A 109032-nucleotide genomic window follows, 5' to 3' on the forward strand; every position below is an offset into this window, starting at 1 on the left:
CGGCCGTAGTGCCATCGCGACGGCAATTCGCCGCGCCGCCAGCATTCGTGGTGCGCATGGCGACCGAGCAGGCGCTGTTCGGCATCGACCTCGCGCCCGGGGCGGGGCAGGAAACCGACCGATTGGCCGTCCGACACCGCCACGGCGATCGAAGGATCGACCATCGCTTCCACGCCGATCGCATGACCGGGGCCGACGGTGGCCATGCCGTGGTCCGACACGACGATCAGATCGACACGGTCGAGCAATCCTCGTGCGGCCAGCCCGTCGTAGAGGCGCCCGATCGCCGCGTCCATGTCGGCCAGCGTGCGCGTGACCTGCACCGATTCGGGGCCATGGTCGTGGCCGGCCTTGTCGAGCTGTTCGAAGTACAGCGACAGCATCGCCGGGCGCTGCGAGGGCGGGGCGTCCAGCCAGCGCAGCACGTCGTCCACGCGCTGCGACGGTGGCACGGTCTCCTGGTAGGGCTCCCACTGGCTGGGGCGCACACCGCCGATCGCCGCCGAACTTCCCGGCCAGGCCCAGCTCGCGCTGCGGATGCCGTGCTTCTCGGCGGTGACCCAGATCGGTTCGCCGCCCCACCATCGGCCATCGTCGACGGCTTTGCGGTCGGCCACCGCGAAGCCACCGATGTCGGCGTCGGTCATGCGGTTGTGGATCACGCCGTGGTGGTCGGGCCGCAGGCCGGTGACCAGCGTGTAGTGGTTCGGAAAGGTCAGCGACGGGTACGAGGGCACCATGCCGTCGGCACGCACGCCCTCACGGGCGATGCGGTACAGCCGTGGCGTGCGCTCCTGCGAAAGATAGTCGGCGCGGAAGGCATCGATGGAGACCAGCACGACGGCGTCGGCCCGCATCCTTGCGACCGCGGGCGTGGCGGCACGCGGCGGGGCGGAGGCGGAACAGGCGGCGACAGCGAGACAGGCGGCGAGGGCCGCAGCGCGTGGGAAGGGCATCGCGCGATGATAACGAGGGAAATGTTTCGCCATGACTTTAGTCGCTGGTGCGCCGTTGCGACCTTGCCAATAGTGGCCGCAGCCCAACCGCCATCCGGAGCGCGCCATGAAGTGGACCGTGCCATCGAGCCTTGCCCTGCTGCTCGTTTCCTTCGCCGGCACGGCTGGCGCGCAGCAGAAGCCGGCGGCACCCGAGCCCGCGCGGATGAGCGCGGTCGAATGCGAGGTGTGGGCGCGCGAGCTCAGCTTCGCCCGTTCCGTGGCGCAGCACGATGCGGCGGCCTTCGCCTCGCACGTCGAGGCCGATGCCGCATTCGGCGCCAGCCAGCCCCAGCCGACGCGCGGGCGCGACACCATCGCCAAACGCTGGACCGGCATCATCGAAGGCAAGCGCTTCAACCTGGAGTGGTACCCCACGCGCACCACGATCGGCGGGGTCGGCGACGTGGCCTGGTCGAGCGGGCCGTCGCTGTTCGAGGACCTGGATCCGAACACCACGCAGCGTTACCGCATCGGCGCGTTCCATTCCGTCTGGCACCGCGGCAGCGATGGCGTGTGGCGCGTGCTGTTCGATGACGGCGTCGATCCGAAGCCCGTCACCGAGGCCGAAGCGGCAGCGTTCCGCGCCGGGCGCCAGGAACGCTGTCCACAAGCCTGACGATGGCCTAAATGCGGCCAGTCGCGTCACGGCCGGTTGTCGGTCGTCGGCGTATGGTGCAGATACGGCACCGATGCCGTCCTTTTCCTGGTGATGCCATGAACCGCATGACCCGCAACCGCACCCCGATCGCGCTGTGCCTGACCATCCTGCTCGGCGCGATGGCGTTCGGCGCATCCGCCCAGCAGGCCGCCGCGCCCGCGCAGGCGCCGGTCGACACGCCGGCCGATGCGCAGGCGCAGCCCGCCTCCGACCAGAAGCAGGCGCGCGTGGACGATTCGCACTGCCTCCGGCAGACCGGCAGCCGCATCCGTACGACCGACCGCACCGGCAAGGCCGATTGCAGGAACGTCGGGCGCGCGTACGACCGCGACCAGCTCGACCGCACCGGCCGCGTCAACCTGGCCGACGCGCTGCGCAGCGTCGATCCGTCGATCCATTAGGCGATGAATGTTCGCCTCGCCCTGCTGGCCGGCGCGCTGGTCGCGTTCGCGCCGGTGGCGTGGGCGCAGCAAGCCAACACGCTGCAGCCGCCGCGCGCGGCGCCCGTGCCCGCATCGCCCGCTAAGGTGGACCAGTCGCGTGACGCCGGTTCTCTGGAAAAACTGAACCGCGACCTCGACGCGGCCAGTCGTCGCGTGCAGAGCGACACCCTGGGCGGGCAGATCCAGCGCGGCGACGACCAGATGGATGCCGACCGCGCACGCATCGAGCGTCAGCGCGCCGGCGCCACACCTGCAGAACAGGCGCGCCTGCGACAGCAGTACGACCTGCGCCGCGCCGAGCACGACGCCTGGCGTTCGGGAAAGGAACAGCAGCAGCAACGCCTGGAAACACCGACGCTGCCGCCGCCTCCGCCGCCGAACGAAGTCAGGACGCCGCAGATCGAACCGCGGCCCTGACCGCACTCAGGCCGGCGCGCACAGCCCGGTCAGCAACCGCTGCAGCGACGCCTCGTAATGGCGGCGGAACGCGGCTTCGTCGAGATTGAACCGACCCGCGCGGTACAGCGCGATCAACCCGTGCGTGTGCGCCCACAGCGTCATCGCCACGTCCCACACGTCGTCCTGGCGCAGCACGCCGGCGTGCATCGCGTCCTGCACCGCATCGGCCACCACGTTGAGCGTGGGCGAGCGGCGTGCGTGGAAATCGTCGGGAAACCGGCGCGCATCGCTGCGCGGCGTCGAGAACGCGTGATCGAACAGATGCGGATGCGCCAAGGCGTAGTCCAGGTAGATGCGCTGCACCGCGATCAGCCGTTCGAGCACGTCGCCGCCACGGCCGCGCGCGTCCCAGTGACGCACGATCGCATCGAAACTGTCGTCGCCGATGCGCTTGAGCAGCGCCTCGCGGTTGGGGAAGTGGCGATAGATCGCCATCGGCGACAGGCCCACCGTCGCGGCGACGCGCCGCATGGTCACGCCAGACGCGCCCTCGCGTTCGAACAGGCTGCGCGCGGCGCGCAGGATGCGATCGGCGGTGGCGGAACGCGGGCTCATGTGTACAGCGTAAACAAAAGCGTCGCCGCGCGCCGCAAACAGCCCTCCAGACCCTGCTTGCACGACCTCCGGCGCCGCCACCGACGTTTCGCGGCGCGATAATTCCGGTGAACGTTCTCCCGTGCGCGCCTTCGCGCCGACCCTGTCGATGGAGTTGCCGATGTCCACCCGCAAAGACCCGTCCCGCGTCATCCGTGCCCCGCGCGGAAGCGAAAAGACCTGCAAGTCGTGGCTGACCGAAGCCGCGTACCGGATGATCCAGAACAACCTGGACGCCGAGGTCGCGGAGAACCCGACCGAGCTGGTCGTCTACGGCGGCATCGGCCGCGCCGCGCGCGACTGGGAAAGCTTCGACGCCATCCTCAAGTCGCTGCGCGAACTGGACGACAACGAAACGCTGCTGGTGCAGTCCGGCAAACCGGTCGGCATCTTCCCCACGCATCCGGATGCGCCGCGCGTGCTGCTGGCCAATTCCAACCTCGTCCCGCACTGGGCGACGTGGGAACACTTCAACGAACTCGATAAAAAGGGTCTGATGATGTACGGCCAGATGACGGCCGGCTCGTGGATCTACATCGGTTCGCAGGGCATCGTGCAGGGCACGTACGAGACCTTCGTCGAGATGGGCCGCCAGCACTACGGTGGCGATCTGAAGGGCAAGTGGATCCTCACCGCCGGCCTGGGTGGCATGGGCGGCGCGCAGCCGCTGGCTGCGTCGCTGGCCGGGGCGTGCTCGCTCAACATCGAATGCCAGCAGAGCCGCATCGACATGCGCCTGCGCACGCGCTACGTGGACGAACAGGCGAAGGATCTCGACGACGCGCTCGCCCGCATCGAGAAGTACACCGCCGCTGGCGAGGCGAAGTCGATCGCGCTGCTCGGCAACGCCGCGGACGTCCTGCCGGAACTGGTGCGACGTGGCGTGCGTCCGGATGCGGTGACCGACCAGACCTCCGCGCACGACCCGGTGCATGGCTACCTGCCGATCGGCTGGACGGTGGAGCAGTGGCAGCGCATGCAGACCGAGGACCCCGGCCGCGTGCGCGATGCCGCCAAGAAGTCGATGCGCGTGCACGTGGAAGCGATGCTCGCCTTCGAGGACATGGGCATCCCCGTGTTCGACTACGGCAACAACATCCGTCAGATGGCGAGGGACGAAGGCTGCGAGAACGCCTTCGACTTCCCGGGCTTCGTGCCGGCCTACGTGCGTCCGCTGTTCTGCCGCGGCGTCGGTCCGTTCCGCTGGGTCGCGCTGAGCGGCGATCCGGAGGACATCTACAAGACCGACGCGAAGGTGAAGGAACTCATTCCGGACGATGAGCACCTGCACCGCTGGCTCGACATGGCGAAGGAGCGCATCAGCTTCCAGGGCCTTCCGGCGCGCATCTGCTGGGTGGGCCTGGGCCTGCGCCACAAGCTGGGCCTGGCGTTCAACGAGATGGTGCGCAACGGCGAGCTGAAGGCGCCGGTCGTGATCGGCCGCGACCATCTGGACAGCGGCAGCGTGGCTTCGCCCAACCGCGAGACCGAAGCGATGAAGGACGGCAGCGACGCCGTCAGCGACTGGCCGCTGCTCAACGCCATGCTCAACGTTGCCGGCGGCGCGACGTGGGTGTCGCTGCACCACGGTGGTGGCGTCGGCATGGGTTATTCGCAGCATTCCGGCGTGGTCATTGTCTGCGACGGCAGCGAGGAAGCCGACAAGCGCTTGGCGCGTGTGCTTTGGAACGACCCGGGCACCGGCGTCATGCGCCATGCCGATGCGGGTTACGACATTGCCAGGCAATGCGCGAAGGAGCAGGGGCTGAAGCTGCCCATGGTTTGATTTCTTTTGTTATTTTCGACAGGTCGTGCGCCCGTACGACCTGTCCACTTTTCGGGGGGAAAGGATGCGAGATCGAAAAGGATGGCCGTGGCGTGCGGTCGTGTGCTTGCTGGGGATGTCGATGACGTGGCAGGCCGTGGCCGGCCATGCGTCCACGCCCCCATCGGAGCCCCAACCAGAACCTGAAGTCATCCGCGCGGCCGCGTTGATTGATGGCTGGGAAGGGGACGGCGGCCATCTGGAAAGCGCGCGTGCCGAACTCGATGCGGCGCTGAAGCGCAATCCGAAGTCGGCGACCGCATACCGCGAGTACGCACGCTATTACCTCGTTAGTGAACCTGATATCAGCGGACAGCCTGTGCTCGGGTCGCTGGATGCGGCACTGATGTCGGTCGATCGTGCGATCGAACTGGCCCCTGGATTCGCCAGAGCCTATGTACTACGCGGCCATGTGCTGACGTTGATGGGGCAGCTCGATCAGGCCGACGCTGCGCTCGCCAAGGCCGATGCCATCGGTACCGGCGACCCTTGGCTGGCGCTCAATCGGGCGCGCCTGCGCATGCGCCAGGGCAAGTTGATCGAAGCGTCCGAACTTTGTCGCGACGTGTCCGGCCGCAGCCAGGTGCGCCGGATACGGCTCTCTGCGGACGAGTGCCTGGTCGATTTCTACGAGGCGACTGGCCAGTTCCAACGCATGGACGATACCTACCGGCACATGCTGACGTATGCATCCGACAACGCTTGGATGCGCGGCAACTACTCCGGCTATCTGCTGTGTGCGAAAAACGATGAGTCCGGGGCAGTGAGGGAAGCCCGCGCTGCCTTGTCCATCATGGACTACGGCAATGCCCGGTTCCGTCTGGCGTCGGCCTTGTACCGCAGCTGGGCGACGCAGTGGGAGGCGGGCCATCAGGAGCAGGCCCAACCGTTGTTGGACGAAGCGCGTGGGCTGGTCGATGCCCCGCCCGCGCAGGTCGTTGCTGCCTCGTGCGGCGGAAAGAAGGTGGTGGCGGTTCTTCGCGCCTTGTACCGGAGCGGTCAGTTGGAACCGCAACCAGCGATCAATGCCATCGCGCTGGCCGCGACCCGCCGCGACGGTGTCCCCGGCGTGTTCGAAGTGCTGGTGCGCGGCACGGGCAGCGACGAGAAGTTCGTGTACGCCAACACCATGGCCGACTACCGTGACCCGGCGAGCCTGACGATCCGTTTCACCAATGAAGCCGCACAGGCGCTGGCCAAGCCGCGTGGAGGCATGGCTCGTGAACTGCTCATGGACAAGCGGTTGGTTGTGGCCGGCTTCGTGCGCAGAGAGCGCATCGACCTCCTGCGCGAGGGGCGACCAACTGGGCGCTACTACTACCAGACGCATCTGTGGGTGACCGATGCGGCACAGGTGCTGGACCTGGGCACGGGCGGCTGAAGCTGCCGATGCTGTAGACCTCGGCCGATCCGAGTGCGCTTCCTTCTCCCCTTGCGGGAGAAGGTGGCGCGAAGCGCCGGAAGAGGGGCGCCCAGTGCATTTCAGCGTTCACGTGCTGCGCGCGGTCCCTCATCCGCCCTTCGGGCACCTTCTCCCGCAAGGGGAGAAGGGGGCACAGCATCAGAATCCGTTTCGGCGGCAACCAAACCGGGGCGCTAGGATCTTCCCCGTCGCCCCGGACCGGGAGTCTTCGTCGATGCGTCGCAGGGAATTCATCCATGCGCTGGCTGCCTCGTCTTTTGCGCTGACGCTGCCAGCCTGGGCTCGTACCGCAAGTAGGTCCCGGGCCAAACCCGGGCAGGTGATGACCGTGCGTGGCCCCGTCGATGCGCGCCAACTCGGCATCACGCTCACCCATGAGCATCTGTTCGCCGACCTGCGTCCGTTCGCGGAGCAGGAGAAGACGCCACTGCCGCCCGACATCGATGCGGTGGTCGAGGTGGTGCTGCCGTATCTGCAGGCCATCCGCCGGTTGGGATGCCGTTCGCTCGTCGACTGCACGGCCACGACGCTGGGACGACATCCCGCGCTGATCCGTCGCCTGTCCGAAGCCAGCGACCTGCACATGCTCACCGTGACGGGCGCGTACCTGGCCGCGGGCGGCCGCTTCATTCCGTCGTACGTGCGCGATGAAACGGACGAACAACTGGCCGCGCGCTGGATCGGCGAGTGGAACGACGGCATCGACGGTACCGGCGTACGGCCGGGGCTGATCAAGCTCGGCATCGAGGGCGATCCGCTCACCGACCTGGAGCGCAAGGTGCTGCACGCGGCCGCGCGGACGCACCTGGCTTCGGGCCTGGTCATCGCCGTCCACACAGGCCCCTGGTCCGACGTGGAACCCGGACGCAACGCGCGATGCGCCCTGGCGCAGCTTCAGTTGCTGGAAGCTGCGGGCGTGGACGCATCGGCATGGATCTGGGTGCACGCGCAGAACGAAACGCAGGGCAGTCAGCACGTGCTCGCCGCGCGGCGTGGTGGCTGGGTGTCGTTCGACGGGTATCGGCCCGGACAGGAAGACGCCTACATCGCCATGATCGACCGCATGCGCCAGGCGAAGCTGCTCGACCGCGTGCTCGTCTCGCAGGACGCCGGCTGGTACAACGCGGGGCAGCCGCGCGGCGGTGAGATCAAACCCTACGCACCGATCTTCACCACGCTGTTGCCGGCCCTGCGCAGGCACGGCCTGGGCGAGGAGGAAATCCGTACGCTCTTCACCGACAACCCGGCGCGCGCCTTCGCGGTGCGGGTGAGGGGGCGCGCGGCGTCCTGACGTCGCAGCGGGCGATGTGTCCGCTTCGGCTCCGGTCCGTCGTTCTCATGGCGACGGTTCCGGAGGTCAGGCGATGGCGGTTTCCTCGAATGCAGGCGCGATGCGCCGTCCCGGCCTGTGGGGCACGGGCAGTGCGATATGGACAGCGGCCCTGCTGGCGCTGGCGGTGGTCGGGTTCTGGCCGAGTTACGTGCGCCGCTTCGGCGAGGTCGACGCGGTCACCCACCTGCATGCGGCGTTGATGCTGTCATGGTTCGGCATGCTGTTCGCGCAGCCGTGGCTGGTACGCACACGCCGCATGGCACTGCACCGCTCGCTGGGCAAAGTCTCCTACGTGCTGGTGCCGATGATCGTGTTCACCTGCCTGTGGTTGTCGCGCATCCGCATGGGCGCTGCGACACCGCAGAGCATCGGCATGCAGAGCTTCATCCTCTACCTGGGTGTCGCCGCGTCGGCGATCCTGTTGCTGTCGTGGGCGCTGGCCATCGTCCACCGTCGCGACACCGCCTTGCACGCACGCTACATGGCAGGCACCGCGTTGACGCTGATCGACCCGGCGCTCGCGCGCCTGCTGATCGCGACGGTGCCCAGCCTGGGCCCGCTGATCACCTGGGTCAGCTACGGTGTGCTGTTCCTGATCCTGGGCGTGCTGATCTGGCGTGATCGTGGCCGCCACGGGCAGCGTGCGTTCGTCGTGCTGACGGCGGTGTTCGCACTCAACTTCGTGCTGATCAACGTGGTGCCGCGCACGGCGGCGTGGCAGGAATTCGCGCGCTGGTGGGGTGGATTGCCGACCGCCTGAGAAGGCTCGGCACGATTGCGCTTGCGAACCCGCGGCACGTCTGGCAAAACGACGGAAAGCCAGCGAAGGGGACGCCATGGACGGTCGACGGGCAACGTGCGCATTCGTACTGGTCGTGGCGGTGGCTGCTGCCACGCTGACATGCCCAAGTGTTCGTGCCGGCTCGGAATCCGGGCGGAAACTGGACGATGTCCAGGCCCTGGTCGAAGCGCGGCAGCAAGCGGTGGACGCCGAACTGAAGCAACTTGGACCGCATGCCTGGGCTGGCGAGTACTACGAAGGTGACGGCCTTGGAAGCAACACCACGCTGTCGTTGGCGCCGCGATCTGGCGTGGCCGCAACGTTGAGGGGCTGCCTGGGCCTGTACAGAGCCAATCTGGGCTCCATCGAGTCGGCCTCCCAGGGCCTTCTGCGTTTTCGCTTCGATGTGCCGCGCGATGCCGGGACATTGGGTTTTCCCGAGGAGCTCCAGCTCGTGCGGTGGGGAGCACGGCGCTACCTGATTGCACCCTCGTCGATGCAGGACTTCGTGAATGCGATGCACGGCGGGTCCGAGCCCCGCATCACCGCGTACGGCAGGTTCCTGCTGGCCAAGGGTGACGAGGGCAAGCCGGTGCAAGGGCTGCCCGGGTTGCCCGAGCGCTACCTGGCCGCGATTCGCAGCGAACCGCTGGAGGCTGGTGTGCTCAGGGTCGAGCGCGTCTCGGCAGCCCGCCATGGGGAGTTCTGTGAGAAGCGCTACCGGATCACCCTCAATCGGGGGGCATTGGACGGACTGGCGGCCGGCGTGGAGCTGACCACGCGATCGCCCGACGATGTGTACGAAAGGCTCAGGGTCGACGTCGCGGACGACGTCACCGCGAGCGGTGAGCTGACGATCCATGAAGACGAATGCGATGCACCGGCGGAAGTGCCGGATCGCCGTTGGGTGTTCACCACCGGTCACTACACGCCGATAGCGGACACGCCTTAGCGCCGGCCCCCGGCGCCGCATGATCGCTGCGGTCGCCACTCCGGATGTCGAATTGGCACCCTCCGGTTCGTCGGGTAGGTGAAGGGCGCAACCGCCTTCACTCGCTTTACCATCGACCCACGAACGGACGGAAGCCTTCGATGAATGCAGACCCCAACCGCGCGCTGGCAGACGGTGCAGCTGCGATAGCGCAGGCCCCGCGCTCCCTCTGGTCCGAACTGCGCGAAGCCATCCGCGGCACGAATGCCGACTACACGAAGATCCCGTTGCGCCGCGCGGTGTTCCTGCTCGCGGTGCCGATGGTGCTGGAGCTGGTGCTGGAATCCACCTTCGCAGTGGTCGACATCTTCTTCGTTGCCAAGCTCGGCCCGTCTGCGGTGGCCACGGTGGGGCTGACGGAAACCTATCTGTTCCTGCTGTACTCCATCGCCATGGGGCTTGCGATGGCGGTGACGGCCGTGGTCGCGCGGCGCATCGGCGAGAACAAGCGCGAGGAGGCCGCGGTGACCGCGGTGCAGGCGATGCTGATCGCGCTGCTGGTGTCGTTGCCGTTCGCGGTGATCGGCATCGTCTTCGCGCAGGACCTGTTGCGGCTGATGGGCGCCGACGCCTGGAGCATCGAGCACGGCTACCGCTACACGCAGTGGATGCTCGGCGGCAACGCGGTGATCATGCTGTTGTTCGTCATCAACGCCATCTTCCGCGGTGCGGGCGACGCGGCCATCGCGATGCGCGTGCTGTGGCTGGCCAACGGACTGAACATCGTGCTGTGCCCGCTGCTGATCTTCGGGCTTGGGCCCATTCCCGCCATGGGCATCGAAGGCGCGGCCGTGGCCACCAACATCGGTCGTGGCGTGGGCGTGCTGTTCCAGCTGTGGGTGCTGTTCCACGGGGGCAAGCACATCCGCGTGGCGCTTTCGCAGCTGGCCTGGCACGGCGCGGTCGCATTCAACATCGTGCGCACTTCGCTGGGCGGCATCGGCCAGATGATCGTGGCGATGACCTCGTGGATATTCCTGATGCGCATCCTGTCCAGCCTGGGCAGCGATGCGGTCGCCGGTGCCACCATCGCCATCCGCATCATGATGTTCACGCTGATGCCAGCCTGGGGCATGTCGAATGCCGCCGCCACGCTGGTCGGACAGAACCTGGGCGCGCAGCAACCCGAGCGCGCGCAGGCGGCCGTGTGGCGCATCGGCTGGTACAACATGGCCTTCACCATGGCGATGTCGGTGGTGTTCTTCCTGTTCCACCACGACCTCATCGCCATCTTCACCAGCGACCCGGAAGTGGTCGAGGTGGGCGGACAGTGGCTGCGGATCCTGTCGTACTCGTACTTCGTGTACGGCTGGTGGATGGTGTCGGTGCAGGCGTTCAACGGCGCCGGCGACACGATGACGCCGACGAAGATCAACGTCGTGTTCTTCTGGCTGATCCAGATCCCGCTGTCGTACGTGCTGGCCATCAGCCTGGGCTGGCGGCATACGGGCGTGTTCTGGGGGGTGTTCGTCTCCGAGACGTCGGTGGGCCTGTTCACGCTGTGGCTGTTCTCGCGCGGCAAGTGGAAGACCGTCCAGGTGTAGCGGTGCTTGACGGATGCGCCGCGGTTGCGTTTGCTTTGGAACTCCCCCGGCAGGCATCTCCGCGATGGTCGATCACGTTCTGGACAACCCCATCTGGGAATCGCTGCGCACCCGCCATCGCGGGATCGCGCGCATGCACGGCGAGGTGGCGCGCTATCCGGCGCAGATCGCGCCGTTCCTGGGCGTGCCGCACGCCGGCGTGGATGTGCGCGAATCGCTGCCGGAGCTGATGGAGCCAGGCGAGACCACGCTGCTGCTTGGCAAGGAGGTCCCGGCCGTGCCGGAAGGGTTCGAAGCGAAGCAGCTGGCGATGCTGGCGCAGATGGTGTGCCTGCAGCCCGTGCCGGAGGTGGACGGGCCGCACATCATCGAGCTGGGCGAGGCGCACCGCGCGGACGTGCTGGAACTCACCGCGCTGGTGTACCCGCATTACTTCCGCCCGTACACGATGCAACTGGGCCGCTATTTCGGCATCTACCAGGACGGGCGGCTGGCCGCGATCATCGGCGAGCGCATGGGCACGGACGACTGGCGCGAGATCAGCGCGGTCTGCACGCATCCGGATTTCCTCGGCCGCAGTTATGCGCGCCGTCTGTTGGCGATGCTGGGCAACGACATCCTCGCGCGAGGGCAAACGCCGTACCTGCATGTCGCACAGGAAAACCAGCGCGCGGTGGACGTCTACCTGCGCGGCGGTTTCACGCTGCGGCGCGAGATCCCGTTCTGGTCCCTGCGCCGCCACGGGTGAACAGGCCCGCTGTCACATCACGGACATGAAACTGCAGCATCGTGGCCCGACCGATGTCACGAGGTCCGGCCCGATGAAGCGTTTCCTGGTTTCCGCCGTGCTGGCGCTGTGCTGCGCGTTGCCGTCGCTGGCGTTGGCGCAGGCGTCCTACGTGCGCATCGAGGACCGCCTCACGCCGGAGCAGTTGCAGTCGGTGGGATTGACGCCGGCGCAACTGGAGCGGCTCAACCAGCTGCTGCGTGAATCGCAGGAGCGGGCGCCCACCGTCGCGCCCGCCACGGCTACCGCAGCGAGCGTCGCCGCACCGCGGGCCGACGCGACGCATGCATCGGTCGCCACGCCGGAACGTGACGATGCCGGTCGCGAAGCCGACCGTTCCTCGCTCATCGGTTTCAACGACGAACCCATCCGCAGCCGTCTCAAGGGATCGGTGAGCGAATGGTCGCCGGGCACCGTGTTCGAGCTGGAGAACGGTCAGCAGTGGAAGGTGCTGAAGGGCCATCTGAAGCTGCCGAAAACGCTGGATGCGCCGGAGATCGTCGTCGTGCCGGGCATCGCGGGGCGCTGGTTCCTGCAGGTCGACGAGAGCATGCCGAAGGCACGCGTCTACCGCATCGACTGAACCATCAGCGTTTGGGGTTGGGCAGTGGCGGCAGCGTGTCCAGGTACGCCCAGATCGCGCGCAGCTCGACGTCCTGCATCTGGCTGTAGGCCTTCCACGGCATCATGCGGTGCAGGTGGCGCCCGTCCGGCCGCTGGCCGGTGCGCATCAGGTGCAGGAAGTCGGTTTCCGTCCATTGCGCAAGGCCCATGGCGTGCGGCGTGAGGTTGGCCGACGGCGGCGTGCCGGGTTCCAGCACGTAACCGCCGGCGAAGTCCGATCCGTGGCAACCGGTGCACACCTGCGCGACGTAACGGCCGTACGCGGCGTTCGCGACCGCGGGCGGCGACCTGCGCGGTCGCGGCGTGTGGTCCACATTCTCGGCCGGGAACAGCGGCAGCTTGCCCAGCAGGTACAGGACGCGGCCCAGCGGTCGCACCTGCGTGCGGCCAGGGTCGCTTTCCACCGCCGGCAGCGTGCGCAGGTAGGCGATGATCGAAGCCACATCGTGGTCGTCGAAACCGGCGTAGTCGCCGGTCGGCATGATCACCAGCGCGGTGCCGTCGGGGCGTACGCCGTGGCGGATGGCCGCGGCCAGCGCGTCGTCGTCATAGGCCGGATCGCGCACCGCGCGCGTCAGGTTGGCCGGCACCACGCGCACCACGTTCGGTGCGTCGACCAGCAGGCGACCCGCGCCGTCGGCGCCGTGGCAGTCGGCGCAGCCGCGCGTGGCGTACAGATGCCGGCCGTGTTCCAGCGATGCGGTCGCGATGGCTTCGCGCAGCGGCGGATCCTGCACGATCCAGGTCTTCGCCATGGCGCGTTCGCTGGCGACGTAACCCGCCACGAACAGTCCCGCCACCGCCACCAGCACCACGACCAGGCCCAGCCCGATCCACTTCGCCAAACGCCGCATGTCCGTCACGCCCTGAGGATGTGACCACCGGATACGGCAAGGACGGGCGCCACAGGACAGCCCGCGGGCAGCGGTTATTCAGGCTGCGCGTCGTCGGCCAGACGGCGGCACAGGCGCGCGGTGTCCTCGTCGACGGGGAAACAGCACTCGATGCGCAGTTCATCGAGGGTGACGTCGCGTGGCGTGCCGAAGGTGGTGATGGTGGAAAAGAAACGCAGGCGCTGTGCATCGCGCCGCAGCACCGTGGTCAGCAGCGGCGTGGGGGCGGCTTCGACATCGCGCAGTCGCCAGCGCGCCGGCACGCCGGGGTAGGCGAGCACTTCGTCCAGCAATCCGCGCGCGACCTCGTCCGACGGCGCGGCGGCCACTTCGCCGTGCAGGTGGCGGATGAGATCGCCCGCCACTTCCTCCCAGTTTTCCACCGCGCCGCGCAGGTCGTCGGGGTCGAAGATCTGCCGGATCATGTTGCCGTGCGCGCTGGGGCGCCCCCGCATCACGAACGCATTCACGCGGGCCGCGGCGGCGTTGGCCATCAACACGTCCCAGTGCCGGTTGAGCACGAAGGCGGGGTAGGGCTCCTGCTGGGCGAGGATGAACTCGATCGCGCGCCGCACCTGCGCCAGCTCGGGCGTGGCCAGTGCGGTTTCGGGATATCGGGGCGCGAAGCCGGCGGCTACCAGCAGCGCGTTGCGCTCGCGCAGCGGCATGTCCAGCGCGTCGGCCAGGCGCGCGATCATCTCGCGGCTGGGCTGCGACTTGCCCGTCTCCACGCAGCTGAGGTGGCGCGGCGACACGTTGGCTTCCAGCGCGAGGTCGAGCTGGCTGAGCCGGCGCACCGCGCGCCATTCGCGCAGCAGGGCGCCGAGTCGGCTCGGGGCGGCGAGGGTGGAGACGGCACGGTCCATGCCGCGAGGATAAGCGCGGCGCTGTCCGGGAACCATGACCTCGCAGGTCATGGTGGCATGACCCGCCGCTTCGTTGAGTCGGTGCCGGCGCAGCTCAATGATCCTCACCGGAATCGGGGAGCGTGTCCCCGACACGGAGACGTCACATGCAACGCAGGCAATTCCTCGGCATGACCGCGGGCGCACTGGCGGCCGGATTCGCCGCACACGTTCCCCTGTTGAATGCGACCGCATCGGCGGCATCGGCGCAGGGAACGCTCGATGCCGCTGCATTCACCTCCGCGCGCCGTTTCGTGCGCACCCGCTTCGGCAACATCGCGGTGGTCGAACGCGGTCGCGGCGAGGCAGCCCTGTTCCTGCACGGTTTCCCGCTCAACGGTTACCAGTGGCGCGGCGCGCTGGAGCGCCTGGCCCCGTACCGGCGCTGCATCGCGCCGGACTTCCTCGGTCTGGGCTACACCGAAGTCGCACCGGGCCAGAGCATGGCGCCGGATGCGCAGGTGGCGATGCTGGCCGAACTGCTGGACCGCCTGTCGGTAGACCGCGTGGACCTGATCGCCAACGACAGCGGCGGACAGGCGGCGCAGTTGTTCCTGGCGACGTATCCCGAACGCGTGCGTTCGATCCTGCTGACCAACTGCGATTCGGAAATCGAATGCCCACCGCCTGCACTGGCACCGGTGATCAAGCTCGCACGCGAAGGACAGTTCGTCGCGCAATGGCTGGCGCCGTGGCTGGCGGACAAGGCGCTGGCGCGTTCGGCCGACGGGCTGGGCGGGCAGACGTTCACGCGTCCGGCCGAACTGGACGACGCGGCCATCGAGATGTACCTGGGGCCGCTGGTGCGCAACGCCGAACGCACCAACGCCTTCGCCATCGCGCTGGACCGCAACTGGCTGGAGGGCATCGGTGCCAGGCTGAAGGCCAGTGCCGCGCCCGCGCGCATCGTCTGGGGCACCGGGGACACGATCTTCTCCGATGCCGGCGCGCGGCACCTGGACGGCAGCTTCGGCCACTCGCGCGGCGTGCGCCGTATCGAGGGCGCGCGGCTGTTCTTCCCCGAGGAATTCCCCGACCTCATCGCCGAGGAAGCCAGGCGCCTGTGGGGCGAGGCCTAGCCCCATCCGACCCGCGTACCGGTCCATGCGACGGCCGGTACGCGAATCCGGGACGCCTTCACATCCGGTTTCACGCCAGATCTGTCACGCTGCGCCCGCCGATTGGGGGCGCAGGAGCGATGCCATGGTGCGGATGGGGCGAGAGGCCGTTCGGAGTTGTGTGCTGTTGTCGATGCTGCTGCTGGCGGCCTGCGGCGGCGGTGGTGGCGGTAGCGACGACCCGGTGCCGGGTACGCCGACGAACCTGCCACCGACCTTCACCTCCAGCGCGTCGGCCACCGTCGCCGAGGACACGTCGGGCGTGTTCTACACCGCGGTGGCGACCGACCCGGAACGCGCCACGGTGACCTACTCGCTGTCCGGTGGCGCCGACCAGGCGCGCTTCCGGATCACGCCACAGGGCGCGCTGTCGTTCTTCTCGCCGCCGGATTTCGAGAATCCGACCGACGTCAACAACGACAACATCTACCTGGTGACCATCGCCGCCACCGACGGCACCCAGACCAGCACGCTGGCGCTGACGGTCACGGTGACCGACGTGACCGGCGCACCGCTGCGCGTGCGTCGTGTGGTCAGCGGGATGAACTTCCCCTTGTTCCTTGCGCCCGTTCCGGACACCACCGGGCGCGTGTTCGTCGTCGAGCGCGGGGGGCGTATCCGCATCGTCGATCCCGCCACCGGCGCGATCGCCGCGACCCCGTTCCTGGATGTCACCGGCCAGCTCGCCCTCGATGGCGAACGCGGGCTGCTCGGCTTCGCGACGGCGCCGGATTTCGCGACCAGCGGGCGCTTCTACGTGTACCTGACGGTCACCGACGGCACGATCGAAGTGCGCCGCTACCAGACGGTCAACAACAATCGCGACCAGGCCGATCCGGCCAGCGGCGATGCGATCCTGCGCATCGCGCATCCGCGCAACAACCACAACGGTGGTTGGCTGGGCTTCGGCAACGACGGTTACCTGTATGTCGGCGTGGGCGACGGCGGCGGTGCCGGCGATCCGGACGAGAACGCGCAGAACCGCAATCGCCTGCTCGGCAAGATGCTGCGCATCGATCCGACCAGCGATGACTTCCCGGCTGATGCGAATCGCGACTACGCCATCCCCGCCAGCAATCCCTTCGCCGTCAGCGGTGGCGCTCCGGAAGTGTGGGCCTACGGCCTGCGCAATCCGTTCCGCAACAGCTTCGACCCGATCACGGGCAACCTGTACATCGGCGACGTGGGCCAGGACAACGTCGAGGAAATCGACCTGATGCGTCCCAGCGACGGCGGCGCCAATTTCGGCTGGCCGATCATGGAAGGCACGCGCGTGTACCTGGGTCCCGCCACCACGCCGGGCCTCACGGCGCCGGTGGCCGAATACGCGCACGGTACCGGTCCGCGCGAGGGCGGATCGGTGACCGGTGGCTTCGTGTATCGCGGTACGCTGGAATCGCTGCGCGGCGAGTACATCTTCGGCGATTTCGTGGTGCCCAACGTGTGGTCGATCACCAGCTCGCGCCTGTTGCCCGGGTCCACCGTGGCTTCTTCGACCTTCCGTCTGCGCAACGCAGACTTCACGCCCAACGCAGGCGCCATCAACAACGTGGTCAGTTTCGGCGTGGACGTGGCGAACAACCTCTACATCGTCGACTTCGACGGCGAGGTGTTCGTCATCGAGCCGGTGCCGGGTGCGGGGCCGACGGCCGCGTCGCTGGCGCCGCAACGCATCGATGCGCAGGCCGCGCAACCGCGTCGTGTGTCGTTCTGGGAGACGCTGCGCGAGTGGGTCGTGCGGCAGGGGCTCTGATCCGATGATCCGATGCGCCGGCATCCAGCCGGCGCATCCTGCGAACGCCACATGACGTGACGATATCGGCCACGTTGAACGGTCCGCAACGCAGTTCAGGGCACGATGCCCACTGCCGGGCACTCTGTCCCGAACACCGGGTTCCCGTGGATGACGCTGCCGCTCATCGGCGTGCCGGTGGAATGTGAATACGGGCCAGCGCGCCAGTCGCCACCGGACAGGGTTGAGAGTCAGGCGCGTCGTCGTATTCTTTGATGAACCCCATGGAAATCCGTACGGGCGCTCTGCCTGCGCATGCGCTTTCTGGCAACGGCGTTCCGTTCAGCACCGAGAGACCACCGAAAAGATGCCCAGGCGTACCGGACTGTTGTGGATGTGCCTCGCGCTGGTCGCCTGCCAGCGCCCGGAGCCGGTGACCCACGGCATGGTGATCGAGGAGGCCAGCGCCCCGCAGGAAGGCGGCGCGATCAGCACCGCGCCGGTCAGGGTCACGCCGCCGCGTCCGGAAACGCCGCGCCAGGCCAAGACCACCGTGCGCGAGAACAGCAAGCCATCGCACGAGCGCAGGGAGATCGACTGGTCGGACAAGGAACTGACCACCGGTGCCGCCTCGATCAGTTGCGAGCTGGACTACTCCGCGCTGGGCGACGGCGATCCGTTGACGAAGCTGGACCACGAGACGCTGCAGAAGGCGTTGCAGCCCTGCGAACAGGGCGGCGTGGCGCGCCTGCGCTACAAGGGCAAGATCACGGCCGAGTTCGGGACGCTGGTGGAGCGGGCCACGAAGGTCGCCGACGAACTGGGCATCGGCAAGCGCGTGCTCGACATCGACTCGGCCGGTGGCCAGGTCGAAGATGCGATCCAGGCTGGCGACTTCATCGCCGAGTCGCGCTGGACGATCTGGGTGCGCGAAGGCGCGATCTGCCACAGCGCGTGCGTGTTCATCCTCAGCGCGGGGGACACGCGGATGATCGCCGGACAGGTGGGCATCCATCGCATCATCCGCATGAGTTCCACCGCCACCACGCGCGCCGAACTCAACGCAGAGCTGCGCGTGGTGTACGAACGCGTGCGCGATTACCTGGAGCGCAACGGCGCCGCCGTGGCCGTGGCCGACCAGATGATGGCCGTGCCCAACCGCGGCCTGCGCCTGCTCACCACCGAAGAGCTGCAGCTGTATGGGCTGGACGGCGTCAATCCGGCGCAGGACGACCTGGACCGGCTGCGCCTGATGCGCAAATGCGGCGAGGATTTCGTCAGCCGCCGCGATTCGTTCGTGCGCGCCTTCGACAAGCGCTGCAAGCAGCCCGACACCGACCTGGACGCGCTCAACGCCTGCGGCCTGGCATTGCGCACCGACTACGGTTTCCCGGACAACACCTGCCCGGCGGAAAGCCCGTTGTCGGAGTTCGACCGCGACACGGCCGGGCTGCAGCCGCCGGCGGCGGATGCTCCGCAGACCGTGAGCAAGGTCGCCGGGAAGAAGCGCGGCGGGGACAGCTGAAGTAACACTTCGCCGCCCACGGCGCCACATCGTGGAGGTCGTCGCGTCCTCCACCGTGCGCCTGCGAGGCCCATGCTAGTGTCCGCCGCAGTCCCTCCGGAGGCGGCGCATGTTCGACGAACGCTATTCGTTGCTGCGCGGCGGAATGCTGTATCGGGCCACGCATCTGGGGCGCCTGCACAAGCAGGGCTGGATGGCGCCGCCGGTGGCGATCGCATTGCTGCTCATCGTGCTGCTGCCCACGGTGGTGCTGTCGGCCATGGACGGCACCCTGCTTGGCGGCGGCGTGCAGATTCCGCTGGTGCGCGACTACACGGTCTGGGCGCGCTTCGTCCTGGCGATGCCGCTGCTGGTGCTGGCCGTGCCCGTCGCCGACGAGCGCCTGTGGCGTGCCATGCACCACCTGCATGGCCTGGTCACACCCGACGACCGGGCCCGTTTCGAACAGGTGCTGGAACGCGTCCGACGCTGGCGCGATTCGGTGGTGCCCGAACTGATCCTGTTCGTGCTCGCCATCGGTGGTTCGCTGACGTTGGCGCCGCTGGACGTGTTCAAGGCCGTGACCGACTGGCGCGATGGTGGCGGGCAGGCGCTGAGTCCGGCTGGTCTGTGGCTGCATTGGGTCGGCATGCCGGTGTTCCGCTTCCTCTTCCTGGTCTGGACGTGGCGGTTCGTGCTGTGGGTGTGCCTGCTGTGGCGTTTCTCGCGGCTGCGGCTGACGCTGTACGCCTCGCATCCCGACGGCCATGGCGGCCTGGGTTTCCTCGGTTTCGCGCAGGCCGCCTTCATCGTGATGCCGACGGTGGGATCGCTGCTGCTGTGCGGCAGCCTGGCAATGGAAATAACCTATCTCCACGTGACCCTGCACAGCCTGCGCTATGTGCTGCTGGGCTATGTGGTGCTTTCGCTGCTGGTGATGATCGCGCCGCTGGCGTTGTTCGTGCCGGGGCTGTCGGCGCTCAAACGCGCGAGCATGATGACCTACGGGGTGGTCGGCACCGATTGCGCCGAGCAGTTCGACAAGAACTGGATCAGCCGTGAGCGCGGCGAGGCGCGGCCGATCCTGCAGGCGGGCGATTCCTCGGCGCTGGCGGACTACACCGCGGTCTACACGACGGTCAGCACGATGGTGGTGCTACCGATCCAGCGCTACGTGCTGATCTCGTTCATCGTCGCTTCGGTCGCACCGCTGCTGCCGCTGGCGCTGCTGGTGATGCCGGTCGACGAGATCCTCGACAAACTGCTGTCGTCGATGGTCTGAGGCGGGCCTCAGGCGAACGCGTCGACGACGAGGATTTCCACCTCGTCCACTACCACGCGTTGGCCCGCGCGGATCTTGCAGGTCTTGCGCAGTTCGACCTCTCCATCCACGGACACGGCGCCACTGGCGACGATGGCCTTGCCGGCGCCGCCGCTGTCGCACAGACCGACCAGCTTCAGCAGCTGGTTCAGCTCCACGTGGTCGCGGTCGAGTTCGAATTCGATGTGCTGCATGGGACGGGTCGATGGCGCGGGGGAACTCAGGGTCGCAGCGCGGCGATGGATTCGCAATGGGCGGGCAGGGCGGAATCGCACAGGGCGCGCTTCTGCGCAGCCGTCAGTTGCTTGATCGCGTGCTCCGCGCGGCTGGCGGCGGAGCGGTCCGGATACGGGAACTGTGCCAGCAACCGCACCGGCGGCCGCGAACGCGTATAGCGCGCGCCTTTGCCGGCTGCATGCTGCGCGTAGCGGCGCGCGACGTCGGTGGTGATGCCGGTGTACAGGCTGCCGTCGCCGCATTCCAGCAGGTACACGAACCAGCCGTTGTCGAGGGATGCGTTCACGGGAGGTAATCGTACAGGCGGTAGATCCACGAGACTTCGTAGATGATGGCGAATGCGACGAAGGCGCGGTGGAAGACTTCCGAGCGTACGCGCATGGCCACCAGGCACAGCACGACGAGCACCGCGTTGCGGATGGGGTACTCGATGCCGAAGTGGTGGTAGTACGGCTTGCCCTTGATGAGCGTGTCGATGAAGTCGATCACGTACAGCGCGGCCATGATCCCGAAGAACCAGGGGCGCCGTGACTGGAAGTAATCGCGCCAGCCGCTGTAGTCGGCCAGGTCGTCCGGGAACAGCAGCGTGCACAGCAGGAACAGCACCACCACGTACAGGATCAGGAACGCGTAGGAGGTGAACGTCCACGGGTGAACGCGCACCAGGCCGAACTCCCACCACCAGAAATGCACGATCAGGATGAACATCGAAAGCGCCCACCCCAGGTGCACGCCGTAGATGCGGTCGCGGCCGGGGTGCTGGACGAACTTGGCCATGCCCTTGAGCAGCGTCGTCAACGACAGGCCCAGCACGATGCCCAGCACGATGCGGATGTGCGTGAATTGCGGGTCGGTGGCGGTCGGGAGGTCCATGCGAACGTCCGATGCGGCAGAACGGCCGGTGGCGGCAGGATAGGGCATGGGCCCGCAATGCGGCGCGCACGGGCATTAGCTGCGATCATGGCGCATGTCCGACGCACTCCCCCACGATTTCGCCGACCTCGCGCTCGCGCCTGCCCTGCTGCAGGGCGTGCAGGCGCTGGGCTACACCCACATGACGCCGGTGCAGGCACACAGCCTGCCCGCGATCCTCGATGGCCGTGACCTCATCGCCCAGGCGCCCACCGGCAGCGGCAAGACGGCCGCTTTCGGGCTGGGCCTGTTGCAGCGCCTCGATGCCACGCAGGGCGGCACGCAGGCGATGGTGCTGTGTCCCACGCGTGAACTGGCCGATCAGGTGGGCAAGCAGTTGCGCAAGCTCGCCTTCGCGATACCGAACCTGAAGCTGTCGATCCTCTGCGGCGGCATGCCGCTGGGCCCGCAGCTGGCCTCGCTGGAGCATGCCCCGCACGTGGTGGTCGGCACGCCCGGACGCCTCCAGGAACTGCTGGGCAAGCGCGCGCTGGATGTCTCGCAGCTGCGCACGCTGGTGTTCGACGAAGCCGACCGCATGCTCGACATGGGCTTCGAGGAACCCATCCGCGACATCGTCGGCCGAACGCCGAAGAGCCGCCAGGGCTTGCTGTTCTCCGCGACGTTCCCGGAAGGCGTGCGAGCGATCAGCCGCACGATGCTGCGCGACCCGGTGGAAGTGACCGTGGAAGGCGGCGAACGCCATGCGGCCATCGAACAGCGTTTCCACGAAATAGACCCGGCGAAGAAGACGCCGCTGCTGGCTGCGCTGCTGCTGCAGGAGAAACCGGAATCGTGCGTGGTGTTCTGCAACATGCGCCGCGACGTGGACGAAGTGGCGGCCTCGCTGGCGCACTACGGATTCGGCGCCCTGGCACTGCACGGCGACATGGAGCAGCGCGACCGCGACGAGGTGCTGGTGCGTTTCGCCAACCGCAGCTGCAGCGTGCTGGTGGCCAGCGACGTCGCCGCGCGCGGCCTCGACGTGAAGGAACTGGCCATGGTGGTGAACTACGACGTGCCCAGCGACCCGGACACCTACGTGCACCGCATCGGTCGCACCGGTCGCGCCGGCCGCGAAGGCGTGGCGGTGACGCTGTGCGGCCCGCGCGAGAAGGGGCGTGCCGACGCCATCGAAGCGCGCCAGGGCGCACCGTTGTCGTGGTACCGCACGGCACCGCTGGCCGGCAAACCCAATGGCGTTCCCGCCGCGGCGATGACCACGTTGCGCATCGACGCCGGTCGCACCGACAAGCTGCGCCCGGGCGACATCCTGGGGGCGCTTACCGGCGATGCGGGACTGAAGGCGGATGCGATCGGCAAGATCGACGTGTTTCCCACGCGTTCCTACGTGGCGATCGCGCGTGGCCAGGCGGCGCAGGCGCTGGCGCGTTTGCGCGAGGGGAAGATCAAGGGGCGGAAGTTCCGCGTCAGCAGGCTTTGAGCGAGGTTTAGGCTTCGGCCTTGGGCTTGGAGTTTGGTTTGCCGTTTGCCGTTGCTGTTGCCGTTTGCTGTTGCCGTTTGCAGTTGCAGTTGCAGTTGCAGTTGCAGTTGCAGGTGCAGGTGTCGCCGTTGCCATTGCCTTTGCTTTTTCCTTTCGCTCTTGCGACTTCGGGGCGAGCCGAGCACCGCAGCCGCACGAGGGCCGAAGAGCCGCCCATGTTTGAGCGGAGCGCAGCGTAGCGAGTTTGGGCGGCGTGCCCTCGTGCGGCGAGGAGCACAGGGAACCGCCGCGTAGCGGCGGATCGCGTAGGGAGCGGATGGTTTTGGTTACTTTTGCCGAAACAAAAGTAACCCGCTCGCTTGCGAGCGCAAGCTGTTGCTGTTGATGTCGACGTTGTTGAAGCTCGTCATTCCCGCGAAGGCGGGAATCCAACCTTCAGTCATCGCACTCTTTTCGAAGGCCGCGATACGCCGGGCGCGTGGATAGTGCCGCCATGCGGCGGCCCAGAAGACCCCGCCTTCGCGGGAACGACGGCACCTGCTGCAAAGGCAACGGCACCCAGCAGAAGCAAAAGCTTCCGCCCGAAAACGGGCGGGTTACTTTTGTCTTGGCAAAAGTAACCAAAACCGTGGGCTCCCTACGCGATCCGCCGCTGCGCGGCGGTCCCCTGCGCTCCTCGCCGGAAAAGGGGCGTCGCCCAAACTCGCGCCGCTACGCGGCACTCAAACAGTGGGCGACTCTTCGCCCTTTTCCGGCTCCGGTGCTCGGCTCGCTCCGAAGTCGCAAGAGCAACGGCCGGAGCAACAACCAGAGCAACGGCCGGAGCAACGGCCGGAGCAACGGCCGAAGCAACGGCCGAAGCAACGGCCGAAGCAACAGCCGGAGCAACGGCCGGAGCAACGGCCGAAGCAACAGCCGAAGCAACAGCCGAAGCAGTGCATTGCGCAGAGCGCAGGGAAAGGCGCGAGACAACCGAAACAATGATCCCCGCTTTCGCGGGGATCACGGCAGAAGCGATGTGGCGAGCCAGCTCAGCGCTGGTTGAACGCCCACCTGCCCGGCCCCAGCAGCGCGATCGCCACCGCCGTGCACAGGTACATCAGCTGCAGCTCGATCGCCCAGCCGCCCTGCTCGTTGAGGCGGCCGAAATCCCCCTGGTGCACCAGGTACAGCGCGAACACCATGTTGATGGCGATCAGGATCCCGCCGATGCGCGAGAAGAAACCGGTGATGACCAGCAGCGGTGCGACCACCTCGCCGATGATCACGCCATAGGCGAAGAACGCGGGGAACCCCTGCGTTTCGACCAGTTGGAAGATGCCGGGCAGCCCGCCGTCGAGCTTGGAGATGCCGTGCAGGAAAACCAGAACGCCGAGCGAGATGCGGAGAATCAGCTTGCCGATGTCTTGCTGGGTGCTGCCGTTCATTGCGGTACCCCGGGTTGGTCGGACAGGCGGATGGTCACGCCAGCGCGCGGTCGGCGCAAGCGGTCCTCAGCGCAGGGGCAGGGACAGGCGCCGGCCGTGCCAGTCCAGGATCACTCCGTCCGCGGCGATCTCCTGGACCACGGCATCGCCCACGCGATCGCCCTGGCCGACACGGGTACCGTCGATGATGGCGAAGCGCTGGTCGGGGGTGGGTCCCCACATGTGCATGCTGATTTTCAGCGCCGGCAGCTGTTCGCGCTCGCCGGGCGACAGGTCGGACAGGCGGACCGGATCGCCAGCCGGTGAGGTCATGGCCTGATACGTGGGCTGCGGAGCCACGGGCGGGGGCATCTCGACCGCTGTGGGGCTGGGTTGGGGCGACACGGCGTTTGCGGGCAGCGACGCCACCGGTGCAGCGACGACGACCGGTGCAGGCGCAGGCGCGACCTGCGTCGGCACGGCAGGCGCGGGCCTGCGCACGACGGGTTCCGGCGGTGGCGCCCCGACGACGAGCGCCGGCGATCGCGCGGGAGGCGTGGGTTCGGCGTTCACCGCCGGGGGCTGGGCGGCGAATCCGGCCGCCGGGACCGTCCGGCTCGCCCACTGGCTCCATGCCAGCACGGTGATGGCCAGCAGCAGGGCGCTTCCGGCGAACCAGGCCGGCCAGAGGCGGCGTGGCGCGGCGCTGGCACGCACCAACGGAGGCAGTTCCGCACGCAGGTCCGGCACTTCACCGCGACGGCGTTCGGCTTCGGACTTGCGCAGGGCGTCGAGGATCAGCGACATCGGCTCACTCCGTTCCTCTTGCCCGCGATGCGGTCGGCGTGCTCGCCGCCAATGCCATCAGGGTGGCGGGGCCGACCCTGCCGTCGTCGGCAAGCCCGTGGTCGCGCTGGAAGCGACGCACCGCGTCCTGCAGGTCGGCTTCGAACCGTGCCGGGCCATCGGCGTGCAACGGCACGTAGTCCGGCTGGAGCTGCTGGCGCACCCATTCCACCACCGGTCCACTCGCGCCCGGCTGCAGCGGCTCGGCGCGCAGCGCGGCGGCGAAGGCTTCCGCGTCCAGGCCCACGGGGGCGGGGGCGGGGAGCGGCTGCGGGGCCGGTTTCGGTGCGACGACGGCCGTCGTGACGGGCTTGGCGACGACCGGCGTCCGCGTCCACCACCCGGCGGCCGAGGCGACGGCGACCAGCGCCAGGGCCAGTGCCACCACCGGAACGGCGATGAGCCAGCCGCGACCCCGCCGCGCGGTCCGCGCCGGCAGCACTTCCGCGGCGGCGCGATCGACCCAGCGGGCATCCAGGCGCGCGACGTCGTGCGCGTAACCCGCCAGCAGGCTGCGTTCGGCGATGGCGTTGATCAGGCGCGGCACACCGCCGGAATGCGCGTGCACGCGCTTGAGCGCGGAGGCGTCGAACGGAAAACGCTGGCCACCGGCGATGCGGAAGCGGTGGCGCAGGTACTCGGCGGTTTCGGCCGCGTCGAGCGGCGTGAGGTGATAGCGCGCGGTGATGCGCTGCGCCAGCTGACGCATGTCCTCGCGCGCCAGGATGGTGCGCAGTTCCGGCTGCGCCAGCAGCACGATCTGCAGCAGCTTCTGCGTCGGCGTTTCCAGGTTGGTGAGCAGCCGCACCTGCTCCAGTGCGTCGACGGACAGGTTCTGTGCTTCGTCGATCACCAGCACCACGCGCAGGCCCTGCGCATAGGCCTCCAGCAGGAAAGCGTTGAGCGCATCGACCAGCGCCTTGACGCTGCCGCGACGACCTTCCAGGTCGATGTGGAGTTCCTCGCACATCGTTTCCAGCAGTTCGACGGGCGTCAGGCGCGGGTTGAGCACCAGCGCCACGCGTGTGTTCTGCGGTACCTGTTCGAGCAGCAGGCGGCACAGGGTCGTCTTGCCCGTGCCCACTTCGCCCGTGAGCTGCACGAATCCGCCGCCACCGCCCTGCGTGATGCCGAACAGGAGGTGGGCGAGCGCATCGCGATGGCGCTCGCTGAGGAACACGAAACGTGGGTCCGGCGTGATCGAGAACGGAGGCTCGGTCAGGCCGTAGTGCTCCAGGTACATGCGTCTCCCACGGGACGGGACTCCGCCGCGACATTACTACGAGAACGCCGGTTCATTCCGCCGCGCCCTTCGCCTCCGCGGTGCCCAGTACCTCCGGATGCTGCAGCGGGCGCGGCTTGCCCAGCAGCGGGTGGATGAACACGGCGGCCAGGATGATCGCCACGCCCGCATAGAACACGCCGGTGAGCTCGCGCTGCTCGCCCAGCAGCAGCGCGGCCAGGACGATGGCGTAGACCGGTTCCAGATTCACCGCCAGCTGCTGCGAGAACGCGCTCATGTGGCGCAGCGCCACCAGCGACAGCGTGAACGGGAGCAACGTGCAGGCCAGCGCCAGGCCCAGCAGCAGGGTGAGGTCGTGCGCCGAGGGCGTCACCAGCAACGGGCCGGCGAAGACGGGGAACAGCACCGGCATTACCGGCGCCAGCAATGTCAGCGTGACCACGCCCGCGCCGAGTTCCAGCGCCGTCACGGTGAGCGGATCGGCATGTTCGACCATGCGCTTGTTGAGCGAACCGAACACCGCCACGAACAGCGCCGACAGTGCGCCCACCGCGATGCCCGCGCGCATGCCCGCCGGCACGCCGCCGACCACCAGCACCACGCCCGGCAGCACCATCAGGCCCAGCGCGAGTTCGCGCTTTGAGAAGCGCGTGCGCGTCAGCCACGGTTCGATCATCGCCACGAACACCGTGCCCAGCGCCATGCACGTGGCGCCGACGGATGCGTTGGACAGCTTGATCGCGCCGTAGAAGGTGAGCCAGTGCAGCGCGACCAGCGCGCCGATGCCGGCATAGGCCAGCATCAGCTTCGGCGACATCGAACGCAGCCCGCGCCAGACGCGCGGCACCAGCGCCAGCGCGGCCACCACCAGCAGCATCCGCCACCACACCAGCGGCAGCGCGGGCAGGGTGATGAGCTTGCCCAGGATCGCGGTGAATCCCCACAGCAGCACGCAGAAGTGGATTTGCAGTTGCGCCTTGCTGGTGGGGGTCATGCGGGGGGATCGGATCGGCGGAAAGGTGGACATTGTCGCCGGTGCGGGGGAGTCGTTGGCGCGCCTGTGCCTTCGCGCCCGCGGACCTGCCGCCGTGCTTGGGTCGCCCCGTTTGCCGTCCTTGGCGGAACCGATCCGGCTCCGGACAGCCCGGCCCGGCCATCCATGGCCGGGCGTTCGTCAGGCCACGCGGCATGCCGCGTAAGCGGCCTGACTCACCCGCGTAAACGGCCTGACTCACCCGGATCAGCACAGCGAATTGCCAAATTCTTAACAATACGCTTTAGTCTGGTCGCACTTCGCTCTGGGGAGAGAGACCCGTGAATCCGCAACACAGCCGCCTGTTCCGTGCTGTCCGCACCTCGTTGTTCCTGACCGGCGGCCTGATGGCCAGCGGTTTCGCCTTCGCCCAGCAGACGCCGCCGGTGACGGGCGAGCCGGAAACTCCTGCCGAGAACCGCGCCGAAGGCACGGGCAAGGCCAAGACGCTGGAAACCGTCTCCGTGCTGGGTTCGCGCCGCGTGCAGCGCTCGTCCGACACGGCCTCGATGTCGCCGGTGGACGTGCTGCCGATGAACGAGGTCGCCCAGACCGGCGCCCAGTTCGACCTGGCGCAGACGCTGCAGTACGCCTCGCCCTCGTTCACCTCGACCCGCCAGACCGGTGCCGACGGTGCCGACCTGGTCGACGGCGCCGCGCTGCGCGGCCTGGGTTCGGACCAGACCCTGGTGCTGGTCAACGGCAAGCGTCGCCACACGGTCTCGCTGGTGAACCTGTTCGGCGCGCGCAACCGCGGCAACACCGGTACCGACCTCAACTCGATCCCCGTGATGGCGATCGACGCGGTCGAAGTGCTGCGCGATGGCGCGGCCGCGCAGTACGGCTCCGATGCCATCGCCGGCGTCATGAACATCTCGCTCAAGCGCAGCAAGGGCTGTGAAGCGGTCGCCGGCTACGGCGAATACACCCGCGGCGACGGCGAGAACTGGCTGGCCAGCGCGTACTGCGGTGCCGAACTGGCCACTGGCGGCATGATCTCGATCACCGGCGAGTGGCAGGACCGCGGTCGTTCGGACCGTTCCGAACCCAAGGGCAGCCCGCGCATCATCGGCGACTCGGAAGTGACCAACCGTACCGTCTACCTCAACGGCGACTCGCCGCTGGGCGAGTCGGCCGAGGTGTACTTCACCGCCGGCATGCAGGACCGCGATGCGTCCTCGGCCGCGTTCGCGCGTGAAGGCATCGGTTCGGAGGACATCCCGTCGCGCAACTCGGCGGCCATGTACCCCGACGGCTTCGTGCCCTTCATCGACGGCGACCTGCAGGACCGCTACGGCATCATCGGCCTGCGCGGCGACGCGGCGCAGTGGCACTGGGATGTCTCGCACACCTACGGCTACAACGAGCTGCGCTACACCATCAACCACACGCTCAACGCGTCGCTGGCCAACCTGGACCTGCTCACCGGCGGTCGCGGCATCAGCCCCGACAGCTTCGACGCGGGCGGCTTCTCGTTCGAACAGAACACCACCAACGCCGACGTCTCGCGCTACTTCGACAACGTGCTGAGCGGCCTGAACATCGCCTTCGGCATCGAGAATCGCGAGGAGCGCTATCGCATCCGCGCCGGCGAGGAAGGCTCGTACCTGGACTACGACGGTGCGGGCGAGGGCGGCAACCCCGGCAGCCAGGGCTTCCCGGGCTTCCAGCCCAGTGACGTGACCGACAAAGAGCGCGATAGCTGGGCCGGCTACGCGGACGTGGAACTCGATTTCACCGATCGCTTCATGATGGGTTTCGCCGCGCGCTACGAGGACTACAGCGACTTCGGCACCACGCTCGACGGCAAGATCTCCGCCGGCTTCCGCGCCAGCGACACCATCCTGCTGCGCGGCTCGGTCAGCACCGGCTTCCGCGCGCCGTCGCTGCAGCAGAAGTACTTCTCCTCCACCATCACCGACTTCATCAGCGGCGAGCCGGTGGACGTGGTGATCGCCTCCAACGACAGCGAACTGGCCCGCCTGGCCGGCGTGCCCAACCTGACCGAGGAAACCTCGCAGAGCGCGACGCTGGGCCTGACCTGGACGCCGCGCGACAACGTGTCGGTCACGCTGGACCTGTATCGCATCGACATCGACGATCGCGTCGTGCTCAGCGGCGAGTTCGACACCAGCGATCCGGCCATCGGTCCGATCCTGGAAGCCATGGACGTGGGCCTGGCGCGCTTCTTCTTCAACGCCGTCGACACCAAGACGCAGGGCGCGGACCTCACCGTCACCTACGACTTCGACTGGGCCGACGCGCACTGGAGCACCTACCTGGGCGCGAACTACAACAAGACCGAGGTCACCCGCGTCAACACGCCGCCGGCGCTGGTCGGCCGCGAGGACGTGCTGCTGCCCGAACGCGACGAGCTGTTCATCGAGAACGGCGCCCCGCGCAGCAAGGCGGTGCTGGGCGTGAACTACGAGCGCGGCCCGTGGGAAGCCGACGCCAAGGCCATCTACTTCGGCGAGCAGGAGCTGGGCACCTTCTCCGGCACCGCCGCCGGCGTGCCCAACCAGCACTACGCCACCAAGGCCTCGGCGGACGTCAGCCTGACCTACGCCTTCACCGAGAACACCAAGTTCACGGTCGGCGGCGCCAACGTCTTCGACACCTTCCCGACCCGTCAGAATCCCGACGAGACCGACAACGGCCACGTGTTCGAAAGCGTGCAGTTCGGCCTCAACGGCGCGTCGTGGTACGTGCGACTGTGGCACCGCTTCTGATCGCGTGATTCCGGTGAAGACCTGATGCAGTATGGCGATGAGGTGCGCCTGACATGAGCAACGCCCTCATCGCCCATCTGCACGACCTGCTCGATCCCCTCGGCGCGGTCACCACGCGCCCGATGTTCGGCGGGCACGGCGTGTACCTGGACGGCGTGATGATCGGCGTGATCATGGAGGACGCGCTGTACCTGAAGGTCGATGCGGAAACGCGGCTCCACTTCGAGGCCGCCGGCAGCCAGCCCTATGTCTACCTGGGGCAGGAAGCGCCGATCACGATGAGTTACTGGCTCGTACCCGACGAGGCGATGGAATCGGCCCAGGCGATGCGCCCCTGGGCCGAGCTCGCACGCGCGGCGGCGCTGCGCTCGGGACGGACGAAGAAACGCTGAGGCGGCTCGGCGGGGGGCTGAGCGGTCCCGCGTGGATCCATCGAAGGACCGTGTCGAATCCGGGCCTGTCCGTTCGTCGAATGCAGGAAGGCCGCAATAACGCCGGCCGAATCCGACGAGGAGACCTCATGCCTGCTTCGCGTACCGTGTTCCACGCCCTGTTGGCCGCCCTGGCCAGTGTGTCCGCGCCGGCCATCGCCGCGCCCGCCGTCTACGAGATCGACCCCGCGCACACCTTCCCCAGCTTCGAGGCCGACCACATGGGGATTTCGACCTGGCGCGGCAAGTTCAACAGCAGCCATGGCGAGATCGGCCTGGACAAGGCCGCCGGGACCGGCACGGTGAAGGTGGTCATCGACACCGCCAGCATCGACTTCGGCCTGGATGCCATGAACGACAAGGCCCGCAGCGCGGAACTGTTCGATACCGCGAAGTTCCCGGAGGCCACCTACGTAGGAACGCTGGTGGATTTCCGCGACGGCGCGCCGACGAAGGTGCGCGGCGAGCTGACGCTGCACGGCGTGACGCGGCCGCTGGAGCTGCGCATCGACCGCTTCAAGTGCATGCCGCATCCGATGAACAAGCGCGACTGGTGCGGCGCCGATGCGCAGGCGACGTTCCGTCGCGACGAGTTCGGCATCGACGCCGGCAAGGACTACGGCTTCGACATGAACGTGACCCTGCGCATACAGGCCGAAGCCACGCGCAGGCCCTGAGCTTTGCGCTGCGCTAACGACCCGTGCCCCACCATGCGGCACGTGCCGCACACAACGAAGGAGTGAACAACGATGGCGTTCTATGTGGATGGTTTCGTCCTGCCCGTTCCGAAGGACAACCTGGACGCGTACAAGAAGCTCGCACGCCTGGCCAGCAAGATCTGGCTGGAATACGGAGCGCTGGAATACCACGAGTGCGTCGCCGACGACGTGCAGCCGGGCAAGGTCACGTCCTTCCCGCAGTCGGTGAAGCTCAAGCCCGACGAGGTCGTGGTGTTCTCGTGGATCGTCTACAAGTCGCGCAGGTCGCGCGACAAGATCAATGCGCAGGTGATGAAGGATCCGCGCCTGGCCGGCATGGACCCCAAGTCGCTGCCCTTCGATGGCAAGCGCATGTTCTGGGGCGGTTTCAAACCCATCGTGTCGAAGGTCGCCGAATAAGCCTGGTCAGCCAGCCGCCGCGCACTCCGCGGCGCGCTGGCGCAGCAGTGCCTGTTCGCGCGCGTTGCGGGTCATCCGCGCAGCGCGTTCGAACTCGCCACGCGCTTCGTCCAGGCGGCCGAGCTTCTTCAGCAGGTCGCCGCGCACGCTGGGCAGCAGGTGGTAGTCCTTCAGTGCGGGATCGGTCGTCAGTGTGTCCACCAGCGCCAGGCCCGCGGCCGGGCCGAATACCATCGACAGCGCCACCGCGCGGTTGAGTTCGATGATGGGCGAGGGTGTCAGTCGCCCGAGGGCGGCGTACAGACCGACGATGGCGGTCCAGTCGGTTTCCTCCGCGGTCACCGCGCGTGCGTGGCAGGCGGCGATGGCGGCCTGCAGCGTGTAGGGGCCGCGCCCCGTTCCGCGCGACGTGCTCAACTTCTCCGCGCGCTCCAGCGCGGTCAGTCCACGGTGGATCAACAACTGATCCCAGCGCGCTCGGTTCTGTTCGAGCAGCAGCACCGGTTCGCCATCGGGTCCCACGCGCGCGGCCGAACGCGAGGCCTGGATTTCCATCAGCGCGACCAGGCCGTGCACTTCGGGTTCCTTCGGCATCAGCTCGGCGAGGATGCGGCCCAGGCGCAGCGCGTCTTCGCACAGGCCGGGGCGCATCCAGTCGTCGCCCGCGGTGGCGGAGTAGCCCTCGTTGAAGATCAGGTAGATCACCGCGAGCACCGACGACAGGCGCTCGGCCAGGTCGTCGCCGCGCGGCACTTCGTACGGCACCTGCTTCTCGGCGAGCGTGCGCTTGGCACGCACGATGCGCTGGGCGATGGTGGGTTCCGGCGCGAGGAACGCGCGCGCGATCTCGTCCGTGGTGAGGCCGCCGAGCAGGCGCAGTGTCAGCGCCACCTGCGCCTGCGTGGGCAGCACGGGATGGCAGGCGGTGAACACCAGGCGCAGCAGGTCGTCGCCGAAGGGATCGTCGAGCGCGTCCAGGTGCGCGTCATCCGCATGTTCCTGTTCAGCCTCAAGCTCGCGTGCGATCTCCTCGTGCTTGCGCTGCAGCAGCTTGCCACGCCGCAGGCGATCGATCGCGCGGTGCTTGGCGGTGGCCATGAGCCACGCGCCAGGCTGGTCGGGTACGCCGCTTTGCGGCCATTTCTCCAGCGCCGCGACCAGCGCGTCCTGCGCCAGTTCCTCGGCCAGGCCCACGTCGCGCAGCATGCGCGCGAGCGAGGCGATGAGCCGGGCCGATTCGATGCGCCAGACAGCATCGATGGTGCGGTGGATGTCGGTCGCCGTCATGGCGACGGATCACACCACCGCGACCGCTCCGGTGCAAGTGCGAGAGGACGTGCTCAGGGACGGACCTCGGTCAGCTGCTTCAGGTTCTGCAGGCCTTCCTCGAAGTCCTTGCCGATCATCCGGTCCAGGTTGAACACAAGTCCGAACAGCTTGCCCAGGTAGGGCTGCGGCCCGTGCATCGACCACGTGACGCGGGTGGCATCGCCTTCCGGCACCAGCGTGAACTCGGCGATGTTGTGCGCTTCCATCGGGCGGCTGAAATCCAGCTGGATCGTCACGTTGGAGCCCGGCGTGGCCTGCACGATCTCCATGCGACCGGCGCCGGCCTTGTCGTTGCCGTCCCAGCGGTACGTCGCGCCGACGCCCTGCGCGGCGCCGTCGATCTGGCGCGTCATCGCCGGATCGAGCTTCTCGTAGGGCGACCACGCGCGCCAGCGCTGGAAGTCGTTGATCTGTTCGAAGATGCGCTGCGGCGGTGCCTGGATGAGCGCGCTGCGCTCGACGCGGAACGTGTTGGGCATCAGGGCGGCCGTCACGAGGACGGCGATGACGATGGCCACGACGACCATGGCGATGATCTTGAGCATGGAGCGGTTCCTCAGTTGTTCCGTTGGGTGGATTGCTGCATCCGTTCGAAGCCCGCCGCGGCTTCCTGCACGTCGTCTGGGAAGTCGGCGAACTCCTGCACTTGTCGCACTTCGATGACCTCGTTCTCCGAGGCCGGGCAGCGCGAGGCCCAGGCGATGGCTTCCTCGCGCGATTTCACCTGGATCATCCAGTAGCCGCCGAGCACTTCCTTGGCTTCGGAAAACGGGCCGTCGCTGACATGCGCGCGGCCGCCTTCGAAGCTCACGCGCGCGCCCATCGACGGCGGATGCAGGCCGTCCAGTGCCAGCAGGACGCCGGCCTTCTGCAACGCCTCGTTGTATTTCATCATCGCGGCGACGCGATCGGCGGGCGGCATGGCGCCGGGCTCGGCGCTTTCGTATCCCTTGGGGATCATCAGCATCATGAAGCGCATGGTCGTTCTCCGGTGCGACAGGTGGGTCAGCCGGCTTGCGGGGGTTCGCCGCTCATGTGCACGAACTCCCATTGATGGCCGTCCAGGTCCGCGAAGCCGTGTTCGTACATGAAGCCGTGATCCTGCGGCTCCTTCGGTTGCGCGCCGCCGGCCCTGGCTTTGGCCACGATCTCGTCCACCGCCGTGCGGCTGTCGAGCGACAGGCAGACGATGGCCTCGGTGGTCTGGTGTGCGTCGGCGACGGGCTTCCTGGTGAAGCCGGCGAAGAATGGTTCGTCCAGCAGCATCACGTAGATGGTGTCGCTGACGACCATGCACGCGCCCTGCTCGTTGGTGTAGGTGGGGTTGAAGGAATAGCCGAGCGATTCGAAGAACGCTTTGGAGCGCGGCAGGTTCTTGCAGGGAAGATTGACGAAGATCTGGGTGGGCATGGTTGGGTCCTGTGGTCGTGTGGGTTCTGCTTCTTGCCGTCATTCCCGCGCAGGCGGGAATCTACGTCGAAATACCATCACGTCCTTCGAAGGTCGTGACTTGCCTGAAAGTTGGATTCCCGCCCGCGCGGGAATGACGGCAACCATGGATGCTGAAGGTGTGCATGGCTCATGCGTCCTTCTCGCAGTTGACCATCCACGGCACGCCGAAGCGGTCGACGAACATGCCGAAACGCGCCGACCAGAAGGTCTTGTCCATGGGCATGATCACTTTTCCGCCTTCCGACAGTGCGGCGTACACGCGTTCGGCTTCCGCGACCGAATCCACGTTGAGCGCGACGGAGCATCCCTTGATGCCCTCGCACGGGTGGTCGGGGACGCTGTCCGAACCCATGAGGGCCTGGTCGCCCACCACCAGATGCGCGTGCATGATCCGGTTGCGATGCGTTTCGGGGGCGTGGTCGCATGCTGGCGTGTCGCCGAAGCGGTTGAGTGCTTCGATCGTGCCGCCCAGGCACTGCGCGTAGAAACGGAAGGCGGCTTCGCACTGGCCGTCGAAACCAAGGTAGGCGTTCAACTTCATGGCAGGGCTCCTGTCGCGGGGGAGAAAGTCACTGCGCGCGCGCGGCGATCCGCTCGGCGATGCGTTCCTGCTGGGCGCGCAGTTCCGGCGTGAGCTCGCCGCCACAGGCGTGCGATTCGAATACGCGACGGATCTCCACCTCGCTGCTTTCGCCGTCGAGGTTGGGGCAGCGCTTCACCCATTCGATCGCTTCCTGCAGCGAGGCGGTCTCGAACAGCCAGTAGCCGGCGATCAGTTCCTTCGTCTCGGTGAAGGGGCCGTCGATCACGCTGCGGCGGTCGCCGTCGAAGCGCACGCGTGCGCCGTGCGAGCTGGCGTACAGGCCTTCGCCGCCGAGCATCACGCCGGCCTTGGCCAGCTCCTCGTTGTACTGGCCCATGCGCGTCAGCAGTTCCTCGCTCGGCATCTGGCCGGCTTCGGACTCGGGCGAGGCCTTCACGATCACCATGAACTTCATCGTCGTCTCCTTTGCAGTGGGGAAGGGAGCGGGCCTGGATGCGCGCTCTTGCAAGGTCGACGAACCATGACGGGCGGAATCGACACGCCCGGTCATCTTTTTTTGGCCGGCGGGCGTCAGCCGCGGGCGATGTCCAGCAGCCAGTCCAGCAGGGCCTGGGCCGCCGGCCGCAGGCGACGGTGCGAGGGATACACCGCGTAGTACGACCAGCGCGCGGTGAGGATCGGTCCGGGCAGGCGCACCAGTTGTCCGCGTTCGAGGTACGGCGTGGCGATGCGCGAGCGTGCCAGCGATACGCCCAGCCCGTGCACGGCGGCGTTCATGGCATCGGTGGTGTCGCTGAAGGTGAAGCGCTCTTCGAACTTGGCGCCGTGCACGTTCGCGGCACGGAACCAGTCGTGCCAGCCCTGGCGCGCGTGGTCGGCGATCAGCGGCTGGCGGGCGATGTCGGCCGGCGTGTGCAGGTTGGGCAGATCCACATAGGCCGGAGAGGCCACCGGAAACAGCCCTTCGTCCATCAGCAGGTGCGAGGTGAGCCCCGGCCAGTGGCCCGGTCCATGGCGGATGCCCAGGTCGGGGCCGCCGTCGTCGAAGCGGGTGAGGGCGATCTCGGTGTCCACGCTCAGGCGGATGTGCGGATGGGCGCGCAGGAAGGACGGCAGGCGTGGCAGCAGCCACGTATAGGTAAGCGAATGCAGGGTGGTGATGCGCACGCGGTCCTGCTCGTCGCGTGCACCGCCCAGGCTTCGCAGCACGCCTTCCACGTCCGCCAGTGCGCTGCCGGCGGCGTCGGCCAGCTGGCGCCCCTCCGCGGTCAGCGAGACGCCGCGCGCGTGGCGCTGGAACAGGGCCACGCCCAGGCGCGATTCCAGCTTGCGTACGTGGTGGCTGACCGCGCTGGCGGTGAGGTGAAGTTCTTCGGCCGCATGGGCGAAGTTCTGATGCCGCGCGGCCGATTCGAACGCCGTCAGGGCCGGGAGCCAATCCGCACGAAGCGCCATGTGAGCCTCAAACCAGATTCAAGTCTGCCTTTGAAAGTATGCGCTTGTAAGGCGCCGAGCCGTAATCACAATAGGCGTTCCGGCATGAGCCAGATTGTTGGATTGCCAACCAGAGTCGCCATGGACCCGTCCTTCGAGCCAGCTTCCCACGCCGCCACGCCCGCCATGCAGGCGCTGGACATCGACGAGGTACCCGCACTGGAAATCGGCGAGGGCTGCACGCGCCGCGATCTTCCGGCCGCTCCGGGCGTGCGGTTCTGGGTGGTCGAAATGGCGCCGGGCGCGCAGTGGCCCGTCGTGGACCACCACGAGACTGGCGAGTCGTATTACGTCATCAGCGGCGAAGTGATCGAAGGCGAGGCGCGCCACGGCGCGGGCACCTACGTGTACTTCGCGCCCGACAGTCGCCACCGTCCGCACACGCAGACCGGCGTGCGCCTGATCGGCATGAACCTGGGCGACGCCGCGTTCCTCGCGGCCGGCGGCAGCCCCGAATCGATCGTCCACTGTTACCACCCCACGCAGGGCTGAGCCCGCGTCCTCCCCCACGAGGTTTCCGATGAACTCCGTCGCATCCGCACCCGGTCTGCCCCAGGCACAGGAACGTGGCTGGCTGACTCCGCTCGAGCTCGCGTTGCTGGGCGCCATCTGGGGTGCCTCGTTCCTGTTCATGCGCGTGGCGGCCAAGGACTTCGGCGCGATGCCGCTGGTCGAGGTGCGCCTGGCCCTGGGCTCGCTGGTGCTGCTTCCGTTCCTGTGGCGCTCGCGCGCGCTGTTCCCGGCGAAGTTGTGGCCGAAGATCGCGCTGATCGGTGCGATCAACTCGGCCGTGCCCTTCATGCTCTTCGCCTGGGCGGCTCAGCGTGCGCCGGCCGGCATCGGCGCGATCGCCAATGCGATGACCGTGCTGTTCGCCGCGCTGGTCGGCTTCCTGTTCTTCGGCGAGAAGATCGGCGGGCGGCGGGCGGTTGCGTTGATCGCCGGCTTCCTCGGCGTGGTGGTGCTGGCCAGCGACAAGACCGCCGGCGGCGAGAACGTGGCCTGGGCCGTGGCGGCAGGCGCGGGGGCTTCGTTCCTCTACGGTGTGGGCATCAACCTGGTGCGTCGCCACCTCACGGGGCTGCCGCCCGCGGCCGTGGCTTCGGCGACGCTGGGCACGGCGGCGTTGCTGGTGCTGCCGTTCGCCGTCGTGAGCTGGCCGCAGAAGGCGATTCCCGCCGCGTCGTGGTTCTCCGTCTCGATGCTGGGCGTCGTCTGCACGGGCCTGGCGTTCGTCATGTATTACCGCCTGATCGCGCGCATCGGTGCGAGCCGTGCGTCCACCGTGACGTACCTCATCCCGGTGTTCGGCGTCGCATGGGCGTGGCTGCTGCTGGACGAGCCGCTGACGATGAAAATGGGCATCGCCGGTGCGATGATCCTTGGCAGCGTGGCGTTGAGCCAGCGGGCTGCGAAGTAGACAACAGGGCGTCTTCGCCGTTCCTTCTCCCCTTGTGGGAGAAGGTGGCGCGAAGCGCCGGAAGAGGGGAGCGCGAAGCGGCGTACGCCGCCCCTCATCCGCCCTATGGGCCCTTCTCCCACGAGGGGAGAAGGAAAACCCTATCTCCAGCGAGGCATCGCATGACCGACAAGCGCGTCGTCTTCGACTTCCAGATCGACTTCACCAACGGCGGCGGCATCCAGGGGCAGGATTTCCGCCTGGATATCGATGGCGATGACATCGACGATGCCGCGCTCGTGGACTACATCGTCCGCGACTTGCGCCTGCTGATGGTCGGCCCGGCACGGATCCTCAACAAGAAGATCATCGTCGAAGCGCACAAGCGCCGGCAGGACGGTGCGGGTACGCGTCGCGCGTACGTCGAGTTGAGCCATGTCATCGAGGACGGCCTGGTCACGTATCCCGGCCTGCCCGCCGCACGCATCTGCGACTACCTCAGCCGTGAGCGTTCGCGCGAGGTATACGCGCCCGGCACCGAATTCCAGATCGCGAAGATCGAGATGGTGGCCAACACCGGGACCTATCTCGACTGTCCGTCACACCGTTACGCACACGGCAACGATCTGTCGCAGATCGCGCCGGAAGCGTTCTGCGACCTAGATGCCATCGTCATCCGCGCCGATCACCGGCAGGTGCGCGCCATCGATGCCTCATGGTTCCGCGATCGCGAGATCCGCGGTCGCGCGGTGCTGGTGCACACCGGTTGGGACGCGCACTGGCGAGAGGCGTCGTACGCGGTGGACCACCCGTTCCTCACCGAAGATGCGGCGCACTACCTGCGCGAGTGCGGCGTGAAGCTGGTCGGCATCGATTCGATGAACATCGACGACACCTCCCATGACGGCCCGAACGGCAAGGAACGCCCGGTGCATTCGGTGCTGCTGGGCGCGGACATCCTGATCGTCGAGCACCTGTGCAACCTGGGTGCGCTGCCGGACGAAGGCTTCGAGTTCAGCGCCATGCCGCCGAAGGTCCGCGGCGCGGGCACGTTCCCGGTGCGCGCGATGGCGCGGTTGCGATAGTGCGGCCGTGCCCCTTCACTTCCGGCCATCCTTCGACTTCGGCGCTTTGCGCCTACGCTCAGGACGAACGGCGGGAGTGGCAGTCCGAATGGCCTGATCCGTACGTCCTGAAGGCCTGATCCGTTCGTCCTGAGCGAAGCGCAGCGAAGTCGAAGGACGCACAGCTCAGCGCCGCAATCCCTCGCCCGCCACATCGATGCCCTCCGGCATCGGTTCCTTCGCCTCGATGCGCGACTGCGCGCGCGCCAGTCCCGACCCCGTGATCGCCCACGCCAGCGCGATGCCCGCGCCCACCAGCGCTGCGACGGCGGGCTGTTGCGCGAGCAGGTCCACCAGCGCCTTGGCCCAGCCGCTGACCGCGTCCGCACCGCGATAGACCACGCTGTCGATGAAGTTCTTCGCCTTGTACTTGGCTTCGGTGGGAACGACGGTGAACAGCATTTCGCGACCCGGGCGCACGAACGCGTACTCGCCCGCGCGGCGCACCACCATCACCACGGCCAGTACGGCGAAGGTCGGCGCGAACGCCAGCCACACGAAGCCCAGCATCGTCACCACCGGCACGGCCACCAGCAGCGCCGCCATGCCCAGGCGCTGCACCAGTCGGCCGGTGATGAACAACTGCGACAGGATGGTCAGGCACTGCACGATCGCATCGATGGTGCCGAACACGCGCGTCTGGTCGGCGCGGTCCGGGAATTTCAGCTCCACCAGGCGCGCCTGTTCGAAATACAGGAAGGTGCTCACGCTGGCCAGCAGCAGCACGAACAGCGAGATGCCCAGCAGGTACGGTGACTTCAGCACGGTGGTGATGCCCGCGAACGGATGCCCGCCCAGTGGTCGCGCGCGCGCATCCGCACTGAGTCCGGCGTGCACCGGCTGCGCATCGCGCCAGCGCTGCAGCGTGCGCGCGATGAGGATGCCCACCACCAGCAGCGCCGAAGCCAGCCACAACAGCCCCGCATGGCCGATCAGGCCCACCAGCGCGATGCCCAGCAGCGGGCCGACCAGTCCGCCCAGGCTCGCACCGGCGGCCATCAGCGCGAACAGCCGCTTGGCCTGCGTCATCGGGAACAGGTCGACGCACACGCTCCAGATCACCGAGATCGCGATCAGGTTGAACACCGAGATCCAGATGTAGAACGTCCGCGCGATCCACGGATTCTCCGGATCCATCTGGAAGGCGATCGCGAACAGCGCCAGATTCGCCGCGAAGAAGCCGAACGTCCACGGCAGGATGCGGCGTCGCGGCACCTTCGTGGCGACCCAGCCGAACAGCGGCATGGCCGCCAGCGTGGCCAGGAACGTGCCCGTGAACAGCCATTGCAGGTTGTCGACGCCGCCGGCCACGCCCATGGTCTCGCGTACCGGACGCAGCATGAAGTAGCCGGCGAACATCACGAAGAACAGCATGGCGCCGGTCAGGACCGGACGGGTTTCGTCTTCAGCGATGCCGAAGGCGCGGGCAATGCGTCGGGATACGCTCATCGATGCTCCGCGCTCAGGCCAGTGCCGCGATCAGCGACTGGCGCTGCGCTGCATCGAGCAGCACGCCGGTACCGGCCTTGAGGTTGTCCACCTGGTGGCGCACCTTCGATGTCGCAGGGATCACCACCGTGACCGCCGGATGGCTGAGCACGAACTTCAGGATCAGCTGCGCCCAGGAATCCGCGCCCACGTCCTTGGCCCATTCCGGCAGCGGCTTGTCACGCAGCTGCGTGATGAGGCGGCCGTCCTCGAAGGCGCGGTTGATCATCACCGCGCAGCCCAGTTCCTGCGCCAGCGGCAGCACGGTCTGTTCGACGCCGCGCGACACGGGCGAGTAGTTGATCTGGATGAAATCGGGCTTGTGCTGGCGCATCTGTTCGGCCAGCTGCGCCTGCGCGTCCTCGCGGTAATGCGTGATGCCGGTATAGCGCACCTTGCCCTGCTGCTTGAGCTCGCGCGCAAGCGCGATCTGCGTGGGGGTATCGCGAAGGTTGTGGACCTGCAGCAGTTCCACCTTGTCGGTGCGCAAGCGCCGCAGCGATTCGTTGAACTGCGCCAGGCCTTCGTCCTTGCCGGTCACGCCCGAGAGCTTGGTGGCCAGGAACAGCTTGCCGCGCGTGCCGCTGTCGGCGATCAGGTCGCCCAGCACGTCTTCGGCGGTGGAGTAGGTGGGCGCGGTGTCGATCAGCGTGCCGCCGGCGGCGACGAAGGCGTCGAGCACCTCGCGCAGCGGTGCGCGCGAGGCCGCGTCGGTGCCGACTTCGAAACTGCCCGAGGTGCCCATGCCGATCACCGGGATGCGTTCGCCGGTGCTCGGGATCGGCCGCGTCAGCAGCTTGCCCGTGAACGGCGCGGGCTTGGCGGGCGCACCCGCCGCGGCCTTCGAGGGTGTTTCCTGGCTGCACGCGGTCAGCGGCATCATCGCGATGCCGGCGGCGGCCAGGGTGGCAGTGGAGATGAACTCACGACGGCTGGTCATGCGGGCGTTCTCCTCACGGCAGGGTCCTGCCGTTGATAGTGTCGAACGCGTGCGGGGGCGAGTGCCAATCGGCACGGTCAGCCCCCGGGTTTTGCGACGAGGCGAGACCTTCCCGCGTCCGGCCGTGGTCAGAGACGTTCGATCAGTCCCATCGCAGCGGCCGGGTTGCGCTCCTTCGCGGCGCTGATGAAGAAGATGTACACGTCGCGCTTGCGCTGCGGTGCGGGTTCCGGCGACAGCGACGGCAGCTTCGCAGGTTGCTGGCCGTCGGCCCAGCGATGCGCCCGCTCGGCCCAGTTCGACAGTTGCTGCGCCGTGTAGCCGGTGGGGACGTCGCTTTGCGAGCACATCAGCCGGGCGTAGACGAAATCGGCAGTGACATCGGCGAAGGAGGGGTGTTCCTCGGAATCGGTGAACACCGTCGCCATGTTGTGACGGCGTGCGAGTGCGATGTAGTCGGCATCGACGAAGGCGGCATCGCGCACATCCAGCACATGGCGCAGCGTGCGGCCTTCGACCTCGCGCGGCAGCAGCTGCAGGAATTCGGAGAAGGGCTCACGCTGGATCTTCTGGTTGGCGTCGAACTGCCATACCAGCGGCCCCAGGCGATCGCCCAGCGAGGCGATGCCGCCGACGAAGTCCTCGATCTGCGGGCCCGTCTTCGCCAATGCGCGCGACTGCATGATGCGCATCGGCGCCTTGGCCGAGAACACGAAACCTTCCGGCGTTTCCGATGCCCACTTGGCGTAGGTCGCCGGCTTCTGCGCGCCGTAGTACGTGCCGTTGACTTCGATGGCGGTGAGCTTGCGGCTGGCGTATTCCAGCTCGCGCCGCTGCACCAGCCCCTTGGGATAGAAGTTGTCGCGCCAGGGCGCGAACGTCCAGCCACCGATGCCGACACGGATGCCGTCGACGGGGCGCGGGTGATCGTTCAAAAGGTCCATGCGTCAGGCGTTCCAGGGGTCGTAGCTGCCGAACCACCACAGGTGGCCTTCGGGATCGCGGCAGGCATAGCCGCGGCCGCCGTAGTCCTGGTCGGCGATGTCGATCTCGATCGTCGCACCGGCGGATTTCGCCTGGGCGTAATGCGCGTCGGCGTCGGTCACGATGACGCACACGCCGTGCGTGGCGCGCCCGCCGGTTTCGTCGGGATGGATCATGTACTTCGCCCAGTCGCCGTCCTTGCCGGACGAGCCGAGCATGATCATGCCGTTGCCGTGGGTCAGCTGCGCGTGCAGGACGACGTCGCCGTCCATGTACACGGCCTGTTTCTGGAAACCGAACGCGCGGCACAGCCAGTCGATCATCGCCGGCGCGTCGCGGTAGCTGAGGGTGGGGATCACGGTGCTGCCTTGGCGGTGGGGCATTGGCCGGCTCCGGGGTTGGAAGGCGCGCAGGATATCGCTTTCAGGTTAAGTCCATGTGGCCCCGCGGGAGCACAATGGCGGCGTCCTTCCCTGGAGAGCGTGCATGACCACTTACACCGGCGGCTGCCACTGCGGCGCGATCGCGTACGACGTGGAAGGCCGGATCGACCAGGTGATCGACTGCAACTGTTCGATGTGCGCCAGGCGCGGCGGCCTGCTGTGGTTCGTGCCGCGCACGGCCTTCACGCTGAAGACACCCGAATCGAACTACGCCACCTACACGTTCAACACGCACCGCCTGCAGCACCATTTCTGCCCGACCTGCGGCATTTCCCCGTTCTCCGAGGGCCAGATGCCCGATGGCACGCCGATGATCGCGATCAACGCGCGTTGCCTGGAGGGCGTGGACGTGGCCTCGCTGAAGGTGGTGCCGTACGACGGGCGCTCGCGCTGACGAGACGCGGACTGCTGTGCGCAAAAACAGCAAGGGCCCCGAAGGGCCCTTGCCTTGAAGCCACCGGCCGTTATTTGATCGGCTCGTCCAGCATCATCTCGCGGACGTAGCGGACCGGCGGGGCGCCGTAGGACAACACCTGGTCGTGGTATGCCTTGGCGTTGAACTTGTCGCCCAGCTTGGCTTCCACCGCCTTGCGCATGTCGAAGTGCTCCTGCGCACCGACGAAGTACGTCGGAAGCTGCGCGCTGGTGAGCTGCGCGCGCTCCCACTTGCCGGCGGCCTCGCGCTCCTGCTGGAACGCCTGCTTGGTCATCAGCTCCATCGCCTGCTCGCGGGTCCAGTTGTCCACGTGCACGCCCTGGTCGAGGATCGCGTTGGCGATCGTGCGCAGGTAGAACTTCAGCTGCACCAGGCGGAACAGCGGGTCGTTATCCAGGTAGCCGGCGTCGGCCATCATGTCCTCGGTGTAGACCGCCCAGCCCTCGGCGAACAGGCCCGAGCGCAGCACCGAGCGCAGCGTCGAGTGCGACTCCGCCGAATGCACGCCTTCCAGGTAGTGGCCCGGCATCGCCTCGTGGATGGACAGCAGGTGGATCATGCGGCTGTTGTATTCGCGCAGGAACGAGTCGACCTGCTTGTCGTCCCAGTCGTCCGGGATCGGCGAAATCGCGTAGTAGGTGTCCAGGCCCTTGTCGAGCGGGCCCGGCGAATCGCAGTAGGCCACCGCAACGCCGCGCTGGAACTCCGGCATCAGGATGATCTTGACCGGGTCGTTCGGCACGGTGACCAGGTCGTGCTTGCGCGTGAAGTCGGTGGCGTCGGCCAGCGTCTTCTTGGCGAAGTCCACCACCTGGTCGCGCGCGGGCTTGTCGGCGTAGGCCAGTTCGAGCGCTGCCTCGATGGCCTTCTGCTGCTGTTCCGGCGTCGGGTTGGCCGGCATCTCCGGCGCGCCCGGCTTGTCCTTCAGCACGGTCTGGGCGATGGCGTACATCTCGCCGCGCACGCGCTTGAGTTCGCCTTCGGCGCGCTGCTTGATCTCCGCGCGCGACAGCGAGGAATTCAGCGAGAACTGCAGCTTCTCGTCGTACAGCGTCTGGCCGATGCGGAAATCGCCCTTGGCGTTGGGCACCAGCGTCTTGTCCAGCCACGTCTGCTGCTCGGCCACGGCCTTGCGCAGGTTGGCGACGGCGGCGTCGAGCTGCTTGCGATCCTCTCCCTGCAACTGGTCGGCGTTGGGCACGATGAACGTGTCGATCAGGCTGAGCATGCCGGCGTTCTGCTTGGCCACCTTCTCGGCGTGGATCTTCGGCACGCGCGCCGGGTCCAGGTTCTCGCGCATCTGCGCATAGACCTTCGGGATCTCCTGCATGCGCGCGGTCGCCGACTTCAGGCGCTGCGGCATCGGCGCGAACTCGCGCGCCATCAGGTTGTAGATCGCACCGCCGGCCAGGCCGCTGTACACCTGCGGATCCCACGCCCAGCTCTGCAACGTCTCGACGCTCCACACGTCGCCTCGCGCCTGGTTGCGCAGGATCGCCGCGTCGATCTGGTTCTCACGCGAAAGCCTGGCGGTGTCGATGCCGTCGAGCTCGGCGAGGATCTTCTTCGCGAACTCGACCTGTGCCTGGCGGCCTGCGGCGCTGAGGTCGTCGATCTCGCCGTCGTAGTCGTGCTTGCCGATCTGCGTGGCGCTGACCGGGTTCAGACGCAGCCAGCCGTCCAGCCACTGCTGGGAGATCTCGCTGAAGCGCTGGTCGACGGCCGGGTCCGACGCAGGCGCTGCGGCGGTGGCGTGCGTATCGGCAGGGGCGGGGGCGGTCTGCGGCTGGCAGGCGGCGAGGCTGGCGGTGAGTACCGCAGCGGCAAGCAGGGTGGGACGGAACGACGGCATGGAAGGTCTCGATGGTTGGGAAACGCGGCGCCCGGCCGCGATTGTCCGAGCATATCGCCTGCGGGCACCGCGTCGCATGGGCCGGTCGTCGAGCCCCTGCGCGCTGCTTTGCCGAATGTGCCGGTCCGGTGTCAGGCCGCGCTTTCGAGGCGGTCCGGGTGTGAATACACGTTCAGCGAGTCCCCGCGCGCGAACGCGGCCAGCGTGAGCCCGGCCGCCTGCGCGGTGCGGATGGCCAGGTCGGTCGGTGCGGAGATGGCCACCAGCACGCCGATGCCGGCGGTGGCGGCCTTGTGCACGATCTCGTACGACGCGCGTGATGTGACGACGGCGAAGCCGTCGTCGGCGCGCAACGCCGGTTCGCTCCGCGCCATCGCGCCGATGAGTTTGTCCAGCGCGTTGTGGCGTCCCACGTCCTCGCGCACCAGCAGGCCGTGCTTCGATGCGAACGCGGCGGCGTGCACGCCACCGCTGAGCGCGTTGAGCGGCTGCTGGCCGACCAGCGCCGCGAGCGCGGCATGGATCTGCGGCATCGTCACGCGCGTCGATGCGGTCACCGGTGGCACGGGCCGCATTGCCGCCTGCAGCGACTCCACGCCGCACAGACCGCAACCGCTGCGGCCTTCCAGCCCGCGCCGGCGCGTCTCGAGCGCGTCGAACCGCGCCTGCGGGATCGCCGCGTGCAGGGCGATCCCGTCATCGCCGCGCACGACATCGACCAGGCGGAACTCGTCCGGCGTGGCAACGATGCCCTCGCTCACGGCGAAGCCCAGTGCGAAGTCTTCCAGCGCGTCGGGCGTGGCCATCATTACCGCGAACGGCGAGCCGTTATAGAGCAGCGCGACCGGCGCCTCGACGATGACGCGGTCGTCGTGCGAGGCGCGACCGTCGCCGCTCAGGCGCAACGCCCGTACCGCGTGCAACGGCTCGTTCATGCGTGACCGCCCAGGCGACGGCCTTTCTCGGTGAGCCACAGGCACGTGCGTTCGCCGTCCTCGCGCCGTTCGATCAGGTCCAGTCCGTCGAAGCGCGGGTCGTCTCCCAGCGCGGACAGCAGGCGCTGCAATTCGCTCAGCCCCAGATGCATGCGCTTGGCGACGCGATGGATCGACTGGCCGTCTTCCTCGTGCAGAAGGCGCAACAGCGCGAACGCGTCGTCGTCGCTCACGACGCGCTCCGCTTCAGGCGCACCGGAATCGACTTCGATGCCGGCGTGCGTGCGCGCTCGGCGTGGTGGTCCAGCGGTACCAGCGCGTTGGTTTCGGGGAAGTAGCTGGCCAGGCAGCCGGTCGGGATGTCGTACTCGACCAGGCGGAAACCGTGCGCCGTGCGTTCGCCGTCGCTCCATACCGAGGTGATGTCGACGGTTTCGCCGTCGCGCAGGCCCAGCCGTTCGAGGTCCGTTCGCGAGATGAAGCACACGCGGCGCAACCCGTGCACGCCGCGGTAGCGGTCGTCCAGGCCGTACACGGTGGTGTTGTACTGGTCGTGCGAGCGCACGGTCATCAGGCGGAGAAGATCGCCCTGCGCACGGTGCGGGTCCAGCGGGTGCACATGGAAACCGGCCTTGCCGCTGGCGGTGGGGAACACGCGCTCGCGGCCCGGATGATGCAGGTGGAATCCGCCGGGCACGCGCACGCGCGTGTTGAAGTCGGTGAATCCTTCGATCACCTGCGCGATGCGATCGCGGATGCGGTCGTAGTCCTCGATCAACCACAGCCACGGCGTGCGGCTGCGCGGCAACGCGGCGGCGGCCAGGCGCGCGACGATGGCCGGCTCCGACAACAGGTGCTCCGACGCCGGCGGATTCATGCCGGAAGACAGGTGCACCATGCTCATCGAGTCTTCCACCGTCACCGCCTGCGGGCCACCGGCCTGCAGGTCGATCTCGGTGCGGCCCAGGCACGGCAGGATCAACGCGCGTCGTCCGTGCACCAGGTGGGAGCGGTTGAGCTTGGTGCTCACATGCACGGTGAGGTCGCAACGGCGCAGCGCTTCGTGGACGCGCGCGGTATCCGGCGTGGCCGCGGCGAAGTTGCCGCCCATCGCGAAGAACACCCTGGCGCGGCCGTCGTGCATCGCCTCGATGGCGCCGATGGTGTCGTAGCCGTGTTCGCGCGGCGGCGTGAAATCGAAGGCGGCGCCGAGGCGGTCGAGGAACGCGGGCGAGGGCTGCTCGTAGATGCCCATCGTGCGGTCGCCCTGCACGTTGGAATGGCCGCGCACCGGGCACGGGCCCGCACCGGGCTTGCCGATGTTGCCGCGCAGGAGCAGCAGGCTGGCGAGCATCTGGATCGTCGCCACGCTGCGCGCGTGCTGGGTGATGCCCATGCCCCAGCACAGGATGGTGGCGTCGCTGGCGATGTAGGTGCGCGCGGCCTGTTCGAGTTGCGCGCGCGTCAGGCCCGATTCGCGTTCGAGCGCATCCCAGGGCGTGGCGCGCATGGCGGCGTCGAACGCGTCGTAACCGTGCGTGTGCGCGGCGACGAAGGCGCGGTCCACCGTGCCCGATTCGACCACGGCCTTGCACAGCGCGGTGGCCACCGCCAGGTCGCCACCGATGCGCGGCTGGTAGTACTCCGAGGCGATCTGCGTGGACGAACCACCCAGCATGTCGGCGGGCGATTGCGGGTTGGCGAAGCGTTCCAGCCCGCGTTCGCGCAGCGGATTGAACGCGACGATGCGGCAGCCGCGGCGCGCGGCGCTGCGCAGTTCGCCCAGCATGCGCGGATGGTTGGTGCCAGGGTTCTGCCCGAAGATGAAGATGGCCTGGGCGAGTTCGAAATCCTCCAGCGTCACCGAACCCTTGCCGCTGCCCAGCTGTTCGGTCAGCGCGACGCCCGAGGCCTCGTGGCACATGTTCGAGCAGTCGGGCAGATTGTTGGTGCCGAATTCGCGCACGAACAGCTGGTACAGGAACGCCGCCTCGTTCGAGGTGCGCCCGGAGGTGTAGAAGATCGCTTCGTCCGGCGAAGCCAGCGCGTCGAGTGCTTCGGCGATCGTCGCGAATGCCTCGTCCCATCCGATCGGACGGTAGGTGTCGCTGTTGGCGTCGTACGCCATCGGCTCGGTCAGGCGGCCCTGCGCCTCCAGGAAATGATCGTCCTGCGACGCGAGCCAGCCGACCGCGTGCTGGTCGAAGAACCCACGCGTGACGCGCCGCGAGGTCGCTTCGTTGGCGACGGCCTTGACGCCGTTCTCGCAGAATTCGAAGGTGGAATGCGGATTGCGGTCGGGCCATGCGCAGCCGGGGCAGTCGAATCCGCGCGGCTGGTTGGCGCGCAGCAGCGTGCCGGCGCCCTTCATCACGACCTGCTGCTCGCGCAGCGCCTGCCAGGAACTCTTCAGTGCATCCCAGCCACCGGCGGGCTTGTCGTAGGTGTCGATGGCGTTCTTGTCGGACATCGTTTCCGGGCCGTGCGGCCTGTATTGGCAGCGTAATCATAGGCCCGCGCGCCTTGTCCGGCGATGACGGCGGATGAAAGGCACACGCTGCGATGGCATAGTCCCGCCCTGACTGGAGGAGACCCTGATGCGCCGTTTCGTTCCCCTGCTGTGCCTGTTGCTCGCGGCGGCACCCGCGTGGGCGCAAACGTGTCCGCCCGACGGATGGACGCGTGAGCAACTGGTGGTGCTGAAGCAGTCCGGCTTCGCGGTGGCCGATACCGGGCAGCGGCACGCGCTGGCCCTGGGCCTGGCCGAATGCCTGGGCACGAACGACGCCGAACTGCGCGACGGCATCGCCTACGAGGCGCTGGCCGCCTGGATGCGCAAGGGCGAGCTGTCGACGGAAACCCTGCGCGCGCTGCGCGAACGGCTCTATTCGATGCTCGGCGAAGCGGACCAGGACGGTTTCGCCTGGCCCTTCGCCGCACTGGCGCTGTCGGAAGTGGCGCGCACCGATCGCGTGTCGCCCTGGATGACGCCGGCCGAGCGCGCCACGATGGTGCTGCGTGCGACCACGTACCTGGAATCGGTGCGCGACTACCGTGGCTTCGATCCTGCGACAGGCTGGCGCCATGGGGTCGCGCACGGTTCCGACTGGCTGATGCAGTTGAGCCTCAACCCGGCGCTGGACGGGCCGCAACTGCACCGCATCCTGGATGCGGTGTCCGCACAGGTGGTGCCCGCAGCCGGTATCGCGTACGTGCATGGCGAGCCGCAGCGGCTTGCGGCGCCGGTGGTGTTCGCCGCCCAGCGCGGCGTGCTCGACGAGAACGGCTGGAAGGCGTGGTTCGCCGCGCTGTTGCCACGGTTGGGCGATCCATCGCTGGCATGGCGCGATCCGCAATGGCTCGCGCGCCGCCACGATCTGGTCGCGTTCCTGCAGGCGGTGTACGTCGAGGCGGACCAGTCGGAAGACAAGCGCATGCGCGCGGTGTTGCCCGGAGTGGTGGCGGCGCTGAAAGCGCTGCCCTGAATCGACACCGGCACGAATCGGACGATTCCGATTCACGCCACCGCAGTGTGTCGGGAGCATAGGCCGATCCCTCGGTCTGACGGTTCCGGACATGGCCTTTTGCAGCGATTCGATCTTCCGGCACAGGCCGTGTTCCGGCTGCGGAGGCATCGAGCAGCGTTCCCTGCACGGCGCCCCATCGGCAACGCTGCGCGGATTCGAGTTTCCGGTGTTCACGTGGCTGCAGGAACAGGCGCCCACGCACACGCTGCATTTCGTGGTGATCGACCAGGGCGAGCGGCGCTTCTGCTTCCGCGTGCGGCGGCGCCGGCAGTCCGGCCCGCTGTGAAGCTCAGTTGTCCTCGGTGTCGAATTCCACCAGCACGTCCAGGTCGAACGCCAGCGCTTCCACCGCATCGCGAACGCGGTTGGCGGTAGCCAGGTTCGGTGCGTCTATCTCGAGCGAATGCTGCCCCGGGCCCTGATCGTCCGGCAGCCCGGCCGAGCTGGAATCGTCGTCGTCCATGTGCGGCATGAGGTCGTCGACTTCCTCGATGTGTTCGATGCCGTCGAGGCTGGTGAGCAGGTTGCTGATGGCGCGGACGTCGTCGTCGCTGCCGGTCACTCGAAGTCGCAACATGGGCATGGCACGGTCCTGCATCGCTGTGGAGCCTGTGTGGCAGGCTATTGAGCCTTCGGGCAAGACGGTGTGATGGCGGTATGCGTCCGTCACGTGGCAGGAGTAGGGTACGCGCATGAACACGATGGCCCATGCTCCCGGTGTCACCCTGCGGCCGCTGGAACGCGGCGACCTGCATTTCGTCCACCTGCTCAACAACAACCGCAGCGTGATGGGTTACTGGTTCGAGGAGCCGTACGAATCGTTCGTCGAACTCGAAGAGCTGTATCGCAAGCACATCCACGACCAGTCAGAACGCCGCTTCATCGTGGAGGACGCTTCGCACGAACGCGTGGGGCTGGTGGAACTGGTGGAGATCGACCAGCTCCACCGGCGCGCGGAGTTCCTCATCATGATTTCACCCGAGCAGCAGGGTCGCGGCTATGCGCGTGCGGCGACGCGGCTGGCCATCCACTACGCCTTCCGCGTGCTGAACCTCTACAAGCTCTATCTGCTGGTCGACGTCGACAACGCGCGCGCCATCCGCATCTATGAAGATGCCGGCTTCCGGCGCGAGGGCGTGCTGATCGAGGAATTCTTCAGCGACGGGCGCTACCACGACGTGGTGCGCATGTGTCAGTTCCAGCGGGAGGCATTGCAACGCGACCCGCCGGACCGGCGCGGCCACGTAATCGTCGAGGAACGCACGGCGCCGCCATAGGGCGGCGCGCTGGCCCGGGACGTGCGCGTCTCAGCGCGCCTTGGGCTTGGCCTTCGCTTTCGGCTTGGGTTTGGGCTTGGCCTTTTCGGCTACCGCCTTGGGCGGCGGGGCGCGCGTGGGCAGCGGCACGTTGCACAGGTCGATGTGGTTGGCCATGTGCTTGTACCACTCGTCGCGACGGTTGCGCCGCGCTTCGACGAGCTCGGTGAACAGCGGCGTGTCGGTGCGCAGCACTTCGATCGGCACGCGCTCCTTCTTCGGAACTTCCGAGGCCAGGCGCACCGCCTTGATCGGCGCGCGCTGCGCGGGATCTTCGTAGAAGCCCAGCGGGCCGGTGCCGCGTGGCAGCACCGACAGCAGTTCCATGCCCTGGAGCACCCGGCCCACCACGGTGATGTTGCGATCCAGCTGGCGTGGCGACTGGCCGATCACGACATAGAGCTCGGTGCCGTTGCTGGAATCGGCGGCCACGTCGCGACCCGCTCCGACGGTGCCGTAGCAATGGGCCAGCCAGGCGGCGTCCGCGCCGGGATCGCGTCCGGCCGGGAAACCGCCGGCGAAGCCCACTTCGGGTGCCCAGCCGTCCGCGTCGGGCAGGCGATCGAATGCCACGCCCTGCGCCTTGCGTGCGAATTCCGCCGGCAGCTTGGCCTTGGTGCCGCGGCCGAGCGGCTTGCGATCCTTGTCTTCCTGCGCCGGATCGCCCCACTGCACGACGAAGTTGTCCTGCGAGCGGTTGATGCTCATGCCGTTCCAGTAGCCGTTCTTGGCCAGGGCGCGGATGTTGGCGACGTGGGCCGGCGCGAATGCGGGCGCCAGTTCGATCACCACACGGCCGCGCTCGAGGTCCACGTACAGCGTGTTCTTCGCGTCCGGCGTGCGCCAGTCGGACGGCTTGGAGGCGTCGAGGATTTCCTGCATCGAGCGCGGCTTGCCGGCCGGTGCTGCGTCCTCTCCGGACGCATGGGCCAGCGGCAGCGCGGCCAGCAGTGCGGCACAGAGCAGTGTGGACGCCCACGAATGCGGCTTTGACACGACGGATCCCCTTATCCCTTCGTTGAACGCACGATTCTGGCCCAGCCCACGCATGGGCGGCCAGTCCCATCGGCGGGAAACGTGCGGAGCGTCAGAGGACCGGCCACCGGACCGTAGAAGGGCTCAGGCGGATGCGCCGTTGTGTCCGCTGCGCGTCGCCCGCGTCCGCGCGGCCTTCTTCGCGCCAGCGCTGCGCGAGGCGGAGGTGCGGGACGTCTTCTTCGCCACTTTCGTTGCCGCCTTCCTGGCCACGGTCTTTTTCGCCACTTTCCGCGCGGTCTTGCTGGCGGCCTTCTTCGTCGCCTTGCGTGGCGTCTTCTTCGCTGCCCTCCTTGCGGTCTTCTTCGCAACCTTCCTGGTTGCCTTCTTCGTGGCCTTCTTCGTGGCCTTCTTAGCGGATTTGCGCGCCCCGGTCTTTTTGGCCGCGGTCTTCTTTGCGCCCTTGCGACCCGAGCCGCTGAGACGGCCGCCACCACTCATCTTGTTCACCGTGGCCCATGCGATGCGCTCGGCATCCGCCTCGGACCGGCCTTCCTTGCGTTCGCTTTCCTCGATGTGCTCGGCCTGGCGCTTCTGCTTGTCGGTGTATGCGGATTTGTCGCCCCGGGGCATGTCCACGCCTCCCGCCGCGGGATGGATGCGGCTTGAGGCCGTCTTAGCAGCCCCGCGGTGCAGGGCGCGCAACGGCCTGACCGGTGTCATGACTAATGGCAGGTTCTGTATATAGAACTTGATAGTAGTGTGAGCCTCAATCTAGCGGGCATCCCCCGGCCCCGCGCGAGCGACCTCCGCCATGACCGACCTCGACACCCACCTGCGCAAATTCCAGAAAGAGCTCAGCGCCGGCACGGTGTCGTTGGCGCTGCTGGCGGTGCTCGCCGCGGGCGGCGAGGCGATGTACGGCTATCAGATCGCCAAGCAGCTCGAACGCGTCGGTGAGGGCGTCCTCAGCGGCAAGCAGAGCGCGCTGTATCCGGTCCTGCGCAACCTGGAGGGCAGCGGGCTGCTCGACAGTCATGTCGAACCCTCCGTCTCCGGTCCGCCGCGCCGGTACTACCGCATCACCGATGCCGGCCGCGCCGTGCTCCACGAATGGGCCGCCGCGTGGCGTGCGACCCGTGATTCCGTCGATTCCGTCCTGGAAGGACTCATTCCATGAACGCCTTCAACCCCAGCAACGACACCGCACGCGCCGGCCTGCCGACGACGATCCCCGAATACCTGGAACACCTGCGCCGTTCGCTGGCCGGCGCGGATCCGGCCCTGGTGCAGGACGCCCTGTACGACGCCGAGGAATACCTGCGTTCGGAAATGGCCGAGAACCCGGGGCGAAGCGAGGCCGAGGTGATCGTCTCCGTCGCCGGCAGCTACGGTGCGCCCGACGAAGTGGCCGACATCTACCGCGACACCGAGGTGAAGGTGCAGAGCGCGCTGCGCGCACCGCCGCCGAGGCCGCGCGGTTCGTGGATCGGAAAGTTCTTCGGCGTGATCGCCGAGCCGCGCACGTACGCGTCGCTGTTCTACATGCTGCTCTCGCTGGCCACGGGCATCTTCTTCTTCACCTGGGTGGTGACGGGCATCTCGCTGTCGGCGGGTCTGGCGGTGCTGATCATCGGCATCCCGTTCGTGATCCTGTACTTCGGGTCGGTGCGCATGCTTTCGCTGGTGGAAGGGCGCATCGTGGAGACGATGCTCGGCGAGCGCATGCCACGCCGCCCGCTGTACACGGAGCGCGGCAAGCCGCTGCTCAGCCGCATCGGCGACCTGTTCACCGACCCGCGCGTATGGGCCACTCAGCTGTATTTCCTGCTGATGCTGCCGCTGGGCATCCTGTACTTCACGGTCGCGGTAACCGGGCTGACCGTGTCGCTGACGCTGATCGCCGCGCCGATCGCCGCGATGTTCGGTGCCGACAGCCGCCTGTCCATCGATGGACTGGTATGGGGCGAACCGTGGCTGTATCCGGTGGCGATGCTGGCCGGCGTGATCCTGCTGTTCCTGACGCTGCATGCCGCACGCCTGGTCGGCCACCTGCACGGCCAGCTGGCCAAGCACATGCTGGTGAAGACCGCGCAGTACACCTGAGTGAAGGTCGCCTTCACGCACGGACTGCGGGCTGGTTAACAGAACCGGCGACATGCCTGGCCTACGGTGCGGACGCGGGAAGCTTGCCGCGACAATCAAAGGAGATGAGCAATGCGTCGTTTCAGGACCTTCGCACTGGCCGCCGTCGTCGCGCTGATGTCGGCCGCATCGTTCAACGCCACCGCGAGCTGGCAGGGAACGTGGCTGTACTACGACGACGAGGGCGTACTCGTCGGTTCATGGACCGCGGGTTGCCGCGAGATGGACGGACGCTGGGGCGTGGAAACCAGCAACAAGGTCTTCGTCCAGGGCTGCCGCGCATCGAGTTGAGCCGCACGTCCACTGACGTAACGACGAAGCCCCGCATCGCGGGGCTTCGTCATGCATGGCCTCAGAAGTCGAACAGCTCGTCGAGCAGGTTCTTTTTCTTCTTCTGCCGGTAGGGGTCCGAGGCGCTGTAGCGCGGCGCCTCCCGTCCGTGATCCTGGCGTGGTGGAAGCGGCGGCGGTGCCGTGCGCGAAGGCGCATCGAGGGACGCGCGCTCGATCAGCTTGTCGAGTTCGCCGCGATCGAGCCACACGCCACGGCATTGCGGGCAGTAGTCGATCTCGATGCCCTGGCGATCGGTCATCGCCAGTTTGACGTCGCGGCAGACGGGGCAATCCATGGTGCTTCCTCGCGTGCGGTGGTCACCCTGATCTCGGGGCGCCACCGTCGCGGATCAAGCGCCCTGCGCTGCTTCCCGTGCCGCATGCGCGGCGATGAAATCGCGGACCTGCGGATACACCTGCGTGCGCCAGCGACGACCGCTGAAGATGCCGTAATGGCCGGCGCCCTTCACGGTGAGGTGCTCGCGGTCGCTTTCGGCGATGCCGCTGCACAGCGCCTGCGCGGCGCGCGTCTGGCCCTGGCCGGAGATGTCGTCCAGTTCGCCCTCGATGGTGAGCAGCGCGGTGCGATGGATCTTCGACGGATCCACGCGTTCGCCCTTCACGTCCCACAGGCCGCGCGGCAGCAGGTGTTCCTGGAACACGATGCGTACGGTGTCCAGGTAGTACTCGGCCGGCATGTCGAGCACCGCGTTGTACTCGTCGTAGAAGCGGCGATGCGCGGCGGCGTCGTCGAGATCGCCCTTGACCAGGTCCAGGTAGAAATCCCAGTGCGACTGGAAATGCCGCTCCGGATTCATCGCCACGAAACCGCTGTGCTGCAGGAAGCCCGGATACACGCGACGTCCGTGCCCCGGATAGTTCGGCGGCACGTGGTGGATGAGGTTGTCCTGGAACCACGACAGCGGCTTGTGCATCGCCAGGTCGTTGACCGTGGTGGGGTTCTCGCGGGTGTCGATCGGACCGCCCATCATCACCATCGAACGTGGGGTTTCCTCGCCACGCGCGGCCATCAGCGAGATCGCAGCCAGCACCGGCACCGTCGGCTGGCACACGCTGATCACGTGCAGCGACTCTGCACCGATCTGGCGGATGAACTCCTGCACGTACTCGACGTAATCGTCGAGCGAAAAGGCGCCTTCGCTTTCGGGCACCATGCGCGCGTCGACCCAGTCGGTGATGTAGACCTTGTGGTCGCGCAGCAGCGTGCGCACGGTGTCGCGCAGCAGCGTGGCGTGGTGGCCCGACAGCGGTGCGACGACCAGCACCGCCGGGTCGTCCTTCAGGTCGCGCAGGTTGCCGGCGTCGTCCGCATAGCGCTTGAAGCGCAGCAGGCGGCAGAACGGCTTGCGCGCCATCTCGCGTTCGATCACCGGGTAGACGGTGCCATCGATGTCGATGGAGTGGATGCCGAACTGCGGCTTCTCGTAGTCCTTGCCGATCCGGTACAGCAGCTCGCAACCGGCGGCGGCCTGCGCCGAACCCGGTAGCGAAGACAGCCAGCCGCCCTGTTGGTTGAACATCTTGGCGCTGGCTTCGGCCCAGTACGTCATCGGGGCCATCCAGGCACGGCCCAGTTCGTGAAGCTGATAGAGCATCGCGTGGAATCCGCTGTTGGCCCCCGTCGGGCGCGTGCTGCGGCGCAGCATATCCCAAGGAGCGGGATGCCGGGTGAATCGGGGATCAGGCCGGCCTTTCCAGCGCCACCAGCCGATCCGCGAGCCCCGGAGCCAGCCACTGGTGCGATCCCAGGGCGGTAAAGCCCTGCGCCTGGAAGCGCTGGCGATAGAAGCGGGCGGGACGGGGCTTGAAGCCGACGTCATCGCCGTCGGTCTCGTCTTCGCGGGTGAACGTCTCCAGGAACGCGATGCCGCCACACAGTTCGGCCAGGCCGGGCAGGCCGCGGTCGAGTTCGCGCGTGTCCAGGTAATGCATGACGTCGCTGCAGACCAGCAGGTCGACCGGCGGGCAGGGGCGCAGGTGCGCGAAGTCGGCGAACTGCGCCAGGTGCAGGCCGCGTCGCGCGCCGTAGCGCTGGATGGCGTAGGCACTGCTGTCGAAACCGAGGTAACGCAGTTTCGGGCGCAGCTTCAGCAACGGCGCGCGCCATGCGCCTTCGCCGCAACCGATGTCGAGCACGGTGCGGACGGGGCGCTCGAGGTAGTACTCGGCGGTGGCCACCGCCAGCGCCACCTTGCGCGCAAGCCGCGCGGTGCTGCCGACGGCGTGGTCCTTCTTCGCCGGATCGCGATACCAGCGTTCGAAATAGGCCTGGTCGTACTGCTTGCTCATGGAAGGGCGGGTGGGCTCGATGCGGGACGCGTGCCATGCTATCGCGCCACGCCGCCTCCACACACCGCCAAGGACCTTCCATGACCGCTTACTTCTGGATCAAGACCGCCCATGTGGTGTTCGTCATGGCGTGGATGGGCGGCGTGTTCTACCTGCCGCGCATCCTCGTGAACCTGGCCGAGGTTGGCGACGAACCCGCTGTGCGCGCGCGCCTGGTGCTGATGGGGCGCCGCCTGTACCGCTTCGGCCACATCATGTTCGGTCTGGCCTTCGTCTTCGGACTGGTGCTGTGGTTGGGCTATCGCGTGGTTTCCAGCTTCCCGACGATGGTCGCGCCGGGCAGCGGTTGGCTGCATGCGAAGTTGACACTGGTGGTGCTGATGCTGGTGCACTTCATCTTCAGCGGTCGCTGGCTGAAGGGCGTGGCTGCGGGCCGTGCGCTGCCGTCGTCGACGGCGCTGCGCTGGTTCAACGAGGCGCCGGTGTTCCTGTTGATCGCGATTGTGTATCTGGTACTGGCGAAGCCGTTCTGAGGGTTCGTCGTTTCCGCGAAGGCGGGAACTGCAAGCGCTACAAGATCAGGAGCAAAAGCTCCGCCCGAAAACGGGCGGGTTACTTTTGTCTTGGCAAAAGTAACCAAAACCGCTGGCTCCCTCCGCGATCCGCCGCTGCGCGGCGGTTCCCTGTGCTCCTCGCCACACGAGGGCACGCCGCCCAAACTCGCTGCGCTCAAACATGGGCGGCTCTTCGGCCCTCGTGCGGCTGCGGTGCTCGGCTCGCTCCGAAGTCGCAAGATCAACGGCAACGGCAACGGCAACGGCAACGGCAACAGCAACAGCAACAGCAACAGCAACAGCAACAGCAACAGCAACAGCAACAGCAACAGCAACAGCAACAGCAACAGCAAGCGGAAGTCGGTGGCCCGGATGCTCTTCGCTCCCGGGCCACCTTCGTACGACGATCGCTTTATCGCGCCGCGCGGAACTTTGCCGGATCAGGAAGCGTGACGGGCACGCCGTTCTCGTCGCAGTCGTTTGCCTTGCACAGTTCCTGGCGAAGCGCGGGCATGGCCTGCAGCAGGAAGTGGAAGATGGTGTTCTGCTCGACGCTGCCGCGCACGGCATCGCTGCCGGGGCCGCGCGCCCAGATGCCGACGTCATCGCCGCCATGCGATTCGGCGGCAGTCGGCACCAGTGCTTCCTGCAGGTAATCCGGGTCCTGCGTGTTGACGTTGCGCAGGTCGGGGCGGCCGTTCTTCGGGATCTGCACGCCGCTCACGGTGTGCTGGAAGCGCTTCGGGCCTTCCGGTTGCTGCGCGCTCGCGCCGACGAAGCCCGGGCCGTTGCTGTAGTTCAGCGTGGTGTAGGGCAGGCCGAGCTGGTCCAGTGCGTAGCTGCCGTCGCCGTCGTCCTCGCCGCTGCTGCCGCGCACCTTGTCGAGGATCGGATTGCCGCGGCGCGGGTAGCCGACGAAGCTGAGCGTGTGCGAGTGGTCGGCCGTGACCAGGATCAGCGTGTCCTGGGCCGAGGTCGCGTCCGCGGCGGCCTGCACGGCCTCGCTCAACGCGATGGTGTCGGTGAGTGCGCGATAGGCGTTGCCGTAATGGTGCGCGTGGTCGATGCGGCCGCCTTCCACCAGCAGCACGAAGCCCTTGTCGTTGCGTTGCAGGCGTGCGATCGCGGCGCGCGTCATCTCCGCCAGCGTGGGTTCACCGGCGCCGTCCTGCGGGCGATCCTGCGAGAACTGCATGTGGTCGGGTTCAAACAGGCCCAGCAGCGGTCCCTCGGCCGGTGCATCGGCGAGCTGCTGCGCATTCCACACGTAGGTTCCGGCGGGATGGCGCTGTTTCCACTGCGCGATGAGGTCGCGGCCGTCGAGACGTTCGCCGACCTTGTCGTCGTACTCGGGATCGCGCTCCGACACCGGCATGAAGTTCTTGCGGCCACCGCCCATGAGCACGTCCGGCCCGTTGCCGAACGGCGTCTCGACCAGCTGTCGCGCGATGTCGATGCAGCCGTCCGCCTTGGCTTCGTCGCTCAGCTCCGTGTCGTTTTCCCAGTTGCGTTCGGGCACGTGGGTGAACGTGGCGCCCGGCGTGGCGTGGGTCACGCGCGTGGTGGTGACCACGCCGGTGGCGAAGCCGCGACTGGCGGCAAGCTCCCACAGCGTCAGCATCGGGACCGACTGCGCGGCCGCGCAATCCTTGCGCATCGCCTGCTGGCCGATGCTGAGCACGCCGGCGCGCGTCTTCACGCCGGTGGCCATCGCGCTCATCGTGCCGGCCGAGTCGGGCGTCTGCGAATCGGTGTTGTAGGTCTTGCTGAGCGCGGTCGACGGAAAGTACTCCCAGCTCAGGCGATTGTTCTCGCCCGGGCCACCCTTGCGCTGGCCGTCGAGGATGCGCGCGGCGGCGACGGTGGTGAGGCTCATGCCGTCGCCGATGAAGAGGATCACGTTCTTCGCCTTGCCCGACATCGCGCCGCGTGCGGCGGCCTGCGACGCGCCGTCGCGGAACCACCACTGCGGGGTTTCGTCCGCGGGGTGGCGGATGGTCGGCACGTCCACTTCCAGCGTGGTCGGGTTTGCCGATCCGGGCGTTCCGGTGGTGGCGCAGGCGCCGAGGAGGAGGAGGGTGGCGAAGGCGAGGGTGGCGCGGGGCAGACGGGGCATCGGAAGGCGCTGGGCAGAGGCAAACCGCGATTATGGCGTGCGTCATTGCAGGTCTGGGACACCGGTGTTGCATTCACGGGGTCGCTGTCACCATCAGCGTGGGCTATCGTGCCAATCCGACAGGTTGTGTAAAGAACGAGGTCCCGATGAAGCTGGTTTCGGCCTGGCTCCGAATCCCCTTCTGGCAGCGCGTGCTGGCCGGCTTCGTGCTCGGCGCGCTGGCGGGCTGGGCGTTCGGCCACTCTGCCGAAACCTGGTTCGCGCCGCTGGGCACGATCTACGTCACGCTCATCAAGATGATCGCCGTGCCGCTGGTGTTCTTCGCGGTGATGAACGCCATCGGCAGCCTGCACGGACAGAAGTCGGTGGCGGCGCTGGGTGGGCGCACCTTCGTCTGGTTCGCCATCACGGCCGCGCTTGCGGTGGGCGTGGGTCTGCTGGTGGGCTGGCTGCTGCAGCCGGGGCACGGATTGACCGGGTTGACCATGGCGCCGGATTACACCGTGCGCCACGTGCCGTCGCCGCTTGAGGTGCTGCTCGACGTGGTCCCGACCAACCCGTTCAAGGCACTGAGCGAAGGCAAGATCCTGCAGGTCATCGTCTTCGCGGGGCTCGTTGGCTTCGCGCTGGTGAAGCTGGGCGAGAAGGTCGCGGGCCTGCGCAAACTGGTGGGCGAAGCCAGCGACACGATGGTGCAGGTCACGCGCTTCGTGCTGGAGATGACGCCGCTGGGCACCTTCGGCCTGATCGCTTCGCTGGTCGGCGCGTACGGTTTCGAGAAACTGCTGCCGCTGGGCACGTTCGTCTTCGCGCTGTACCTGGCGTGCGCCATCCACATCGTGTTCGTGTACGGCAGCCTGATCTCGCTGCACGGGCTCAACCCGCTCAAGTTCTTCCGCGGAGCCGCGCCGGGCATGCAGGTGGCGTTCGTGGCTTCGTCCAGCTTCGCCGCGATGCCGGCCGCGATCCGCGCGGTCACTCACAACCTGGGCGTGGACAAGGATTACGCGGCCTTCGCCGTGCCGTTGGGCGCGAGCATCAAGATGGACGGTTGCGGTGCGATCTACCCCGCGCTGACGTCGATGTTCGTCGCGCAGTACTTCGGCCTGCAACTGGAGCCGAGCCAGTACTTCACCATCCTGCTGGCGTCCGTGCTGGGCAGCTTCGGCACCGCCGGTGTGCCGGGAACGGCGATCGTGATGGTGACGCTGGTGCTGTCGGCCGCGGGCCTGCCGCTGGAAGGCATCGGCTATCTGGTAGCCATCGATCGCGTGCTCGACATGATGCGCACGATGACCAACGTCACCGGCCAGATGGTGGTGCCGGTGCTGGTGGCGAAGGAAACCGGCATGCTCGATCGCGAGGTGTACGAAGCGGCGTCGAGCAACCTCGGCATCGCCGCTGGCGAGAAGGCCGAAGTCAGCCGGGCCGCGGCGAAGTGAGCTCGACGGTGGAACTGCTCGAGCGGTTCCCCGATGCCGAAGACTACTGCCGCCTGCGTGCGGATGCCGGCATGGCCACGCGCACGATCGAAGCCGCGCGGCGTGGGCTGGCCAACACGCTGTACGGCGTGAGCGTCGTGCGCGAGGGCGAGGTGATCGGCATGGGCCGCATCATCGGCGACGGCGGCTGCTTCTTCGTCGTGGTCGACATCGCGGTGGCGCCCGAGCATCAGGGGCAAGGCCTGGGCAAGCGCATCATGGGTGCGCTGGACGCGTGGCTGCGCGCGAATGCGCCACCTTCGGCGGTGGTGTCACTGGTCGCCGATGGCGAGGCGAAACACCTGTACGCGAAGTACGGCTTCGTCGAAACGACGCCGCACTCGGTGAACATGGAGTATCAGGTCGATCCGGCAGACGCGCGTCCGCCGCGATGAACTGCCTTCACACGCGCGAGTACGACCACGACAGCATGCGGCCGTCGCGGTAGGGCATCACACCGTGGAACGAGCGCGGGTCCTCGTCGAAGACCAGTGGCAGGAAGTTGCGGTCGCCTTCCCACATGGGCAGTTCGTCCAGGCGTTCGATCGGCACCCATTCCAGCGTGCCTTCCGGGTTGCTCGCGTGCGGCGTGCCGCGGAAGCCGGTGATGACGAACACGAAGCCCAGCCAGTCTTCGCCCTTCTTGCCGAAGCCCGGCCAGCTGATGGTGCCGCGCAACTGCAGCTCGTCGCATTCGATGCCGGCTTCCTCGAGGATCTCGCGTCGCATGCCGGCGACGACGTCCTCATCGGGTTCCAGCTTGCCGCCCAGACCGTTGTACTTGCCCAGCTGGTGGTCGTCGGGCCGCGCGTTGCGGTGAACCATCAGCACTTCGCGGCCGTCGGGCGAGAGCACGTATCCCAGCGTGGCGACGATCGGCGTGTACGGCATCAGCGGCCGCCCTTGCCGCGCGCGGCGGTCTGCTCGGACAGCGTCTTGTCGAACGCGCGCTCGGCCTTGTCGGCATAGGCGCGGCACGTCAGCGTGGTCGGCGTGGTCGATTCACGCAGCTTCCAGCCGCTGGCGTCCGGATGCGGCGTGATCAGCAGGTCGCAGGGCAGGGCGCGCGTGGCAGCGAAACCACGGCGATAGTCGTCGACGATGTGCGGGTAACGCGGGTTGTCGACCAGCTGGTAGCCCGGTGCGCTGAGGCTGTCGACGTAGGCGATGCGCAGCGGTTTGCCGGCCTTCGTGTCGGTCCAGGTCCAGCTCATGCTGCCGGGCGTGTGCGCCGGGGTGAAATGCACGGTGAAGGCGACGCCGCCCAGCTCCACGGTTTCGCCGTCCATCACCAGCCGGTCCACGCGCGGCGCCGGGAACAGCATGCCGTCGCCGAAATGCAGGTCGCCGAATCCGCCGCGTGCGAGCAGCACGGCTGACTCGGCGTTGCTCACCACCTGCGCGCCGGTCGCGCGCTGGATCGCCGCGATGGGGCCGGCGTGGTCGATGTGCGCGTGGCTGTGCAGGATCAGTTTCAGGTCCGACGGTGCCACGCCCAGTTCGCGCATGCGTGCCAGCAGCATGTCGGCGGCCTGCGGCAGTCCGCCGTCGATCAGCACCGCGCCTGCATCGGTCTTCACCAGCAGCGCGCTGAGGCCTTCGGTGCCGATGTACCACGTGCGTTCGGCGATCTGGAACGGTGCGACCGGGCGGCGCCAGTCGTCGGAAGATTCGTAGGCTTTCGCTTGCGGAAGCAGAGGTTCGGCAGCGCTTGCGGCGAACGTGGACAGCAGCGCGGTCAGCAGGACGGAAACGGCGATAGGGCGCATCGAGGCGTCGTGGGCGTCGCGGGGAGGATGCACAGTGTATGCGTACGAACGTGCACGCTCCCCGTGTCCACCGTCATGGATCGACCCGTCATGGCACGCGCGGCAATGTCGTGCGCCGGTACACCAGCCGCACCGCGAACAGGGCGAGGGGTATCGGCAGCAGGACGCCGGCCACCGACAGCCACGTCGGATGCGGCACAGTCACGATCATGCCCATCACGGCCGCGATCACCACCAGCGCTACCAGTAGGGCGGCGGCGGTCTGATGCCGTGCCACCTTCGCCGCGGCCAGCGCGCCGATGAAGGATCCCAGCGCCCAGGATGCCAGCACCATCAGCTTGCCCGGCAACGGCAGGGCGGCGATGAAGGCGGCGAACGCGCCTTCGTGGGCGGGGTTGGCCATGTCCAGCCCGGCAGGCAGGGGATAGAACCGATGGCCAATGCTCTGCACGGCCATGATCACCGCCACCGCGACCACCACACCGACCAGCATTCCCAGGATCGTCCGGCCCATCGCAGTTCCTCCCTCGCGTTGGGCGCGAGCATCGCGCCGGCGTGCGTTCGCCGCAAGCACACACCGTCCGCGCATAATCGCGGGGCATCCCATGCCCCTGTGCGGGGCCCACGACGGAGTCATCGATGGCCGACACCGGGCCGCGCCTGCTCGCCTTTGCCGGCAGCCTGCGCCAGGGTTCCTACAACCGCCGGCTCGTCCACGTGCTGGCCGAAGGCGCACGCGCCGCGGGCGCGGAAGTGACGCTGATCGAGCTGCGCGACTTCCCCTTGCCCGTCTACGACGGCGATATCGAGGCCAATGGCATGCCCGCGCCCGTGCGCGAGCTGCAGGCGCTGATGGCCTCGCACCACGGCCTGCTGATCAGCACGCCCGAATACAACGGTTCGATGCCGGCGCTGGTGAAGAACACACTGGACTGGATCTCGCGACCGACCGACGCAGGAACTTCCGGCGTCGCGCTGTTCCGCGACAAGGTGGCTGGCATCGTCTCCGCTTCGCCCGGTCCTCTCGGCGGACTGCGTTCGCTCCTGGTACTGCGCGACGCACTGGCCAAGCTGGGGCTGCTCGTCGTTCCGCAGCAGGTGGCGGTGGGGCAGGCGGCGGACAAGCTTCCCGATTACGGCGTTCTCAACGACGACCGCCTGCGTACCGGTGTCCACGGCGTGGCCGCGGCGGTGGTGCGCCAGGTGCGCGCGGGCCTTTTGGCGGGAGAGATGGCATGAGTGGCAAACAGCGTGAACTCAACCTGCGTTTCCTGGCCGAACCGACCGACGTCAACTACGGCGGCAAGGTCCACGGTGGCATGGTGATGAAGTGGATCGACCAGGCGGGCTACGCGGCCGCGGTCGGCTGGAGCGGCACGTACGCGGTGACCGTCGCGGTGGGTGGCATCCGCTTCGTGTCCCCCATCCGCATCTCGGACCTGGTGACCGTGCACACCAAGCTGGTCCACACCGGCACCACCAGCATGCATTTTGCGGTGGACGTGAAGGCGCGCGATCCCATGGAAGGCGTCGAGCACGACCGCCTGTGCACGCACTGCATCATCGTGTTCGTCGCGCTGGACTCGGTGGAGGGCAAGCCGACGCCGGTGCCCGCGTGGACGCCGGTCAACGACGACGACAAGCGCCTGGCCGAATACGCGCTCAAGGTGATGGAGCTGAGCAAGGGCATCGAGGAAACCGTCGAGCGGCTGGCGGCGATCAACGAAGGGTGAGGCTGACCGCTCGCGCGGCACTGCCGCGTGGTCTGCCGAACGCCCGGCCAGGGATGGCCGGGCCGGGCGACCCGGAGTCAGTCGCGTACCGCCACGGATGGCATCGCAGCACTCAACGAGGCACGCTTTTTTCCTGATCCATGAAGCATGAAAAAGGCCGCCCGGAGGCGGCCTTTTCATTGCACGTGCGCCGAGGCTCAGATGCCGTCGAGGCGACGCGCCTGCATGAACTTCTGGCTCCAGTAGCCGGTGTCGAGGTTGGACACCTGCACGTCCTTGCCGCGGCTGGGGGCGTGGACGAAACGGCCTTCGCCAACGTAGATGCCGACGTGGTCAACGCGGCCGCGACGGCCGAAGAACACCAGGTCGCCGGCGGCCAGCTTGGCCTTGTCGTTGATCAGCTCGCCATTCTTGGCCATCTCGCGCGAGACGCGCGGGAGCTCGATGCCCAGGGCGTTGCGGAACACGTAACCCACCAGCCCGCTGCAGTCGAAGCCCTTGTCCGGGTCGCTGCCGCCCCAGCGGTAGGGCGTGCCCAGCAACGCCATCGCGCGCTGCAGGACCGTCTTGATCTTGCTCTGCTGTTCGGTCGGCAGGTTGGCGACCGGATCGCCCACCGAGGCCGCCGGGACCAGCAGGCGGTTCAGGTCGGTGGCCAGCAGCAGGGCGCGGTCGGACAGGCTCATGGCCTCCGGCAGCGCGGTGTTGGTGACGGGAGCCGGGGCGTCGGCGGAATCGCCGGCCAGTGAAGAACTGGGGACCTGCTGGGCGAATACCGGAGCGGCCATCAGCACCAGCGACGCGGCGAGGGTGAGACGGAGCGGTGCCCGGCCCATGCGGTTCTCGTTGGCGTCACTGGAGGAATTCGGCATCACGCAGGCATCACAAAACGATTCGCGAAGGATCATGCCTGCGTAATGAGTGGATGAGGTTCAGATTTCGTTATTTTTTCGTTATGTGAACTCGCGCCAGATCACAAATCGTGCCAAATGCCTTCACCCGGCCGTCACCGCAGGACCCGTTTCGCCCCGGTGTAGTGGTCCCGCCAGTAGCTGCCGTCGAGGTGGTCCAGCCGGACCGTCCCCCCGGTGCTGGGGGCATGGACGAACCGGCCCTCACCCACATAGATGCCGACGTGGCTGACGGCCTTGCCTTGCCCGAAGAACACCAGATCGCCTGCGGCCAGCCGCTCCGGCGCGATCCGCGGCCCCTGCCAGGCGGCCAGGTCGCGGGAAGTGCGGGGCAGGCTGAGGGACAACATGTCGCGGTAGACGTAAGTGACCAGGCCGCTGCAGTCGAAGCCGCCCTCGGGGGTGTTGCCGCCGTAGCGGTACGGCGTGCCGACCAGGCTGATGGCGCGCATCAGGACCGCGTTGGCGGCGTCGGGGTTCTCGGGCTGGACCACCGGCCAGGCGCGATGCGCGGGAGGGGCCTGGCGCACGGCCTTCTGACCGCCGCCGCAGCCGGCGAGCGCGGCGAGCAGCAGAAGAGAAAGGAGTACGGGGCCGCGCGCTGGCGCGGGGGCGGGCTTGCCGGGATAATGCCGGGCTCTCATCGGCCGGTAGATTGGCCGTTCATGTCGTCGACGGCAAGCCTGCCGCCGCATCCATGCTGCCCCGCGGTGGCAAACAGCCGAGTCCTGCAATGAAAATCGAGAAAGATCGCGTCGTCCGTTTCCATTACACCGTCTCCGAAGTCGGCCAGGCGCCGCTGGAGAGCTCGGAAGGCCGCGAGCCGCTGGCCATCCTGATCGGCCACGGCAACATCATCCCGGGCCTGGAGAATGCGATGGACGGCCGCGAGGCCGGCGAGAAGTTCGAGGTCGACGTGGTCGCGGCCGATGCCTACGGCGAGCGCCGCGAGGGCCTGACCCAGCGCGTGCCGAAGAAGCACTTCCAGGGCGCACGCCTCGAGCCGGGCATGCAGGCCGTGCTGCCGACGAACTTCGGCCCGCGCGCCGTGACCATCCAGAAGGTGGGCATGAGCGTGGTGGACGTGGACCTGAACCACCCGATGGCCGGCAAGGACCTGCACTTCGCCATCGAGATCGTCGAAGTGCGTGAAGCCTCGGCCGAAGAAGTCGAGCACGGTCACGTGCACGGCGACGGCGGCCACCACCACTGACCGGTTCGCTCCGAACGCATTCCCGACGGCCCGCGCAAGCGGGCCGTCTGCGTTCCGGGGCCGGCATCGTGCCCAGGCGCACGTCCCGGGCCGTTCACGCATGCTCTAATCGGCGCTTCCCTCCAGGGACGAAGCGGATGGCGGTGGAACGTCCGGACACCTCGCCGGAATGAACGCAGGCGAGCTGGCGCCGACCGGCGCGAACCAGCGGCTGCAAAACCTCGACGTGCTGCGCGGCTTCGCGTTGCTCGGCATTTTCCTGATGAACGTGGAGTACTTCGGCCGACCGCTGGCCGACATGGGCCAGGGCATCCAGCCGGGCCAGGCGCCGTTCGACCATGCGCTGTCCTGGCTGATCTACGTCTTCGTGCAGGGCAAGTTCTGGATCCTGTTCTCCCTGCTGTTCGGCATGGGCTTCGCGCTCATGGACGAACGCGCGCGCGCTGCCGGGCGCGACTTCACTGCGATCCACCTGCGCCGCAGTCTGGCGCTGCTGGCCATCGGGCTGGCACACGCGTGGCTGGTGTGGGCAGGCGACATCCTGGTGGCGTACGCGATCGGTGCGTTGCTGCTCACGTGGTTCCGCGACCTGCCGCCCGAACGACAGGGGCGCTGGGGCGCACTGCTGTATGGCCTGCCCACGCTGGGGGTGCTGGCGATGGTCGCGCTGATGCTGCTCCTCGGGTTCGCCGGGGGCGCTGCCGGCGAGCACGCCGATCCCGCGCACAACAGCACCCAGGCGGCTGCGCGCGCTGTCGAAGTGCTGGCGTACTCGCAGGGCAGCTGGTGGCAGGCGACACAGGCGCGCGTGCAGTACTTCTTCGCACAACTGATCGAAACACTGGCGTTCGAGCCGTTCGCGCTGGGCATGTTCCTGGTGGGCGCATGGCTGCTGCGCAGCGGCGCCATTGCCGACCCGCAGGCGCATGCGCCGCTGTACCGACGGCTGCGCCGCGTGGTGCTGCCTGTGGGCGTCGCGCTGGCGTTGGCCAGCGCAGCGGTGTCGGTGTATTTCGATTGGGACCACGACGGGCCGCGTTCGCTGCTGGCGATGTCGCTGATGCTGGCGGCCAGTCCACTGATGAGCCTGGGGTATCTGGCGCTGGTGGTCGGCGCACTGCACACGCCCCGCGGTGCGCGCGTGCTGGGTGTCCTTGCTCCCGCCGGGCGCATGGCGCTCAGCAACTATCTGCTGCAGTCGTTCATCGGAACTTGGGTGTTCTATGGCCACGGGCTCGGCCTGTGGGGGCAGGTATCGCGCCGCTGGCAGGTCGCGGGCGTGCTGGTGGTGTTTGCATTGCAGGTGGTGGCCAGCCGCTGGTGGCTGGCGCGCTTCCGTTTCGGGCCCGCGGAATGGCTGTGGCGGGCTTGCACGTACGGGCGGTTCCCGCCGATGCGGGTTGCCGCGGTCCACAACCTCTAAACTTGACGACATGGAACAGCGCGAAGATGTGGTGATCGTCGGTGCCGGCGTGATCGGTCTGGCCAGCGCCCTGGCCCTGCTCGAGACGGGCCGGAGTGTCCGTGTTATCGACGCGGGCCGGGTCGGCGGCGGCAGCTCCCACGGCAACTGCGGCACGATCACGCCCAGCCATGCGCCGCCGCTGGCCGCGCCGGGCGTGGTGCTCAAGGCACTGCGCTGGATGCTCACGCCGGACGCACCGCTGTACGTCGCGCCACGTTTCGATCCGCGACTGTGGTCGTGGCTGCTGCGCTTTGCCGTGCGCTGCAACGACCGCGACTGGCGCATCAGTGCCCGTGCCAAATCGGCCATCCTCAACGATTCGCGCGTGCGCCTGGCCGAATGGGTCCGCGACTACGGGCTGGCGTGCGAATTCGCGAACTCGGGCGAGGACTACGTCTACCGCGACGCGCACGAGTTCGAGCACACCCAGGGCGAGGTCGATTTCCTGCGCGAGCTGGGTGTGCGCGTGGACGTCGTGGATGGCCCGACGTACGAACGCATCGAGCCCGCGCTCAAGCCCGGCCTTGCCGGTGCGATCCGCTTCGACGGCGATGCCGTGCTGCGGCCGGACCGCTATGTCTCCGAACTGGCCCGGGTCGTGCGCGAACGCGGTGGCGTGATCGTCGAACAGTGCGCCTTCGAAGGCGCGCAGACGCAGGGCGATCGCGTGCACATCCGCACGGCGCAGGGCGAACTGCAGGCGCGCGAGCTGGTGGTGGCGCTGGGTGCCTGGTCGCCGAAGCTGGCCGACGCAATCGGCGCGCCGTCGCTGAAGGGCCTCATCCAGCCGGGCAAGGGTTACTCGATCACGTACTCCTCGCCCAACCTGGTTCCGCGCCGGCCTCTGGTGCTGCGTGAGCGGCAGGTGTGCGTCACGGCGTGGGGCAGCGGTTTCCGCCTGGGCAGCACGATGGAGTTCAGCGGATACGACGAGAGCCTCAACCCGCGGCGCCTGGACGCACTGGAGCGGGGCGCGCGCGAATACCTGCACGAGCCCTACGGCGCGCAGAAGCAGGAGGAGTGGTATGGCTGGCGCCCGATGAGTTGCGACGACATCCCGATCATCGGCCGCGTGCCCGGCAATCCGCGCGTGCTGCTCGCCACCGGGCACGGCATGATGGGCGTGAGCATGAGCGCCGCGACGGGCCAGCTCATCGCCGACCTGGTCGCGCAACGCACGCCGGCGATCGATCCGACGCCCTACGGCATCGAGCGTTTCGAATGAACGCGCACGCCCCCAGCGAGTTCGACCTGATCGTCATCGGTGGCGGTTCGGGCGGGCTGGCCGGTGCCTTCCGCGCTGCCGGACACGGTGCGCGCGTCGCGCTGCTGGAACCCGGCCTGCTGGGCGGCACCTGCGTCAACGTGGGTTGCGTGCCGAAGAAGGCGATGTGGCTGGCGGCGGACGTGGCCGGGCGGCTGCGACTGGCACAGACGCTGGGCTTTCCGGTGACGCCGGCGCCGTTGGACTGGCCGGAGTTCATCGTCCACCGCGAGCGTTACATCGAGAACATCCACGCCAGCTACCGGCGCCGTCTCGACGAGGCGGGCATCGCGGTGCTGCCGTCGTACGCGCACTTCGTCGATGCGCACACCGTGGAATGCGAGAGCGGGACGCGACTGCGCGCGCCGCGCATCCTCATCGCCACCGGCGGGCGCCCGCAACGCATGGCGGTGCCCGGCGCGGAACTGGGCGGCGTCTCCGACGATTTCTTCCAGTGGCGCGCGGCGCCGGAGCGCGTGGCGATCGTCGGTGCCGGTTACATCGCGGTGGAACTGGCCGGTCTGTTGCAGGGGTTGGGCAGTCGCGTGGACGTGTTCGTGCGCGGCGATCGCCTGCTGCGTGGTTTCGATCACGAGCTCACCGCACAGTTGGCCGAGGAGTATCGTCAGCAGGGTATCCGCCTGCATTTCGATCACACCGTCGCAGCGATCGAGCGCGACGGGCAGGGCGTACGGCTGCGTGGTTTCGATGGGGCGTTGAGCGATCGCTTCGACGCATTGCTGTTCGCCACCGGTCGCGTGCCCAATAGCGAGCGGTTGCAGCTGCACAACGCCGGCGTGGCGACCGACGTCGGTGGTCATGTCGCCGTCGATGAGCGCCACGCCACCAATGTCGACGGTATCTTCGCCGTCGGCGACATCACGCCCGATCCGCCGCTGACGCCGGTCGCCATCGCGGCCGCACGACGCCTGATGGATCGCCTTTACGGCGGAGCCACCGCGCTGCTCGACCGCACCGGCATTCCGACGGTGGTGTTCTCGCATCCGCCGATCGGGCAGGTGGGGCTCACCGAAATGGAGGCGCGCCAGGTGCATGGCGACACCGCCGTGCACGTGTACCGCGCCGGCTTCCGTCCCATGTTGTACGCGTTGGCCGACGTGCCGCAGCGCAGTCTGTTCAAGCTGGTGTGCGTGGGCGACGACCGTCGCGTCGTGGGCATCCACCTGATGGGCGAGGCCGCGGACGAGATTCTCCAGGGGTTCGCCGTGGCGCTGAAGCGCGGCATCACGCTGGACGACCTGCGCGACACCGTGGCGATCCACCCGACCAGCGCCGAAGAAGTGGTGCTGATGCGATGAGTTTCCCGCTATGAACACGCCTATCGAACACGACATCTACACGCTGCATCGCGGCACCGCGCCGCTGTTCGTGAGCCTGCCGCACGACGGCAGCCACATCCCCGATGCCCTCGCCGCGCGCATGGTTCCCGCCGCGCGCAAGGCGCCGGACACCGACTGGCACGTGTCCATCCTTTACGACTTTGCGCGCGCGCTGGGTGCATCGGTCATCGTGCCGCGTCATTCGCGCTATGTGGTCGATCTCAACCGTCCGCCGGACGACACCTCGCTGTATCCGGGCCAGAACACCACGGGGCTTTGTCCGGCAGTGCGGTTCAGCGGCGAACCGGTCTATCTGGAAGGCCAGGCTCCGTCGCCGGATGAAGTCGCCGCGCGCGTCGAGCAGTACTGGCGCCCGTACCACGATGCCCTGCGCGCGGAGATCGACCGTGTGCACGGCGTGCATGGTCGCGTGGTGCTGTGGGAAGGCCACTCGATCCGCGGCAGCGACCTGCCATTCCTCTTCGAAGGCCGCCTGCCGGACCTCAATCTGGGCACGTCGAACGGCGCAAGTTGTTCGCCGCAATTGCAGCAGCGACTGGAAGCGGTGTTGTCCGGCCAGGTGGATTACGACTTCGTGGTCAACGGGCGTTTCAAGGGCGGGTACATCACGCGCCACTACGGCGAACCCGCGCGCGGTATCGACGCGGTGCAGTTGGAGATCAGCCAGCGCAACTACATGGACGAGGACAGCTTCGTCTACCAGGCCGGCAAGGCGGCGGTGCTGCAGGACGTGCTGCGCGCGCTGCTGGCGTCAAATCTGTAGTCCTGCAGGCAGACGGCCCGTCAACGGGCGCCGGCTACCACGCGATCATGCCGCCGGTGTCGCCGTGGATGCGCGCCACATCCAGGCTCAGCGCGACGGCAGGGCTCGGCGCGGTTTCCCGAGCCCCGTTGATTCCGTCAGACCTCCAGCGTGGCCAGGTCGCCCTTCGTCTCCAGCCACTGCTTGCGATCGCCTGCACGCTTCTTGGCCAGCAACATGTCCATCAGCGAATGCGTCTGCGTGTCGTCGTCCACGGTCAGCTGCACCAGGCGACGGGTGTCCGGATGGATGGTGGATTCGCGAAGCTGCGAGGGGTTCATCTCGCCAAGGCCCTTGAAGCGGGTGACGTGCACCTGGCCGGTGAAGCCCTTCTTGCGATCGTTCTTCTCGCGCTCGACCTTCTCCAGCAGGATGCGCTTTTCCTCTTCGTCCAGCGCATAGAACACCTGCTTGCCGATGTCGATGCGGAACAGCGGCGGCATCGCCACGAATACGCTGCCGTTGGCGACCAGCGACGGAAAATGCTTGAGGAACAGCGCGCTCAGCAGCGTTGCGATGTGCAGGCCATCGGAGTCGGCGTCGGCGAGGATGACGACCTTGCCGTAACGCAGGCCCGAGATGTCGTCCTTGCCCGGGTCGCAGCCGATGGCCACCGCCAGGTCGTGTACTTCCTGCGAGGCGAGCACGCTTCCGGAGGCGACTTCCCAGGTGTTCAGGATCTTGCCGCGCAGCGGCAGGATGGCCTGGAAATCCTTGTCGCGTGCCTGCCGTGCGCTGCCGCCGGCCGAGTCGCCTTCCACCAGGAACAGTTCGGTGCGCGAGAGGTCCTGGCTGACGCAGTCGGCCAGCTTTCCGGGCAGGGCAGGGCCCTGCGTGACCTTCTTGCGGACGACCTGCTTCTCGGTCTTCAGGCGCGCCGCAGCACGCTCGATGGCCAGTTGCGCGATCTTCTCGCCCAGCTCCACGTGCTGGTTGAGCCACAGTGAGAACGCATCGTGCGCAGCGCCCTCCACGAAGGCAGCGGCCTGGCGCGAGGACAGGCGTTCCTTGGTCTGCCCGCTGAACTGCGGGTCGGTCATCTTGATGCTGAGCACGAAGGCGACTCGGTCCCACACGTCTTCCGGTGCCAGCTTCACGCCGCGCGGCAGCAGGTTGCGGAAGTCGCAGAACTCGCGCAGCGCATCGGTGAAGCCGGTACGCAGGCCGTTGACGTGCGTGCCGTGCTGGGCGGTCGGGATGAGGTTGACGTAGCTTTCCTGCACCAGCTCGCCATCGGGCACCCAGGCCACCGCCCAGTCGGCGGTTTCGGTGTCCTTGGTCAACTTGCCGACGAACAGCTCCGGCGGCAGGAGCTCGCGCTCGGCCAGCTCGCCACGCAGGTAATCGCGCAGGCCGTCCTCGTAGTACCACTCGTTGCGCTCTTCGGTGGCCTCCTCGAACAGCTTCACCGTCAGGCCGGGGCACAGCACCGCCTTGGCGCGCAGCAGGTGGCGCAGCGAGCGGGGGTTGAACTTGACCGTATCGAAGTACTTCGCGTCCGGCCAGAAGTGGACGCTCGTGCCGGTGTTCTTCTTGCCCACGCTGCCCACGACTTCCAGCGGCGAGGCGCGGTCGCCGTCCTTGAAGGTCATGCGGTATTCGTTGCCGTCGCGCTTGATGCGCACTTCGACATGCTTCGACAGCGCGTTGACCACGCTGACGCCAACGCCGTGGAGGCCGCCGGAGAAGGTGTAGTTCTTGTTGCTGAACTTGCCGCCCGCATGCAGGCGCGTGAGGATCAGCTCCACGCCGGGGATCTTCTCCTCCGGGTGGATGTCCACGGGCATGCCGCGGCCGTCGTCGGACACCGAACAGCTGCCGTCGCTGTGCAGCGTCACTTCCACGGTGCGCGCGTGGCCGGCCAGCGCCTCGTCGACCGCGTTGTCGATGACCTCCTGCGCCAGATGGTTCGGCCGCGCGGTGTCGGTGTACATGCCCGGGCGGCGCTTGACGGGGTCAAGGCCGGAAAGGACTTCGATGTCTGCGGCGTTGTAGCGGCTGCTCATTCTGGGATGCGTCGGAAGTGGGGGCTCATTCCGACAGCGGTTCGAGCTGGCTGCCGGTATAGGGATTGAAGCGGTAGCTGCCGGGGAACGTCTGGCCGGTGCGCGGATCGCGCTGGGGCGTCAGCAGGCTGCCGAGCGGGGTGGTGAAATCGTACCGCGCCTGGCCCAGCTGCACGCTCACCTTGCCCGGTGCCAGCGGGTCGGCCAGCGGCTTGCCGTCCTTGCCCTTGGCGGGAAACACGAAGAAATGCAGGTTGTTGCCCAGTTGGCCGATCATGCTGCCCAGGACCGGCTTCAGCACGCCGAACACCATCGTCACCTTCGGGTCGAGCTTGCCGGGATCGATCGGCGTGTATTCCTTGCCGTCGGCGCCGCGCAGGCGGATCGCCTCGCGCAGTTCGTTCTCGTCCATGAACTTGTCGATGCCCAGCGTGCCGATCTTGCCGTTCACGGCGGCGACCACCGTGTACTGATCGAAGAGCCCGGCGATCTGCGTCATCGCGGAGCGGTCGTCGTTGCGCGCGGACGCGAGCCAGAACTGCGACGGCAGCCACCAGACCAGGTCGACCGTTTCCCGGGAGGAACTGGTCTGCTGCGTTTCATTGGTGAGCTGGTTGATCTGGATGCGTTCGGGCGGCAGCGGCTTCGGATCGGCGGCGAGCGCGGAAAGCGACCAGGACAGCAACAACGGCAAGGCGAGAAGGCGAAGCGGATGCACGGCGGTTCCCCTGTTGGAGCGGCGAGGATGCCATGGTGCGGCAGGGGGTCAAGCGCGCGAGCGCGGATCTGGGGGGTGGGGCGGTTTGTCAAGAGCGCGTTCAGCGGTCAGCATGGGCTGCACGGGTAGGGTGCCCGCGGGTTTCGGCCCGTACGCTGCAATCGAGGAGACACGAATGAACATCCGCACGCTTCTGCTTCCGACCGCCATTGTCGCCGCGCTGGCGATGCCCGCCGCATTCGCGCAGCAGGACGCCCAGGCCGACGCCAAGTCCCGTCAGGAATCGTCGCAGGCCCCGCAATCCCGCCAGGGCGCGAACGCCGGGCAGGGCGCCGACAAGGCACAGGCCGACCAGGCCAAGACGCAGAAGAAGGACAAGGCCAAGCGCCCGCCCGAACGCGAGCCCGAGGAAGAGGACGAGCGCTGATCGGCGCCGCTTCCGCACGGACCCCAGACGCCCCGGCCCCTGCCGGGGCGTCGTCGTTTGGGCAGCGCGTGACGGCCTGCGGCAAATGACGCCTGGCTTCCGGCCATCGAGAGGGTTCGACGCGCCGGGTGGGACGCCGCCCCGCCGGGCGCCATCGACCGATGACGCGCGGACTGCGGCGACGGAATGAACACGCTGTTCCGCGTCAAGGTCGCGGCCGTAACTCTCAGCCTGTAAACTACGGCTTTCCAGCGGCAGCAAAACCATGACTCCCCTGATTTTCGTCACCGGCGGCGTGGTGTCCTCACTTGGCAAGGGCATCGCGGCAGCCTCGCTGGCGGCCGTCCTCGAAGCGCGCGGCCTGCGCGTGACGATGATGAAGCTCGACCCCTACATCAACGTCGACCCGGGCACGATGAGCCCGTTCCAGCACGGCGAGGTGTACGTCACCGACGACGGCGCCGAGACCGACCTGGACCTGGGCCACTACGAGCGCTACCTGCGCACGCGCCTGTCCCGCAAGAACTCCATCACCACCGGCCGGATCTACGACAACGTGATCCGCAAGGAACGCCGCGGCGACTACCTCGGCGGCACCGTGCAGGTGATCCCGCACATCACCGACGAGATCAAGCGTTGCATCATCGAGGCCACCGAAGGCTTCGACGTGGGCCTGGTCGAGATCGGCGGCACGGTCGGCGACATCGAATCGCTGCCGTTCCTCGAAGCCATCCGCCAGATCCGCAGCGAGCGCGGTCCCGAGGGCGCGCTCTTCATGCACCTGACCCTGGTGCCGTGGATCGCCGCCGCCGGCGAGCTGAAGACCAAGCCGACCCAGCATTCGGTGAAGGAACTGCGCTCCATCGGTATCCAGCCCGACGTGCTGCTGTGCCGAAGCGAGCAGCCGCTGCCCGACAGCGAGCGCCGCAAGATCGCGCTGTTCACCAACGTGCCCGAGCGCGCCGTCATCTCGGCCGTGGACCTGGACAACATCTACAAGATGCCGCGCCGCTTCCACGAGGAAGGGCTGGACACGATCATCCTCGATCGGCTGCGCATCAACGCCGGTCCGGCCGACCTGTCGCAGTGGGACGAAGTGGTCGATGCCAGCGAGCATCCGGTCGACACCGTCACCATTGCCGTGGTCGGCAAGTACGTCGATCACCAGGACGCATACAAGTCGGTCGGCGAGGCGCTCAAGCACGGCGGCCTGCGCCAGCGCACGCGCGTGAAGCTGAAGTGGCTGGAATCCAGCGACATCGAGCAGCAGGGCGTGGAATCGTTGAACGACGTCGACGGCATCCTGGTGCCGGGCGGTTTCGGCGACCGCGGCTTCGAAGGCAAGGTGCTCACGGCGCGCTATGCGCGCGAGCATGGCGTCCCGTACTTCGGCATCTGCTACGGCATGCAGGCGGCGGTGGTGGATTACGCCCGCCACGTGGCCGGCCTCAACGGAGCCAACAGCACCGAGAACGACAAGGCCAGCCCGCATCCGGTGATCGGCCTGATCACCGAGTGGCGCACCTCCAGTGGCGAGATCGAGCGCCGCAGCGAAGAGAGCGACCTGGGCGGCACCATGCGCCTGGGCCTGCAGGAGCAGCGCCTCAAGCCGGGCACGCTCTCGCGCGACATGTACGGCAAGGACGTCGTCGCCGAGCGCCACCGCCATCGCTACGAGTTCAACAACCGCTACCGCACGCAGCTGGAAGACGCCGGCCTCACCATCAGTGCCAAGTCGATGGACGACCTGCTGGTGGAGATGGTCGAGCTGTCGCGCGACAAGCATCCGTGGTTCCTGGCGTGCCAGGCGCACCCGGAGTTCCTGTCCACCCCACGCGACGGCCATCCGCTGTTCGTCGGTTTCATCCGTGCCGCGCGCGAGAACAGGGCGCAGGCCGGTGGCCGACTGCTGAAGGAAGCCAGCGCTTGATCAGCGACGACGATTTCAAGGACCTGCTGCGCAGGATCCTCGCCGATCCGGAAACCGAGGCGTTCGTCAGGAACGTCGTGCTGAACCGCCCGCTTGTGTTCGAATCGGCCGACGGGGCCAATACGCTGGACATCGCTCCGAACGCCGAGGTCAACAACGCCACCTTCAATCTGTCGTCTGGCAGCGTCCGCGTCGAAGACTGGGCGTTCTTCGGGCACGAGGTGAAGGTCCTCACCGGGACCCACGATGCCACGCGGTTCAATCGCGAACGGCAGACTGCCGTTCCGCAGAAGGGCCGCGACATCACGATCAAGCAGGGTGCGTGGATATGCTCGGGAGCAACGATCATTGGTCCCTGCACGATCGGCGAACATGCGGTGGTCGCGGCCGGATCGGTCGTGACCCGCGACGTGCCAGCCTACGCGGTAGTCGGCGGTGTGCCGGCCCGAATCATCAAGATGCTCGATGGAGAGACCAGGCATGAGTAACGAGAGGATGAACCTCTGTGGATTCGAAGTCGGACTGGACAAACCCTTCTTCCTGATTGCCGGGCCGTGCGTGATCGAGTCGATGCAGCTGCAGCTCGACACCGCCGGCAAGCTCAAGGAAATCACCTCCGAGCTGGGCATCAACTTCATCTTCAAGTCCAGCTTCGACAAGGCCAACCGTACCTCGGGCACCAGCTTCCGCGGTCCGGGCCTGGAAGAAGGCCTCAAGGTGCTGGCCGAGGTGAAGAAGCAGATCGGCGTGCCGGTGCTGACCGACGTGCACGAATACACACCGATGAACGAGGTCGCCTCGGTCGTCGACGTGCTGCAGACGCCGGCCTTCCTGTGCCGTCAGACCGACTTCATCCAGAACGTGGCCCGCGCCGGCAAGCCGGTGAACATCAAGAAGGGCCAGTTCCTGTCGCCGTGGGAAATGAAGCACGTGACCGACAAGGCCAAGGCCACCGGCAACACACAGATCATGGCCTGCGAGCGCGGTGTGTCCTTCGGCTACAACAACCTGGTCAGCGACATGCGCTCGCTGAGCGTGATGCGCGACACCGGTTGTCCGGTCGTGTTCGACGCCACGCACTCGGTGCAGCTGCCCGGCGGCGCCGGCGGCAAGAGCGGCGGCCAGCGCGAGTTCGTGCCGGTGCTGGCGCGCGCGGCCATCGCGGTCGGCATCGACGGCATCTTCATGGAAACCCATCCGGTCCCGGACGAGGCCCTGTCCGACGGCCCCAACGCCTGGCCGCTGCCGAAGATGCGTGCGCTGCTGGGGACTTTGCTGGAGCTGGACCGTATCACCAAGAAGAACGGCTTCCTCGAATCCAGCGTCTGATTTGCCGACGCGGAAGCTGCGGATCAGGAGCCGGAACGAGGCGCGCGCATGCCGCCCGGTCCGGCTTCTGCTTTAATCCGTGTCCATCCGCTTCGTCTGCCTCCCGCCGACCGCGTCCAACCGATCTCGCCAACCCACGACGAAACCCATGACGACCATCGCCAAAGTCCACGCCCGCGAAATCCTCGACAGCCGCGGCAATCCGACCCTCGAAGCCGAAGTCACCCTGAGCGACGGCAGCTTCGGCCGCGCCGCGGTGCCGTCGGGCGCTTCGACCGGCACCAAGGAGGCCGTGGAGCTGCGCGACGGCGACAAGACCCGCTACCTGGGCAAGGGCGTGCGCAAGGCGGTGGAGAACGTCAACACTGCCATCGCCAAGACGCTGGAAGGCTTCGACGCCAACGACCAGGCCGGCCTGGATCGCCGCATGATCGATCTGGACGGCACCGAGAATAAGGGCCGCCTGGGCGCGAACGCCCTGCTGGGCGTGTCGCTGGCCAACGCGCATGCCGTCGCCGCGTCGAAGAAGCTGCCGCTGTGGAAGTACCTGGCCGGCGGTCGCGAGGCCGTGCTGCCGGTGCCGATGATGAACATCATCAACGGCGGCGCGCATGCCGACAACAACGTCGATCTGCAGGAATTCATGATCCTGCCCGTCGGCGTCGACAATTTCGCCGAAGCGCTGCGCGCCGGCACCGAGGTGTTCCATGCACTCAAGGCCGTGCTCAAGGGCCGCGGCCTGAGCACGGCCGTCGGCGACGAGGGTGGCTTCGCACCGGACCTGCGTTCCAACGAGGAAGCGCTGGAAACCATCCTGGAAGCCATCGGCAAGGCCGGCTACAAGGCGGGTGAGGACATCCTGCTCGGCCTGGACGTCGCCTCCAGCGAGTTCTACGAGAACGGCAAGTACAACCTCACCGGTGAAGGCAAGCGCCTGACCAGCGAGCAGTTCGTCGACTTCCTCGCCAACTGGGCCGCGCAGTACCCGATCGTCACCATCGAAGATGGCATGGCCGAGCACGACTGGGCCGGCTGGAAGCAGCTCACCGACAAGATCGGCAACAAGGTGCAGCTGGTTGGCGACGACCTGTTCGTCACCAACCCGAAGATCTTCAAGGAAGGCATCGACCAGGGCGTGGCCAACGCCATCCTCATCAAGGTCAACCAGATCGGCACGCTCACCGAGACGCTGGAAGCCATCGCGATGGCCGACGCCAACCGTTACGCGGCCATCGTCTCGCACCGTTCGGGCGAAACCGAGGACACCACGATCTCCGACATCGCGGTGGCCACGACCGCCACGCAGATCAAGACCGGCTCGCTGTGCCGCAGCGACCGCGTGGCCAAGTACAACCAGCTGCTGCGCATCGAGGAAGCGCTGGGCTCGGCCGCGAAGTACGCCGGCCGCGACGCCTTCGTCTCGCTCAAGCGCTAAGGCACGGAGCGCGGGCGCATGCGCTGGTTGCGACTGCTGGTGGTGGTGCTGGTCGGGTTGCTGGCGTTCCTCCAGTACAGGCTGTGGGTGGGCGAGGGCGGCAGCCGCTCGGTCGCCCGCCTGGAGCAGCAGGTGAAACAGCAGACCCGCGAGAACGCGGGACTGCAGCAGCGCAACGATGCACTGGCCGCGGAAGTCGAGGACCTCAAGTCCGGCGAGGCCGCTGTCGAGGAGCGTGCGCGCAGCGAGCTGGGCATGATCAAGCCCGGCGAGACGTTCTACCGTGTGGTCGAGCCCGATGGTGCGGCCGGCACGCAGGATGAGGCTGTCACCGCCGACGGTGACGCGCCCGCCGACGCGCCGGCGCCGCAGGAACCCTGATGATCTGGGCTGTGCTCCCCGCTGCCGGTCGCGGAACGCGCTTCGGCGGCGAGGTTCCCAAGCAATACCTCGAAGTCGCCGGTCGGCCGCTGATCGCCCACGCGCTCGACGCGCTGCTGTCGCATCCGCGTGTGGCCGGAGCAATGGTCGCGCTGTCGGCCGACGACGCGCGCTGGCCCGGATGGACCCAGCGCCATGGCAAGCCTGTGCTGCGTTGCGTGGGCGGTGGCGAGCGCGCCGACTCGGTACTCGCCGCATTGCGTGCACTGCCGGACGATGTCGGCGACGACGCGCTGGTGCTGGTACACGACGCGGCCCGCCCGAACCTGCGCGGTGAAGACATCGGCCGCCTGATCGCCGTCGCCAGCGCGCACGCGGCGGGCGCCATCCTCGGTGCGCCGTTGCGCGACACGCTCAAGCGTGCTGATGCCGATGCGCGCATCGTTTCGACCGAGCCGCGCACCTACCTGTGGCGCGCGTTCACGCCGCAGGCGTTCCGTCGTGGTGCACTGACGGCCGCGCTGGAGGCCGCGCGCGCCGAAGGCGTGGTCGTCACCGACGAGGCGATGGCGATGGAGCGCATGGGCGTGCGCCCGGCGCTGGTCGAGGGCCGTGAGGACAATCTGAAAGTCACGACGCAGGCCGACCTTGGGTTGGCCGACTACCTGTTGAGGCAACGATGAGCGCGATGTTCCGCATCGGTCAGGGTTACGACGTGCACGCCTTCGGCGAAGGCGACCACGTCGTGCTGGGCGGCGTGCGCGTGCCGCACGAACGCGGCGTGGTGGCGCACTCCGATGGCGACGTCGTCATCCATGCGCTGTGCGACGCGATGCTTGGCGCGCTGGCGCTGGGCGACATCGGCAAGCACTTCCCGCCGAGCGACCCGCAATGGAAGGGCGCGGACAGCCGCGCTTTCCTGCGACACTGCAATGCGCTGGTGCGCGAGCGCGGCTGGCAGGTCGGCAACGCGGATGTCACCGTGATCTGCGAACGTCCCAAGGTCGGCCCGCATGCGCAGGCGATGCGCGAGTTGCTGGCGCAGGACCTGGACATCACGCTGGACGCGGTGAGCATCAAGGCGACCACCACCGAGAAGCTGGGCTTCACGGGGCGTGGCGAGGGCATCGCGGCGATGGCCGTGTGTCTGCTGGTGAAGCCATGAACGGATCCGAGCCGGTTCTTCCGCGCGCCCACGGCGATGCCGTGCTCACCGCGCGCATGCGCAGCGCGCCAGAGGACTTCTTCGTCGAGGAGCTCCCGGGTTTCGAGCCCAGTGGCAGCGGCGAACACCTGTTGCTGACCATCGAAAAGCGCGGCATGAACACCGCGTTCGCCGCGCGCCATCTCGCGCAGTGGGCGGGCGTGGGCGAGATGGCCATCGGCTATGCGGGCCTGAAGGATCGCCATGCCGTCACCCGCCAGCGCTTCAGCGTGCACCTGCCGAAGAAAATCGCGCCGGACCTGTCGACGCTGGACATCGACGGCGACTCGGAACGCTTGCGTCTGGTTGAACACGCCTGGCACGCGAAGAAGCTGCCGCGCGGCGCGCTGGCAGGCAACCGCTTCGTGCTGGTGCTGCGCGGCGTGGAAGGTGAGCGCGACGCCATCGAGGCACGGCTGCGTGCCATCGACGAACGCGGCGTGCCGAACTATTTCGGCGAGCAGCGTTTCGGCCGCGACGGCGACAACGTCGCCAACGCGCGGGCGATGTTCGCCGGTCGGCGTGTGCGTCGCGAGCAGCGCACGCTGCTGCTGTCGGCGGCGCGTTCGGAACTGTTCAATCGCGTGCTGGCCCGGCGCGTGGAGATGGGTTGCTGGGACCGCCCGCTCGACGGCGAGGTGTGGATGCTGGACGGCAGCCGCAGCGTGTTCGGGCCGCAGTCGTTCGACGAGGTGCTGGCGCAGCGGCTGGACGCATTCGACATCCATCCGACCGGGCCGTTGTGGGGGCGTGGCGAGCTGCGCACCACCGATGCCGCCTTCGAGTGCGAGTCCTCGGCACTGTCCGACGACGAGGCCATCGCATTGCGTGCCGGACTTGAGGCGGAGGGCCTCAAACAGGAGCGCCGTGCATTGCGGCTGCGTCCTGTCGGACTGGCGTGGAACTGGCAGGCGGAGGACGTGCTCGAGGTCGCCTTCTCGCTGCCGCCCGGTGCCTACGCGACGGTGGTGATGTCCGAACTTGGCGAGGTTCGCGCGGTCGGTCGCAGCGGCTGAACGGAGAGCGCGCACGGCGTGAATGACGCGCCGCAAGCCGTTCGTCGGAAAGCATCCGGTGGCACTGGTGTGGCCGACAGGCGGGGGTATATCCCGGATGTGCACGGGCGTGATGCCCGTTGCCGCCGTACCCGAGGGGTACGACGACCACGTCATGGAGATGTCGTCATGAACGCATCCTTACGCATGGCTGTGTTGTCGCTGGCGATCCTGGGCCTGTCGGCCTGCGCCGGCATGGAAACCAAGAGTGCCTCGGCCGAACCACGCGAACCCAGCCTCATCGACCCGGATTCGGATTACATCTCCCGGGTCGAGGAGATCGCGCGTCGTCGCGGCGTCGAGGTGAACTGGGTCAATCCGCCGACGCTGAGCGAACGCCAGATCGCCCATCAGCCGGATCGTTGATTCCCTGCTCGCGGCCCTGCCGGATCACCGAAGACGGCGGGGCGCGAGCAGCACCAGAACCGCTCCAGTGCCGCCCTGAGCCGGCGGCGCCGAGTGGAAGGCAAGCACGTCCGCGCGCTGGCGCAGCATGCGGTCGACCAGGTTCTTGAGCACCGGCAGCCCGCTCGACGCGATCGACGCGGCGCCATGCAACCCCTTCCCGTGGATGATCCGCACGCAGCCCACGCCGTGCTGGCGGGCATCGTGCAGGAACGCGCGCAGCAGCTGTTCCGCCTCGCGTGTATCGGCGCCATGCAGGTCGAGTTCCTCCTGCACGGCGATCTCGCCCCGACGCAACTTCTGCAGCAGGCGCGGCGATATTTCGTCGCGGCGGTAACTCAGCGCGTCGCCGGCTTCCAGCAGGCTGCTGTCCAGCGCATGGCGGAACTCCTCGCGCGCGTGCGCCTCATCGCGCTCGGCCATGCGCGCACGCGGCCGCGGCCGCGGCGCCTGGGGTGGCGGCGCAGTGTCGTCCAGCCGCCGGACCGGGCCGATCGCGGCGCGGAACAGTTCGCTGGCGTCTTCGTCGTCGGGGCGTTTTCCGCTCATGCCACAAGCCTAGCGATGCCGACCGGCGGCGCAAGCCGTGGCGGCGGTCGCCGGACGCGCCGGGTTCATCGGCTATCATGGGACCACACCGTGCGGCGTCGCGCCGCGTGTGTTCCACGATCGGCAAGATCCAGCATCAAGGGAGTCCATGCGAGTTCTGGTCAGCAACGACGACGGCGTCGACGCCCCCGGTATCCGTATCCTCGCCGAAGGTCTGCGCGCCGCCGGGCACGAAGTGCTGGTGGTGGCGCCCGACCGGGACCGCTCCGGTGCCAGCAACTCGCTCACGCTGGACGCCCCGGTGCGCGTGCAGCAGCTTGACGGCTCGACCTGGCGGGTGTACGGCACCCCGACCGACTGCGTGCACGTGGCCATCACGGGCATGCTCGAGGTCGAGCCGGACATCGTCGTGTCCGGCATCAACAACACCGCCAACCTGGGCGATGACGTCATCTACTCGGGCACCGTCGCCGCGGCGATGGAAGGCCGTTTCCTCGGCCTGCCGGCCGTGGCGATGTCGCTGCAGACGGTGGACCACACCGGCAGGCATTACGAAACGGCCGCCCGCGCCGCGGTCGAGATCATCGCCCGCCTGCGCGTGGACCCGCTGCCCGCCGACACCATCCTCAACGTGAACGTGCCCGACGTGCCCTGGTCGGAAGTGCGCGGCTTCGAGGTCACGCGCCTGGGCAACCGCCACCGCGCCGAAGCCTGTATTCCGCAGCAGGATCCGCGCGGCCGGCAATGGTGGTGGATCGGCCCCGCCGGCGCCGAGCAGGACGCCGGCCCCGGCACCGATTTCCACGCCGTGCGCACGGGCCACATCTCCATCACGCCGATCCAGGTCGACCTGACCCGCTATCACGCGCTCGATCAGGTAGCCAGCTGGGTCGACGGCCTGGCCGTTTCGCTGGGACATCGCCCGGAGCGCGTGGCGTGACGCTGCGCATGCGCCTTCAGCCCGAGGCCATCGGTTCGGGCATGACCTCGCAGCGCGTGCGCGACCGCCTGGTCGAGCGCCTGCGCGAGAACGGCATCCGCGACGAACGCGTGCTCAACGCGATCCGCACCGTGCCGCGCCACCTGTTCGTCGACGAAGCGCTGGCCACGCGCGCCTACGAGGACACCGCGCTGCCTATCGGCCACGGCCAGACGATCTCGCAGCCGTGGGTGGTCGCCAAGATGACCGAGGCATTGCTTGAGAACGCGCCGGCGAAAGTGTTGGAGATCGGTACCGGCTCGGGCTACCAGGCCGCCGTGCTCGCCGCGCTGGGGCTGGAAGTGCATACCGTTGAACGCATCGGCGAGTTGCTGCGCACGGCGCGCAAGCGCTTCCGCCAGCTCGGCATGAACATCCGCAGCAAGCACGACGACGGCCGCATCGGCTGGCCGGAAAACGGGCCGTTCGACGCGATCATCGTCACCGCCGCCGCACCTGCGCTGGTGGATGCGCTGACCGACCAGCTGGCCAACGGCGGCGCGCTGATCGCGCCGGTCGGCGGTGCGGGCTCGCAGTCGCTGCTGAAGGTGTCGAAGGATGCCGACGGCGTCGTCACGCAACAGACGCTGGCGCCGGTGGTGTTCGTGCCGCTGCTGTCGGGCATGGTCGACTGACGCCGTGCCGACGTACCGCCACGCACACTGACGAACATTGAAGGGCAGGGGTTGCCGTTGAAGATCTTTGGACCGCTTTACGAGCGAGCCCTCGTCTGGGCACGCCATCGCCGCGCACCGGTCTATCTGGTCGGGTTGAGCTTCATCGAGGCGATCATCTTCCCGGTCATGCCCGAGGTCATGCTGGCGCCGATGTGCGTGGCGCAGCCGCGACGCGGATTCTGGTTCGCCACGATCAGCCTGGCCGGCTCGATGGTGGGCGCGCTGATCGGTTACGCGCTCGGGCATTACGCATTCGAAGCGGTCAAGCCCCTTTTCGCCGCACTTGGCATGCTGGGCGGTATCGAATCGGGTATCGCCACGGTTCAGGCGAAAATGGCCGAATCGCCGTGGGCGGTGTTCTGGTTGCTGGTGGTGGGCGGGTTCGCGCCGATTCCGATGAAGGTCTTCACATGGGCCTCGGGTATCGTCGGCGTGCCCATGCCGCAGTACGTGCTGAGCATGCTCATCGGTCGCGGCAAGCGCGTGTATCTGGTCGCGCTGGCCATCCGCCTGGGCGGCGTGCGTGCCGAGGCGATGCTTCGGCGCTACATCGAGCCGATCGGCTGGCTCGCGCTGGTGTTGCTGGCGGGTGCGATCGGCTGGCTGGTATGGAAGGCGCAGATCGGATGAGAGAACGCATGACCGGTACAACGCGCATCGCCATCGGCGTGGCCTTCGCCGTCGTCCTGCTGGGCGGCTGCGCCAGCACGAAGGTGTATCGCGAGCCGGGCGCATCCTCGGCGCCGTCTCGACCGAAGTACGGCGTGACCACCACGGTCAGGCGCGGCGACACGCTGTTCTCGATCGCCTCGCGCAACAGCATCCGTGCGCAGGATCTGGCGGCGTGGAACGGCATTCCCTCGCCCTACACCATCTATCCGGGGCAGAACCTGAGGCTGTATCCGGGCAGTGGTTCCGTCTCGAGCTCGCGCCCCTCGTCGACGACGAGCACGCGGCCTTCGACCGGCACCACCGCAACCCCGCCGGCTACGACCAAGCCGACCACACCAAAACCGGCCACGCCCGTCGCACCTCCGGCCAGCGACTTCAAGTGGCGCTGGCCCGCCGACGGCCAGCTCATCGGGCGTTACGTCGCGGGCGAACCGACCAAGCAGGGCATCGACATCGCCGGCAACAGTGGCGCGCCGGTGCGCGCCGCCGCCGATGGCGTGGTGGTGTATTCCGGCTCGGGCCTGGTCGGTTACGGCGAGCTGATCATCATCAAGCACAACGACCAGTGGCTGTCCGCGTACGGACACAACCGCAACCGCCTGGTCAACGAAGGCCAGCTCGTACGCGCGGGCCAGCAGATTGCCGAGATGGGTCGCAGTGGCGCGCCGCGCGAAATGCTGCATTTCGAGGTGCGTTACAACGGCAAACCGGTCGATCCGCTGCTGTACCTGCCCAAGCAATGACGGTGTCGTGCGCGCCGCGCGCACGCAGATGGGCGAGGGCTGCGTTCGCAGCCCTGCTGGCAGCGCTGGCCGCGTGCCAGTCGGTACCGCATGAAGATCCGCGCGGTGACGACGCGCCGCTGAGCGTGGTGACGCTCAACCTCTGGCACGACCGCAACGACTGGCCGCATCGCCAGCGCATCATCGCTGACGAACTGCAGGCACGGTCGCCCGATGTGATCCTCCTCCAGGAGGTGCTGCAGGATGCCGCGCTGCCGAACCAGGCGGGGACGCTCGCGCAGCGGCTGGGCTACCACTGGTACTTCGTATCGGTGGATGCGCCAGGGAAGGTCCGGCGCTATGGCAATGCCATTCTCACGCGCGAGCCGATGACGCAGCGCGGTTCGCGCGCGTTGCAGCCCGTCGATGACTACCGCATCGCCGGCCACGTGCGGACGACCGTGCGCGGCCGTGCCGTGGATGCGTACGTGGTGCATCTCAACTTCACCGACCGTAGTGGCGCCACGCGCGCACGGCAGATACAGGACCTGATGGACTTCGTCGCGATCACCCGTGGCGATGGCGCGACCGTGATCGGCGGCGACTTCAACACCACGGCGGAAACGGCGGAGTTGGCGCCGTTGCGCGCCGGATTCGTCGATGCCTATGCCGCCGCGCACGAGGGCAGCGACGTCGAGCGCCCGGCGCATGCCACGCTCAACGCGACGTTCAACCCGCCGGCGCGCATCGACCGCATCTATGCACGGCGCGACGCGTTCTGCCGGCCGCAGGCGCAACGGATCCTGGATCGCCCCGATGCGGACGGTGCGTGGGCATCGGATCACTTCGGCGTGTGGGTGCGCCTGCCGTGGGTATCCGGCGGGCGCTGCGATCACGGCGGGACGGACACGCACCGCGACGTTCCGCGGTGGTAATCGGGTCCCCAGGTTCGGAATCCGAACGTATCGATGTGTATGCGCCGCCCGTCGTAATAGCCGAGGCCGAATCGGCGCGCCTGGCCGATCGTTCGCCAGACGCGACACAGGCGCGCCAGCTCGCCCGACGCCGGTCCGAGGTCGAAGTCCAGCGCGTTATTGGCGACATGCCGGCTGCGCGAGCTGCCGCCTTCGCAGCGGTTGAGCGTTTCGTTCCGCCATGCGGAGGCGATTCGCGCATCGCCCAGCAGGCCGTTGTTCCGCAATTCGCGAATGAGCTGCAGGGTCGGGACGATCGCCTGCCAGTGGCTTCGCGGCGGGACGGCGAATTCCGGGGCATCGCAGCGGTGCCAGCGGCGCGCCGTGGTCAGCAATTGCGGCATGGACACGACGCCTTCGACACCCTGCAGACGCAGAAAGCGCGCGTAGGCATCGACGTCGCCGCGCGCATCGCCGGCGAGCCAGTGGGCGTAGCGCTCTGCCTGCGTCGACGGCGGGGCAGAGCAGGCGGTGAGCGCGCCGAGCAGGGCCGCGGCGAGCGCGACGCGCACGTCAGCCGGCGAGCACGAACGCCGCGACCACGCGCCGGCCTTCGCTCGCCAGCACGTTGAACGTGCGGGCCGCGGCGGCGTTGGTCATCGTTTCCAGGCCCACGCCCTGGCGCAGGCAGGCGGCGACCACGGCTGCGGGCGGGAATGCCTGCGTCGCACCGCTGCCGAGCAGGACGACTTCCGGCGCGAGTGCGAGCACGGCGTCCAGGTCCTGCGGCGTCATGGCTTTCACGTCGCGCACGGGCCAGCCCTCGGCCAGGTGGCTGGGCGAGAGGATGAAGCTGGTGGTCAGTTGGCGCTCGTTCACCCGCGCCGAGACGCCATCGGCCGCGCGCAGGTAGAACTCTTGATCGGGGTGTTCGAGATTGAGCTGCATGGGGCCGTGATGGGGTCGTGGCGCCGGATTGGAAGTCCCGCCGGCCCCGCCGGCTCAGGCGCGGGGCAGGACGATCTGGCGCTTGTCCTTGCTGGGACGGTACAGCACGGCCGTATGGCCGATGCGCTGGACCAGCGCGGCGCCGGTGCGCTCGGCGATGTCATCGATCATGGCGTCGCGGGCGTCCCGGTCCTCGGCGCCCACCTTCACCTTGATCAGCTCGTGGTGTTCCAGTGCCAGATCGATCTCGGCCACCAGGGCGTCCGTGACTCCCTTGCCGCCCACCTGCAGCATGGCCTTGAGGTCATGCGCCTGGCCTCGCAGGAAGCGGGTCTGGGCGGAGGTCAGGACGGTCTGCATCGCGAATCACGGGAATCAGGCGGGGGCGCGCAGGGTATCATGACCGCCCCCACCCCCCTCACGCCCGATGGCGACGCGCAGCAAATCCAGCCAGCGCTGGCTCAAGGAACACTTTTCCGATCCCTTCGTGAAGAAGGCCAAGGCGGAAGGCCTGCGCTCGCGTGCGGCTTACAAGCTCGAAGAACTGGTCGAGCGCGATCGCCTGCTCAAGCCGGGCATGGTCGTGGTCGACCTGGGCGCCGCCCCCGGCGGGTGGTCGCAGTGGCTCCGCCAGGAGCTGGACCGCATGGATCCGGCCCGTCCGGGCCGTGTCATCGCGCTGGACATCCTGGAAATGCCGTCCCTGGCCGGGGTCGAATTCCTTCATGGGGATTTCAGGGAGGATGCGGTCCTATCCCGACTGGTGGCCGCGCTGGGCGGTCAGCCGGTGGACCTTGTCCTGTCCGACATGGCCCCCAATAAGAGCGGTGTGGACGCGGTCGACATGCCCCGGGCGATGTATCTGTCCGAGTTGGCAATGGACTTCGCCGACCAGCACCTGCGTACCGGCGGCAACTTCCTGATCAAACTGTTCCAGGGAGTCGGCTTCGATGAATACGTGAAGGAGCTGCGCCGGCGGTACGACAAGGTCGTGATCCGCAAGCCGGAGGCATCGCGCAAGCGGTCGCCCGAGGTCTACGCGCTGGCACAGGGCAAGCGCGCGGTAATGAAGTAAGGTTCAGGACATCCGTCCGTGGCGCATGGTAGCGCCCGTACGCAACCAACGCCTCCGGGCGACAGGTAGGAAATAGATGAACGATTTGGCCAAGAATCTGCTGCTCTGGGTGATCGTCGCCGTCGTGCTGATGGTGGTCTTCCAGGCATTCGGACCGCGTGCGGTGGGCAGCGAAGCGCTGGCCTACGACCAGTTCGTGCAGCAGGTCCAGCAGGACCGGGTCAAGCAGGTCACGATCGGCGACGATCGCACCACGATCACCGGTGAACGCAAGGACGGCAGCAAGTTCACGACCTACAAGCCGGACGACAAGGACCTGATCAACGAACTGATCAACCACAAGGTCGCCATCGAGCAGAAGCCGCCGCAAAACGGCCCGACGCTGTTCTACATCCTCATCAACGTGCTGCCGTGGCTGCTGTTCATCGGCATCTGGCTGTATTTCATGCGGCAGATGCAGCAGGGCGGCAGCAAGGGCGCGATGAGCTTCGGCCGTTCGCGCGCCAAGCTGCAGGGCGAGGACCAGGTCAAGGTCACCCTTGCCGACGTCGCCGGTTGCGACGAAGCCAAGGAAGAAGTCGGCGAGCTCGTCGAATTCCTGCGCGATCCCTCCAAGTTCCAGAAGCTCGGCGGCAAGATCCCGCGCGGCGTGCTGATGGTCGGCCCGCCCGGTACCGGCAAGACGCTGCTGGCGCGCGCCATCGCCGGTGAGGCGAAGGTGCCGTTCTTCAGCATTTCCGGTTCGGACTTCGTCGAGATGTTCGTCGGCGTCGGCGCCAGCCGCGTGCGCGACATGTTCGAGCAGGCCAAGAAGCACGCGCCGTGCATCATCTTCATCGACGAGATCGACGCGGTCGGCCGTCATCGCGGCGCCGGCCTCGGCGGTGGTCACGACGAGCGCGAGCAGACCCTCAACCAGTTGCTGGTGGAGATGGACGGTTTCGAAGGCGGCGAAGGCGTGATCGTGATCGCCGCGACGAACCGCCCCGACGTGCTCGATCCCGCGCTGCTGCGCCCGGGCCGCTTCGACCGCCAGGTCGTGGTGGGGCTGCCGGACGTGAAGGGCCGCGAGCAGATCCTGCGCGTGCACATGCGCAAGCTGCCGCTGCACGACGACGTCGAGCCGATGACGATCGCGCGCGGTACGCCGGGCTTCTCCGGCGCGGACCTGGCCAACCTCTGCAACGAGGCGGCCCTGTTCGCCGCGCGCGAGAACGCCAAGGACGTGCGCATGGAGCACTTCGACAAGGCGCGCGACAAGATCCTGATGGGCGCCGAGCGCCGCTCGATGGCGATGAGCGAGGACGAGAAGAAGCTCACCGCATTCCACGAGGCGGGTCATGCCATCGTCGGTCGCCTCGTTCCCGAGCACGACCCGGTCTACAAGGTCACCATCATCCCGCGCGGCCGCGCGCTGGGCGTGACCATGTACCTGCCGGAAGGCGACAAGTACTCGATGAACAAGGTCGCCATCGAATCGCAGCTGTGCTCGCTGTACGGCGGTCGTGTTGCCGAAGAGCTGATCTTCGGTGTCGACAAGGTCACCACCGGTGCCTCCAACGACATCGAGCGTGCGACCAAGATGGCGCGCAACATGGTCACCAAGTGGGGTCTGTCCGAGCTCGGCCCGATCACCTTCGGCGAGGAAGAGGACGAAGTGTTCCTCGGTCGTTCGGTCACGCAGCACAAGAACGTGTCGAACGAGACCGCGCGCAAGATCGACGAAGTCGTGCGCGACATCCTCGACAGGGCCTACGGCCGCACCACGCAGATCCTCAAGGACAACCTCGACAAGCTGCACGTGATGGCCGATGCGCTGCTGCAGTATGAGACCATCGACGCGCACCAGATCGACGACATCATGGCCGGCCGCACGCCGGGCCCGCCGGCCGACTGGTCGAAGTCGGGTCGCACGAACAAGGACGACGGTGAGCGCCCTGGCGCGATCGGCGGTCCTGCCGCGCAGACCTGAGTCCAGTACTGGACACCTGAAAACGGCGCCGGAGACGGCGCCGTTTTTCTTTGCGGGACGGCCATGCGCATTCGGCGTTAGGCTTTCAGCCTCCTGTCCCGAGCTCCCATCCCAGACCCATGTTCGATCTCGCGCTCACCCTCGACTGTAACGGCCGCCCGCTCGTGCTGGATCGCCCGCGCGTGATGGGAATCGTCAACGTCACTCCGGATTCGTTCTCCGACGGCGGCGCGCACGACACGCTGGACGCTGCGGTCGCACACGCGCTGCGACTTGCGGAGGAGGGCGCGGACATTCTGGATGTCGGCGGTGAATCCACGCGCCCGGGCGCGGCGGAGGTGTCCGTCGAGGAAGAGCTGAGCCGCACGATTCCGGTGATCGAGCGCCTGGCGAAGGAAACCTCGCTGCCCATCAGCATCGACACGTCCAAGCCGGAAGTGATGCGCGCGGCCGTGCGTGCAGGTGCCGGCATGATCAACGATGTCTACGGCCTGCGGCGCGAGGGCGCATTGGACGCGGCGGCGGAACTGGGCGTGCCGGTGGTGCTGATGCACATGCAGGGCGAGCCGCGTTCGATGCAGGAGGCACCGCACTACGACGATGTCGTCGCGCAGGTGCACCGTTTCCTGGCTGAGCGCATCTTCGCCGCCGAGATGGCCGGCATCGCGAAGAAGAAGATCGTCGTCGACCCGGGCTTCGGTTTCGGCAAGAACACGCAGCACAACCTGCTGCTGCTGGCGCAGCTGGAGCGGTTCGCCGAGCTGGGCGTGCCGCTGCTTGCCGGACTTTCGCGCAAGCGCACCATCGGCGAGATCGTCGGCCGCGACGATCCGCGCGAGCGCGCCAGCGGATCGGTTGCAGCACACCTCATCGCCGCGCAGCACGGCGCGAAACTGCTGCGCGTGCACGATGTCGCGGCGACCGTCGATGCGCTGAAGGTCTGGAACGCCGTTGCATCGCAAACGATGCCGCGCGCGAAGGCGTCGCCGTCGATGCCGCGCTGGCCCGACGACGAGTGATGGCGAAATTCTGATCACATTCCTGCAGGCCTTGTGGCGCAAGGCGTGGAACCCGATAAGCACACACCTGTCCGCATGCTTGTCCACAGCGACTGTGGACAAGCAGCGACGCTGCCTGCAGCGCACCGTTGCCGCGATGCGTTCGTGGAGCGCGCGATGGGTCGCAAGTCAAACGATTTTTGCGGTCAATTTTTAGCCAACCCTCTTGCAATGCTTGTGGCGCAAGGCGTGCAGCACTGTCGTCCCATTGCTGTCCGCAGGTTTGTCCACAGGCTGTGTGGATAGCTGCATGTTGCGAGTGCAGCAAAGCGTTCCGCACCTCGCGTTGCCGGTTTCGCGGAGTGGCCATTTTTTGATCAATCCTGGGCGAGCGCCCGCCGCTGCAACGTATGCGGCGTCTCTCCACACCGCTGTCCGCAGGCTTGTCCACAGCCTGTGTGGATAGCGGCAGCCGCCTGGCGAAAGTTTCGCCAAACATGCCAGGGCCCTTGGCATTGCTGGGCTGCAGGCGGTTATCAACAGCCTTGCCCCAGCGGTTCTCCACAGCGGCTGTGGAGAGCGGGCGGTTCCGCCGCGCGTGGCCCTGTGCGAGGCTACGCTTCCGCTGTCCCCCGTGCCGTCATGCCCGCCGACCCGCGCCCGCTCGCGATTGCCCTGATGGGCCCGACCGCGTCGGGGAAGACGGCGTTGGCTTTGGACTGGGCCGAGCGCTTCGGGGGCGAGATCCTCAGCGTCGATTCGGCCCTGGTGTATCGCCGGCTCGACATCGGATCGGCCAAGCCGACGCCCGACGAGCGTCGCCGCGTGCCGCACCACCTGCTCGATCTGCGCGAACCCTGGCAGCCGTATTCGGCGGCCGAGTTCGCCGCGGATGCGCGCCGCGCGCTCGACGATGTCCTGGCCCGCGGCCGGCTGCCGATTCTGGCCGGCGGCACCGGGCTGTACTTCCACGCGCTCCTGCACGGTCTCTCTCCGATGCCCGAGGCCGATCCGGCGACGCGGGAGCGCATCGAGCGCGAAGCGGGCGAGCAGGGCTGGGCCGCGCTGCATGCGCAACTGGCGCAGATTGATCCCGAAGCCGCTTCGAGGATCCACGCCACCGACGCGCAGCGCATCCAGCGCGCGCTGGAGGTGTACCGGTTGTCGGGGCGGACCATCAGCGACTGGCGCCGTGAACCATCGGGAACGCCGGCTTTGCCGGTGCGCGTGCTCAAGCTGGTGCTCGCGCCGACGGACCGCGCCGAGCTGCATGCGCGCATCGAGCGTCGTTTCGACCTGATGCTGGAGCAGGGCTTCCTCGAGGAAGTCCGCGCGCTGCGTGCGATCCCCGATTTGCGCGACCATCCGGCGCCGCTGGACCTGCCGGCACTGCGCGCCGTCGGCTACCGCCAGGCCTGGGAGCACCTCGACGGGCTGACCTCGGCGGGCGAGTTCCGCGATCGGGGCGTGTTTGCGACCCGCCAATTGGCCAAGCGCCAGCTGACCTGGCTGCGGGGCGAACTGGACGCGCAGTGGTTCGACCCACACCGCCAGGCACAGGCGCTGGAGGCGGCACGGATGGCGTTCATGGGCACTGCAGGTCGTTGACGCGCAGGCCGCCCGGGGTGTCGCGCGCACGGTCGCGCTTGTCGGTCCGACGCGCCAGGACATTCGAACCCAAGGGGTGAAACCGGTACGCGTGCATGCGGACCGTTTGCGCTAACATCGAACCGTCGCCCTCTGTGGGGACAGGGATCGGCGATGCGGCATTCACCGCCGCCCTTATAACTAGAACGAGTTGGGGAATTACGCCATGTCCAAGGGACAGTCTTTGCAGGATCCTTTCCTGAATGCGCTGCGGCGCGAACGCGTGCCGGTTTCGGTCTACCTGGTCAACGGCATCAAGCTGCAGGGCACCATCGAGTCCTTCGACCAGTTCGTCGTCCTCCTGCGCAATACGGTCAGCCAGATGGTCTACAAGCACGCCATTTCGACGGTCGTGCCGGCGCGCAACGTGCGCGTGGGGCCAGGCGGCGGCTACGTGCAGTCCGCCGATGGCACCGAGTCGCCCGAGGAAACCGAGGAATAATCAACGGCCTGGAGTCGCGCGGCCGGCAGGCGATGCGCGGCGGGCACACGGATAGTCCTGCGGCCCTTGTGCGGCCGCGGGTCCATGCCCATCTTGTTCACCGGTACCCGCACAGGCACGAACCGGTTTGTTTGAAAGATCCCGCAAAGGCGAACACGCACTGCTGATCCAGCCCCACGCCGGAGGTCCGCCGGACGAGGGGCTGCTGGAGGAGTTCGCCGACCTGGCCCGCTCGGCGGGCGCGACGGTCGCCGCAGTGCTTACCGCGCGCATCGATCGCCCCAATGCCGCCATGCTGATCGGCAGCGGCAAGCTGGAAGAGGTGAAGGCGGCTGCCGAAGCCACGGGCGCCGACCTCATCCTCATCAACCATCCACTTTCGCCCGGCCAGGAGCGCAACCTCGAGCGCGCCCTGCAGCGGCGCGTGGTCGATCGCACCGGCCTCATCCTCGACATCTTCGCCCAGCGTGCGCACAGCCACGACGGCAAGCTGCAGGTCGAACTGGCGCAGCTCAAGCACATGGCCACGCGCCTGGTGCGTGGCTGGACCCACCTGGAACGCCAGCGCGGCGGCTCGATCGGCCTGCGCGGTCCCGGCGAAACCCAGCTGGAAACCGACCGCCGCCTGCTGCAGAAACGCCTGGAGCAATTGCAGAGGCGTCTGGACAAGGTCGAGGTGCAGCGCACGCAGATGCGACGCGCACGCGTGCGCAGCGAACTGCCGCGCGTGGCGCTGGTGGGCTACACCAATGCCGGCAAGTCGACGCTCTTCAACGCCATGACCGGCGCGCAGGCCTATGCCGCGGACCAGCTCTTCGCCACGCTGGACCCGACGGTGCGGCGCATCGAGCTGTCCGGCGGCAACGTGGTGCTGGCCGACACGGTGGGTTTCGTGCGCGACCTTCCGCACGAACTGGTCGCAGCATTCCGTTCCACCCTGGCCGAGGCGCGCGAGGCGGACCTGCTGCTGCACGTCGTGGATGCCGCCGATCCGCTGCGCGACGAGCGCATCGCCCAGGTCGACGAAGTGCTGAAGGACATCGGCGCCGGCGACCTGCCGCAGCTGCTGGTGTTCAACAAGATCGACAAGCTCGACAACGGCCAGGCCGCAGAACCGCGCCTGGATCGTCCGGTCGAGGCACGCATGCGCGTGTGGCTGTCGGCGCGCGACGGGCGCGGCCTGGACCTGCTGCGCCAGGCGCTGGCCGAATCGCTGGAGCTGCGCCATGTGGTGGGCGAGGTGCGCATTCCGCCACAAGCGGCAAGACTGCGCGCACGCCTCCACGATCTGGGCGCCGTCCGTGGCGAGGACCACGACGAGCACGGCTGGCGCATCCGCGTCGACCTGCCGCTGGCTGACGCACAGCGCCTGTTCGTGCAGGCCCATGGCGAGGCGTTGCGCCCGCTGCTGCCGGAGCCGGAAGACGAGGACATGGCCTGACGGCCACCGCTTGCTTGAGGCATGCGGCACCCCCACCTAGAATCGACGCACGTCCGCGCAGCTGAATGCGGACGCGGATCCCCCTCCTGGAGCAGGCATGGCCTGGAACACCCCTGGCAGTGACAATTCCGGCGGTTCGAACGGACGAACCCCGCGACGCAGACCCGATGGCGGCCGCGGCCTGGATGCCTTGCTCGACCCACTGCGCGGCCTGTTCGGCGGCGGTGGCAACGGCAGCGGCGGCATCCTGCGCTGGGTCGGACTGGTCGTCGGCCTATGGCTGGTGTTCAACTGCTTCGTGCTGGTGACCGAACAGGAACGCGGCGTGGTCCTGCGCTTCGGCCAGTTCGCACGCGTGCTGATGCCCGGTCCGCATATCAAGGCACCGTGGCCGATCGAGCGCGTGATCAAGCTCAACACCGAGCAGAGCAACGCCTACAGCGACACGGTGCCGGTGTTCACGCGCGATGCGAACATCGTCAACGTGGACCTCAACGTGCAGTACCGGATCGAGAGTCCCGAGGTCTACAAGTTCGGTTCGCGCGACCCCGAGCGCATCCTGAAGGAAGCCGCGCAGGCGGCGGTGCGCGAGCAGGTCGGCCGCTCGGACCTGGATACCGTGCTGAACGCCCGTGCCGAACTCACGGAAGCCGTCGAGACGCAGCTGCGTGCGTCGCTGAAGGACTACCGCACCGGCCTGCTGGTGACCGATCTGAGCCTTCCCAACGCGCGTCCGCCGGACGAGGTGAAGGACGCGTTCGACGAAGTCCAGCGCGCCGCATCCGACCAGACCACCGCCATCAACCAGGCGCAGGCGTACGCCAGCCAGATCGTGCCGGAGGCGCGAGGCGAAGCCGCGCGCGTGCGCACGTCGGCGGAGGGCGACAAGACCTCGACCATCGCACGCGCGGAAGGCGACGCCACCCGCTTCTCGCTGCTGGTCGACCAGTACAAGAACGCGCCGGACGTGACGCGCAAGCGCATGTGGCTCGACACGGTGCAGGACGTGCTGGCCAGGAACCGCACGGTCGTCGGCGCGAGTTCGCGTCAGCTGATCTACGTGCCGATGTCCGACCAGCGCGGCACGACGACGCCCGTCGCGCCGCCCCTGCTTACCCCCGAACTGCTGACCCCGACCGTCACGCCGGATGCGGGTGACGTGCGCCCCGGCCGCTCGACCCGTCCGACCGGCCGCGAGGAGGTGACGCGATGAAATTCTCCCTTTGGATCGCCGCCGCGGTCGCCGTGCTGCTGGCATTGCTGGGCTCGATGTTCACCGTGACCCAGGGCCACGGCGCCATCGTGCTGAACCTGGGGCGCGTGGTGCGCACCGATATCGGCCCGGGCCTGAACTTCAAGTGGCCGCTGGTCGAGTCGGTCCGCTCCTTCGACCTGCGTCTGCAGGTGATCGATGCCGAGCCGGAACGCTATCTCACCGTCGACAAGCAGAACGTCAGCGTCGACTTCTTCGCGGTGGGCCGAATCGACAACCTGCGCACCTTCTACCGCGCCACCGGTGGCGACGAGAAACTGGCCACCGACCGCCTGGGTCCGATCATCCGCGACTCGCTGAAGAACGAGATCAACTCGCGCACGCTGCAGCAGGTCGTTTCCGACGACCGCCAGGCGGTGGTGGGCAAGCAGTTGGCCGCGATCAACCAGGGCGCGGCGACGCTGGGCGTGAAGATCGTCGATATCCGCATCAAGCGGATCGATCTGCCGCAGGACAGCAATGTCGTCAGCTCCGTCTACAACCAGATGAAGAGCCAGCGCGCCCAGGTGGCCAGCCGCCTGCGCGCCGAGGGTGTCGAGAAGGCCCTGGCGATCCGTGCCGAGGCCGACCGCGCCAAGGCGGTGATCCTGGCCGAGGCCGAGCGTGACGCGCAGAAGCTGCGCGGCGAGGGCGATGCGGAAGCCGCACGCCTGTTCGCGCAGGCCGCCAACAAGGACCCCGGCTTCTTCGCGTTCCAGCGCAGCCTGGAGGCCTATCGCAAGTCCTTCGGGGACGGCGAGAGCATGATCGTCCTGGACAAGGATGACCCGTTCCTGCAGTACCTGCGTTCGGATCGCTGACCGCCGCCCATGACCGAGCTGCTCTCGGCCCTGTGCCTGGTTGCCGTGCTGGAGGGGCTGTTCCTCTTCGTCGCGCCGCGGGGCTGGAAACGGGCGGCCGAGCAGCTTCATGCGCTCCCTGACCGCCAGTTACGCGTGGTGGGCGCGGTGGTCGTGGGCGTGGGCCTGCTGTCGCTGTGGTGGGTGCGCTTCTGAGGCCCGCCTGACCGGATCGGGCCGAAAGCGCCCGATGGGCGTCGCCGGGGTGGTCCCGCCCCCCCAAAACCCGGATAATGCACAAAAGCCGGACGGGGCCCAGCGCCCCGCCGGCTTTCTTGCTGTTTGCGGGCCCTTCCGCGGCAGCCCGGCCCCCGCCGGTCAAACAATGCAACGGAGTCAGGAGCTTCGAAATGGGTCAGTCAGTCGTCGTTCTCGGTGCCCAGTGGGGCGATGAAGGCAAGGGCAAGATCGTCGATCTGCTCACGCAGGACATCGGGGCGGTGGTGCGTTTCCAGGGCGGCCACAATGCCGGCCACACCCTCGTCATCGGCGGCAAGAAGACCGTCCTGCACCTGATCCCGTCGGGCATCCTGCGCGAAGGTGCGCTGTGCCTGATCGGTAACGGCGTCGTGCTGTCGCCGGCCGCGCTGCAGAAGGAAATCGCCGAGCTCGAGGCCAACGGTGTGGAAGTCCGTTCGCGCCTGAAGATCAGCCCGGCCACGCCGCTGATCATGCCGTACCACATCGCGCTGGATCAGGCCCGCGAGAAGGCCGCCGGTGGCAAGGCCATCGGCACCACCGGCCGCGGCATCGGCCCGGCGTACGAGGACAAGGTCGCGCGCCGCGGCATCCGCGTGGCCGACCTGCATTACCCGCAGCAGCTGGCCGAGAAGCTGCGCAGCACGATGGACTACCACAACTTCGTGCTGACCAAGTACCTGGGCGTGGACGCGGTCGACTACCAGCAGGTGCTGGACGAGGCGCTGGCCTTCGGCGAATACGTCGAGCCGATGAAGTCCGACGTCGCCGGCATCCTCCACGACCTGCGCAAGCAGGGCCAGAAGGTGCTGTTCGAAGGCGCGCAGGGTTCGCTGCTGGACATCGACCACGGCACGTATCCGTACGTCACCTCGTCCAACACCACGGTTGGCGGCGCGTATGCCGGCACCGGCGTGGGCGCCGATGCGATCGACTACGTGCTCGGCATCGCCAAGGCCTATGCCACGCGCGTCGGCGGCGGTCCGTTCCCGACCGAACTGGACGACGCGGTCGGCCAGGGACTGCGCGATCGCGGCCAGGAGTACGGTGCCACCACCGGTCGTCCGCGCCGCTGCGGCTGGATGGACATCGTCGCGCTGCGTCGCGCGGTGGCCGTCAACGGCATCACCGGCCTGTGCATCACCAAGCTCGACGTGCTCGATGGCATGGAGAAGCTGAAGATCTGCATCGCCTACGAATACCGCGGCAAGCGCACCGAGTACGCGCCGCTCGACGCGGCTGGCTGGGAAGAGTGCACGCCGGTGTACCTGGAGTTCCCGGGCTGGGAGGAGAACACTCACGGCATCACCGAGTGGGACAAGCTGCCGCCCGCCGCACGCGCTTACCTGCGTGCGCTGGAGGAACTGGCGGGTTGTCCGATCGCCATCGTCAGCACCGGCCCGGATCGCGACGCCACCATGGTGCTGCAGGATCCGTTCGCGTAAGCCACGGTTCGCCGTCGCATACGAAAAGGCCCCGCATCGCGGGGCCTTTTTTTGTTGTGCGGCGTGCGAGCGGCCGGTGCCAGCGACGGGATGGGCGACGCCGCGCCTCAGAAGAGCATGTCGAACCAGCGCGCAGCCACGCCGGCGAGCGTTCCGGAAAGCACGCCGAACACGGCGATGGAGATCACGCCGGCCGTCCAGGCCGCGCCCAGCAGCCAGCCGTCGCGTTCGAGCAGTGCGAAGGCGAACAACAACAGCAACGCCCCGAACAGGTAATTCGTGAACGGAATCGGCAGCGACAGCAGCAGGCCAAGCAACAGCAGCAGCAGGCCGGTGAAGAAATCCGCCAGACGGTGGTCCAGCAATACCGTCGCGCGCGGGCGCACCAGCTTCTCCAGTCGGGTCAGCCACGGCGACAGCAGGTCGCGGAAGCGCGCCATCGCGTGACGGTGCGGACCGCGGCGGGCGAGGAACTTCGGCAGCCACGGCTGGCGCAGGCCGATCAGCAATTGCAGGCCGATCAGCATCACCAGCGGGCCGCTCACCGCGCCGCCGACGCCAGGGATCGGGATGAACGCCGGTATCGTCGAGACGAACAGCAGCATGCCGAAGGAGCGATCGCCCAGGCCATGCAGGACGTCGCCCATGCGCAGCTGTTCGTCGGGGTCGCCGGTGGCGAAGACGTCCAGAAGGGCGCGCGTGCCGGCCTCGTGGGGGCGATGGTCAGCCCGATGTGTCATCCGCGACCGGCTCCTGTTCGGGGCGCCTGTACAGCAGCAGCTTGTCGATGCGCGGGCCGTCGAGGTCCACCACCTCGATGCGCCACAGGCCCCAGTCGAAGTGTTCGCCCACGTACGGGATGCGGCCGAAATGCGCGATCACCATGCCGGCGGCGGTGTGGAAATCGTGTTCGTCCTCGTCGGGCAGACGGCCGCCGCCAACGAGTTCGCGCAGGTCTTCCAGCGACAGCGAACCGTCCAGCAGGAACGAACCGTCGGCCCGTTCCACGACGGGCGAGCTGTCGTCGTCTTCCTCGCCGGCGACACCGGCGAAGGTGTGCACGCGCCCGACCACCGCGTCCATCAGGTCGGCGATGGTGACCACGCCGCTGATGTCGCCGTATTCGTCCACGACCAGTGCCAGCGAATGCTGCTCCTCGCGGAAGATTTCCAGCAGCTTCATCGCGTGCGTGGACTCGGACACGAACAACGGCTCGCGCAGTGACTTGAACAGGTCCGGTGCGCGCTCGTCCAGGCGGTCGAGCAGCGACTTGACCTCCAGGATGCCCACCACTTCGGTGTCGTTGCCGCGATACACCGGGTAACGCGAGAACTGCGTCTGCCGCATCGTTTCCAGGTTCTCGGCGAAATCCGCCGAGGCGTCCAGCCATGCGATGCGCGTGCGCGGCGTCATCAGGCTTTCGGCCGTGCGATCGCCCAGGCCGAGGACGCGGTTCATCATCTTGCGCTCGTCCGCGTCGATCACGCCCTGCTCGTGGCCTTCGCTCACCAGCAGGCGGATCTCTTCTTCGCTGATGGCGTTGCGCGCATCGTCCTTGACGCCGATCAGGCGCAGCACCAGGCGGTTGATGCGGCCCAGATTGGCCACGATCGGCTGCGCCAGGCGCGACAACCAGTACAGCGGCAGGGCGACCGCGGCGGCGATGCCTTCGGAGTTGGTCAGCGCCAGGCGCTTGGGCACCAGCTCGCCGAAGATCACCTGCGCGGCGGTGATCAGCCCCACCGCCGTGCCGATGCCGATGCCGCGGGCGTACTCGCGCGCGTGGGGCAGCATGCCCTCCACCCAGCCGGCAATGGCCAGGCCGATGGCTTCACCGCCGAACACGCCGGTGAGCACGCCGATCAGGGTGATGCCCACCTGTACGGTGGAGAGCAGGTTGTCGGGATGCTCGGCCAGCTCCAGCGCCATGGCGGCGCCGCGGCTGTTCTCGGACATCTGCTTGAGCTTGATCTTGCGCGAAGTCATCAGCGCCATCTCCGACATCGCGAAGAAGGCGTTCAGGACGATCAGGGCAATGACGATCAGGAGTTCCAGCATGCGGTCCGATCCTCAGGATGGCAGGCTGGGGTGCACGGTCCGTGAGGGTGCACAAGGGCGGCGGGCGGCCTTTCTGGGTCGTCGTCCATCGGGTGAAGTGGGGTGAAGAAGGGGCGAAGCGTCTGGATGGTAGCAGGACGGCCGAAATCAACCCGCCGCGGGCGCGCGCCGATGTCCCCAAACCGTCATAATTCCCGCCCTGCGACCCCTATCGAGCCGGCATCCCGGCACCACGAGGCCCCCTGCGCATGTTCTCCCTGCAAACCATCTTCGGCCAAGGCAACCAGTTCTACACCCTGCTGGAGGAGGCCGCGGTGGCCGCCCACGACAGCACCCGGGCGCTGCACGCGATGCTCAAGGCAGCCGATCGCCAGCCCGCGCTGGACGCCTTCAAGCTGGCCCGCCAGCGCGAGCGCGAAGCCTCGGACAAGATCAGCCAGGAGCTGGTCAACAGCTTCATCACGCCGATCGAGCGCGAGGACATCGAAGCGCTGGGCTCGGCGCTGTACAAGATTCCCAAGCAGGTCGAGAAGTTCGCCGACCGCTACTCGCTGGCCACACGTCACCTGGAGCACATCGACTTCGCGCCGCGCGCGGCGATGCTGGAACAGGCCTCGGCGGTGGTGGTGAAGATGGTGCACGAGCTGCGCAACCTCAAGCTGGAGCCGATGAAGGCGCTCAACGACGAGCTGCGTTCCATCGAGAACGAAGCCGACCGCCTGATGCTCGAGCTGTACCGCGACATCTATTCGGGCCGCCTGGACAACCTGCAGATGTTCCTGCTCAAGGAGTTCTTCGAGATCCTTGAGAAGGCCATCGACCGTTGCCGCGAAGCCGGCGTGGTCGCCTACGAAATCGTGCTGAAGAACTCGTAAGGGGCCGGTCCGATGCTGACCCTGGTCCTGGTCGTGGTATTCGCGGCGCTCGCCTTCGAATACATCAACGGCTTCCACGACACCGCCAACTCCATCGCCACGGTGGTGGCGACCAAGGTGCTCTCGCCGATGCAGGCGGTGGCCCTGGCGGCTTCCATGAACCTGCTCGGCGCGCTGTGGGGCACGGCGGTGGCCAAGACCATCGCTTCGGGCCTGCTCGATACCGGCGTGGTGGAAGTCACCTCACAATTGATTCTGTGCGCGCTGCTTGGCGCGATCGTCTGGAACCTGATCACGTGGTGGAAGGGGCTGCCGTCCTCGTCCTCGCACGCGCTCATCGGTGGCCTGTGCGGCGCCGCCGTTGCTTCGGCCAGCAACAACTTCCATTCGGTGATCTGGTCCCAGCCGCACGACCCCTGGTACAAGAGCGCCGGCGTGCTGTGGAAGGTCGTCGTGCCGATGTTCAGCTCGCCGCTGCTGGGCTTCGCCACCGGTTTCCTGGTGATGGGCCTGCTGTTCGCGATCATCTCCTTCATGGCGCGCAGCGGCGGCGTGCTGGCACGCATGGCGCGCCCGCGCTGGGTCAATGCGTTCTTCGGCAAGGCGCAGCTGTTGTCCGCTGCCGGCATGGGCTTCGCGCATGGCAGCAACGACGCGCAGAAGACGATGGGCATCATCGCGCTGGCGCTGGTCGGCGCGCAGTCGGCCGGCACGCTGGACAACCTGCCGTCGTGGCTGGCGTTCCTGCATCCCTCGCAGAACGCGCTGGAGCACAACGACATCGACCAGTGGATCAAGGTCACCTGCGCGCTGGTCATGGCCGCCGGTACCGCCGCGGGCGGCTGGCGCATCATCAAGACGCTGGGCCACAAGCTGGTGAAGCTGCATCCGATCAACGGCTTCGCCGCGGAAACCAGCGCCGCGGCGGTGATCATGGGCGCCTCGTTCCTGGGCATTCCGGTGTCGACCACGCACAACATCTCCTCGGCCATCATGGGCGTGGGCACGGCCAAGCGCTTCAACGCGATCAAGTGGACCGTGGTGGAGAAGATGATCTGGGCGTGGATCCTGACGATCCCCGCCGCCGGCGGCATCGCCTATCTGTTCTTCGAGACGTTCCGCTACTTCGGCTGGGCATAAGGCCCGATCGCAATAAAAAGAAAAGGCCCGCGCAAGCGGGCCTTTTCTTTTGGCGCCGGCGTCTGCCGTCAGAACAGATCACCGCCCGCCGACAACATCCGCTCCATGCGATCGCCCAGGCCGCCGATCTCCAGCACCAGGCGGTCGACCTCGGCCTCGTCCAGGCCTTCGTATGGACGGTTCTCGCACAACTGCAGGTGCGGCACGCCGTCCAGGTCGCCGATGGCGAGGTAACCCACGCGACTCTGCCAGTTGAAGATCAGAGCCTTCTTCGCATCCAGTCCCGTGATCGGTGCGACCGCGGTGCTCACGCGCAGGTACGGGCGACCGTCGTCGTCGTCGAGTTCGGACAGGAAGATGGACTGGTGGCGGGTGCCGTGCTCAAGCGACAGTTCGATGCAGACCACGTCGACATCGTGTTCGGTGAGCCGGAATTTCGCCGCCTGCAGATGGCGGCGGATCGATTCGAAGTTGCGCACGGGCGGCTCCTTCCGGGGGAGACCGGTATGCTACCGCGATGAGCAATGTCCCTGCCGACGACGCGCACCGACGCATCCTGGCCGCGATCCGCGCGATCCCCGCGGGTGAAGTGGCCGGTTACGGCGAAGTCGCCCGTCGCGCCGGTCTGCCGGGCCGTGCGCGGCTGGTGGCGCGCCTGCTGGGCCAGAACGAGGACGCCGCGCTGCCCTGGCACCGCGTGCTGCGCTCCGACGGGCGCATCGCCTTCCCGGAGGGGTCGAAGGGCTTCCGCGAGCAGAGTCAGCGCCTGCGCGCCGAAGGCGTCCGGGTGGAGGGCGGCCGCGTGAAGGGCCAGCGCCCGGCCGCGACGCTCGACGAGCAGATGTGGGGCATGGACATGCATGCCGACGCGAAGGCCGCGCGGACGTCGCGCGTCCGCAAGGCGGCGCCGGCCGCCCGCAAGCGATCCACCCGCGGTTGAAACCGTGTGATCGGCGGCGAGCCCGCCCGGACGGCGCAGCGGCTACCATGTAGCGCAACAAAGGAGCCGTGATGTTCTCCAACCTTCCCCCCGTCACCAAGGCCCTGCTGATCGCCAACGGCCTGGTGTTCGTGCTTCAGATGATCGTGAGCGATGTCGCGCTGGCGCAGTTCATGCTGTGGCCACCCGGCGCCGGCGACAGCCTGTACGGCATCGACTTCATGCCCTGGCAGCTGCTGACCTACGGCTTCATGCACGGCAGCTTCGTCCACCTGTTGTTCAACATGCTGGCGCTGGCGATGTTCGGCGCGCCGCTGGAACACGTCTGGGGCGATCGCCGCTACCTCACGTACTACCTCGTCTGCATCGTGGGCGCGGCGCTGTGCCAGATCGGCGTGGGCATGTGGACCCTCTCGCAGGGCGAACAGGCCTACCCGACGGTTGGCGCCTCCGGCGGCATCTTCGGCCTGCTGCTGGCTTACGGAATGTTGTTCCCGCACCAGCGCGTGATGCTGCTGATCCCGCCGATCCCGATGAAGGCGCGCACGCTGGTGATCGTCTACGGTGCGATCGAACTGCTGCTGGGCGTGACGCGAACGATGCCCGGCGTGGCGCACTTCGCGCACCTGGGCGGCATGCTGTTCGGCTGGCTGCTCATCCGCTACTGGCGCGGGCAGCCGCCGTTCGGTCGGCGCAAGGGGCCGCCACGCATGCGCGTGGTGCGCTAGGACGCCCTCACCGGCTCACGGAAACAGCCTGACCTGCTGGTCCGCCGGAAGCGCCATCGCATTGCCGGCCTTGCACGCGAACGCCGTGGCGAAGGCCGGTTCGTTTCGCAGCGGACCATTGGTGCGCCATTTGCCCGGCGCGTGGACGCTGGTCGCCGCGCGCTGGCGTGCGGTCTCGACGTTCATGCGCTGCGGCCACAGCGACGCCCAGCCCTTGTAGAAGGACTGGTCCGCAGTCGCCGCCGATGGCTCGGCGGCGTGGAACGCCGCCAGCGCCAGTTGCACGCCGGCCAGATCGGCGATGTTCTCGTCGCCCGTCTGTGTCGCGTTGACCTTCACGCCGGGTGCGTCCGGATAGTCGAAAGCTCCGTACTGCGTGGCCACGCGCCTTGCCAAACCGTCCCATGCGCTGGCTTCGGTTGGCGTCCACCAGTCGCGCAGGTTCTGCTTTGAGTCGACATAGCGGCCGCGACTGTCGAAGCCGTGGCTCAGTTCGTGTCCGACCAGCGCGCCGTATGCGCCGTACAGCCAGGCCGCATCCTTCGATGTGTCGAACACCGGCGGCTGCAGCATCGCGGCCGTCACGATGAGGCGGTTCTGCGCGATGTCGTAGGCCAGCGCCGGATCCTGCGGCAGCACGTCCCAGCGCCGGTCGGCGTTGCCGCGGCCGATGCGTTTCATCTCTTCGCGATGGCGCCAGGTCGATGCGATCAACATGTTGCTGCCGAAGCTGCCGCGGCCCATCGGTTGCACGCTGTAGTCCAGGTCGCGGTTGGGCGTGCCGACTTCGATCTTGAGCTTCTGCAGCTTCGCCTTCGCCTCGGCCTTTGCGGATTCGCCCAGACGCGTGTCGCGCTCCAGCGCCTGCCCCAGCGCCTCGCGCACCTGCGCGGCCATGTCCTCGGCGCGCTTGTCGGTGGCGGGCGCGTAATAGCGCGCGGCGTATTCGTGGCCGACCATCGGCCCGGCCGCGAGGGTGATCGCGTCAAGCACGGCCTGCGGGCGCGATGGCGGCGCGGCCAGTCCGCGCAGTACGCGGCCGCGGAATTCGAACTCCGCATCGCGGAACGGTTTGGCGAGGTAGGGCGCCATCGAATCGCCCACGCGCCAGCGCAGGTAGGCCTTCCACTGCGCGGGCTTGAGGCTGCCGACCAGTCCGTCGATCTGCGAGAACAACTGCGGGTTGGCCATCGACACGCGATCGTCGTTGACGGCCTGCGCCTTCAGGAAATCGCCGAGTTGCAGGCGCTTGTACTGCCTGGCCAGCGCCTTCGTCTCGACCGGCGCGTAGTTCGCGCGTGGATTGCGCAGGTCCAGCAGCGATTTCGACGCACGCGCAATGCGCGTTTCCAGGTCGAGCACGGCCTGCGTGTCGGCGGAAAGCTGCGCCTGCGGCGTTCCGGTGAGCGCAAGGATCTTTTCCACGTAGTTGCGATAGCGGGCCATCAGGGCCTGCGTGTCGGCATCGCCGCGCGTGTAGTAGGCCGGGTCGGGCAGGCCCAGGCCGCCCTGTGCGAAGTAACCGATATGACGGTCGAAGTCGTCCAGGTCGATGTCCGCGCCGAAGTTGAATACCACCGGGATGCCGACCTGGTGCAATGCCGCGATGGCGGGCGGAATGTCCTTCGCGCTCTTGATCGCGTCGATGCGGGACAGCAGCGGCGCGATCGGCTGCGCACCGTCGCGTTCGACGGCGGCCTCGTCGAGCCCGCTGGCCCAGAAATCACCCAGCAGTTTCTGCACGTTGCCCTGGGGAGACTTCGATGCGGCATCCAGCAGGTCCAACTGCTGCTGTCGCGAACGCGCGCCCAGCTGCTCCAGCACGGACACCGAGCCGGCATTGGAAGGCAGCGGATTCGCACGCAGCCAGTCGGCATTGGCATTGGCGTAGAAGTCGCTGCAGGCCGTGGCTGCGGCCGGGGCCTTCGCTTTGCTGGCGCGTTTCTTCTGGGCGAGGGCATCGGGCGATGCCAGTCCGGCGAGGACACTCAGGGCCAAAACGCAGGCGAGCGGGCGAGGGTTCATGGCGGCATCCGTTCGGGGGAGACGGGTCGCCGGAGTCTAGCAACGGGAGTGTGATGAACCTTTTCGCTGCGAGAGGCCCAAAAAAGAAGGCCCGGGAGTACCGGGCCTTCGGACGGCCGACGACGAGTGCGGCCGTGACGCCTTGCAGTTATGCGATTACCAGATCACGACCTGCTTGTCGCCTTCACGCACCATCGGCTGGCCCGGCTTGCACGAGAACGCAGCGGCGAAAGCCGGCATGTTCGAGGGCGCACCGATCGCGCGGAAGTTGGCCGGCGCGTGTTCGTCGTTGGTGATGCGGTACTTCAGCTCATCGTCGGTGAAGCTGCGACGCCACACCGTGCCGAAGTTGAGGAAGAAGCGCTGGTCGCGCGTCAGGCCGTCGGTGTTCGGGTCCGGCGTGCCCGCGGTTGCCTTCTTCATCGCGTCATAGGCGGTGTTGAGGCCGCCCAGGTCGGCGATGTTCTCGCCCAGCGTGTGGCTGCCGTCGACGTGCAGGCCCGGCGCCGCTTCGTACGCGTTGAACTGCGCGATGAGCTTGTCGGTACGGCCGGAGAAGCCCTTGGCATCCGCCTCCGCCCACCAGTCCTCGAACTTGCCGGTGGGTCCGAAGAGCCTGCCCTGGTCGTCGTAACCGTGGGTCATCTCGTGGCCGATGACGGCGCCGATGCCGCCGTAGTTCATCTCATCCGTCGCCTTCGGATCGAAGAACGGCGGCTGCAGGATCGCGGCCGGGAAGACGATCTCGTTCATCGACGGGTTGTAGTAGGCGTTCACCATCTGCGGCGGCATGCCCCATTCGGTGCGATCGACCGGCTTGCCGATCTTGCCGATGTCCCACTTGTAGTTGAACTCCTGGGCGGCCAGCACATTGCCGAGGTAGCTGTCGCGGCTGGTGTCCAGACCGGTCCAGTCGCGCCACTTGTCGGGGTAACCGATCTTCGGCGTGAAGGCGGCCCACTTGTCCAGGGCCTTCTTCTTGGTCTCGTCGCTCATCCAGTCCAGGTTCTCGATGCGCGTCTTGAGCGAGTCGCGCAGGTTCTGCACCAGCGTTTCCATGCGGGCCTTGGAGTCGGCCGGGAAGGCGACCTTCACGTACAGCTGGCCCAGCGCCTCGCCGGCGCCGCCGTTCAGCGCTTCCAGCACGCGCTTGCCGCGTTCCTTGATTTCCTTCTGGCCGCGCAGCGTCTTGTTGTAGAAGTCGAAGTTCTCGTTGACGAACGCGTCCGACAGGTACGGCGAAGCGCCGTCGACGGTGTGGAAGCGCAGGTAGGTTTGCCACTTCGCCGCCGGCACGTCGGCCAGCATCTTGCTCACTTCGGCGTGGAAAGCCGGGATGGCCAGCGAGAACTTCGCCGGAACCGCCAGGCCCTGCGACTCGAAGAACTTCGTCCACGGGAAGTTCGGCGTCAGCTTGTCGGCGTCGGCCAGCGTGACCGGGTTGAAGTACAGCTTGCTGTCACGCGAGATTTCCGCGCGCGACTTCGATGCCTTGGCCAGGCGCGTTTCGAACGCGACCACGTCCTTGGCCTGCTTGGCGGCGTCGGCAGCCGGAACGCCCGACAGTTCGAGCACCTTGGCGACGTGCGTCTCGTACGCAGCCAGCTTTTCCTTCTGCTTCGGATCGCTGTAGTAGGTGGAATCCGGCAGGCCCAGGCCACCCTGGAAGGCCACGCCGATGTTCATGGTCGGATCGTCGTAGTCGATCAGCGAATCGAAGCCGAACAGCACGTTCTCGCCCTTGGCCGCGCTGGTGCGCAGGTAGTCGGCGACCTTTTCCTGCGTGTCGAGTGCGGCGATGGCATCCAGGCGCGACTGCAGCGGGGCCAGGCCCTGCTGGTTGATCTTGGCCTCGTCCATGCCGGTGGCCCAGAAGTCGCCGACGATCTTCTGCACGCCCGTCGCGGCCTTGTCGGCGGCGGCCTGCTCGGCCAGCTGGCGCTGCACCGCAGTGGAGCGCTCGGCGAGCATCTCGAACGCGCCCCACGACGTGCGGTCGCCCGGAATCGGGTTGGCGGCCAGCCACTTGCCGTTGACGTAACCGCCGAAGTCCTCGCACGCGTTCTTGGTGGTGTCCAGGTCGGCGACGGCGAAGCGGTTCACGCCGGGCAGCTTGCTCTCGTCGAGCGTGTAGGCAGCGGGCTGCGCGGGCTTGGCCGCGTCGGCGGCCGGTGCGGCTTCTTCCTTCTTTGCGCACGCGGCCAACGAGGCGGCGACGGCCAGGGACAACACGAGGACTTGCGGTTTGTTGAGGCTCACAAAGGGCTCCGGCCGGGTTCGGCGTTGGGCGGTTGATACGGGCCCCGGAACAGGGCTCCGGGCGACATTAGACCCGATTGTCCCAGTACGAGGGTGTCGAAGGTCACGTTGACGCGGGCGCTGCCGGCGTCCGGCCGACCATGCGCGGGCGTCCGGTACATGGAGGCGCGGTGCCGCCCGAAGCGGCAAAGCGATCCGATGCCTCCGCCGCGCGACGGCGCTCGCAATACGCGTACGCAACGGACGGCTCGCGCGACGTATCCCTTGTGCCAAGAGCGGCGCATTCCTAAGCTCCGC

Annotated in this window: 117 protein-coding genes and 2 pseudogenes (1 of these 119 only partly in view); 70 read left to right on the forward strand and 49 right to left on the reverse strand. The window is 67.6% G+C overall.

Features of this window, described 5'->3' with window-relative positions; genetic code table 11:
- Positions 1 to 956, reverse strand: the 5' portion of a protein-coding gene (locus tag QLQ15_RS09500) for an alkaline phosphatase family protein (RefSeq protein WP_283212549.1). It extends 301 nt beyond the left edge of the window; only the first 956 of its 1257 coding nucleotides appear in the window; it begins with the start codon at positions 954 to 956; its stop codon lies beyond the left edge, outside the window.
- A 106-nt stretch (positions 957 to 1062) separates the two neighbouring features.
- On the opposite strand from QLQ15_RS09500, the gene QLQ15_RS09505 reads away from it, so the two are divergent.
- From QLQ15_RS09505 to QLQ15_RS09515, 3 genes are all read left to right on the forward strand, one after another.
- Positions 1063 to 1614: a YybH family protein gene (locus tag QLQ15_RS09505; RefSeq protein ID WP_283212550.1), complete on the forward strand. Its 552-nt coding sequence runs from the start codon at positions 1063 to 1065 to the stop codon at positions 1612 to 1614.
- A gap of 98 nt (positions 1615 to 1712) precedes the next feature.
- Entirely contained in the window at positions 1713 to 2057 is a 345-nt protein-coding gene (locus tag QLQ15_RS09510) for a hypothetical protein (protein ID WP_283212551.1), read from the forward strand.
- 3 nt (positions 2058 to 2060) lie between these two features.
- Positions 2061 to 2516 (forward strand): hypothetical protein, encoded by a 456-nt coding sequence (locus tag QLQ15_RS09515; protein ID WP_283212552.1) that lies wholly within the window; start codon positions 2061 to 2063, stop codon positions 2514 to 2516.
- A 6-nt stretch (positions 2517 to 2522) separates the two neighbouring features.
- On the opposite strand, the gene QLQ15_RS09520 is transcribed toward QLQ15_RS09515, so the two are convergent.
- Positions 2523 to 3113, reverse strand: coding sequence for a TetR/AcrR family transcriptional regulator (locus tag QLQ15_RS09520; RefSeq protein WP_283212553.1), 591 nt, complete (start codon positions 3111 to 3113; stop codon positions 2523 to 2525).
- 160 nt (positions 3114 to 3273) lie between these two features.
- On the opposite strand from QLQ15_RS09520, the gene hutU reads away from it, so the two are divergent.
- The 8 genes from hutU (at position 3274) to QLQ15_RS09560 (ending at position 12419) form a co-directional block, all read left to right on the forward strand.
- Complete coding sequence (hutU, locus tag QLQ15_RS09525) at positions 3274 to 4938, forward strand: urocanate hydratase (RefSeq protein WP_432277796.1); 1665 nt, start codon at positions 3274 to 3276, stop codon at positions 4936 to 4938.
- 121 nt (positions 4939 to 5059) lie between these two features.
- On the forward strand, positions 5060 to 6358 hold the full coding sequence (locus QLQ15_RS09530; RefSeq protein ID WP_283212554.1) for a tetratricopeptide repeat protein: 1299 nt from the start codon (positions 5060 to 5062) through the stop codon (positions 6356 to 6358).
- 370 nt (positions 6359 to 6728) lie between these two features.
- Positions 6729 to 7691 carry a phosphotriesterase family protein gene (locus QLQ15_RS09535; protein ID WP_283212555.1) on the forward strand — a complete coding sequence of 321 codons (963 nt, stop codon included), beginning with the start codon at positions 6729 to 6731 and terminating at the stop codon, positions 7689 to 7691.
- 73 nt (positions 7692 to 7764) lie between these two features.
- A complete protein-coding gene (locus tag QLQ15_RS09540) occupies positions 7765 to 8493 on the forward strand; it encodes a hypothetical protein (protein WP_283212556.1) in 729 nt (242 codons plus the stop codon).
- Positions 8494 to 8569: 76 nt separating this feature from the next.
- Positions 8570 to 9466, forward strand: a complete 897-nt coding sequence (locus QLQ15_RS09545) for a hypothetical protein (RefSeq protein ID WP_283212557.1) — start codon at positions 8570 to 8572, stop codon at positions 9464 to 9466.
- A gap of 140 nt (positions 9467 to 9606) precedes the next feature.
- Positions 9607 to 11049: an MATE family efflux transporter gene (locus QLQ15_RS09550; protein WP_283212558.1), complete on the forward strand. Its 1443-nt coding sequence runs from the start codon at positions 9607 to 9609 to the stop codon at positions 11047 to 11049.
- 64 nt (positions 11050 to 11113) lie between these two features.
- On the forward strand, positions 11114 to 11797 hold the full coding sequence (locus tag QLQ15_RS09555; protein ID WP_283212559.1) for a GNAT family N-acetyltransferase: 684 nt from the start codon (positions 11114 to 11116) through the stop codon (positions 11795 to 11797).
- Between the two features lie 73 nt (positions 11798 to 11870).
- Positions 11871 to 12419 carry a hypothetical protein gene (locus QLQ15_RS09560; protein WP_283212560.1) on the forward strand — a complete coding sequence of 183 codons (549 nt, stop codon included), beginning with the start codon at positions 11871 to 11873 and terminating at the stop codon, positions 12417 to 12419.
- Positions 12420 to 12423: 4 nt separating this feature from the next.
- On the opposite strand, the gene QLQ15_RS09565 is transcribed toward QLQ15_RS09560, so the two are convergent.
- Positions 12424 to 13314: a c-type cytochrome gene (locus QLQ15_RS09565; RefSeq protein WP_283212561.1), complete on the reverse strand. Its 891-nt coding sequence runs from the start codon at positions 13312 to 13314 to the stop codon at positions 12424 to 12426.
- Positions 13315 to 13388: 74 nt separating this feature from the next.
- A complete protein-coding gene (locus QLQ15_RS09570; RefSeq protein ID WP_283212562.1) occupies positions 13389 to 14219 on the reverse strand; it encodes a helix-turn-helix domain-containing protein in 831 nt (276 codons plus the stop codon).
- 146 nt (positions 14220 to 14365) lie between these two features.
- Between QLQ15_RS09570 and QLQ15_RS09575 the strand changes: the two genes are divergently transcribed.
- From QLQ15_RS09575 to QLQ15_RS09590, 4 genes are all read left to right on the forward strand, one after another.
- Positions 14366 to 15337 carry an alpha/beta fold hydrolase gene (locus tag QLQ15_RS09575; protein ID WP_283212563.1) on the forward strand — a complete coding sequence of 324 codons (972 nt, stop codon included), beginning with the start codon at positions 14366 to 14368 and terminating at the stop codon, positions 15335 to 15337.
- A gap of 172 nt (positions 15338 to 15509) precedes the next feature.
- Entirely contained in the window at positions 15510 to 17129 is a 1620-nt protein-coding gene (locus QLQ15_RS09580; RefSeq protein WP_283213987.1) for a PQQ-dependent sugar dehydrogenase, read from the forward strand.
- 346 nt (positions 17130 to 17475) lie between these two features.
- The gene (locus QLQ15_RS09585; RefSeq protein WP_283212564.1) at positions 17476 to 18633 is read left to right on the forward strand and encodes a COG3904 family protein; all 1158 of its coding nucleotides are present in this window, start codon (positions 17476 to 17478) and stop codon (positions 18631 to 18633) included.
- Positions 18634 to 18742: 109 nt separating this feature from the next.
- Positions 18743 to 19894, forward strand: coding sequence for a hypothetical protein (locus QLQ15_RS09590; RefSeq protein WP_283212565.1), 1152 nt, complete (start codon positions 18743 to 18745; stop codon positions 19892 to 19894).
- An 8-nt stretch (positions 19895 to 19902) separates the two neighbouring features.
- Here QLQ15_RS09590 and QLQ15_RS09595 read toward each other — a convergent pair whose 3' ends face one another.
- From QLQ15_RS09595 to QLQ15_RS09605, 3 genes are read right to left on the reverse strand one after another with little or no spacing between them, the layout of a single operon-like run.
- On the reverse strand, positions 19903 to 20127 hold the full coding sequence (locus tag QLQ15_RS09595; protein ID WP_283212566.1) for an RNA-binding S4 domain-containing protein: 225 nt from the start codon (positions 20125 to 20127) through the stop codon (positions 19903 to 19905).
- A gap of 26 nt (positions 20128 to 20153) precedes the next feature.
- Positions 20154 to 20456, reverse strand: a complete 303-nt coding sequence (locus QLQ15_RS09600) for a GIY-YIG nuclease family protein (protein ID WP_283212567.1) — start codon at positions 20454 to 20456, stop codon at positions 20154 to 20156.
- A complete protein-coding gene (locus QLQ15_RS09605; RefSeq protein WP_283212568.1) occupies positions 20453 to 21043 on the reverse strand; it encodes a hypothetical protein in 591 nt (196 codons plus the stop codon). Before QLQ15_RS09605 ends, QLQ15_RS09600 begins: the two co-directional genes overlap by 4 nt.
- Positions 21044 to 21137: 94 nt before the next feature.
- Here QLQ15_RS09605 and dbpA point away from each other — a divergent pair, with 94 nt between their 5' ends.
- Positions 21138 to 22526 (forward strand): ATP-dependent RNA helicase DbpA, encoded by a 1389-nt coding sequence (gene dbpA / locus QLQ15_RS09610; protein ID WP_283212569.1) that lies wholly within the window; start codon positions 21138 to 21140, stop codon positions 22524 to 22526.
- 1031 nt (positions 22527 to 23557) lie between these two features.
- Here dbpA and QLQ15_RS09615 read toward each other — a convergent pair.
- The 4 genes from QLQ15_RS09615 to QLQ15_RS09630 form a co-directional block, all read right to left on the reverse strand.
- Positions 23558 to 23953, reverse strand: a complete 396-nt coding sequence (locus QLQ15_RS09615; RefSeq protein ID WP_283212570.1) for a DoxX family protein — start codon at positions 23951 to 23953, stop codon at positions 23558 to 23560.
- Positions 23954 to 24019: 66 nt separating this feature from the next.
- The gene (locus tag QLQ15_RS09620; protein ID WP_283212571.1) at positions 24020 to 24739 is read right to left on the reverse strand and encodes a general secretion pathway protein GspB; all 720 of its coding nucleotides are present in this window, start codon (positions 24737 to 24739) and stop codon (positions 24020 to 24022) included.
- A 4-nt stretch (positions 24740 to 24743) separates the two neighbouring features.
- On the reverse strand, positions 24744 to 26021 hold the full coding sequence (locus QLQ15_RS09625; protein WP_283212572.1) for an ExeA family protein: 1278 nt from the start codon (positions 26019 to 26021) through the stop codon (positions 24744 to 24746).
- Positions 26022 to 26073: 52 nt separating this feature from the next.
- Positions 26074 to 27015: a DMT family transporter gene (locus tag QLQ15_RS09630; RefSeq protein WP_283212573.1), complete on the reverse strand. Its 942-nt coding sequence runs from the start codon at positions 27013 to 27015 to the stop codon at positions 26074 to 26076.
- 320 nt (positions 27016 to 27335) lie between these two features.
- On the opposite strand from QLQ15_RS09630, the gene QLQ15_RS09635 reads away from it, so the two are divergent.
- From QLQ15_RS09635 to QLQ15_RS09650, 4 genes are all read left to right on the forward strand, one after another.
- Positions 27336 to 29786 (forward strand): TonB-dependent receptor plug domain-containing protein, encoded by a 2451-nt coding sequence (locus tag QLQ15_RS09635; protein WP_283212574.1) that lies wholly within the window; start codon positions 27336 to 27338, stop codon positions 29784 to 29786.
- A gap of 53 nt (positions 29787 to 29839) precedes the next feature.
- A complete protein-coding gene (locus QLQ15_RS09640) occupies positions 29840 to 30178 on the forward strand; it encodes a TfoX/Sxy family protein (protein WP_283212575.1) in 339 nt (112 codons plus the stop codon).
- A gap of 128 nt (positions 30179 to 30306) precedes the next feature.
- On the forward strand, positions 30307 to 30894 hold the full coding sequence (locus QLQ15_RS09645; protein ID WP_283212576.1) for a YceI family protein: 588 nt from the start codon (positions 30307 to 30309) through the stop codon (positions 30892 to 30894).
- Between the two features lie 72 nt (positions 30895 to 30966).
- Complete coding sequence (locus tag QLQ15_RS09650) at positions 30967 to 31335, forward strand: DUF1428 domain-containing protein (protein WP_283212577.1); 369 nt, start codon at positions 30967 to 30969, stop codon at positions 31333 to 31335.
- A gap of 6 nt (positions 31336 to 31341) precedes the next feature.
- Here QLQ15_RS09650 and QLQ15_RS09655 read toward each other — a convergent pair whose 3' ends face one another.
- The 7 genes from QLQ15_RS09655 to QLQ15_RS09685 form a co-directional block, all read right to left on the reverse strand.
- Positions 31342 to 32622, reverse strand: coding sequence for an RNA polymerase sigma factor (locus QLQ15_RS09655; RefSeq protein ID WP_283212578.1), 1281 nt, complete (start codon positions 32620 to 32622; stop codon positions 31342 to 31344).
- 53 nt (positions 32623 to 32675) lie between these two features.
- On the reverse strand, positions 32676 to 33209 hold the full coding sequence (locus tag QLQ15_RS09660) for an SRPBCC family protein (protein WP_283212579.1): 534 nt from the start codon (positions 33207 to 33209) through the stop codon (positions 32676 to 32678).
- Between the two features lie 11 nt (positions 33210 to 33220).
- Complete coding sequence (locus tag QLQ15_RS09665) at positions 33221 to 33643, reverse strand: YciI family protein (protein WP_283212580.1); 423 nt, start codon at positions 33641 to 33643, stop codon at positions 33221 to 33223.
- A gap of 26 nt (positions 33644 to 33669) precedes the next feature.
- Positions 33670 to 34074, reverse strand: a complete 405-nt coding sequence (locus QLQ15_RS09670; RefSeq protein ID WP_283212581.1) for a VOC family protein — start codon at positions 34072 to 34074, stop codon at positions 33670 to 33672.
- 169 nt (positions 34075 to 34243) lie between these two features.
- The gene (locus tag QLQ15_RS09675; RefSeq protein WP_283212582.1) at positions 34244 to 34657 is read right to left on the reverse strand and encodes a VOC family protein; all 414 of its coding nucleotides are present in this window, start codon (positions 34655 to 34657) and stop codon (positions 34244 to 34246) included.
- A gap of 28 nt (positions 34658 to 34685) precedes the next feature.
- On the reverse strand, positions 34686 to 35114 hold the full coding sequence (locus QLQ15_RS09680) for a YciI family protein (RefSeq protein ID WP_283212583.1): 429 nt from the start codon (positions 35112 to 35114) through the stop codon (positions 34686 to 34688).
- A 116-nt stretch (positions 35115 to 35230) separates the two neighbouring features.
- Positions 35231 to 36115: a LysR substrate-binding domain-containing protein gene (locus tag QLQ15_RS09685; protein WP_283212584.1), complete on the reverse strand. Its 885-nt coding sequence runs from the start codon at positions 36113 to 36115 to the stop codon at positions 35231 to 35233.
- A gap of 120 nt (positions 36116 to 36235) precedes the next feature.
- Here QLQ15_RS09685 and QLQ15_RS09690 point away from each other — a divergent pair, with 120 nt between their 5' ends.
- From QLQ15_RS09690 to QLQ15_RS09700, 3 genes are all read left to right on the forward strand, one after another.
- Positions 36236 to 36646, forward strand: a complete 411-nt coding sequence (locus QLQ15_RS09690) for a cupin domain-containing protein (protein ID WP_283212585.1) — start codon at positions 36236 to 36238, stop codon at positions 36644 to 36646.
- A 28-nt stretch (positions 36647 to 36674) separates the two neighbouring features.
- Positions 36675 to 37574 carry a DMT family transporter gene (locus QLQ15_RS09695; protein ID WP_283212586.1) on the forward strand — a complete coding sequence of 300 codons (900 nt, stop codon included), beginning with the start codon at positions 36675 to 36677 and terminating at the stop codon, positions 37572 to 37574.
- A 161-nt stretch (positions 37575 to 37735) separates the two neighbouring features.
- Positions 37736 to 38638, forward strand: coding sequence for a cyclase family protein (locus tag QLQ15_RS09700; RefSeq protein ID WP_283212587.1), 903 nt, complete (start codon positions 37736 to 37738; stop codon positions 38636 to 38638).
- A 165-nt stretch (positions 38639 to 38803) separates the two neighbouring features.
- Here the strand turns inward: QLQ15_RS09700 and QLQ15_RS09705 are convergent, their stop codons facing one another.
- From QLQ15_RS09705 to QLQ15_RS09720, 4 genes are all read right to left on the reverse strand, one after another.
- Positions 38804 to 40126, reverse strand: a complete 1323-nt coding sequence (locus QLQ15_RS09705; protein ID WP_283212588.1) for an NTP/NDP exchange transporter — start codon at positions 40124 to 40126, stop codon at positions 38804 to 38806.
- A 13-nt stretch (positions 40127 to 40139) separates the two neighbouring features.
- Positions 40140 to 41105, reverse strand: coding sequence for an aldo/keto reductase (locus tag QLQ15_RS09710; RefSeq protein ID WP_283212589.1), 966 nt, complete (start codon positions 41103 to 41105; stop codon positions 40140 to 40142).
- A gap of 128 nt (positions 41106 to 41233) precedes the next feature.
- On the reverse strand, positions 41234 to 42049 hold the full coding sequence (locus tag QLQ15_RS09715; protein WP_283212590.1) for a DUF72 domain-containing protein: 816 nt from the start codon (positions 42047 to 42049) through the stop codon (positions 41234 to 41236).
- A 3-nt stretch (positions 42050 to 42052) separates the two neighbouring features.
- Entirely contained in the window at positions 42053 to 42472 is a 420-nt protein-coding gene (locus tag QLQ15_RS09720) for a VOC family protein (RefSeq protein WP_283212591.1), read from the reverse strand.
- Between the two features lie 103 nt (positions 42473 to 42575).
- On the opposite strand from QLQ15_RS09720, the gene QLQ15_RS09725 reads away from it, so the two are divergent.
- Positions 42576 to 42926 carry a GFA family protein gene (locus QLQ15_RS09725; protein ID WP_283212592.1) on the forward strand — a complete coding sequence of 117 codons (351 nt, stop codon included), beginning with the start codon at positions 42576 to 42578 and terminating at the stop codon, positions 42924 to 42926.
- A gap of 70 nt (positions 42927 to 42996) precedes the next feature.
- Here QLQ15_RS09725 and QLQ15_RS09730 read toward each other — a convergent pair whose 3' ends face one another.
- The 4 genes from QLQ15_RS09730 to QLQ15_RS09745 form a co-directional block, all read right to left on the reverse strand.
- A complete protein-coding gene (locus tag QLQ15_RS09730) occupies positions 42997 to 44820 on the reverse strand; it encodes a DUF885 domain-containing protein (RefSeq protein ID WP_283212593.1) in 1824 nt (607 codons plus the stop codon).
- A 131-nt stretch (positions 44821 to 44951) separates the two neighbouring features.
- Positions 44952 to 45755: a formate dehydrogenase accessory sulfurtransferase FdhD gene (fdhD, locus tag QLQ15_RS09735; protein ID WP_283212594.1), complete on the reverse strand. Its 804-nt coding sequence runs from the start codon at positions 45753 to 45755 to the stop codon at positions 44952 to 44954.
- Positions 45752 to 45988, reverse strand: coding sequence for a helix-turn-helix domain-containing protein (locus QLQ15_RS09740; protein ID WP_283212595.1), 237 nt, complete (start codon positions 45986 to 45988; stop codon positions 45752 to 45754). The genes fdhD and QLQ15_RS09740 overlap by 4 nt, the downstream gene beginning before the upstream one ends.
- Positions 45985 to 48225: an FdhF/YdeP family oxidoreductase gene (locus QLQ15_RS09745; RefSeq protein ID WP_283212596.1), complete on the reverse strand. Its 2241-nt coding sequence runs from the start codon at positions 48223 to 48225 to the stop codon at positions 45985 to 45987. Before QLQ15_RS09745 ends, QLQ15_RS09740 begins: the two co-directional genes overlap by 4 nt.
- 127 nt (positions 48226 to 48352) lie before the next feature.
- Here QLQ15_RS09745 and QLQ15_RS09750 point away from each other — a divergent pair, with 127 nt between their 5' ends.
- On the forward strand, positions 48353 to 49240 hold the full coding sequence (locus tag QLQ15_RS09750) for a DUF2785 domain-containing protein (RefSeq protein ID WP_283212597.1): 888 nt from the start codon (positions 48353 to 48355) through the stop codon (positions 49238 to 49240).
- 91 nt (positions 49241 to 49331) lie between these two features.
- A complete protein-coding gene (locus QLQ15_RS09755; RefSeq protein WP_283212598.1) occupies positions 49332 to 49568 on the forward strand; it encodes a hypothetical protein in 237 nt (78 codons plus the stop codon).
- Positions 49569 to 49571: 3 nt separating this feature from the next.
- On the opposite strand, the gene QLQ15_RS09760 is transcribed toward QLQ15_RS09755, so the two are convergent.
- Positions 49572 to 49865: a hypothetical protein gene (locus QLQ15_RS09760; RefSeq protein WP_283212599.1), complete on the reverse strand. Its 294-nt coding sequence runs from the start codon at positions 49863 to 49865 to the stop codon at positions 49572 to 49574.
- A 109-nt stretch (positions 49866 to 49974) separates the two neighbouring features.
- Here QLQ15_RS09760 and speG point away from each other — a divergent pair, with 109 nt between their 5' ends.
- Entirely contained in the window at positions 49975 to 50559 is a 585-nt protein-coding gene (gene speG, locus QLQ15_RS09765) for a spermidine N1-acetyltransferase (RefSeq protein ID WP_283212600.1), read from the forward strand.
- A 96-nt stretch (positions 50560 to 50655) separates the two neighbouring features.
- Here speG and QLQ15_RS09770 read toward each other — a convergent pair.
- A pseudogene (locus QLQ15_RS09770) lies at positions 50656 to 51594 on the reverse strand (peptidylprolyl isomerase); the annotation flags it as partial.
- 123 nt (positions 51595 to 51717) lie between these two features.
- Positions 51718 to 52206 (reverse strand): hypothetical protein, encoded by a 489-nt coding sequence (locus QLQ15_RS09775; RefSeq protein WP_283213988.1) that lies wholly within the window; start codon positions 52204 to 52206, stop codon positions 51718 to 51720.
- A gap of 181 nt (positions 52207 to 52387) precedes the next feature.
- Here QLQ15_RS09775 and QLQ15_RS09780 point away from each other — a divergent pair, with 181 nt between their 5' ends.
- From QLQ15_RS09780 to QLQ15_RS09790, 3 genes are all read left to right on the forward strand, one after another.
- Positions 52388 to 52753: a PadR family transcriptional regulator gene (locus tag QLQ15_RS09780; protein WP_283212601.1), complete on the forward strand. Its 366-nt coding sequence runs from the start codon at positions 52388 to 52390 to the stop codon at positions 52751 to 52753.
- Positions 52750 to 53679, forward strand: coding sequence for a sensor domain-containing protein (locus tag QLQ15_RS09785; RefSeq protein WP_283212602.1), 930 nt, complete (start codon positions 52750 to 52752; stop codon positions 53677 to 53679). Before QLQ15_RS09780 ends, QLQ15_RS09785 begins: the two co-directional genes overlap by 4 nt.
- 111 nt (positions 53680 to 53790) lie before the next feature.
- A complete protein-coding gene (locus tag QLQ15_RS09790) occupies positions 53791 to 54009 on the forward strand; it encodes a DUF6289 family protein (RefSeq protein ID WP_283212603.1) in 219 nt (72 codons plus the stop codon).
- A 61-nt stretch (positions 54010 to 54070) separates the two neighbouring features.
- Here the strand turns inward: QLQ15_RS09790 and QLQ15_RS09795 are convergent, their stop codons facing one another.
- From QLQ15_RS09795 to QLQ15_RS09805, 3 genes are all read right to left on the reverse strand, one after another.
- Positions 54071 to 54346 carry a TFIIB-type zinc ribbon-containing protein gene (locus tag QLQ15_RS09795; RefSeq protein WP_283212604.1) on the reverse strand — a complete coding sequence of 92 codons (276 nt, stop codon included), beginning with the start codon at positions 54344 to 54346 and terminating at the stop codon, positions 54071 to 54073.
- Positions 54347 to 54400: 54 nt separating this feature from the next.
- The gene (locus QLQ15_RS09800; protein ID WP_283212605.1) at positions 54401 to 55666 is read right to left on the reverse strand and encodes a polyhydroxyalkanoate depolymerase; all 1266 of its coding nucleotides are present in this window, start codon (positions 55664 to 55666) and stop codon (positions 54401 to 54403) included.
- 85 nt (positions 55667 to 55751) lie between these two features.
- Positions 55752 to 56360 carry a class I SAM-dependent DNA methyltransferase gene (locus QLQ15_RS09805; RefSeq protein ID WP_283212606.1) on the reverse strand — a complete coding sequence of 203 codons (609 nt, stop codon included), beginning with the start codon at positions 56358 to 56360 and terminating at the stop codon, positions 55752 to 55754.
- An 80-nt stretch (positions 56361 to 56440) separates the two neighbouring features.
- Here QLQ15_RS09805 and QLQ15_RS09810 point away from each other — a divergent pair, with 80 nt between their 5' ends.
- Both QLQ15_RS09810 and QLQ15_RS09815 read left to right on the forward strand, forming a co-directional pair.
- Positions 56441 to 56893 (forward strand): CopD family protein, encoded by a 453-nt coding sequence (locus tag QLQ15_RS09810; protein ID WP_283212607.1) that lies wholly within the window; start codon positions 56441 to 56443, stop codon positions 56891 to 56893.
- A 90-nt stretch (positions 56894 to 56983) separates the two neighbouring features.
- Positions 56984 to 57367, forward strand: a complete 384-nt coding sequence (locus QLQ15_RS09815) for a hypothetical protein (RefSeq protein ID WP_283212608.1) — start codon at positions 56984 to 56986, stop codon at positions 57365 to 57367.
- On the opposite strand, the gene QLQ15_RS09820 is transcribed toward QLQ15_RS09815, so the two are convergent.
- On the reverse strand, positions 57327 to 59030 hold the full coding sequence (locus tag QLQ15_RS09820) for an alkaline phosphatase (protein ID WP_283212609.1): 1704 nt from the start codon (positions 59028 to 59030) through the stop codon (positions 57327 to 57329). The genes QLQ15_RS09815 and QLQ15_RS09820 overlap by 41 nt on opposite strands.
- Positions 59031 to 59176: 146 nt before the next feature.
- Here QLQ15_RS09820 and QLQ15_RS09825 point away from each other — a divergent pair, with 146 nt between their 5' ends.
- Together QLQ15_RS09825 and QLQ15_RS09830 are read left to right on the forward strand one after the other, a co-directional pair.
- Positions 59177 to 60472, forward strand: a complete 1296-nt coding sequence (locus tag QLQ15_RS09825) for a dicarboxylate/amino acid:cation symporter (protein ID WP_283212610.1) — start codon at positions 59177 to 59179, stop codon at positions 60470 to 60472.
- A complete protein-coding gene (locus QLQ15_RS09830; RefSeq protein WP_283212611.1) occupies positions 60469 to 60906 on the forward strand; it encodes a GNAT family N-acetyltransferase in 438 nt (145 codons plus the stop codon). Before QLQ15_RS09825 ends, QLQ15_RS09830 begins: the two co-directional genes overlap by 4 nt.
- Positions 60907 to 60913: 7 nt before the next feature.
- On the opposite strand, the gene QLQ15_RS09835 is transcribed toward QLQ15_RS09830, so the two are convergent.
- The 3 genes from QLQ15_RS09835 to QLQ15_RS09845 all read right to left on the reverse strand — a co-directional run bounded on the left by QLQ15_RS09835 (position 60914) and on the right by QLQ15_RS09845 (position 62794).
- Positions 60914 to 61402 carry an NUDIX hydrolase gene (locus QLQ15_RS09835; protein WP_283212612.1) on the reverse strand — a complete coding sequence of 163 codons (489 nt, stop codon included), beginning with the start codon at positions 61400 to 61402 and terminating at the stop codon, positions 60914 to 60916.
- Positions 61402 to 62280 (reverse strand): subclass B3 metallo-beta-lactamase, encoded by an 879-nt coding sequence (gene bla, locus QLQ15_RS09840; RefSeq protein WP_283212613.1) that lies wholly within the window; start codon positions 62278 to 62280, stop codon positions 61402 to 61404. Before bla ends, QLQ15_RS09835 begins: the two co-directional genes overlap by 1 nt.
- A gap of 88 nt (positions 62281 to 62368) precedes the next feature.
- Complete coding sequence (locus QLQ15_RS09845) at positions 62369 to 62794, reverse strand: hypothetical protein (RefSeq protein ID WP_283212614.1); 426 nt, start codon at positions 62792 to 62794, stop codon at positions 62369 to 62371.
- Positions 62795 to 62919: 125 nt separating this feature from the next.
- On the opposite strand from QLQ15_RS09845, the gene QLQ15_RS09850 reads away from it, so the two are divergent.
- The gene (locus tag QLQ15_RS09850; RefSeq protein ID WP_283212615.1) at positions 62920 to 63519 is read left to right on the forward strand and encodes an NADPH-dependent FMN reductase; all 600 of its coding nucleotides are present in this window, start codon (positions 62920 to 62922) and stop codon (positions 63517 to 63519) included.
- A complete protein-coding gene (locus tag QLQ15_RS09855) occupies positions 63516 to 64013 on the forward strand; it encodes an acyl-CoA thioesterase (protein WP_283212616.1) in 498 nt (165 codons plus the stop codon). Before QLQ15_RS09850 ends, QLQ15_RS09855 begins: the two co-directional genes overlap by 4 nt.
- 197 nt (positions 64014 to 64210) lie before the next feature.
- Here QLQ15_RS09855 and QLQ15_RS09860 read toward each other — a convergent pair whose 3' ends face one another.
- Positions 64211 to 64849 carry a C40 family peptidase gene (locus QLQ15_RS09860; RefSeq protein WP_283212617.1) on the reverse strand — a complete coding sequence of 213 codons (639 nt, stop codon included), beginning with the start codon at positions 64847 to 64849 and terminating at the stop codon, positions 64211 to 64213.
- A gap of 170 nt (positions 64850 to 65019) precedes the next feature.
- A complete protein-coding gene (locus QLQ15_RS09865) occupies positions 65020 to 65568 on the reverse strand; it encodes a C40 family peptidase (RefSeq protein ID WP_283212618.1) in 549 nt (182 codons plus the stop codon).
- An 89-nt stretch (positions 65569 to 65657) separates the two neighbouring features.
- On the opposite strand from QLQ15_RS09865, the gene QLQ15_RS09870 reads away from it, so the two are divergent.
- The 5 genes from QLQ15_RS09870 to hutG all read left to right on the forward strand — a co-directional run bounded on the left by QLQ15_RS09870 (position 65658) and on the right by hutG (position 70990).
- Complete coding sequence (locus QLQ15_RS09870; RefSeq protein ID WP_283212619.1) at positions 65658 to 66137, forward strand: FKBP-type peptidyl-prolyl cis-trans isomerase; 480 nt, start codon at positions 65658 to 65660, stop codon at positions 66135 to 66137.
- 169 nt (positions 66138 to 66306) lie between these two features.
- Positions 66307 to 67560, forward strand: a complete 1254-nt coding sequence (locus tag QLQ15_RS09875) for a DUF418 domain-containing protein (RefSeq protein ID WP_283212620.1) — start codon at positions 66307 to 66309, stop codon at positions 67558 to 67560.
- Positions 67561 to 67570: 10 nt separating this feature from the next.
- Positions 67571 to 68827, forward strand: coding sequence for an NAD(P)/FAD-dependent oxidoreductase (locus QLQ15_RS09880; RefSeq protein ID WP_283212621.1), 1257 nt, complete (start codon positions 67571 to 67573; stop codon positions 68825 to 68827).
- Positions 68824 to 70185, forward strand: a complete 1362-nt coding sequence (gorA, locus tag QLQ15_RS09885; protein ID WP_283212622.1) for a glutathione-disulfide reductase — start codon at positions 68824 to 68826, stop codon at positions 70183 to 70185. The genes QLQ15_RS09880 and gorA overlap by 4 nt, the downstream gene beginning before the upstream one ends.
- A 10-nt stretch (positions 70186 to 70195) precedes the next feature.
- On the forward strand, positions 70196 to 70990 hold the full coding sequence (gene hutG, locus QLQ15_RS09890) for an N-formylglutamate deformylase (protein ID WP_283212623.1): 795 nt from the start codon (positions 70196 to 70198) through the stop codon (positions 70988 to 70990).
- Between the two features lie 137 nt (positions 70991 to 71127).
- Here hutG and parE read toward each other — a convergent pair whose 3' ends face one another.
- Together parE and QLQ15_RS09900 are read right to left on the reverse strand one after the other, a co-directional pair.
- Positions 71128 to 73035, reverse strand: coding sequence for a DNA topoisomerase IV subunit B (gene parE, locus QLQ15_RS09895; RefSeq protein ID WP_283212624.1), 1908 nt, complete (start codon positions 73033 to 73035; stop codon positions 71128 to 71130).
- Between the two features lie 25 nt (positions 73036 to 73060).
- Positions 73061 to 73753 (reverse strand): hypothetical protein, encoded by a 693-nt coding sequence (locus QLQ15_RS09900; RefSeq protein WP_283212625.1) that lies wholly within the window; start codon positions 73751 to 73753, stop codon positions 73061 to 73063.
- Between the two features lie 175 nt (positions 73754 to 73928).
- Between QLQ15_RS09900 and QLQ15_RS09905 the strand changes: the two genes are divergently transcribed.
- The 10 genes from QLQ15_RS09905 (at position 73929) to QLQ15_RS09950 (ending at position 81880) form a co-directional block, all read left to right on the forward strand.
- Positions 73929 to 74180 (forward strand): hypothetical protein, encoded by a 252-nt coding sequence (locus QLQ15_RS09905; protein WP_283212626.1) that lies wholly within the window; start codon positions 73929 to 73931, stop codon positions 74178 to 74180.
- Positions 74181 to 74445: 265 nt separating this feature from the next.
- A complete protein-coding gene (gene pyrG, locus QLQ15_RS09910) occupies positions 74446 to 76110 on the forward strand; it encodes a CTP synthase (protein ID WP_283212627.1) in 1665 nt (554 codons plus the stop codon).
- The gene (locus tag QLQ15_RS09915) at positions 76107 to 76598 is read left to right on the forward strand and encodes an acyltransferase (protein WP_283212628.1); all 492 of its coding nucleotides are present in this window, start codon (positions 76107 to 76109) and stop codon (positions 76596 to 76598) included. Before pyrG ends, QLQ15_RS09915 begins: the two co-directional genes overlap by 4 nt.
- A gap of 7 nt (positions 76599 to 76605) precedes the next feature.
- The gene (gene kdsA, locus QLQ15_RS09920) at positions 76606 to 77439 is read left to right on the forward strand and encodes a 3-deoxy-8-phosphooctulonate synthase (RefSeq protein ID WP_283213989.1); all 834 of its coding nucleotides are present in this window, start codon (positions 76606 to 76608) and stop codon (positions 77437 to 77439) included.
- A gap of 148 nt (positions 77440 to 77587) precedes the next feature.
- A complete protein-coding gene (gene eno, locus QLQ15_RS09925) occupies positions 77588 to 78874 on the forward strand; it encodes a phosphopyruvate hydratase (protein WP_283212629.1) in 1287 nt (428 codons plus the stop codon).
- A gap of 18 nt (positions 78875 to 78892) precedes the next feature.
- The gene (ftsB, locus tag QLQ15_RS09930) at positions 78893 to 79255 is read left to right on the forward strand and encodes a cell division protein FtsB (protein WP_283212630.1); all 363 of its coding nucleotides are present in this window, start codon (positions 78893 to 78895) and stop codon (positions 79253 to 79255) included.
- Complete coding sequence (gene ispD, locus QLQ15_RS09935; protein ID WP_283212631.1) at positions 79255 to 79938, forward strand: 2-C-methyl-D-erythritol 4-phosphate cytidylyltransferase; 684 nt, start codon at positions 79255 to 79257, stop codon at positions 79936 to 79938. Before ftsB ends, ispD begins: the two co-directional genes overlap by 1 nt.
- Positions 79935 to 80420: a 2-C-methyl-D-erythritol 2,4-cyclodiphosphate synthase gene (ispF, locus tag QLQ15_RS09940; RefSeq protein ID WP_283212632.1), complete on the forward strand. Its 486-nt coding sequence runs from the start codon at positions 79935 to 79937 to the stop codon at positions 80418 to 80420. Before ispD ends, ispF begins: the two co-directional genes overlap by 4 nt.
- Entirely contained in the window at positions 80417 to 81475 is a 1059-nt protein-coding gene (gene truD, locus QLQ15_RS09945; protein ID WP_283212633.1) for a tRNA pseudouridine(13) synthase TruD, read from the forward strand. The genes ispF and truD overlap by 4 nt, the downstream gene beginning before the upstream one ends.
- 168 nt (positions 81476 to 81643) lie before the next feature.
- Positions 81644 to 81880, forward strand: a complete 237-nt coding sequence (locus QLQ15_RS09950; protein ID WP_283212634.1) for a hypothetical protein — start codon at positions 81644 to 81646, stop codon at positions 81878 to 81880.
- 24 nt (positions 81881 to 81904) lie between these two features.
- Here QLQ15_RS09950 and QLQ15_RS09955 read toward each other — a convergent pair whose 3' ends face one another.
- Complete coding sequence (locus QLQ15_RS09955; protein WP_283212635.1) at positions 81905 to 82468, reverse strand: Smr/MutS family protein; 564 nt, start codon at positions 82466 to 82468, stop codon at positions 81905 to 81907.
- Between the two features lie 148 nt (positions 82469 to 82616).
- Here QLQ15_RS09955 and surE point away from each other — a divergent pair, with 148 nt between their 5' ends.
- Genes surE through QLQ15_RS09980 form a run of 5 tightly spaced genes read left to right on the forward strand, consistent with a single transcriptional unit; the run spans position 82617 to position 86453 of the window.
- Complete coding sequence (gene surE, locus QLQ15_RS09960) at positions 82617 to 83408, forward strand: 5'/3'-nucleotidase SurE (RefSeq protein ID WP_283212636.1); 792 nt, start codon at positions 82617 to 82619, stop codon at positions 83406 to 83408.
- Positions 83405 to 84082, forward strand: a complete 678-nt coding sequence (locus tag QLQ15_RS09965) for a protein-L-isoaspartate(D-aspartate) O-methyltransferase (protein WP_283212637.1) — start codon at positions 83405 to 83407, stop codon at positions 84080 to 84082. Before surE ends, QLQ15_RS09965 begins: the two co-directional genes overlap by 4 nt.
- A 57-nt stretch (positions 84083 to 84139) precedes the next feature.
- The gene (locus QLQ15_RS09970) at positions 84140 to 84754 is read left to right on the forward strand and encodes a YqaA family protein (protein ID WP_283212638.1); all 615 of its coding nucleotides are present in this window, start codon (positions 84140 to 84142) and stop codon (positions 84752 to 84754) included.
- Positions 84733 to 85539, forward strand: a complete 807-nt coding sequence (locus QLQ15_RS09975) for a peptidoglycan DD-metalloendopeptidase family protein (RefSeq protein ID WP_283212639.1) — start codon at positions 84733 to 84735, stop codon at positions 85537 to 85539. The genes QLQ15_RS09970 and QLQ15_RS09975 overlap by 22 nt, the downstream gene beginning before the upstream one ends.
- Positions 85536 to 86453, forward strand: coding sequence for an endonuclease/exonuclease/phosphatase family protein (locus tag QLQ15_RS09980; protein WP_283212640.1), 918 nt, complete (start codon positions 85536 to 85538; stop codon positions 86451 to 86453). Before QLQ15_RS09975 ends, QLQ15_RS09980 begins: the two co-directional genes overlap by 4 nt.
- Here the strand turns inward: QLQ15_RS09980 and QLQ15_RS09985 are convergent.
- From QLQ15_RS09985 to yhbY, 3 genes are read right to left on the reverse strand one after another with little or no spacing between them, the layout of a single operon-like run.
- The gene (locus QLQ15_RS09985) at positions 86411 to 87004 is read right to left on the reverse strand and encodes a D-Ala-D-Ala carboxypeptidase family metallohydrolase (protein WP_283212641.1); all 594 of its coding nucleotides are present in this window, start codon (positions 87002 to 87004) and stop codon (positions 86411 to 86413) included. The genes QLQ15_RS09980 and QLQ15_RS09985 overlap by 43 nt on opposite strands.
- Before the next feature lies 1 nt (position 87005).
- Positions 87006 to 87380: an Mth938-like domain-containing protein gene (locus QLQ15_RS09990; protein WP_283212642.1), complete on the reverse strand. Its 375-nt coding sequence runs from the start codon at positions 87378 to 87380 to the stop codon at positions 87006 to 87008.
- A 54-nt stretch (positions 87381 to 87434) separates the two neighbouring features.
- A complete protein-coding gene (yhbY, locus tag QLQ15_RS09995) occupies positions 87435 to 87740 on the reverse strand; it encodes a ribosome assembly RNA-binding protein YhbY (RefSeq protein ID WP_283212643.1) in 306 nt (101 codons plus the stop codon).
- A gap of 67 nt (positions 87741 to 87807) precedes the next feature.
- On the opposite strand from yhbY, the gene rlmE reads away from it, so the two are divergent.
- From rlmE to QLQ15_RS10045, 10 genes are all read left to right on the forward strand, one after another.
- A complete protein-coding gene (gene rlmE / locus QLQ15_RS10000) occupies positions 87808 to 88455 on the forward strand; it encodes a 23S rRNA (uridine(2552)-2'-O)-methyltransferase RlmE (RefSeq protein ID WP_283212644.1) in 648 nt (215 codons plus the stop codon).
- A gap of 76 nt (positions 88456 to 88531) precedes the next feature.
- Positions 88532 to 90427 carry an ATP-dependent zinc metalloprotease FtsH gene (gene ftsH / locus QLQ15_RS10005; protein WP_283212645.1) on the forward strand — a complete coding sequence of 632 codons (1896 nt, stop codon included), beginning with the start codon at positions 88532 to 88534 and terminating at the stop codon, positions 90425 to 90427.
- 119 nt (positions 90428 to 90546) lie between these two features.
- The gene (folP, locus tag QLQ15_RS10010; RefSeq protein ID WP_283212646.1) at positions 90547 to 91446 is read left to right on the forward strand and encodes a dihydropteroate synthase; all 900 of its coding nucleotides are present in this window, start codon (positions 90547 to 90549) and stop codon (positions 91444 to 91446) included.
- 621 nt (positions 91447 to 92067) lie between these two features.
- Positions 92068 to 93033 carry a tRNA (adenosine(37)-N6)-dimethylallyltransferase MiaA gene (gene miaA, locus QLQ15_RS10015; RefSeq protein ID WP_283212647.1) on the forward strand — a complete coding sequence of 322 codons (966 nt, stop codon included), beginning with the start codon at positions 92068 to 92070 and terminating at the stop codon, positions 93031 to 93033.
- 205 nt (positions 93034 to 93238) lie between these two features.
- A complete protein-coding gene (gene hfq, locus QLQ15_RS10020) occupies positions 93239 to 93514 on the forward strand; it encodes an RNA chaperone Hfq (protein ID WP_283212648.1) in 276 nt (91 codons plus the stop codon).
- A gap of 127 nt (positions 93515 to 93641) precedes the next feature.
- A complete protein-coding gene (hflX, locus tag QLQ15_RS10025) occupies positions 93642 to 94955 on the forward strand; it encodes a ribosome rescue GTPase HflX (protein ID WP_283212649.1) in 1314 nt (437 codons plus the stop codon).
- Between the two features lie 97 nt (positions 94956 to 95052).
- Complete coding sequence (gene hflK, locus QLQ15_RS10030) at positions 95053 to 96168, forward strand: FtsH protease activity modulator HflK (protein WP_283212650.1); 1116 nt, start codon at positions 95053 to 95055, stop codon at positions 96166 to 96168.
- A complete protein-coding gene (gene hflC, locus QLQ15_RS10035) occupies positions 96165 to 97028 on the forward strand; it encodes a protease modulator HflC (RefSeq protein ID WP_283212651.1) in 864 nt (287 codons plus the stop codon). Before hflK ends, hflC begins: the two co-directional genes overlap by 4 nt.
- A 9-nt stretch (positions 97029 to 97037) precedes the next feature.
- Positions 97038 to 97223 (forward strand): DUF2065 domain-containing protein, encoded by a 186-nt coding sequence (locus tag QLQ15_RS10040; RefSeq protein ID WP_283212652.1) that lies wholly within the window; start codon positions 97038 to 97040, stop codon positions 97221 to 97223.
- Between the two features lie 194 nt (positions 97224 to 97417).
- Complete coding sequence (locus QLQ15_RS10045; RefSeq protein ID WP_283212653.1) at positions 97418 to 98710, forward strand: adenylosuccinate synthase; 1293 nt, start codon at positions 97418 to 97420, stop codon at positions 98708 to 98710.
- Between the two features lie 107 nt (positions 98711 to 98817).
- Here the strand turns inward: QLQ15_RS10045 and QLQ15_RS10050 are convergent, their stop codons facing one another.
- Together QLQ15_RS10050 and QLQ15_RS10055 are read right to left on the reverse strand one after the other, a co-directional pair.
- Positions 98818 to 99450, reverse strand: coding sequence for an exopolysaccharide biosynthesis protein (locus QLQ15_RS10050; protein WP_283212654.1), 633 nt, complete (start codon positions 99448 to 99450; stop codon positions 98818 to 98820).
- The gene (locus tag QLQ15_RS10055) at positions 99434 to 100768 is read right to left on the reverse strand and encodes a hemolysin family protein (RefSeq protein ID WP_283212655.1); all 1335 of its coding nucleotides are present in this window, start codon (positions 100766 to 100768) and stop codon (positions 99434 to 99436) included. Before QLQ15_RS10055 ends, QLQ15_RS10050 begins: the two co-directional genes overlap by 17 nt.
- A gap of 248 nt (positions 100769 to 101016) precedes the next feature.
- Here QLQ15_RS10055 and QLQ15_RS10060 point away from each other — a divergent pair, with 248 nt between their 5' ends.
- Together QLQ15_RS10060 and QLQ15_RS10065 are read left to right on the forward strand one after the other, a co-directional pair.
- Positions 101017 to 101643 (forward strand): DUF47 domain-containing protein, encoded by a 627-nt coding sequence (locus QLQ15_RS10060; RefSeq protein WP_283212656.1) that lies wholly within the window; start codon positions 101017 to 101019, stop codon positions 101641 to 101643.
- 12 nt (positions 101644 to 101655) lie between these two features.
- A complete protein-coding gene (locus QLQ15_RS10065; protein WP_283212657.1) occupies positions 101656 to 102783 on the forward strand; it encodes an inorganic phosphate transporter in 1128 nt (375 codons plus the stop codon).
- Positions 102784 to 102851: 68 nt separating this feature from the next.
- Here QLQ15_RS10065 and QLQ15_RS10070 read toward each other — a convergent pair whose 3' ends face one another.
- Entirely contained in the window at positions 102852 to 103262 is a 411-nt protein-coding gene (locus tag QLQ15_RS10070) for a hypothetical protein (protein ID WP_283212658.1), read from the reverse strand.
- Positions 103263 to 103300: 38 nt separating this feature from the next.
- On the opposite strand from QLQ15_RS10070, the pseudogene QLQ15_RS10075 reads away from it, so the two are divergent.
- Together QLQ15_RS10075 and QLQ15_RS10080 are read left to right on the forward strand one after the other, a co-directional pair.
- Positions 103301 to 103633 (forward strand): annotated as a pseudogene (locus QLQ15_RS10075) (MGMT family protein); the annotation flags it as partial.
- Between the two features lie 161 nt (positions 103634 to 103794).
- Entirely contained in the window at positions 103795 to 104451 is a 657-nt protein-coding gene (locus QLQ15_RS10080; protein WP_283212659.1) for a rhomboid family intramembrane serine protease, read from the forward strand.
- 15 nt (positions 104452 to 104466) lie between these two features.
- Here the strand turns inward: QLQ15_RS10080 and QLQ15_RS10085 are convergent, their stop codons facing one another.
- Positions 104467 to 106476 carry a M13 family metallopeptidase gene (locus tag QLQ15_RS10085; RefSeq protein WP_283212660.1) on the reverse strand — a complete coding sequence of 670 codons (2010 nt, stop codon included), beginning with the start codon at positions 106474 to 106476 and terminating at the stop codon, positions 104467 to 104469.
- 156 nt (positions 106477 to 106632) lie between these two features.
- Complete coding sequence (locus QLQ15_RS10090) at positions 106633 to 108735, reverse strand: M13 family metallopeptidase (protein WP_283212661.1); 2103 nt, start codon at positions 108733 to 108735, stop codon at positions 106633 to 106635.
- Positions 108736 to 109032 lie beyond the last annotated feature (297 nt).

It is taken from the genome of Lysobacter stagni (assembly GCF_030053425.1).
GTDB lineage: Bacteria > Pseudomonadota > Gammaproteobacteria > Xanthomonadales > Xanthomonadaceae > Lysobacter_J > Lysobacter_J stagni.

Coding starts and splice junctions, on each gene's coding strand:
- QLQ15_RS09505 (WP_283212550.1), top strand. CDS start 1,063: ATGAAGTGGACCGTGCCATCGAGCCTTGCCCTGCTGCTCGTTTCCTTC.
- QLQ15_RS09510 (WP_283212551.1), top strand. CDS start 1,713: ATGAACCGCATGACCCGCAACCGCACCCCGATCGCGCTGTGCCTGACC.
- QLQ15_RS09515 (WP_283212552.1), top strand. CDS start 2,061: ATGAATGTTCGCCTCGCCCTGCTGGCCGGCGCGCTGGTCGCGTTCGCG.
- QLQ15_RS09520 (WP_283212553.1), bottom strand. CDS start 3,113: ATGAGCCCGCGTTCCGCCACCGCCGATCGCATCCTGCGCGCCGCGCGC.
- hutU (WP_432277796.1), top strand. CDS start 3,274: ATGTCCACCCGCAAAGACCCGTCCCGCGTCATCCGTGCCCCGCGCGGA.
- QLQ15_RS09530 (WP_283212554.1), top strand. CDS start 5,060: ATGACGTGGCAGGCCGTGGCCGGCCATGCGTCCACGCCCCCATCGGAG.
- QLQ15_RS09540 (WP_283212556.1), top strand. CDS start 7,765: ATGGCGGTTTCCTCGAATGCAGGCGCGATGCGCCGTCCCGGCCTGTGG.
- QLQ15_RS09545 (WP_283212557.1), top strand. CDS start 8,570: ATGGACGGTCGACGGGCAACGTGCGCATTCGTACTGGTCGTGGCGGTG.
- QLQ15_RS09550 (WP_283212558.1), top strand. CDS start 9,607: ATGAATGCAGACCCCAACCGCGCGCTGGCAGACGGTGCAGCTGCGATA.
- QLQ15_RS09555 (WP_283212559.1), top strand. CDS start 11,114: ATGGTCGATCACGTTCTGGACAACCCCATCTGGGAATCGCTGCGCACC.
- QLQ15_RS09560 (WP_283212560.1), top strand. CDS start 11,871: ATGAAGCGTTTCCTGGTTTCCGCCGTGCTGGCGCTGTGCTGCGCGTTG.
- QLQ15_RS09565 (WP_283212561.1), bottom strand. CDS start 13,314: ATGCGGCGTTTGGCGAAGTGGATCGGGCTGGGCCTGGTCGTGGTGCTG.
- QLQ15_RS09570 (WP_283212562.1), bottom strand. CDS start 14,219: ATGGACCGTGCCGTCTCCACCCTCGCCGCCCCGAGCCGACTCGGCGCC.
- QLQ15_RS09575 (WP_283212563.1), top strand. CDS start 14,366: ATGCAACGCAGGCAATTCCTCGGCATGACCGCGGGCGCACTGGCGGCC.
- QLQ15_RS09580 (WP_283213987.1), top strand. CDS start 15,510: ATGCTGCTGCTGGCGGCCTGCGGCGGCGGTGGTGGCGGTAGCGACGAC.
- QLQ15_RS09585 (WP_283212564.1), top strand. CDS start 17,476: ATGCCCAGGCGTACCGGACTGTTGTGGATGTGCCTCGCGCTGGTCGCC.
- QLQ15_RS09590 (WP_283212565.1), top strand. CDS start 18,743: ATGTTCGACGAACGCTATTCGTTGCTGCGCGGCGGAATGCTGTATCGG.
- QLQ15_RS09595 (WP_283212566.1), bottom strand. CDS start 20,127: ATGCAGCACATCGAATTCGAACTCGACCGCGACCACGTGGAGCTGAAC.
- QLQ15_RS09605 (WP_283212568.1), bottom strand. CDS start 21,043: ATGGACCTCCCGACCGCCACCGACCCGCAATTCACGCACATCCGCATC.
- dbpA (WP_283212569.1), top strand. CDS start 21,138: ATGTCCGACGCACTCCCCCACGATTTCGCCGACCTCGCGCTCGCGCCT.
- QLQ15_RS09615 (WP_283212570.1), bottom strand. CDS start 23,953: ATGAACGGCAGCACCCAGCAAGACATCGGCAAGCTGATTCTCCGCATC.
- QLQ15_RS09620 (WP_283212571.1), bottom strand. CDS start 24,739: ATGTCGCTGATCCTCGACGCCCTGCGCAAGTCCGAAGCCGAACGCCGT.
- QLQ15_RS09625 (WP_283212572.1), bottom strand. CDS start 26,021: ATGTACCTGGAGCACTACGGCCTGACCGAGCCTCCGTTCTCGATCACG.
- QLQ15_RS09630 (WP_283212573.1), bottom strand. CDS start 27,015: ATGACCCCCACCAGCAAGGCGCAACTGCAAATCCACTTCTGCGTGCTG.
- QLQ15_RS09640 (WP_283212575.1), top strand. CDS start 29,840: ATGAGCAACGCCCTCATCGCCCATCTGCACGACCTGCTCGATCCCCTC.
- QLQ15_RS09645 (WP_283212576.1), top strand. CDS start 30,307: ATGCCTGCTTCGCGTACCGTGTTCCACGCCCTGTTGGCCGCCCTGGCC.
- QLQ15_RS09650 (WP_283212577.1), top strand. CDS start 30,967: ATGGCGTTCTATGTGGATGGTTTCGTCCTGCCCGTTCCGAAGGACAAC.
- QLQ15_RS09655 (WP_283212578.1), bottom strand. CDS start 32,622: ATGACGGCGACCGACATCCACCGCACCATCGATGCTGTCTGGCGCATC.
- QLQ15_RS09660 (WP_283212579.1), bottom strand. CDS start 33,209: ATGCTCAAGATCATCGCCATGGTCGTCGTGGCCATCGTCATCGCCGTC.
- QLQ15_RS09665 (WP_283212580.1), bottom strand. CDS start 33,643: ATGCGCTTCATGATGCTGATGATCCCCAAGGGATACGAAAGCGCCGAG.
- QLQ15_RS09670 (WP_283212581.1), bottom strand. CDS start 34,074: ATGCCCACCCAGATCTTCGTCAATCTTCCCTGCAAGAACCTGCCGCGC.
- QLQ15_RS09675 (WP_283212582.1), bottom strand. CDS start 34,657: ATGAAGTTGAACGCCTACCTTGGTTTCGACGGCCAGTGCGAAGCCGCC.
- QLQ15_RS09680 (WP_283212583.1), bottom strand. CDS start 35,114: ATGAAGTTCATGGTGATCGTGAAGGCCTCGCCCGAGTCCGAAGCCGGC.
- QLQ15_RS09685 (WP_283212584.1), bottom strand. CDS start 36,115: ATGGCGCTTCGTGCGGATTGGCTCCCGGCCCTGACGGCGTTCGAATCG.
- QLQ15_RS09690 (WP_283212585.1), top strand. CDS start 36,236: ATGGACCCGTCCTTCGAGCCAGCTTCCCACGCCGCCACGCCCGCCATG.
- QLQ15_RS09695 (WP_283212586.1), top strand. CDS start 36,675: ATGAACTCCGTCGCATCCGCACCCGGTCTGCCCCAGGCACAGGAACGT.
- QLQ15_RS09700 (WP_283212587.1), top strand. CDS start 37,736: ATGACCGACAAGCGCGTCGTCTTCGACTTCCAGATCGACTTCACCAAC.
- QLQ15_RS09705 (WP_283212588.1), bottom strand. CDS start 40,126: ATGAGCGTATCCCGACGCATTGCCCGCGCCTTCGGCATCGCTGAAGAC.
- QLQ15_RS09710 (WP_283212589.1), bottom strand. CDS start 41,105: ATGACCAGCCGTCGTGAGTTCATCTCCACTGCCACCCTGGCCGCCGCC.
- QLQ15_RS09715 (WP_283212590.1), bottom strand. CDS start 42,049: ATGGACCTTTTGAACGATCACCCGCGCCCCGTCGACGGCATCCGTGTC.
- QLQ15_RS09720 (WP_283212591.1), bottom strand. CDS start 42,472: ATGCCCCACCGCCAAGGCAGCACCGTGATCCCCACCCTCAGCTACCGC.
- QLQ15_RS09725 (WP_283212592.1), top strand. CDS start 42,576: ATGACCACTTACACCGGCGGCTGCCACTGCGGCGCGATCGCGTACGAC.
- QLQ15_RS09730 (WP_283212593.1), bottom strand. CDS start 44,820: ATGCCGTCGTTCCGTCCCACCCTGCTTGCCGCTGCGGTACTCACCGCC.
- fdhD (WP_283212594.1), bottom strand. CDS start 45,755: ATGAACGAGCCGTTGCACGCGGTACGGGCGTTGCGCCTGAGCGGCGAC.
- QLQ15_RS09745 (WP_283212596.1), bottom strand. CDS start 48,225: ATGTCCGACAAGAACGCCATCGACACCTACGACAAGCCCGCCGGTGGC.
- QLQ15_RS09750 (WP_283212597.1), top strand. CDS start 48,353: ATGCGCCGTTTCGTTCCCCTGCTGTGCCTGTTGCTCGCGGCGGCACCC.
- QLQ15_RS09755 (WP_283212598.1), top strand. CDS start 49,332: ATGGCCTTTTGCAGCGATTCGATCTTCCGGCACAGGCCGTGTTCCGGC.
- QLQ15_RS09760 (WP_283212599.1), bottom strand. CDS start 49,865: ATGCCCATGTTGCGACTTCGAGTGACCGGCAGCGACGACGACGTCCGC.
- speG (WP_283212600.1), top strand. CDS start 49,975: ATGAACACGATGGCCCATGCTCCCGGTGTCACCCTGCGGCCGCTGGAA.
- QLQ15_RS09775 (WP_283213988.1), bottom strand. CDS start 52,206: ATGCCCCGGGGCGACAAATCCGCATACACCGACAAGCAGAAGCGCCAG.
- QLQ15_RS09780 (WP_283212601.1), top strand. CDS start 52,388: ATGACCGACCTCGACACCCACCTGCGCAAATTCCAGAAAGAGCTCAGC.
- QLQ15_RS09785 (WP_283212602.1), top strand. CDS start 52,750: ATGAACGCCTTCAACCCCAGCAACGACACCGCACGCGCCGGCCTGCCG.
- QLQ15_RS09790 (WP_283212603.1), top strand. CDS start 53,791: ATGCGTCGTTTCAGGACCTTCGCACTGGCCGCCGTCGTCGCGCTGATG.
- QLQ15_RS09795 (WP_283212604.1), bottom strand. CDS start 54,346: ATGGATTGCCCCGTCTGCCGCGACGTCAAACTGGCGATGACCGATCGC.
- QLQ15_RS09800 (WP_283212605.1), bottom strand. CDS start 55,666: ATGCTCTATCAGCTTCACGAACTGGGCCGTGCCTGGATGGCCCCGATG.
- QLQ15_RS09805 (WP_283212606.1), bottom strand. CDS start 56,360: ATGAGCAAGCAGTACGACCAGGCCTATTTCGAACGCTGGTATCGCGAT.
- QLQ15_RS09810 (WP_283212607.1), top strand. CDS start 56,441: ATGACCGCTTACTTCTGGATCAAGACCGCCCATGTGGTGTTCGTCATG.
- QLQ15_RS09820 (WP_283212609.1), bottom strand. CDS start 59,030: ATGCCCCGTCTGCCCCGCGCCACCCTCGCCTTCGCCACCCTCCTCCTC.
- QLQ15_RS09825 (WP_283212610.1), top strand. CDS start 59,177: ATGAAGCTGGTTTCGGCCTGGCTCCGAATCCCCTTCTGGCAGCGCGTG.
- QLQ15_RS09835 (WP_283212612.1), bottom strand. CDS start 61,402: ATGCCGTACACGCCGATCGTCGCCACGCTGGGATACGTGCTCTCGCCC.
- bla (WP_283212613.1), bottom strand. CDS start 62,280: ATGCGCCCTATCGCCGTTTCCGTCCTGCTGACCGCGCTGCTGTCCACG.
- QLQ15_RS09845 (WP_283212614.1), bottom strand. CDS start 62,794: ATGGGCCGGACGATCCTGGGAATGCTGGTCGGTGTGGTGGTCGCGGTG.
- QLQ15_RS09850 (WP_283212615.1), top strand. CDS start 62,920: ATGGCCGACACCGGGCCGCGCCTGCTCGCCTTTGCCGGCAGCCTGCGC.
- QLQ15_RS09855 (WP_283212616.1), top strand. CDS start 63,516: ATGAGTGGCAAACAGCGTGAACTCAACCTGCGTTTCCTGGCCGAACCG.
- QLQ15_RS09860 (WP_283212617.1), bottom strand. CDS start 64,849: ATGGGCCGGGCACCGCTCCGTCTCACCCTCGCCGCGTCGCTGGTGCTG.
- QLQ15_RS09865 (WP_283212618.1), bottom strand. CDS start 65,568: ATGAGAGCCCGGCATTATCCCGGCAAGCCCGCCCCCGCGCCAGCGCGC.
- QLQ15_RS09870 (WP_283212619.1), top strand. CDS start 65,658: ATGAAAATCGAGAAAGATCGCGTCGTCCGTTTCCATTACACCGTCTCC.
- QLQ15_RS09875 (WP_283212620.1), top strand. CDS start 66,307: ATGAACGCAGGCGAGCTGGCGCCGACCGGCGCGAACCAGCGGCTGCAA.
- QLQ15_RS09880 (WP_283212621.1), top strand. CDS start 67,571: ATGGAACAGCGCGAAGATGTGGTGATCGTCGGTGCCGGCGTGATCGGT.
- gorA (WP_283212622.1), top strand. CDS start 68,824: ATGAACGCGCACGCCCCCAGCGAGTTCGACCTGATCGTCATCGGTGGC.
- hutG (WP_283212623.1), top strand. CDS start 70,196: ATGAACACGCCTATCGAACACGACATCTACACGCTGCATCGCGGCACC.
- parE (WP_283212624.1), bottom strand. CDS start 73,035: ATGAGCAGCCGCTACAACGCCGCAGACATCGAAGTCCTTTCCGGCCTT.
- QLQ15_RS09905 (WP_283212626.1), top strand. CDS start 73,929: ATGAACATCCGCACGCTTCTGCTTCCGACCGCCATTGTCGCCGCGCTG.
- pyrG (WP_283212627.1), top strand. CDS start 74,446: ATGACTCCCCTGATTTTCGTCACCGGCGGCGTGGTGTCCTCACTTGGC.
- kdsA (WP_283213989.1), top strand. CDS start 76,606: ATGAACCTCTGTGGATTCGAAGTCGGACTGGACAAACCCTTCTTCCTG.
- eno (WP_283212629.1), top strand. CDS start 77,588: ATGACGACCATCGCCAAAGTCCACGCCCGCGAAATCCTCGACAGCCGC.
- ftsB (WP_283212630.1), top strand. CDS start 78,893: ATGCGCTGGTTGCGACTGCTGGTGGTGGTGCTGGTCGGGTTGCTGGCG.
- ispD (WP_283212631.1), top strand. CDS start 79,255: ATGATCTGGGCTGTGCTCCCCGCTGCCGGTCGCGGAACGCGCTTCGGC.
- ispF (WP_283212632.1), top strand. CDS start 79,935: ATGAGCGCGATGTTCCGCATCGGTCAGGGTTACGACGTGCACGCCTTC.
- truD (WP_283212633.1), top strand. CDS start 80,417: ATGAACGGATCCGAGCCGGTTCTTCCGCGCGCCCACGGCGATGCCGTG.
- QLQ15_RS09950 (WP_283212634.1), top strand. CDS start 81,644: ATGAACGCATCCTTACGCATGGCTGTGTTGTCGCTGGCGATCCTGGGC.
- QLQ15_RS09955 (WP_283212635.1), bottom strand. CDS start 82,468: ATGAGCGGAAAACGCCCCGACGACGAAGACGCCAGCGAACTGTTCCGC.
- surE (WP_283212636.1), top strand. CDS start 82,617: ATGCGAGTTCTGGTCAGCAACGACGACGGCGTCGACGCCCCCGGTATC.
- QLQ15_RS09975 (WP_283212639.1), top strand. CDS start 84,733: ATGGAAGGCGCAGATCGGATGAGAGAACGCATGACCGGTACAACGCGC.
- QLQ15_RS09980 (WP_283212640.1), top strand. CDS start 85,536: ATGACGGTGTCGTGCGCGCCGCGCGCACGCAGATGGGCGAGGGCTGCG.
- QLQ15_RS09990 (WP_283212642.1), bottom strand. CDS start 87,380: ATGCAGCTCAATCTCGAACACCCCGATCAAGAGTTCTACCTGCGCGCG.
- yhbY (WP_283212643.1), bottom strand. CDS start 87,740: ATGCAGACCGTCCTGACCTCCGCCCAGACCCGCTTCCTGCGAGGCCAG.
- rlmE (WP_283212644.1), top strand. CDS start 87,808: ATGGCGACGCGCAGCAAATCCAGCCAGCGCTGGCTCAAGGAACACTTT.
- ftsH (WP_283212645.1), top strand. CDS start 88,532: ATGAACGATTTGGCCAAGAATCTGCTGCTCTGGGTGATCGTCGCCGTC.
- folP (WP_283212646.1), top strand. CDS start 90,547: ATGTTCGATCTCGCGCTCACCCTCGACTGTAACGGCCGCCCGCTCGTG.
- miaA (WP_283212647.1), top strand. CDS start 92,068: ATGCCCGCCGACCCGCGCCCGCTCGCGATTGCCCTGATGGGCCCGACC.
- hfq (WP_283212648.1), top strand. CDS start 93,239: ATGTCCAAGGGACAGTCTTTGCAGGATCCTTTCCTGAATGCGCTGCGG.
- hflK (WP_283212650.1), top strand. CDS start 95,053: ATGGCCTGGAACACCCCTGGCAGTGACAATTCCGGCGGTTCGAACGGA.
- hflC (WP_283212651.1), top strand. CDS start 96,165: ATGAAATTCTCCCTTTGGATCGCCGCCGCGGTCGCCGTGCTGCTGGCA.
- QLQ15_RS10040 (WP_283212652.1), top strand. CDS start 97,038: ATGACCGAGCTGCTCTCGGCCCTGTGCCTGGTTGCCGTGCTGGAGGGG.
- QLQ15_RS10045 (WP_283212653.1), top strand. CDS start 97,418: ATGGGTCAGTCAGTCGTCGTTCTCGGTGCCCAGTGGGGCGATGAAGGC.
- QLQ15_RS10050 (WP_283212654.1), bottom strand. CDS start 99,450: ATGACACATCGGGCTGACCATCGCCCCCACGAGGCCGGCACGCGCGCC.
- QLQ15_RS10055 (WP_283212655.1), bottom strand. CDS start 100,768: ATGCTGGAACTCCTGATCGTCATTGCCCTGATCGTCCTGAACGCCTTC.
- QLQ15_RS10060 (WP_283212656.1), top strand. CDS start 101,017: ATGTTCTCCCTGCAAACCATCTTCGGCCAAGGCAACCAGTTCTACACC.
- QLQ15_RS10065 (WP_283212657.1), top strand. CDS start 101,656: ATGCTGACCCTGGTCCTGGTCGTGGTATTCGCGGCGCTCGCCTTCGAA.
- QLQ15_RS10080 (WP_283212659.1), top strand. CDS start 103,795: ATGTTCTCCAACCTTCCCCCCGTCACCAAGGCCCTGCTGATCGCCAAC.
- QLQ15_RS10085 (WP_283212660.1), bottom strand. CDS start 106,476: ATGAACCCTCGCCCGCTCGCCTGCGTTTTGGCCCTGAGTGTCCTCGCC.